Source organism: Ilumatobacter sp. (assembly GCF_046290335.1).
Lineage (GTDB): Bacteria > Actinomycetota > Acidimicrobiia > Acidimicrobiales > Ilumatobacteraceae > Ilumatobacter_A.
On the sequence record NZ_JBKAGH010000001.1, the window covers coordinates 173,015 to 288,357 of the forward strand.

A 115,343-nucleotide genomic window follows, 5' to 3' on the forward strand; every position below is an offset into this window, starting at 1 on the left:
GTGAGATGGCGAGGCTGACGGAACTCTCCCGCTCGATCGACGGCAAGGTCGCGATCGTCACCGGTGCAGCGAGCGGGATGGGACGAGCCACGGCCCATCTCTTCGCCGACGAAGGAGCCCGCGTCGTCGTCGCCGATCTCGGCGCCGAGCGCGTGGCGACGGTCGTCGACGAGATCACCGCCGCGCACGGGGCGCACGCGGCGATCGGGATCGCGACCGATGTGTCAGATCTCGAACAACTCCGCACGCTGGTCGACGACACCGTCGCGTGGGGCAGCCGGCTCGACATCGTGGTGAACAACGCTGGTGTCTCGCTGCCCAATTCGGCGTTCCAGCCCGAGGACGAGTTCGAGCTGAACTGGGCCCGTACGCTCGACATCAACCTCACGGCGCACGCGCGCCTGATCCGCCTCGCGCTCCCGCACCTGTCGGCGAGCGGCGCCGGGCGCATCGTGAACATCGCGTCGACCGAAGCGATCGTGACCACCGCCGGTCTCGCTGCGTATGCGGCGACCAAGGCGGGCGTGGTCGGCATCACCAAGTCGTTCGCTGTCGAACTCGGCCGGCACGGCGTGACCGTGAACTGTGTGTGCCCCGGGCCGATCAACACGGGCATGACCGCCGGCATCGACGCGACGGCCAAGGAGACCTACGCCCGCCGTCGCGTTCCCTTGCGTCGGTATGGCGCTCCCGAGGAAGTCGCCCAGATGACCCTCAACCTGTGTCTGCCAGCGAGCAGCTTCGTCAACGGCGCGGTGATTCCGGTCGACGGAGGGATGACGATCCGGCACACCTAGACCCGCCACAGATGGTCGCGCGGTCCTGCGGGTCCCAGGTCGGACCGAGCCGTCAGTCGGCAGAGGTGTAGCCGTCGAAGATGCCGTGGAGTCCGGTCGGCTTGTGGCGACCGATGGCGAGTTGTTCGAGGATGCCGAGGCCCTCGTGGGCCCCGAGCCCGCCGCTCGTCGTCGCCTTGACGATCGTCTGGATGTGGACGTGATGGGGCGCGGCCAGGTCGTCGACGGGAAGGTCCCAACGGTCGCCGCCGACCTCGAGTTCGCCCTTCCACACGCCGTGGCCCCAGTCGGGGTGCGTGTAGCCGATACCGAGCATGTGGAAATCGAAGAGCGGCTCGAGGACGATCGTCGACGGTTCGCCGACCCACGGGACGAGATCGATCTCGAACGATTCGGCAGCTCTCGTGCCGGGTCGCCACGTCACTCGGTAGTCGACATCGCGCATCGCCTCGGGCGGCTCGATCCCGCCGGGGCCCGGGACCAGGGTGACCACCCCGGTCTCGTGCCAACGTTTGCCGTCGGACAGTTCGTTGACGTCGAAGTGGGTCGAGAACGTCTCGAAGTTGATGGGCGCCCACAGCCAATAGAACTGTGGGTCGGCGACTGGTGCTCCAACGGGGCCTCGCTCGCCGACCGGTCGCACGCCCCACGACCGGTCACGTGATCCGAGCGTTTCGCCGGGCTCCAGGTCGGTCAGTTCGCCGTCGATCTCGATCCAGCCTTCCCATCCGCCGAACTGCGTCATCCGCGTCGAGTCCATGATGACCCGATTCCCGACCTGGTGGAAGAAGTGTGGTTCCTCGATCGGTGCCGAACGGCGCACGAAGGTGAGGTCGGCTCGGATGCCGTGTTCGGGAGCCTCGACCGTGATCCGCAACGCGTTCAGCGGATCGAGGACTTCGACCTGGATGGGCCCCACGCAGTTGGCTTCGGCGCGATCGGCAGGGGCCCGACGCGACGCGTGCACGTTGATCTGGCGCGCGTCCGGCGTTCCCCCGTCGACGACGACGCTGAACGCCGCATCGGCGACGTGGCGGTTCGGGTACAGCCCCATCGCCGCAGCGAAGTAGAGGCGGGTGTCGCGGGTGTAGCCGTTGAAGAAGTAGCGGTCGTAGTGATTGATGTCGCTCGACGCTGTTCTGGCGATCGGGTGTGACGTTTGATGGATCGGAAAGTCGTCGTACGAGGTCAGCACAGCGTTGACGGTAGTCGTATCCTGGCGGTCATATGGGCCTGGTCCGGTATCGCCGACTCGCGATCATCAGCACCATCGGTGTCTGTCTACTCACCGTCGCCGGTGGCGCCGTTCGTCTCACCGGCAGCGGCCTCGGCTGTGACGATTGGCCGGCGTGCAATCAGGAGCGGTTCATCGACGTGTCGTCGATGCACGCGGCCATCGAACAGATCAACCGAATCTTCAGTGGGCTCATCGGCCTCCCGGTGCTGGCGCTCTTCGTCGGGTCGTTCTTCGTACGCAACCGCACCGGACTTCGCTGGCCGGCCGCCGGGGTGTTCGTCACCGTGTTCGCGAACGGTGTCGTGGGTGGGCTGGCAGTGCTCGGCGACCTGCACCCTGCGCTCGTGCAGTCGCACTTCCTGCTCGCCATGCTCTCGATCGCATTCGGTCTGGTCGCGATCCGACGGTCGGGCCCGACCCCGTCGAACCAGACACTACGAGAGCCGTGGTCGGTGCTGCTCGCCGTCACCACCTTCGCTGCGCTGGTCAGCGGCACGGTCGTGACCGGCACCGGTCCGCACGCCGGCGACGAAACCGCTCGCCGATTCGGCTTCGACATCTCCAACGTCGCTCGCACGCACAGCATCATCGTGATCGTGTCGATCGTGATCGCGCTGGTGCTGGCCTGGACGGTTCGCCACCGCCATCTCGCTGGTGTCGTTTCGTCGTGGATGTTCGTCGGATTGCTGCAGGGCGTGATCGGCTACGTGCAGTACTTCAACGACGTTCCCGAGTTGCTCGTCGGCCTGCACATCGCAGGAGCGACAGGGTTGTGGGTCGTCACCGTGTGGCTTCTCCTGGTGGCGAACGACACCGAGCTCGCGTCCCCGGACGTCCCCGCGGCTCTCGATGATTTGACCGAGCCGAAACATAGTTTCGCGAGTTCGTAGTCCGGAGCCGTCTAGAGTTGCGGCCCGTGCCAGTAACGAAGTCGAGATCTGCTGCTCCGCAGCGATCGAGGGGCGGCCAGGGGAGCGGGACCACGATGACGTGGCGTCGCGTTGTTCTCGGGTTGTTCGTCGGTCTGCTCGGGGTTCTGTCGTTCAGTCCTCCAGCCTCCGCCGGTTCCGAACCGGTCGACCCCGATGCCGCGCCGATCGCGGACGAGGAGATCGAAGGGACGAGCATCGGCGGGACCCTGCGAACCCAGGACGCGGATGGCGAGGACGTCTTCGTCGAAGGCGTCGGGATGACGGTGCGCAACGAGGCTGGCGAAGAGATCGGCTCCGCTGTGACCGACGCCGAAGGCGTGTGGCGAGTCGAGCTCCCCGGGGCTGGCATCTACGAGGTCGAGCTGGCCGAGGAGACGTTGCCCGACGGTGTGCCGCTGCGCAACGAAGGCCGCAACACGCTGCCGGGTATCGACGTCGACGAGGGCGAGTCGAAGAACACGCTCTTCCCACTCGGGGAGGCGACGGAGAGCACCGATTCCACGATCCGAGCGGTACAGCTCTTCGTCGACGGCATCAAACTCGGCCTGATCATTGCAATGTGTGCGATCGGCCTGTCGCTGATCTATGGCACGACCGGGTTGACGAACTTCGCCCACGGCGAAATCGTCACCTTCGGTGCGTTGATCGCCTTCATCGTCCACATGGTGTACCCCGAGCGCAAGTTCGGCATCCCGGGGACGAACTCACTGATCTTCGGCGGCCTCGTCGCGGTGGTGTTCTCGGCCCTGGCCGGCTGGCTCGTCAACGAGTACATCTGGAAGCGGCTGCGCAAGCGGGGCGCGAGTCTCATCGCTGCACTGGTCGTGTCGATCGGACTGTCGATCTTCTTCCGCTACGTCTACCTGTACCAGCATGGTGGCCGAGCCCGGTTCTATCGGGATTACCAGATCCAGGAGCGCATCAGCTTCGGGTGGTTCTCGCTCGCTCCGAAAGACCTGTTCATCATCCTCTTCTCGATCTTCGTCCTGGTGCTCGTCGGCCTGGCCTTGCAGAAGACGCGGGCGGGCAAGGCGATGCGAGCGGTCGCTGACAACCGTGACCTCGCCGAGTCCTCGGGGATCGACGTCGAATCGGTCATCAAGTGGGTGTGGATGGCAGGAGCGGGGCTCGCCGGGCTCGGTGGCGTGCTGTTCGGCATGACCGAGAGCGTCAACTGGGAGATGGGCTTCCGTGTGTTGTTGCTGATGTTCGCCGGCGTGACGCTCGGCGGTCTCGGCACTGCGTACGGGGCCTTGTTCGGCAGCTTGATCGTCGGCATCTTCATCCAGATGATCACCTTGCCGACGTGGTTCCCGAACGACATGAAGAACGTCGGTGCGCTCTTGGCGCTCGTGTTGATCCTGCTCGTCAGGCCGCAGGGCCTGCTGGGCCGAGCAGAGCGAATCGGATAGGGGAGCAGTCATGGATTGGGGAGCAATCATCGAGACCACGTTCCGGGGTCTCATCGGAGAGCAGTTCATCTACTTCGGCCTGGCGGCCATCGGGCTGAACTTGCACTTCGGGTTCACCGGACTGTTGAACTTCGGACAGGCCGCATACATGGCGGCCGGTGCGTACGGACTCGCGATCATCGTCGTGACGATCGGCCCTCGTTTGAACGACGACGAGGGCATCTTCAAGTTGAACATCAGCGATGGCTGGATGTTCCTACTCGGCGTCTTCGTCGGCGTGATCATCGTGCCGCTGTTCTTGTCGTTCCTGATGGGTATTCCGACCTTGCGGCTGCGCGCCGACTATCTGGCGATCGTCACGATCGCCGTGGCCGAGATGATCCGCTTGACGATGCGTTCGCCACGCTTCGACTGGTTCACCGGAGCCTCCGACGGCCTCAGCGGGTTCTCCCGGACCTTCTACGACCTGAGCCCCTTCGAGGCAAACCAGCGCTACTTCTTCAACCTGTTCATCGGCAACCAGATGTTCCTCGTCATCGTCGGCTGGATCGTGCTCGCGATCTCCGCGTTCGTGTGCTGGCTGATCATCCGCAGTCCGTGGGGTCGAGTGCTCAAGGCCATTCGTGAGGACGAAGACGCGGCACGCAGCCTCGGCAAGAACGCCTACTCCTACAAGATGCAGGCGCTCGTCCTCGGCGGCATCTTCGGTGCGATCGGCGGCATGCTTCGTGCGATCGGTTTCTCGCTGGCCCAGCCCGACAACTTCATCACCGACGTGACCTTCTTCGTGTGGGTGGCGTTGATCCTCGGCGGCGCTGGCAAGGTGTTCGCTCCGCTCATCGGCGCAGCATTGCTGTATGCCGTGCTCGGGTTCACGGACGTGTTCCTGCGTCAAGCGGTCGACAACGACCTGATCCCCGATTCGGTGATGAGCGGTACGCAGGTCGGTCAGGTTCGCTTCATGCTGATCGGGCTCGCGTTGCTCGCAGCATTCCGACCTCAAGGCATCTTCGGCAACAAGGAAGAGATGGCACTCGATGATCGCTGAATTCAAAGACGGCGACGAACTGATCCCCGATGCGGGACCCAAGTCGCACGAGCCGGCCCCTGGTCTGGCAGCCCTCCCGAAACTCGACGTCGATGTATCGGCGGCTCGCGCTGCGCTCGCCGACGTTCCCTGGGAGCCGGGTGCGAAGAAGCCCGATCCGATCCTCGTCGCCAACCACGTGGTCCGTCGCTTCGGCGGCCTCACCGCCGTCGACGTCGAGCACGTCGAGATCCAGCGAGGGGTCATCACGGCGCTCATCGGACCGAACGGCGCGGGCAAGACGACGTTCTTCAATCTGCTGACCAACTTCGACACGCCCGATGAGGGAACCCGAGTCTTCGACGGTCAGCCGATCGACAAGGTCGCGGCACACCGGATCGCCAACTTCGGCATGGTCCGTACGTTCCAGTTGACGAAGGCGCTGTCGAAGATGACGGTGATCGAGAACATGAAGCTCGGCGCCACCGGCCAGCGCGGCGAGAAGCTGTGGCGCACGCTGCTGCCGTTCACGTGGAAGGCGCAGGAAGCCGAGATCGAGCGCCGAGCCGACGAGCTGCTCGTGCACTTCAAGATGGATCACATGCGCGACGAGTTCGCCGGCACGTTGTCGGGCGGACAGCGAAAGCTGCTCGAGATGGCCCGGGCGCTGATGGTCGAGCCGAAGATGGTGATGCTCGACGAACCGATGGCTGGCGTCAATCCTGCATTGACGCAGTCCCTGCTCGGCCACGTCACCGGCCTGCGAGATCAGGGGATGACGGTGTTGTTCGTGGAGCACGACATGGACATGGTCCAAGAGATCAGCGACTGGGTGATCGTGATGGCCGAAGGCAAGATCATCGCCGAAGGCCCACCGGCCTCGATCGGCCAGAACCAGGCGGTCGTCGACGCCTACCTCGGCTCGTCACACGACTCAGCCCTCGACCTCGACCGGGAGATGTGATCTCGATGACCGATACCGCAACCCCCGAGCCGCTCCTCATCGCCGACCATCTCGTTGCTGGCTACGTGCCCGGCGTCAACATCCTCAACGACTGCAGCCTCACGCTGAGCGAGGGCGAGTTGGTGGGCATCATCGGCCCCAACGGTGCCGGCAAGTCGACGTTGGTGAAGTCGATGTTCGGTCTCGTGAACATCCGCGACGGCCAGGTCCGCCTGCGCGGCGAGGACATCACGAACATGGCGGCTCACTCCCTCGTGAGCCGCGGGATCGGCTACGTCCCGCAGAACAACAACGTCTTCCCGGCGCTGACGATCCTCGAGAACCTCGAGATGGGCGTGTTCTTGAAGCCCAAGACGTTCAAGGAGCGCTACGAGGTCGTCGGCGACATGTTCCCGCGTCTCGTCGAGCGAGCCGACCAGCGGGCCGGATCGTTGTCCGGTGGTGAGCGCCAGATGCTCGCAATGGGACGCGCCTTGATGATGGACCCGTCGGTGCTGCTCCTCGACGAGCCGTCGGCTGGTTTGTCACCCGCGCTGCAAGACGAGGTCTTCATCCGGTGTCACAAGATCAACAAGGCTGGCGTGTCGATCGTGATGGTGGAGCAGAACGCCAGTCGATGCCTGCAGATCTGCGACCGCGGGTATGTCCTCGATCAGGGTGCCAACGCCTACACGGGCACGGGCCGTGAACTGCTGACCGACCCGAAGGTCATCGAGCTCTACCTCGGCACGCTCGTCAAGTCCCACCAGGACTGACGGGACGGTGTCGCGATCGTGACGTTCAGCACCATCATCGCGACGGGCGAGGACGGATCGTCGACGGGGCCGTTCCGACGCCCGGCTCAGATGCTCGCCGAGCAGGAGTACGGCGGTCACGCCAGCGTCCACGACGAGGCCGAGGCCGCCAAGCTGGGTCTGGCAGGCGCGCCGATCGAAGGCCCGACGCACTTCAGCCAGTTCGACCCGCTCGCGGTGGCGCTCTGGGGCAACGCGTGGTTCGAGCGAGGGTGCATCAGCTCGCACTTCCTGAACATGGTGGTGGAGGGCGAGGAGGTGCAGGCGTCGCTCGCTCCGACCGGTGCCGACGTCGCAGCCATCGGCGCGGTGAAACGTGACGGCACGCCGGTACTCGCCGGTACCGCCTCGCTGAGTGATGCGGCGACCGAACTCGACACGCGCCGCCAGCGCGGTCTGGGTGATCCTGGCGAGTTGTTCATCGTCGACCAACTCGAGATCGGGATGACCTCGGATCCTGTCACGGTCACGATGCGATTCGACGAGCACAACGGGGCGCTGTATCCGTTCACGCTGGCCGACAAGCTGGCGGTGATCACCGAGTCGTCGTCGTGGTATCGGTCGCCAGACGACGGAGGCGATTCGCCGTGGGGCGAGCCGATCGTGCCGACCGAGATGCTCAGCGTGCTCGCACACAAGCAGGGGGCCCACTTCCCGGTGCGCGGGCCCGCCGTCGGGCTGTTCATCGACCTCGAGGTGCGTTTCGTGAACGGGCCGGTGTTCGTGGGGCGCCCCTATGTGGTGCACCACAGCGTGGTCGGGGTCGGGCAGAGTCGAGCGGTCGAGTCGTACTGGACCGAGTCGACGGTGGTCGATGCCGACTCGGGCGTCCACGCCGCGACGGTCCTGCTGCACCAAGGCGTCTTCAAAGCGTCGTACGCCGACTACCCGTCTTGACGGGTTCGGGTGCATGCACCGTCGCGCCGATCTGGTCGCGACGATCTGGTCGGGTCAGGTCGCTGCGTCGGACTGGATCTGCAAGAACTTCACCGAGAATCCATCCCAATGCGTGTCTCGTTCGTACGTGCAGTTCGGACGAGGGCCAACGGTCCAGGTCAAGGTGTTGCTGCCGACACGGAGCTGCGACGGATCGAGTTCGTAGCGGAAGCTCTTCCAATCCGTGCTCAAGCAGTCGTCGATGTCGTACTGGTCAGGTGAGACCTCGACGTTCTGTCCGCCGTTGAGGCTCAGCAACACCTGGCCGCGCTTGGGTTGGTGGATCTGGCCGAACAGCACCGGGTTGCGGCCGATGTCCTCCAGGTCGATCGTCACCGTCTGGCTGTCACCGATCGGTCGATGTCCGTTTCGCTGCAGATCGACGACATCGTCGGCTTCGCGGACGTCGTAGCGACCGACCACCGGTCCATCGAAGCGGATGTCGTCCCAGTGGAACGTGTAGGTGTCGAGGTTGCCGTCCTTGGTCGGATTGTAGGCATGGGTCTTGAACAGCACGAGACCCTGCTCCAACGGCAGTCCGCCGGGCACCTCGACGCTCCATTCATCGAAGGACCCATCGGGAGTCTCGATGCCCCACACGATGCGGTCGGTGTCGAGACGGACGCGCATCGTACGGCGGATCCGTCCGTCGTCGAGCGCCGGATCGTCCGGATGGAGGTCGCGCCACCAGGCGAAGTCCCACCTGCCGCGTTGGGTTTCGTTCACGATCCAACCTGCGGGGGCGAGCTCGCCCGTTCCCACCTTGATCGTGCGGACGTTGCGGCGAAAGTCGAGCACGATGCGGTTCTCCGGGTAGCGCTCGCTGATCGGAGCATCGTCGGGGCCCGGTGCCACCCTGAGCTCGTCGCGCGGCACGATCATGACCTCCCACCAACTCCTGGTGCCATGGCCGTCGTGGAGACTGACGTCGAACTCGAGTGTGCCACCGTTGCCGAAGTCGAACTCCTGGCGTGGCCAGAACGATGACACCGAGTAGCCCGCGACGTCACCCATCGACGACATCATGTGGCCGTGGCAGATAAAGAAGCTCGGATCCGGGTTCGACCCGTTCGAGTCCTGGGTCGTGCGGATCAAGCGTTGGGGTCGTGGCGAGATCGCCGGATTGGGTCCGGTGCAGTCGTCGGCATGGTCGGCGAGGAACGGGGTGTAGTCCGCGGTGAAGTGCTCCTTGGGATGGCTGCGGTGTGTCGCCACGTAGTCGAACGACGAGGGCAACAAGCTCTGCGACGGCGACGTGGGCATGCCGTCGAAGGTCTCCTCGAATGCCCACGTTGCATCGGTTTCTGGCGTCGGGGTCGTGCCGGGCACGGGCGCCGGCGCAGCAGGGGCCACGAGGACGATGTCGTCGAGGTAGATCGGGGCCGGATCGGTACCGCTCACGTCCTGCCACCAGATCCCGCCGATCGCGGTCGGAGCGCCCAGATCGGCGAATGGGATCGACACCGCAGTCCAGCGATCTCCGGGTGCTGTCACGACGACGCCCGCCCCGGCGGCCCGATACGACCCGTCCATCGCCACCACGCGCAGTGTCACCGACGCGTTGTCGCCGCCGTGCACCGAGAATCGCAGCGCCAGTGATGGCGACATCGACAGCGGGGCCTCGGCGCCGAATGACAGAGCCCCCCACGGTGCCATGTCGACGCGTATGGCTGCGGAGCCGCTCGCCACGTGTTCGTTGGTGGACAGGTCGCTCTCAGCCCATGACCAGTCGGCGAAGCCGTCACCGAGCGCGTCGTCGTACACGATCGCCGCCACGCTCTCTGCGACGGGGGGAGGACTCGCCGAGGATGAGCCAGCAGCGACGAGCATGGTGACGAGCAACGGGACGACCAAGCACCGTGCCACAACATGGTGCATTCGTGTGCGCCTGCCATGAATTCGTGGGGAGAAGAACCGAGCGGGCCTCGTGACGTCCATGGAGCGACCGTAACCACGACGTTCGGGCCGTACCGGGCGTCAACCGGGCGTCGACCAGGCGATGCGGCGGCGATGTGCGGGCGACGAGTCGCGCGACGTCTGGGATACTGGACGGGTGACTGTGTTCGTCGGTGACAACGGCACCTACACGGTGGACGGCCCGGTTGCGCGCGGACGCTCAGGCGAGGTCTTCCGCGGGGTTGCGGGAGACGGCACGCGGGTCGCGGTGAAGGTGTATGACCGTCCCGATGGCGCCGAACTCGAAGCAGCACGGCTGCGAGCGGTCGACCATCCGAACGTCGTGCGCGCCATCGATGTCGGATCGACCAGGGAACGCAGCTGGTTGGCCACGCAGTGGCATGACGGCTCCACCCTGGCGAGACTGCTCGCCGAGCAGGCTCCGTTCGACCTCGACCGCACACGCCGACTCGTTCGCCGACTCGCTGAAGCACTCGACTCGCTCCATCGTGCCGGGGTCGTGCACGGTGACCTGTCGCCGAACAACGTGCTGGTCGGCCCCGGTGACGAGATCACCGTCATCGATCTCGGCTCGGCACGAACGCACGACGCAGCGGCAGTCGACGAGACGACCGGCGTCGACCTCGTCGTGACGCCGCGGTACGCCGCTCCGGAGGTCGCGGCAGGTTCGCTTCCGGGGCCGTCGAGCGACCGCTATGCGCTCGCACTCATCGCGTACGAGGCCACCACTGGCGCGTTCCCATTTCCCGACGTCGCGACGCCGATTGCCATGCTTGCCCACCACGCGTCGTCCGAACCGGTCCTGGCGAGCGAACACCGACCATCGCTACCAGCAGGCATCGACGGCGCCTTCCACCACGCACTGGCGAAGAACCCGCACGATCGCCCGGCTACCGCTGCGTGCTTCGCCGAGCTCTTCGAGCGCGACGAGCGATGGTCGACCCCGCCAAGTCGACGACAGCGGAGATTGCTCGGGATCGGCGTGACCGCGCTCGCCGCGCTTGCCGCCGCCGGGACCTTCTGGTGGACCGCCGCCTCCGGCGATGCTGCGCAACCGAGCGCGCAGCAAGATCGTGTCGGACCCGCGGGCACAGCGCGCGATCTGGCGTGCAATCTCGTTGCCGTCGCCGACTTCGATGATGCCCGACTACCGGCGCACTTCTACGGTGGGGACGACACGAACACGGCGATTCGGGTCCGCGACGGTGGCGTCGATGGCACGGCCGCATTACGGCTGGGTAGCGCCGGACAGTACGGGTTGTACGGGGAGACCGTTGCGATCGTCGAAGGCATCACCTACGTGTTCTCGCCTGCCCTGCGCGCCGATGGCGCCGTCGAGACCTCAGCGGTGTACATCGACTTCCTCGATGCCGACTTCGACCAGCTCACCATGGAACGGGACGGGATCGAACTCGGAAATTCCGTTGCCGGACCCGACTGGACCAGGAGCACGACACGCGCGGTCGCCCCACCGGGCGCCGCATACGCGGTACCGACCATCTTCAAAGACGGCTCGGACGGCTCGGTGGTCGTCGACGAAATCGTGTTCGGAGCCGCCCAATCGTGCCCCGATCTGGCAACGTGACCTCATGGCCGTCCACGCGCGATTGCGACGCGTCTCGACAGGGGACCTCCACGATCTCGTGGCGCGCACGACGTCGATCGGCCGAGACCCCGACCATCCGATCAGCATTGCCGTGTCAGCGGTGTCGCGTGATCATGCCGAGATCGAGCGGACCGATCACAGCTACCTCATTCGAGACCTCGGCAGTCGCAACGGCACCTTCGTCGACGGGTCCCGCGTCGATCGCGAGGGCCGACCGTTGCGCGACGGTGACCTGGTGGTGATCGCCGGAGTCGAGTCGTTCCGTTTCATCGACCCGATGGCGACGCCCGGCGCGCCGGCGATCGGACGATTGATCGGCGTGTGGATCGATCCCGAGACCCGCGCGGTGTGGGTCGATGCGCAACGGGTCGAACCCCCGCTGTCGTCGCGCCAGCAGGTGCTCATCGAACTCCTCGATCGCCATCGCGGGAACGTCGTGTCGCGGGCCTGTGTCGTCGACGTCGTGTGGGCAGACGTTGCCGCAGAAGGCGTCAGCGCCGAGGCTGTCGACGCGCTAGTCAAGCGGCTCAAGGCCCGGTTGCGGCCCCTGCAGATGAGTGCCGACTACGTGGAGGTGGTGCGCGGCCGCGGGCTTCGCCTCGCTGTCTGACAGCACACAGTCGCAAGGCCGCTTGGTCGACGAGACATCGCCCGGGGGCGTTCAGCGTTCGTCGGGGTAGACGACACCGACCTGTCGGCGGATCTCGTCCATCAACTCCATGTTGGCGAGGGTTGCGGCCCAGGTCTGGACGTCGCTCTCGATGGCCCCGGCTGCGATGCGCGCCATGGCGTGCTCGGCCTCGTGGGCCAGGCCACGGTGAGGATGCTCGACGCGTTCGATGTCGTCGGTGGATCCCGCCGGGCGGATCGTGAAGCTCGTCGGGCACCAGAACGGTGCGTCGATCGTGATCGAGCCGTCGGTACCGACGATCGTCGCATCGAGGCGCGACATGGCGTCGAGCGACGTGCGAAACGTCGTGACGGCACCGTCGGCGTGTCGCATCACCCCACCGAGCGTCGCGTCGACGGCGTGCTCGGTGAGCGTGCCGAGGGCGCGCACGTCGGTTGGCTCACCGAGCAGGAACCGGCCCAGCGACAGCGGGTAGATGCCCAGGTCGAGCAGTGCACCTCCGGCCAGATCGGGGCGACGGTGTCGACCGTCGGGGTCGTGCACGGGAATGCAGAAGTTGGCGTCGACGGTGACGACGCGACCGATCACTCCGTCGGCGAGACGAGACCGCAGGTCGTGCCAGGCGGGCATGAACCAGCTCCACATCGCTTCCATCAGGAACCGGTCGTGGCGACGTGCGGTGTCGATCATCTCGCTGGCCTCGGCAGCGTTGATCGCGAACGCCTTCTCGCACAGGACGTGGCGCCCGGCTTCGAGTGCTGCGGTCGTCATCGCATGATGTTCGCTGTGGGGCGACCCGACGTAGATGATGTCGACGTCGTCATCGGCCCAGAGTTCGTCGTAGGAGCCGTGCGAGTGGGGAATGTCGAACTGGGCGGCGAAGGCGTCGGCGGCCGCCTGCGTTCTGGATCCGACCGCGGACACCACGGCGCCGTCGATGGCGGCGAGTGCCGTGGCCATCGACGTCGAGATCTGCCCCGTGGAAGCAATGCCCCAGCGCAAGGTCGTCGTCATCTCGCGAAACTAGCGCCCGCGTCGGGCGATCTCAGCGACGTCCCGTGAGACGAAGCGTGCTCAGGAGTGCGGTCAGCGCTTCGAAGGCGCTGCGGGCGCCTTGATGGGCACTCATCGAGACGAGGAAGCGAAGCGGCGCCTCGCGCAGCATCTGCTGCGACAGTTTGACCAGCACCGGGTCGGGATCGTCTCCGAGGAGTTTCGCCGACTGCTGCGCGGCGATCCGCTCGAAGCCGCGTCGAGCGACTCGACCGAGACGGGTGGTGTCGAGTTCTTCGACGACGGTGTCGAGGGTGAACGGCAACGCGGGCGTCGGCGCCGGGATCGGGCGACCCAGCATCGCTTCGAACTCCGTTGCTGTCGAGAGGAAACGCGTTCGCCGTCGAGCCGGGCGGGGGGTAGGTTCGAGATCGGCGTGTGACACCTCCACGCTTCCCACCGTGACGTCGAGGCGGTGGCGGACGTCGAGCGCCGAAGCGGCAAGGTGCAACGTCCGAGGTCCGGGTTCGACCACCCACGCCTCGCTCCTGCGATCGAAATGGGCGAACGCACGCTCGTCGAGGTGCAGGCGAACGGTGCTCGACGCGCCGGGGTCGAGCGACACCTTCGCGAACTCTCGAAGCTCCTTGTCCGGCCGATCGAGGGACGACTTGGGCCCTGCGACGTACAACTGGACCACGTCACTGCCGGGCCGCAGTCCGGTGTTGGTGACGGTCACCGAGACGTCGAGGTCGGTCCCCGAACCGGTCACCTGCGGGTCGGACCATTCGAACGTGGTGTACGAGAGCCCATGGCCGAATGCGAAACGCGGCGCGATTCCAGCGGTGTCGTAGTAGCGGTAGCCGACGTAGAGGCCTTCCCGATACTGCACCTGGCGCCCGCGGCCATGGAAGTTCTCGTTGGCCGGTATCGCCATCGAGGCCGGCATGGTCTCGGCGAGACGACCCCCGGGCTCTGCCTCTCCGAGCAGTACGTCGACCAAGGCACTCCCGGCGGCCTGCCCTGCGAGGTAGGCGAACACGACGGCGCCAGCACGCTCGACCCACGGCATGAACACGGGAGCGCCACTCTGCACCACGACGACCGTGCGGGGATTCGCTGCGCACACGGCAGCGACGAGTTCGTCATGGGCGGCTGGCAACGACAGCGAGGTTCGGTCGTAGCCCTCTGCCTCGTCGATCGCCGGAAGCCCGACGATCACCACGGCGACGTCGACGGTCGCAGCGAGTTCCGCTGCGGCGCGGAGACGTGACGGATCACTCCGTCCGGTGTCGGGGTCGTAGGCGTCCGAATAGCGCACTCGTCCGGTCATTCGCTCCTCGAGCGCCCGCAGCGGGGCGTCCTCGCGAGTCGGAACGACCGAGGAGCTTCCAGCGCCTTGCAGTCGCGGCCGAGCAGCGAATGCGCCGATCACGGCGATGTCGGCGTCGCTGCGGAGCGGCAGTGTGCCGTCGTTGGTGAGCAACACGGTGCCGGCGGCGGCGACACGACGAGAGAGCCGATGCTGCTCGAGGTGATCGATCTCGACGGGACCGAGCCGCTCGTGCGCCGCACGACTACGTCGTGCCAGTCGGGCAACGGCCAGAGCTCGTTCGGTGACCTCGTCGTCGCCGAGTTCGCCGGACTCGACGGCGCGTCGGACCAGGGCGTCGTAGGCGCCGCCACTCGACGGCATCTCGAGGTCGGTACCCGCACGAACCGCTGCGACGCGGTCGTGGATGCCACCCCAGTCGGTGACGACCGCGCCGTCGAAGTCCCACGTCGAGCGCAGTACATCGTGCAACAGGTGTCGGCTGTCGGACACGTACTGGCCGTTGACCTGGTTGTACGAGGTCATGACGACCCACGGCCGGCCCTCGCGAACCGCGATCTCGAACCCGCGCAGGTACAGCTCACGCAACGTTCGCTCATCGACGATCACGTCGACCACCATGCGATACGACTCGTGGTTGTTCGCAACGAAGTGCTTCAGGCATGCGCCCACGCCCTCCGACTGGGTCCCGCGAACGATGGCCGCAGCCAGGTGCCCCGACACGACGGGATCCTCGGAGAGGTACTCGAAGTTGCGTCCGCCGGCAGGGTGTCGCTTGATGTTGAGACCCGGTCCCAGGAGCACCCCGACGCCGAGCGAGCGCGCCTCGCGGCCCAGCGCAGCACCGACCTCGTGGAGGAGGTCGCGATCCCACGTGGCGCCGAGCAGCGACGCGGTCGGGAAGCACGTGGCTGGTATCGAATTGCCGATCCCGAGGTGATCGGAGTCGTCAGGTTGACGCCGCACACCGTGCGGGCCGTCGGTGAGCACGATCGAGGGGATATCGGCCTCCTCGATCGCCGTGGTGGCCCAGAAGCCCGAGCCCGACAACAGCTCGATCCGGCGCGGGAGCGGTAGCGACGCGACGACATGCCGGAGGTCGTCGTCCGCGGCGTGCCGCGGGTCGGGGATCGTGTCGCTCATGGCGACCGGTCTAGCAGGGTGCTGAAATTCGGGGTCTGAGGGCGGGACGCCCGGATCGAGGGCGGCCCGCCTCGTTGTCATTGCGCTGGCTTGGTCTTCGATGTCAGTTTTCGGGGATCTCCGTTGTCGGTTTCGGGTGATCGCTCACTGATCCCCGACTCCGGAGGCGGCCGGTGGCGACCTTGCCGAGGTGATCTTCATCCGGTTGCGGCGTCGAGGGCCGTGATCCGGATCAGGTTGTAGACGGCGGCTTCCATCTTGAACCAGGCCCGGTTCCGGTCGTTGCCGATGTAGCGGACCTTGCGGCCCTGGCCGACTGTCTTGATCCAGCCGAACGGTTCCTCCACCCGCTTTCGGATCCGCTGCGACACGGTGTAGCCGGCGTGGCGGGTCGTTCTGGCGTCGATCGCCGATCTTCGGTTGGTGTTGTTCTGCGCGACGTGCGGCGTGAACCCGGCGGCGCGAACGTCTTTCACGAAGTTCTTCGTGTCGTAGTTCTTGTCGCCCGCCACCGTTCTTCGCCGACCACTCTTCGGCAGTCGTTTCAACATGTCGATCGCGCAGTCACGTTCTGCGAACCCGGTCGCCGCTGTCACCTCGGCATCGGCGATCAACGCCGAGCGGTGCTCGATCAAGAGGTGACCGGCGTAGCAGAGCTGGGCGGCGGTGTTGTTCGACTTGCGATACAAGCGTGCGTCCGGATCGGTCGTCGACGCGTGCGTGTCGTTCGAGCGTTTCTGGCCGTGCCACTGCACCTCGGAGTTGCGGCCCTTTGGGCCCTCGTTGTTGTCGCTGCCCGAGTCGTCTTTGGGCTTGAACGACTTGTGCGACGCCCACGCCTGCAACAAGGTGCCGTCGACGGAGAAATGATCCGACGACATGTACCGGCGCAGCTTCGCCTGGCGGACCACGGCGGCGAAGAACTCGTCGGCGATGTCAGCGTCGAGGAGGCGTTGGCGGTTCTTGGAGAACGTCGAAGCGTCGAACGAAGCTGCATCGATCGGGAGGTCGAGGAACCACTTGAACAACATGTCGTAGTTGAGGCGTTCGCAGAACGCCCGCTCGGAACGCATCGAGTACATCGCCATCAACACCGACGCCTTCAACAACTGCTCCGGCGGCACCGACGGACGTCCCGACGTCGCATACATCGCCTCGAACGAAGTGTCCATCGAGGCAAGCACGGTGTCGACCACCACACGGATCCTCCGGATCGGGTGCTCGGCCGGGATCAGGTCCTCGGTGCTCAACGACGACAACAGAGCAAGCTGACGATCAGGCGTTCCACGCATGACCCCATTCTTTTCCATCCAGACACAGAACGCGAGCACCAATCCGGGTTTTTCAGCACCCTGCTAGTGGAGACCGCGTATGCCGTACCAGCCCATGACGACCATCGTCACGCCGATCACGAGCAGGAGCAGCGACGGTTCGCGTCGCACGAACCAGGCGCCGACGAGGGCAACGGCGAGCGTGACCAGGGCCTGAACAGCAACGCCGGCATCGGTGTCGGGTGACCACCAAGCAGCGATCGACGCCGAACTCAACGCGACACTCGGCGCCGGAACCGGTCGAAGATGCGCCCTCGGATCATCGCGAACCATTCCTTCGGCAGCGCCGGATACGTATCACGAGCGAAGTCGTCGACGAGCTTGCCGATGGCCTGCGCGTAGGCGGGATACGGATGCACGGTGCCGAACATCTTGCGCAGACCGATGCCGTGGTCGATCGCCATCGTGAACAGACCGATCATCTCGCCAGCGGCCGGACCGACGATCGCCGCGCGCAGGACCTTGCCGGTGAATCGCTCGACATCGACCATCACCACTGCGTGCTCCACGCCGTCGGTGTAGCCCCGGTCGGTGTCGGCGAAGTGCACTTCATAGCGACGTCGCCCGGCTCGATTCTTCGATGCGACCTCCTCGACCGAGATGCCGACCGACGCGATCTCCGGTCGGCAGAACACCGCGTTGGGCATGGCTCGCGGCGAGCCGGTGGTGAGGAGGTAGGGAAGCGCGATCGCTCGCACGGCGCGTCGCCCGATGGCGTTGGCGCCGTGGGTGGTGAGCGTGTTGCCGGTGATGTCACCGACGGCCCAGATGCGCTCGACGCTGGTGCGACCCCAGTCGTCGGCGACGATGCCCTTCGGTGAGTGGTCGACTCCGGCCACGTCGAGCCCCAACCCGTCGAGTCGTGGCCGTCGCCCGACCGCGAGGAGGGCGTAGTCGACCCCGTCGATCTGATCGCCGTCGGCGAGGTGGACCGTGTTCGTCGCGGCGTCGAAGCGTTCGATCGATGTCCCGATGTGCATGATGACCCCACGTGCTTCGAGCGCCGCCTGGATCGTCGACGACACGAGCGGGTCATCGTTGCCGATCAAGCGGTTGGCGAGCTCGACGATGTGGACCTCGACGTCGAGATCGCGAAAGGCCGTCGCCATCTCGAGCGAGATCGCGCCACCCCCGATCAGCACGATGCGGCCGGGGATCTCGTCGAGGTCGAAGAGGGTCTCGTTCGTGAGCACGCGCTCGCTCGGCATTCCCTCGATCGCGAACTCGACGGGCTTCGACCCGGCGCAGATGATGACGTTCTCGGCGCGCACCTCGACCTCGGATCCGTCCGGTCGGGCCACCGCGACGACGTGTGGTGAGCGCTGATCGGTCAGGCGAGCGCGACCGCGCAGGAAGTGGATCGTGTCGTGCTCGTCCATCTCGACCTCCTCGCGGCCGGCGAGGTCGTCACGTTTGGCCCGGACGTAGCCGAAGGGGTCCTCGATGCTGTGGGCAGCGGCGTGGAGGAGTGCCTTGGAGGGCACACATCCGACGTTGGTGCAGTCACCGCCAACCGGGCCCGCCTCGATCAACACGACCTCGTGGGAGAACCCGGCCAAACCGATCGCCATCGTGAGACCACCCGAACCCGCGCCGATCACCGCGGCGCGGTAGGTGCGATTCGGGTCGAATCCGGTCGGAAGGCTGCTGGTGATGCTGGTCGCGCTGGCGGTCATGGGGTCTCCAGGTCGGTCGGGCGGACGGGTCCTCGTCGTTTGAGTCGTCGAGAGATGGCGATGCTGGCGACGAAGATCGCCACGCTGGCGAAGATGGCGATCGGATCGATGCCACCGATGCCCTCGTCGAGTCGCTCGAGCGATGCACCGAGCAGGACGAAGTAGATCGTTCCGGGAAGCGATCCGAGTGCGGTGGCGAGCAGGAACGAGGTCCACCGGATGCGAAGTGCACCGCAGGCGTAGTTGACGAGGTCGTAGGGAAGAAAGATCAGACGCATCACGAAGACAGTCTCGAAACTGTTGGTGCGCAACGTGTGGCTCCAGCGCGCCACGAACGTCGAGGGGGACGACGGGGACGCCTCGGATGAGGGGACCGGCTCGATGGCCCCGGGAGGGCGGCCGAGCAGGCGTCCGACACCGAAGGCGACCATCGCCGACGCATTGGCAGCGATCACCACGATCGCGATGCCAAGCCAGGGCCCGAACAGGATCCCTCCGACCACGGTGAGCACGGACGCAGGAAAGAGTGCGAGTGGTCGAGCGAGGTAGACGCCGATGAACGCGAGGGCGCCCCACCAGGCGGTGCCGACGGTGTCGATGAAGCGTTGCCCGGCCTCGAGCGTCGACAGATCATTCGACTGGCGGTAGTTCCGCCACATCACGAACGCGACGAGCCAGAGCGTGACGATGCCAATGCGTTGCCCCCATCGTAGGGCGCGCCCTGACGTGGTCGTCGTGGATGCGCTCATCGTCGTCATGAGGCACCCCATGTGGTGGCATCCAGCGCATGACGCGCCCAACACAGACGTTCGATGGTCGTGGCGGCGACGAGGGCTGCCATCGTCCACCAGACCGTCGTCGACCAGGTGGGGACGGCGAGCGCGACGGTGAAGAGCACGATCGTCTCGGTGCCCTCGATCAGCCCTCTCGGCATCACGGTGCTGGTCCGGTTCGGCGATGCCGTCATCGGTCGCGCCGAGGTGCGCTGTGCGGCCCCGCGCTTTTCGAGCAGCGCGGCGACGTACGCCCACGAGAGCGAGTTGACGTAGAACGTCGCGAGCACGACGGAGACAGCGATCCACCCGGCGCGGTCGTCGACGGCGAATCCCAACCCGATCGGAATCGCTGCGTACGAGACCGTGTCGAACACGATGTCGACGAGCCCCCCGATGTCGCTGGCACGTCCGGACTCTCTCGCGACAGCTCCGTCGACGCCATCGGCCAGTCTGCTGGCGAGCCAGAGCGCGACCGAGATGACGACGAGCCCGGCGGCGGCGCTGACCGCCGACGCGACCCCGAGCGCGAGCGCACAGCCAGAGATGACCATCGGATCGAGCCGACCGATCGACGAACGCGCGACCGGACCGAGCAGCCGGTCCTTCACGGGGCGCAGGCGCGAGTCCATCATCGTCAGGGCGAAACCTTGCAGATTGGAGGAGCGTTCCCGCGGCACGCGATGTTTCGCGTTTGGCAACGTGGTCGACCCGCAGTCGTGGCGCCGCCCACGTCGGAACTCCGTCACAGGGTCTCACTACGCTCGCTGGCACCGACTCCCTCCCGCTTCAGCAACTGAGCAGGAGACCTGACATGCACGACCAATCATCGCCACCGGCCGAGGTGGTGACCAACGTGGTGGTCCTTCTCGGGATCATCGCCGCCGACCCGATCGAACGGACGCTGGCCGCGGGCGGCTTCGTCCGACAGTTCGATCTGCGGACCGAACTCGATACCGGAACGACCAGCGTGCCCGTGGTCTGGCACGACCCGTCCGCGAGCGACGTGACCGTGAGTACGGCGGGCACCGAAGTCGTCGTCGTCGGGACGGTGCGGCGCAGGTTCTTTCGCGCAGGCGGAGTCACCCAGAGCCGTACCGAAGTCGTCGTCGACCGACTGGTACCGGCGCGACGACGCGCTACGACGAGGTCATTGCTGGCCAGCGTCGCCAAACGCTGCGGCGGTGTCGGAGCGTGAGTGCTCGGCGTGACGTCGGTCAGGCCAGGCTGCGGATCACGAGCCCGGTGAGCAGCTTCGGCGTGAAGAACGTCGACTTGGGTGGCATCACGACGCCTTCGCGTGCGGTTCGTTCGATCTCGGCGACACTCACCGGGCGAATGAGTACCGCTGCCACGGCGCTGCCGGTGTCGACAGCATCACGAACGCGGTCGACGCCGTGCTGGTAGTCGACCTCGTGAGGGACATCTGCCAACACGTGCTCCAGCCATGCGCCATCGAGCGAGCGAACCTCGTCGAACACGCCCCGTCGCGGGGTGAGCCATTCGATGGCGTTCGGGCGAATCAGGCACAGCGCGCCGCGTTCGTTCATCTGGGCCAGCGTCGTGTCGTCGAGGTCGCCGGCGTCGGAGCGCTCGAAGCCGACGTCGAGCGCGCTGACCAACTCGTCGACGTCGATGCTGCGGTACAACCGGTGGATCGCCTCGACACTGAGTTGTTCCTCGACCAGCTCGCTGACGAACACGAGTGTCTCCTCCGCGGCGCCCGCGTCGCCGCTCGCGGCCCGCCGTTCTTCTCGCACCGCCTGGGCAACGCCATAGCGGTGATGACCGTCGGCGATCAACACGTCATCGGTGGCAACCTTTGCCGAAATGGCTGCGATTCGTTGCGGATCGGTGACGCGCTCCACCGTGTGTTCGACGCCGTCGATCGTCACGCTCGCCACTGGCTCGCCGGGCTCGGCGAGCACATCGGTGAGCCCACCCGCCAGCGAGAGCCCCCACACGGGCGACAGGTTCGCGTCAGTGGCGCGGGTGAGGTCGAGGCGGTCGGTCGACGCCTTCGGGGTGATGCGCTCGTGCGGCAGCACGCCACACTCGCCGTACGGGCCGACTTCGAGGCCACCGAGCACACCGACGATGTCGCGCTCGGCACCACTCGCGTCGGTGAAGCGCATCCGGTACAGGGTGTACGTCGGTTCGTCGTCGTCGACCATGACACCGTCGTCGATCCACGTTCGCAAGGTCGCTGCGGCGTGCTGGTAGCGATCAGGGCCCTGCGCCTCGCGAGGGACGTCGACGTGGGTGATGTTGTGTTCGCTGCGCGCACCGAGTTCGTCGAGATCGGCATCTGACAACACATCGTACGGCGGTGCGATCAGGTCGTCGATCTCGTCGGAGCGGTAGCGAAGGGCGCGAAAGGGCATGAAACGTGGCACGTGACCAGGATGCCACCTACGCGAGCGGGTCGATGCAACGATGAACGAGATGACGATCGATCTTGCTGGCATCCGCACCGTGCTCTGTGACCTCGACGGCGTGGTCTGGTTGGCGCATCAACCGATCTCCGGTGCGGTCGGTGCGATCGATCGTTTACGTCGCAGCGGCCGACGCATCGTGTTCGTGACGAACAACTCCGCTGCGTTGATCTCCGCACACGAACACGCGTTGGCAGCGATCGGCATCCCGGCCACTGGCGACGTCGTCAGCTCGGCGATGGCGGGCGCCGCGCTCACGAACGCCGGGGAGCGCGTGCTCGTCACGGGTGGCGCAGGGGTGATGGAAGCGGTCGCGAACGTGGGGGCCACCCCACTGCTCAACGACGGCGCGACCGCGCACGACGCGATCGACGCCGTCGTCGTCGGATTGCATCGCGACTTCGACTATCAGCGTCTGCGGCTCGCGGCTCGCGCCGTTCGCCAAGGCGCCCGACTCATCGGCACCAACGGCGACACGACTTACCCGACGCCCGACGGCCTCGACCCCGGTGGCGGCGCGATCCTGGCGGCGGTGGCTGCGGCGTCGGGCGTCGAACCGACGATCGGTGGCAAACCACATCTGCCGATGGCCGACGTCGTCCGGCGTCTCCTCGACGACGGGACGGGTTTCGATCCGGCGACGGCGATCATGGTCGGCGACCGTCCGGAGACCGATGGCCTGTTCGCCGAACGCCTCGGATCGCCGTTCGCGTTGGTTCGCTCGGGAGTGACCGCACCCGGAGACGAACCCGCCGGCCACGCGGGCATGAGGGTCACCGTGTCGATCGACGTCCTCGATCTGGCCGCCCTCGCCGACCTGCTGATCAACCCCTCGTGAGCGCGCAGGCCCGGTACCGCGATCGGTAGCCTCTGTACATGGCAAATTCCACGCTCCAACGTCTCCTCGATGCCGGCGTGCAGTTCGGGGAAATGTCGAAAAAGCAAGCCGAGTCGGTCGTGCGTCAACTGGTCAAGGCGGGTGAGATCCAAAAGCGTGACACCGAGCGTCTGGTGAACGAACTGGTCGAGCGGGGACGCGAGACCTCCGACCGGCTGAGTGACATCATCCAGCGTGAAGTGTCCAAGCAGGTGAGTTGGCTCTCGGAGCGCTTCGACGATCTCGAAGACCGCTTCGAAGACCTCGCCGAATCGTTGGCCGAACGCGTCGGCAACTCGGAGAAGTCGACTCCCACTGCGACCAAGCAGGCGCCGGCGAAGCAGCAGGCCACTACCAAGAAAGCGCCGGCCAAGAAAGCACCGGCCAAGAAGGCGCCAGCCAAGAAGAAGGCGGCTGCCAAGAAGGCGCCAGCCAAGAAGAAGGCGGCTGCCAAGAAGGCGCCAGCCAAGAAGAAGGCGGCTGCCAAGAAGGCCCCGGCCAAGAAGAAGGCGCCAGCCAAGAAGCAGGCCCCGGCCAAGAAGGCCGTCGGGTCGTCGGGCGTCGCTGCCGTCGCCACCACCCGCGCTGAACGCGACGCCGACTGAGACGGGCGACGTCCGATGGCGCCGAGACGCCGACTCGACGCCGAGCTGGTTCGCCGAGAGCTCGCCCCGAGCCGAAACGTCGCGCATGAGCTCATCGCCGCGGACCGGGTCTTGGTCAACGGTGCGGTCGCTACGAAAGCGTCACGTCAGGTTGCGCCCGGCGACGCCGTGGTCGTCGAAGGTCCGCCGGCGCGGTTCGTGGGGCGCGGAGCGGAGAAGCTCGAGCACGCGCTCGCCACGTTCGGGATCGACGTGGCCGGTCTCCGCCTCCTCGATGCGGGGGCGTCCACCGGCGGGTTCACCGACGTGTCGCGGCAGCGTGGCGCTGCACACGTCGTCGCCGTCGACGTGGGCCACGGACAACTACACGAGCGGTTGCGGGCCGACCCGCAGGTCACCAACATCGAACGCCAGAACGTTCGGTCGATCACCACGGACCTCATCGGCGGACCGGTCGACGGCGTGGTCGGTGATTTGTCGTTCATCTCGTTGCGGCTGGTCATCGCTCCGTTGGTCGCTGTGTGCAAGCCTGGCGCCGTCATGGTGTTGTTGGTGAAACCACAGTTCGAGGCAGGGCGGCAGGAAGTGAGCAAGGGGCGCGGCATCGTGTCGGATCCGGCGATTCACGACCGCGTGCGCGAGGAGATCGCTGACGCGCTCACCGCCGCCGGCTGCACGGTCCACGGGTGGACCACGTCGCCGATCACCGGCGCCGACGGCAACGTCGAGTTCCTGGTCCATGCGACGGCGCCCGACGAGGCGGTGCCGGCGTGACCATCGCTCGCCTCGCGCTCGTGGCACATCACCAGCGTGACGAAGCGGCCCGCCACGCTGCAACGGTGGCTGCCTGGTGTGCGGCGAACGGGGTGGAGTTCTGGATGCCGCCGACCGACGCTGCGGTGCTGGGCCTCGACCACGTCGCCGACGACAGGTCGCTCGGCGACGCCGACGTCGTCGTGAGCCTCGGTGGGGACGGAACGATGTTGCGCAGCGTGGCGCTGCTCGACGGGGCCGACGTCCCCCTCATCGGCGTCAATCTCGGTTCGCTCGGCTATCTCACCGAGGTCGAACCCGACTCGATGGCCGACGCCTTCGAACGGTTCGCACTGGGCAGCGAGGCGGGGGAGTGGCATCTCGACAGCCGCATGATGCTCGACGTCGCGGTCAACGGTTCGCTGGTCGGCCGGGCGCTCAACGAAGCCGTGGTCGAAAAGAACCAGTCGGGCCACACCGTGCGACTGCTCGCTCGGATCGACGGTGCCCCGTTCACGCATTACGAAGCCGACGGCCTCATCGTCTCGACGCCGACGGGCTCGACGGCCTACTCGCTCTCGGCGCGGGGCCCGATCGTGTCGCCGCAGCATCGAGCCATCCTGCTGACGCCAGTGTCACCGCACATGTTGTTCGACCGGTCTCTGGTCCTCAGCCCAGATGAAGTCGTCGAGATCGAGGTGGCCGGGCACCGCTCGGCCGATGTCGCGGTCGACGGGCAAGCCGCTGCGGTGCTGGTGTCGGGCGATGTCGTGCGCTGTAGTCCCTCGGCCGCCACGGCCGAATTCGTTCGCTTCGGTGCGTACCACTATCACCAGATCCTGAAGTCGAAGTTCGGACTCTCCGACCGCTGATCGGGTTCGGGATCGACACCCTTCGATCCGCAACGACCACGATCGCGAACTCTGTGACACGGGTGGAGTTCAATGGGTGTCGTGTTGACCGAACTGCACATCGAGAACCTGGGGGTCATCGAGCGACTCGATCTCGTGCTCGGGGCCGGCTTGACTGCGCTGACGGGCGAAACAGGGGCAGGCAAGACGATGTTGGTCGAGGCGATCGAGTTGCTCGTCGGGGGGAGAGCCGACGCGACGGTCGTGCGACACGGAGCCGCAGAAGCCCGTGTCGACGGGCGCTTCGTGCGGCCCGATGGGAGCGAGACCGTGTTGAGCCGCGTGGTGCCAGCGGCGGGACGTTCCCGGGCCTACGTCGATGGTCGCCTCGCCACCGTGGCGTCGCTTGCCGATGCTGCCGGCGACATGGTCGACCTCCACGGTCAGCATGCGCACCAGAGCCTGCTGTCGAGCGCGACGCAGCGCGCCGCGCTCGACGATTTCGGCGCAGTCGATCTGGCGCCGTTGCGAACAGCTCGGGGACGGCTCACCGAAATCGACGCGGCGCTTGCCGCGTTGGGAGGCGACGAACGAGCAAGAGCGCGAGAGATCGACCTGCTGCGTTTCCAGGTCGGTGAACTCGACGCCGCTGACGTGGTCGACGCAGAGGAAGATCAGCGGCTCGATGCCGAAGAGTCGGTGCTCGCCGACGCCGTTGCGCACCGGGAGTCCGGCGCTCGGGCGCACGATGCGCTGTCGAGCGATGGCGGTGCTCGTGATGCGATCGGTGCCGCGCTCGCTGCGATCGACGGCCGACGACCGTTTGCTGAGATCGCTACTCGGTTGCACGAGGTCGTCACCGAACTCGACGATCTCGCTGCGACGCTGCGCGACATCACCGACGGGATCGACGAGTCGCCTGAACGCCTCGACGAGGTTCGCACCCGACGTCAGTTGCTCGTCGATCTGCGACGCAAGTATGGCGACGACCTCGCGGCGGTGATGCGGTTCCACGCCGAAGCCGAGGATCGACTGAGCGAACTCGAATCGTACGAAGTGCGCGCCGCCGAACTCGACGACGAGCGACGCCGAGCCCTCGACAACGAGCGTGTCGCAGCGGTCGCGGTCGGCACCCGGCGCCGTGCCGCAGCGGGGCCGTTGGCCGATGCGGTCGAGCAGCACCTGCACGCGCTGGCGATGCCCAATGCGGCGATCGCGATCGAGGTCGGCGAGCACGCCGACGATCACCCCGGCGACCGCGTCCAGTTCCTGCTGGCTGCGAACCCCGGTGCACCCCTGCTTCCACTCACCAGAGTCGCGTCCGGCGGCGAGTTGGCCAGGGCGATGCTCGCTTTGCGTCTGGTGCTCTCCAACACCGGTGGCGACGCAGCCGTCTCGACGCTGGTGTTCGACGAGGTCGATGCGGGCATCGGCGGAGCCGCTGCCCATGCGGTTGCCACCGCGTTGGCCGATTTGTCTCGCCACCATCAGGTGTTGGTCGTCACGCATCTCGCACAGGTAGCGGCCGCCGCCGACGCGCAGGTGTCGGTGACGAAGTCGATCGTCGACGGCGGCACCTTCGCCAGCGCTCGGTCTCTCGACGGCGACGAGCGGGTCGAGGAAATCGCCCGCATGCTCGCCGGCAGCGCCTCGGCGACCGCGTTGGAGCACGCACGAGAATTACTCCGATGAGATTTGTCGACCGGTGGCGCGCCGTGCAGCGCGCGCGAGAGATAGTCTGATTTTCCGTCGTGGTAACGAGACGGAGGTTCACATGCCCAAGCACATTTTCGTGACGGGGGGCGTCGCCAGCTCGCTGGGTAAGGGCCTCACAGCGTCCTCTCTCGGCCGCCTGCTGAAGCTTCGCGGTTTGCGTGTCACGCTCCAGAAGCTCGACCCCTACATCAACATCGATCCGGGCACGATGAACCCGTTCGAGCACGGCGAGGTGTTCGTCACCGACGACGGCGGCGAGACCGACCTCGACCTCGGCCACTACGAGCGATTCATCGACGAGAACCTGTCGCGCAACTCCAATGCCACCACGGGATCGATCTATCAGTCCGTCCTCGCAGCCGAGCGACGAGGCGACTATCTCGGCAAGACCGTGCAAGTCATCCCGCACATCACCGACGAGATCAAGCGTCGCGTCGAGCGCGTGGCCCAAGACGACGTCGACGTGGTCATCACCGAGGTCGGCGGCACCGTCGGCGACATCGAGATCCTGCCGTTCCTCGAAGCCATCCGCCAGTTCCGCAACAAGGTCGGCCGCGACAACGTCTGCTATCTCCATGTGACACTCGTGCCGTACATCGGCCCGTCGGGCGAGCAGAAGACCAAGCCGACGCAGCACTCGGTCACCGAGTTGCGCAGCCGCGGCATCCAGCCCGACGTCATCGTGTGTCGCAGCGAAGAGCCGCTGTCCGACGACCTGAAGCGCAAGATCTCGCACATGTGCGACGTCGAAGAGCGCGCAGTGATCAATGCCGCCGACGCCCGCAACATCTACGAACTCCCCCTGATCTTCCACGACGAAGGCCTCGACGAGTTCGTGTGCGAGGTGCTGCGCATCGACGACCCGGTCGATCTGTCCTCGTGGCAGCGTGTGGTCGAAAAGGTCGAAGCGGCGACGATTCCGGTCAAGATCGGTCTGATCGGCAAGTACATCGAACTGCCCGACGCTTACCTGTCGGTCGTCGAGAGTCTCAAGCACGCCGGTTTCCATCATGGTGCGGCCGTCGAGATCGAGTGGGTGCAGTCCGAGAGCGTCGAAGGCATGCTCGCCGAAGGGCAGCTCGGACACCTCGACGGGATCGTCATCCCTGGCGGCTTCGGCTACCGAGGCGTCGAAGGCAAGATCGCTGCGGCTCGCTACGCACGAGAAACCGCCTTGCCGTGCCTGGGTATCTGTCTCGGCCTCCAGGCGATGACCATCGAGTTCGCCCGCAACGTCGTCGGTCTCACCGACGCGAACTCGACCGAGTTCGACGCAACCACGAAGCACCCGATCATCGACCTCATGCTCGAACAACGAGGCATCGAAGACAAGGGCGGCACGATGCGACTCGGCGCGCACTATGCCGTGCTCGCCGCCGGATCACAGGTGGCTGCCGCCTACGGAGCGCCGGTCGTGTCGGAGCGGCACCGTCATCGCTACGAGTTCAACGACCGGTATCGGGCACAGCTCGAAGCTGAAGGGCTGTGGGCGTCTGGCACGTCGCCCGACAACAAGCTGGTCGAGTTCATCGAGTTGCCCGGCCATCCGTTCTGGGTGGCCACGCAGGCGCACCCCGAGTTCAAGAGTCGGCCCGATCGTCCGCATCCGTTGTTCCGCGAGTTGATCGCAGCAGCACTGGTGCGACGTGGCCACGTCGTCGACCATGCCACGCCCACCGACGCTCCGCCGCAACCGGCGCCGACATCGCCACAGCCGACGCTGACGTGAGCGCCCAGGCTGGCGAGTTTCGTCGAGTCGGCGAACACACCGTCCACGAGGGCTACATCTGGTCGGTGGCGCGCGCCGAGTTCGAAGCACCCGACGGCGCTCGGTTCCATCGAGACATCGTGCGGTCGCCTGGTGCGGTCGGCGTGGTGCCACTGGTGTTCGACGCCGAGGGCAACCCTTCGGTGGTGCTGGTGTCGCAATACCGCCCGCCGTACGAGGATGCGGTCATCGAGATCCCGGCCGGGATGCGCGACATCGAGGGCGAAGACGTGGTCGAGGTCGCCCGCCGGGAATTGATCGAGGAGGCTGGTCTCGACGCCGGCCGAATCGACGTGCTCGGCGAGATCTACCCGTCGCCGGGCATGACCGACTCGATCACGTCGATCTGTCTCGCCACCGAATGCCAGGTCGTCCCCACCGATCGGCAAGGTCCGGAAGAGGCGTACATGGAGGTCCTCCACGTGCCCCTCGCCGACGCACTGGCGATGGTCGATCGCGGGGAGATCGTCGACGCGAAGTCCGTGGTCGGGTTGCTGCTGACCGATCGGCGACTCCGCTCAGCCGACGGCGGCTGACCGGCTCGGTGATGGGCGCGGCGCCGCTGTCACTCGAGGTCGAGGAGTTCTTGGCCTGGATGCTGTCGGAGCGGGGCCGGTCGGCGAACACGCTGGCGGCGTATCGCCGTGACCTGCGCTCGTACTGTGCCTGGTTGGACGCACGTGGACGCTCGATCCTCGATGTCGACGCCGACACGCTCGTCGACTTCACGTCCGAGCGGCGTTCGAGCGGTGCGGCGACGTCGTCGATTGCTCGACAGCTCGCCGCGATCCGGATGGCGCACCGCTACCTCGCGATCGAAGGCCATCGCTCCGACGACCCGACGGCGAATCTGGAGGGCGTTCGAGTCCCGTCGGGGATTCCGAAGCCACTCACCGAGACCCAGGTCAACAGCCTGTTGGCGGCGGTCGTCGGGCACGAACCCATCGACCATCGGGATCGTGCACTGCTCGAACTGCTGTATGCGACGGGCGCCCGGATCTCGGAGGCCACCGGGTTGTCGATCGGCGACATCGATCTCGACGCCCGGCTCGTGCGACTGTTCGGCAAAGGGTCGAAGGAACGAATCGTCCCGTTCGGAGGTGCGGCGGCGGGCGCCCTGGACGACTGGTTCTCTCCGAGAGGGCGGGCTCGCCTCGTACCGGCTCGGTGGCAGCGACGTGGCGACGCCGAAGCGGTCTTCCTCAACACTCGTGGCGGCCGGCTCACGCGTCAGGCGGCCTGGCTCGTCGTGAAGAAGTACGGCAACCGGGCAGGGATCTCGGACTCGCTGTCACCGCACGTGCTTCGCCACTCGTGCGCGACACATCTGCTCGACCATGGTGCCGACCTTCGTGTCGTGCAAGAGATGCTCGGACATGCGTCGATCTCGACCACGCAGGTGTACACCAGGGTCAGCCAGCAACGGTTGTTCGAGGTGTACCGCTCCGCGCATCCGCGCGCCACACTGACGGCGTGATCTCCCCGACTCACCTCTGGCATCTCGCCGCGCGGTTCGCGACGTCGCTGCCGCCGACACCCCCGTCGATCGCGGACGAGGTCTGGGTCGATGTGCACCTGTCGACCGGAGAGCGGTCACTGTGGACACGGATGAGCAATCAAGATCGGCGTCACAGCGCGCTCGTCGGTCGTCGCTTCATCGACCGGCGACCCGACGCGCCCCGCGCCGCGGTGGCGGGCGCGATCCTCCACGACGTCGGCAAGATCGAGTGCGGCCTGGGCACGATCGCCCGAGTGGTCGCAACGATCGTCGGACCGCGCACGCACCGCTTTCGGGCGTATCACGATCATGAGGAGATCGGTGCTCGGCTCCTCGCAGCGGCCGGGTCCGATCCGATCACCGTGGAGCTGGTGCGTGGCGAGGGTCCATTCTACGACGACCTCTGCGCCGGCGACCGCGCCTGACGTCGCCGGCACGTGCGCCGGTCGTCGGCGACGCTCGCTCGCGGCACGCGTGCGCCCGACCACCGAGATCCATCTGGTGCGAGCCAGTGGCCGGATCGCGCGGTATCTCACGGTGGATGGAGCGCCGAGTTCGATCATGTCGCCACGTGGCGAGACGGTCGCGTCTCGCCACCCCACTTCGGCCTCGATCCGTCGAGACTCCGCACCTTCCACGACGCATGGCTCACCGCGCGGTGACTCACGTATTCGTCAGGCGAGGACGAGACGGGCGCGGCGTCGATTCACGAACGCTCGCAACGTCATCCACAGCAGTAGGCCGCTCCAGATGCCGGTGATGCCGAGGCCCGGCACCGCGAGCACCGCAGTGGCGATCGGCACGACCGCTGCGAGATAGCCGAGTGCAGCGCGGCCGAGGAAGCGATAGTCGCCCGCTCCGATGAGCGAACCGTCGGTGGCGAAGGCGATCGAGCCGGGCACGAGCACCGCGCCGAGCAGCACGAGGGCGACCGTGGCGCGGGAGATGACGGCGGGGTCGGTCGTGAACGCTCGGGCGATCAAGGGCGACGCAGCCGCCACGACCACGCCGAGTGCCGCACCGACGCCGACCGACAGCCGCGTCGCTCGAGCGGCGAGCGTCGCGGCCATCGAGGGCGAGCCGCGGCCGAGTTCCTCGGCGACGAGCGTCTGGGTCGGCACCGCCAGCGCGTCGAGCGAGAGCGCGACGAACAAGAACATGCTGATCGCGATCTGATGTGCGGCGAGGGTGGGCTCGTCGACACGCGCGGCGATCGACGTCGCTCCGGTGAACACCGCCAGCATCGCGGTCACGCGCAGCAGCAAGTGGCGCCCCGCCGACATGAGCGGCCGCATCTCGTCCCACAGCGGGCGAAACGTCCCGGCCGACGCGACGATCGGTCGGGCCCGCCAGCACAGCGCCACCCCGGCGAGGACCTGTGCGACCACGGTGGACCACGCAGCACCCGCGACGCCGAGATCGAAACCGGCGACCATGATCACCTCGACCACCACGTTGATGATGTTGGCCACGACCGCCACGACCAGACCGGACCGATAGTCGCTGGCCCCGCGCTGCGTTCCCTGTGCCGCGAGCCCGACGATCACGAACGGCACCCCGATCGCCGAGATGCGCAGATACACGACCGCGAAGTCGAGCACCTCGCCGTCCGCGCCGAGCAGCGACGCCAGCGGATGGGCGAAAAGCACCAGCAGGGGAGCGGCGACCAGCCCGATTGCGGCCGACAGCCACAGGGCCTGGGCGCCGACGGTGCCCGCCGCGGCTGCGTCGTCGGAGCCGAGCCGACGCGCCACGCGTTCGGTCGTGCCGTAGGCGAGAAAGTTGGAGCCGACGATCACGAGCGAGATGATCGACACGGCGATCGCGACGCCACCGAGTTCGTCGGTGCCGATCCGACCGACGATCGCCGTGTCGACGAGGCGGTAGGCCGGCTCGGCGGCCAGCGCGCCGAACGCTGGCACGGCGAGGCGCAGGATCCTGCGATCGGTGTCGGCGAGTTGCACGAATCGTCGTCGCCGTCAGCGGTGGGTCACGCAGGGAGCATGCCGATGGCGCGGTGCACGCGCTCGACCGTCGCCGAGGCGACCTCTCGAGCCTTCTCGGCGCCGACGGCGAGCAGTCTTGCGAGTTCACCCGGGTCATCGAGCAACTCGAAGTAACGCGTGCGGATCGGATCGAGCGTCGCGACGACCGCTTCGCCGGTGTCGACCTTCAACCTGCCGTACTGTTCGTACTCGGCAGCCACGGCAGCTGGTGTACGACCGGTCACCGCCGCGTTGATCTCGAGCAGGTTGGCGACGCCCGGCTTCTCATCCCGATCGAACCGGACGGCGTCGAGCCCGGTGTCGGAGTCGGTGACCGCTCGCTTGAACTTCTTCAACACGTCCTTGGGATCGTCGGTGAGGTACACGCAGCCGGCGTCGGAGTCGTCGGACTTCGACATCTTCGAGGTCGGGTCCTGCAGGCTCATCACACGAGCACCTGCTGCCGGCGTGACCGCTTCGGGAATGACGAGCGTCTCGCCGAAGCGGTGGTTGAAACGAATGGCCGCATCGCGAGTGATCTCGATGTGCTGACGCTGATCGTCGCCGACCGGAACCTCGTTGGTGTCGTACAGCAAGATGTCGGCAGCCTGCAGAGCCGGATAGGTGAACAGGCCTGCGGCGACGAACTGGCCTTCACGCTTGGTCGACTTGTCCTTGAACTGCGTCATCCGTGAGAGCTCGCCGAAGCTGATCTGGCACTGCATGATCCAGCCGAGTTGGCTGTGCTCGGGCACGTGGCTCTGGGCGAAGACGGTGGCGATCTCGGGATCGAGACCGACGGCGAAGAGCATCGCCGCAGTGCGCAGCGTGGCCTCGCCGACGACGCCGGGCTCCTCGGTGACCGTGAGGGCATGCAGGTCGACGACGCCGTGGAAGGCGTCACAGCGGTGTTGACCCTCGACCCACGCGCGCAAGGCCCCCAGGTAGTTGCCGAGATGCATTTCGCCGGTCGGCTGGATGCAGGAGAGCACACGCGTCTGATTCGCCATCGAAATGAAGCTAGCGCTGAGAGGGCAGCGGTAGCGTGGTGCGTTCATGGCTGTCGAGGTGACCACCCCTGTGTACGAGGGGCCGTTCGACTTGTTGCTCCAGCTGATCCTGAAAGAACAAGTCGACATCTACGAGGTGAATCTGGCGACCATCGTCGATGCGTACCTGACCGAGATCGAGCGGCTGCAGGAGCTCGATCTCGACGTCGCGACCGGCTTTCTCCTCATTGCAGCGACACTGGTCGAGCTCAAGGCGCGACGTCTGCTTCCGAACCAGGCCGACATGGACCTCGACGAGGAGCTCGCGTTGTGGGAAGAGCGTGACCTGCTGCTCGCTCGACTGCTCGAAGCGAAGACGTTCAAAGACGTCGCCGGGATCTTCTCCAAGCTCGCCGAGGAGGCCGACCAGTCGTTCCCTCGGGTCGTCGGCGCGGACGAGCGCTTCGCCCACGTCATGCCCGACCTGCTCGAAGGCACCAGCGTTCGCAGTCTGCAGCGGGCAGCGATCAGAGCGCTGACGCCCAAGCCGGTGCCGGTCGTCGACCTGTTCCACGTCAACCCGATCAAGATCACCGTCGCCGATGCCGTCGCGGAGCTCCTCGACGAACTGCCGCGAGTCGGGCGAATCTCGTTCCGCCGGCTCACCGCCGATCTCGGTGACCGGATCGAGGTCATCATCCGTTTCCTCGCCGTGCTCGAACTGTTCAAGCAGGGCGCGGTCGACATCGATCAGCCGGAGCGGTTCGGCGACATCGAGGTCATCTGGGCTCCAGACGACTCGCTCGATCTGGGCTCGATCCTCATCGACGCATACGAAGGCTGAGCCATGACCCTCGAAGACATCGACGAATCCGATCGCGCCGACCGGGTCGCAGAGTTCAAGCGAGCGATCGAGGCGATCGCCCTCGTCTCGCACGATCCCGTGCCTCACGAGTTGTTGGCGCAGTTGCTGGAACAGCCGACGACGCTCATCGAGACGTGGTGTGACGAGCTGGCGCGCGACTACGAGGCCGAGCGGCACGGGTTCGAGCTCGTGCGCGTCGCTGGGGGCATCCGCTACCAGACGGTCGCCGATCTCGCCCCCTACGTCGAACGATTCCTGCTGCACGACCAGCGCGCCCGGCTGTCGGGGGCAGCCCTCGACACGTTGGCGATCGTCGCCTACAAGCAGCCGATCTCTCGCGCTCAGGTCGCGGCGATTCGCGGCGTCGACCCCGACGGCGTGCTGCGGACGCTGCAGGCGCGCGGCTACATCGACGAGGTCGGCCGTGACGACGGACCGGGACAGGCCGTGCTGTTCGGCACCACCGACGCGTTCCTGGAGAAGCTGGGCCTGGAGTCACTCGACGATCTGCCCCCGATCACCGAGTTCATCCCCGGCCCCGACGTGATCGAGGCCCTCGAACACGGCCTGCGCGTCACGCCGGAGATCGATGTGACGACGGCGCCCGCAGCGATGACCGAAGAAGCCCCGGCGACCGATGGGGCGCACGCGGCCGACGAACTGCAGAGCGAATGAGCGCCGAAGACGGCCGGCCGCTGTGGGAACAGCTTGCCGATGCGAACCGTGAGCTGCCGTCGGGTGAGCGCCTGCAGAAAGTGCTCGCCGCCGTTGGCTTCGGGAGCCGACGAACCGCCGAAGATCTCATCGCCGCCGGTCGTGTGACGGTGAACGGCGAGGTCGCGATTCTCGGTCGGCGCGTCGATGCTGACAACGATCTGGTCGAGGTCGACGGCGCGCCCATCGGCGTCAAGCCCGACCTCGTCTACTACATGCTGAACAAGCCAGCGGGAGTGGTCGTGACGGCGAGTGACACGCACGACCGCCCCACGATCATGGAGCTGCTGCCCAGCGAGCCACGGGTGTTCTCGGTGGGGCGCCTCGACGCCGACACCGAGGGTCTGCTGCTGGTGACCAACGACGGCCAGCTCGCCAACCGAATCGCCCATCCGAGCAACGGTGTCGACAAGGAATACCTCGTCGAGGTCACCAACGGCGCGGTCGCTCCCGGTCATCTGCGCCAGCTGCGCGACGGGATCGAGCTCGACGACGGCATGACCGCTCCCGCAAAGGTCTCCCAACCGGAGCCCGGAATCCTGCGGCTCACGATCCACGAAGGACGCAACCGCCAGGTTCGCCGGATGTGCGAGGCGATCGGTCATCCGGTGCGCCGCCTCGTTCGCACTCGCGTCGGTCCGCTCAGCGACCGCACGCTGCAACCGGGGGAGTGGCGTCGCTGGACGAACGACGAACGCAACGCCATGATCGAGGCGGTCGCAGCAACCACGCACCGCGGTGACAGGTCGGGCAAGTACGATCCCACGCCGTGACGGCCACCGATCCCGAGTCCAGCGCGCCCCTGCCGCCGGGCGTGAACGCGTCTGCAACACGGCGCGCGAACGTGGTCGGGCTCGGGCTGATCGGCGGATCGGTCGCCTCTGCATTGCGTGCTCGCGGCTGGCACGTGTCGGGCTCGGATCACGACGCTCCCACTGCCGCCGAAGCACAACGCCGCTCGATCGTCGATGCACTCGGCGTCGACGCCGACGCCGAGATCACCTTCGTCGCCGTACCGGTGCTCGCAGGCGTCGAGGCGGTCTCGAAGGCGCTGGCGTCGACGACCGGCATCGTCACCGACGTCGGCAGCGTGAAAGCTCCGATCTGCGAGCACATCACCGATTCCCGTTTCGTCGGTGGACACCCGATGGCGGGCAGCGAGCTCGACGGGCTCGACGGGGCGGATCCGTCCCTGTTCGAATCCGCGATCTGGGTGCTCACCCCCGACGACGACGCCGACGACGAGGTGTTCACCCGCTTGACGTCGATCATCACGTCGTTGGGTGCCGAGGTCGTCGCGATCGCACCGGAACGACACGACGAACTCGTCGCCGTGGTCAGCCACGTCCCGCACCTGACCGCTGCAGCGCTCATGGGGGTCGCGGCGGATCGCTCGATCCAACACGCAGCGCTGCTGCGTCTCGCTGCCGGCGGCTTCCGCGACATGACCAGGGTCGCCAGCGGGCAGCCTCGGATCTGGCTCGACATCTGCAAGGAGAACCGCGCGGCCATCGTCGAGGCGCTCGGCCATCTGATCGGCGCCCTCGGCCAGATCCAGCGCGCCGTCGACGATGGGGATGGTGACGAACTTCTCGACCGTCTCACCGCCGCTCGCGCCGCCCGTCAGAACCTGCCGTCGCGCGTCGTCGACCCCGAGACCCTCGCGGAGATCCGCATCCCGATTCCCGACCGGGCCGGCGCCGCCGCCGAGGTGTTCACCCTCGCCGCCGAGCTCAGCGTCAACATCGCCAACTTCGAGGTCGTGCACGTCGCCGCGAGCAACCGGGGTGTTGCGGTCGTGCTGGTGGATCAGAGCCATGCCGACCTGTTCCGCGGCGGCCTGATCGCACGCGGGTTCCATCCGGCGATGCAGAGGCTCGCATGACGACCTCCGACCGTTCGATGACGCGGCGCGTGCGCCGCGCGTCCGGACCGATCATCGCCGACGTCGAGGTGCCCCCTTCGAAGAGCATCGCCAATCGGGCATTGATCTGCGCAGCATTGGCCTCCGGCGAGAGCGAGATCACCGGCCTGGCCCCCGGCGACGACACCGTGGCGATGGTCGAGTGTCTGTCGGCGCTCGGCGTGCCCGTGACCGTGTCGGAGCGCAACGGTCGAACCGTGGCCGTCGTGCGCGGCACCGGTGGCGCCCTCCCTCCCGGGCCGATCTCGCTCGACACCCGGTTGGCAGGTACGACGTCACGGTTCATCACCGCACTCGCCGGTCTCGGACCCGGCCCCTACACCGTTGACGGTGGAGCGCCTCTCCGGGCTCGACCGATGGGTCCGCTGCACGATGCGCTCCACGCGCTCGGGGCCCGGGTCGAACCCGTCGGCGAGTGGGGGCACCTGCCGGTCACGATCTCCGGTCCGCTCGGCGGCGCCGACGCGATCATGATGCCGGGCGACATCTCCAGCCAGTACGTCACGGCGCTGATGTTGATCGGCCCGCTGATCCGCGAGGGGATCCGGCTCGGACTGTCCACCGAACTCGTCTCTCGCCCGTACGTGGAGATCACGAAGTCGGTGATGGAGGCATTCGGCGCTCTCGACGTCGAGATCGCTCAACGGCACGTTCACGTCGCCGAGAGCCGATACTTCGCCACCGACTACGCCGTCGAAGCCGATGCGTCGTCGGCGAGCTATCCACTCGCGGCTGCCGCCATCGCAGGCGGTGCGGTCAGCGTGCATGGTCTCGGACGCTCCTCGCTGCAGGGCGACGCCGGGTTCGTCGATCTGCTCGAGCGGATGGGGTGCCTGGTGACGGTCGGTGAACACGACACCGTGGTGATGCGACGTACCGACATGGCGCTGCACGGCATCGACGTCGACATGGCCGACATGTCCGACCTCGTTCCCACGATGGCCGTCGTCGCCACGCAGGCCACGACACCCACGCGAATCTCCGGAGTCGGGTTCATCCGCGCCAAGGAGAGCGACCGTCTGGGTGATCTCGCCGGTGAGCTCGCCAAGACCGGTGCGGACGTACGGGTCGAGGACGACGGACTCCTGATCACGCCGACCCCCGAACTGCACGGCGCGCGCCTCGACACGCATCACGACCATCGACTGGCGATGTCGCTCTCCCTGCTGGGTCTCGTCGTCGGCGACATCGAGATCGCCGATCCCGATGTCGTCACCAAGAGCTGGCCCGACTTCTGGCACGCACTCGACGCGCTGCCGGCGAGGCTCGCGTGAGCGACGACCGGCCGACCATCGCCGCGTTCGATGTCGACGGCACGCTCACGACTCGCGATTGCGTGGTGCCGTTCATGCGGCGCGTCACCGGCGCCCGCCGGATCGTGCCACGCTTGCTACGACGTCCCGACCGCCTGGTGCCCGTGCTCGCCCGCCGCGATCGTGACGAGCTCAAGGCGAGGGCGGCAGCCGCCGCCTTCACCGGCACCACCGACACCGCTCTGAGAATCCTCGGCCGCGACTTCGCCGCGCACGTCCATGCGAACTGGTTGCGTTCGGACACGGTGCGATCTCTGCAGCAACACCTGCGCAACGGCGATCCGGTGGTCTTGGTCTCGGCGTCGTTCGAGGTCTATCTCGCGCCGTTCGCCGAACTGCTCGGAGCCGACGAGGTGCTGGCCACTCGCCTGCGCGTCGACAACGGTGTCGTCACGGGTGAACTCGACGGGCCGAACTGTCGGGGTCCGGAGAAGGTACGTCGACTCCACGACTGGCTCGATCGACACCATGGCGGCCGCAGCGCCAATCGTGTCGTCGCCTACGGAGACTCTGCCGGCGACCGAGAACTCCTCGCCGACGCCGACGAAGCACATTGGATCGGCCGGGGCGCTGCGTGATCCGTCCGATGATCCGGGCCATGCGCCCGAAGCAGTGGCTCAAGAACGTCCTCGTGTTCGCTGCGCCCGGCGCGGCCGGTGTGCTCGACGAGTGGGGCGACCTGAGTATGACGATCATCGCGTTCGTCTCGTTCTGCTTCGCTGCGAGCGGCATCTACGTCTGGAACGACCTCAACGACGTGGAGGCCGACCGCCTCCATCCGACCAAGCGGCTCCGTCCGTTCGCGTCCGGTCTCGTTCCGATCCCGGTCGCCCGCACGATGGGCGTCGTGCTGCCGCTGGCGGCGCTCGGACTCGCCGCGTTGACGGGCCGATGGCAGACCGTGGCGGTCGTAGCCGTGTACATCGCACTGACGCTCGTGTACACGTTCTGGCTCAAGGAGGAGCCGATCATCGACCTGCTCACGATCGCGTCGGGCTTCGTGCTGCGAGCTGCCGCCGGTGCCGTCGCCGTCGACGTGCCGATGTCGCGCTGGTTCGTCCTGTGTGTCACGTTCGGTTCGCTGTTCATCGTCGTGGGCAAGCGCTACGCGGAGCTGAACGAGGTCGGCGACGGGGCCGGCACCCGCGCGACGCTCGAGACCTACACCGCCGGATTCTTGCGGATGTTGCTGTCGGTCAGCCTGGCCGGCGCGCTCATCAGCTACTGCGTGTGGGCGTTCGAGACCAGCGAGATCTCGTCGCTCGCCGACCGAGGGCTCGATCTCCCGTTCTACGAACTGTCGATCGTGCCGATGATCGCGGCGCTGTTTCGGTATCTCTTGGTGTTGGAGCGGGGCGAAGGGTCCGCGCCCGAAGAAGTGTTCGCCAGCGACCGCGTGCTGCAGCTCGCAGGGGTCGCCTGGATCGTGATCTACGGAGTGGCGGTGTACACGGCATGATCGACAGCAACACGAAACCGAACGACGGGCCCGACCTCGTCGCCACGATGGCGGCGGTGGCCGACGTCGATGGGTGGATGAGCCCTGGGCAAGGCGCGACGTTGTTCGACGCGGCCTCTCGATGTCCCGACGGCGGCACGATCGTCGAGATCGGGAGTTTTCGCGGTCGGTCGACGATCGTGCTGGCGCAGGCAGCTGCGTCGAACGTTCGCATCTTTGCGATCGATCCGCATGCCGGGAACGATCGCGGTCCTCAGGAGATCGACGGCTTCGTCGACGAGGCGGCCGACGACCATGCCGTGTTCCTCGCGAATCTCGAACGAGCCGGTGTCGCCGACCGTGTCACCCATGTGCGAGCGTTCTCCGACGATGCGCACGATCGCATCGACGGTGGCATCGACGTGTTGTACGTCGACGGGGCACATCGTTACGGACCCGCATTGGCCGACATCCGGTCGTGGGGCGATCGGGTGCTCGACGGCGGCACGATGCTCATCCACGACTCGTTCTCCTCGATCGGCGTGACCGGAGCGATCATGCGATCACTGGTCGCCGGACGCCGCTTCCGCTACGTCGGCCGTTCACGCTCGATGACGATCTATCGGGCCGATCTCCCGTCAGGCCTCGGTGCTCGGCTCCGCAACGCGAGCCGGCAGCTCGCTCAGTTGCCATGGTTCGCGAAGAACGTCGGCCTGAAGGTCCTGCTCACGCTGAAGCTCGGTGCGGTCCTCCAACGCGTCGGCCGCCCCGCACCCGAGTGGCCCTACTGAGCGGCAACGGGCGAGATCCCGGCGGCTCGGAGTGCCCGTGCCGGTGAGCGATGAGTCGGTTGCTGCGGGGTACGGTGCACCATGACCAACGCTGCGTTCCCCGTCCATCGCCTGGCGATCGCCGGCCTGCTCGGCCTCGTGGCACTCGTTGGGTGCGGCGGCGACGACGAATCGGATTCCGCGCCTGCCGCCACGGCAGCCCCTGCCGAATCCGTGGAGTCGGAGGAACCGGCGGCGTCGGATGCCGGCGCGACGATCACGATCTCCGGCTTCTCGTTCGGTGATCCGCTCACGGTGTCGCCCGGCACGACGGTGACGGTGACCAACGACGACGGGTCGGCCCACACCTGGACGTCGTCGGAGAGCGTGTTCGCCTCGCCGACGCTCGAGCAAGGCGACTCGTTCGACTTCACCTTCGACGAGGCCGGCGAGTTCGGGTTCGTGTGTCTCATCCACCCGGCGATGACCGGGTCGATCACGGTCGCTTGACGACGTCGGCGAGTCAGCGCTCGATGGCTCGCCGCGACGTCACCTGAGCGCCGGTGTGACAGCCGAGCCGAGGAACGCGTGGCCGTCGGCATCCAGGTGCAGGCCATCCGGTCCGCGGCGGCCGAGCGGGTCGTCGAGATCGTCGTAGAACGCAGGATCGGCGAGGCCGTCGTCGTTCGGATCGAGTGCTCCATAGCGAGGGACGGCGAGCAGATCGGCGATCGACCGGTTCAGCGACGCGATCATCCAGGCCAGAGGACGGTCGGCCACCGAGGTCGCATCGTGTTCCGCAGCGAACGCCTCGCCGATCGGCGGCATCGGCAAGACCAGGATCTGGTCGCTTCGAACTCCCGCACCGCGGAGCAGACCGACCGCGATGCGCATGCCGTCGGCTGCCTTGGCGACCCGAGACGCTGCCGAGGTGCCGGCATCCGAGACGATGAGTTCATTCACGCTCGGGGTGAGGATCACCCAGCGTTGCGCCAACGGAGTGGCCCTCGGTGGCCTGGCGACATAGTTGCTGAGCTGGCGTAACAGTGTCGGGTTCGACGGATCGGCCGACAACAGACTCGGGGTCGAGATCGACTGGCCGTCGATCGCGTAGCTGTACAGACGGTGCTGTACCGACGGGGGTTGCGTGACGCGGAGTTGATGACTCACGACGGCGACCCAGGTCTGATGGGCGGGAACGCCGAACCCTGCCGTGATCGAATCGCCGAACACGTCGACCTCGATGATGCGCGGTGCGTGTCGTCGCGCCTGCTCGGCAGCGACCACCGCCCGCTCGACGCGCCCGCCTGCGGCGGCAAGTGATCGCGGCGGGCCGACGATGCTCGTCAGCGTGCACGCGCCGAGTGCGAAGAAGGCGGCGACGGTCATCGACGAGCGTCGTCGTGTTCGGGCGCCCTGCATCGGCCGAGAAGCTACCGCCCGGACTGGGTCGCCGACACTCGGGCGTGTCAGGTCGTTCCGGCCGGCCTCACGCGCGTCGGCGAGGCGGGGCAGTAGCCTCGTCGTCTCGTGGAATCGGAACATCGCGCACTCGCCGGCTGGGGCCGTACCGCTCCCAGCGTCGCCACGGTGGTCCGTGCGACATCGGACGAGTTGGCGGCCGACGGCTGCCTCGAGCGGCTCGTCGCACACGGCCGAGGCGCCATTGCCCGAGGTCTCGGCCGTTCGTACGGCGACCCGGCGCAGAACGCTGGCGGCACCGTGGTCGAGTTGCAGTCGGGGAGCGACCCGATCCGCATCGACGAGGATGCCGGACTCGCACACGTCGACGCCGGCGTCAGCTTCGACACGCTGTTGCGCACGATGGTCCCGATGGGCTGGTTCGTGCCCGTCACGCCCGGCACGCGTTTCGTCACGGTCGGGGGAGCGATCGCGAGCGACATCCACGGCAAGGGCCATCATGCGGACGGGTCGTTCGGTGCGCACGTCACCCGGATGGGCATGCTGCTCGCGGACGGCACCCGCCGCAGCATCACCCGCGATTCCGACCCCGAACTCTGGTGGGCGACGATCGGTGGCATGGGCCTGACCGGCATCATCACCGACGCGTCGTTCCACATCATCCCGATCGAGACCCGCCACTTCATGGTCGAGACCCGCCGCGTGCCCAACTTCGATGCGCTCGTCGAGGCAATGGAAGCCAACGATCACCTCTATCGGTACTCGGTGGCCTGGATCGACCTGGTTGCGACCGGCAAGAGCCTGGGCCGATCGGTGCTGTCGATGGGCAATCACGCGTCGCTCGACGAGCTTCGTGCGTCCGATCCGAAAGCGGCGAGGACGCCGCTCGACTTCGATCCTGCGGTGTACCCCGACATCCCGGTCGGAGTGCCCAACGTGCTGACGCGTCCAGCGGTTCGGGCATTCAACGAGCTCTGGTATCGCAAGACCCCGAAGCAGCATCGGGGCACCGAGTCGATCACACAGTTCTTCCATCCGCTCGACATGGTCGGCCAGTGGACTCGCCTGTACGGGCAGTATGGGTTCCTGCAGTATCAGTTCGTGGTCCCGTTCGACGCGGTCGACACGATGCGCACCATCGTTGCTCGGATCTCCCAAGAAGGTCACGCGTCGTTCCTCGCGGTGTTGAAGCGTCTCGGCACGGAGAGCGGTGGTCTGTTGAGCTTCCCTCGGCCCGGGTGGACGCTCACACTCGACCTGCCCGCCGGCGTCGACGGGCTCGACACCTTGCTCAGCGAACTCGACGAACTCGTGCTCGGTGTGGGAGGTCGGCACTATCTCGCCAAAGACGCGTTCGCCACGCCCGCCGTCGTTGCTGCCGGGTACCCGCGTCTTGATGAGTGGAAGGCGATCCGTCGTCGTGTCGACCCCGACGGCGTCTGGGCGAGCGACCAGGCTCGCCGTCTGGAATTGCTGTGAACGTCACGCGTCGAGGAGATCCGACCAGAATGGAACGATCATGATGAACGCCTTCGAACAGCCTCAGACCGTGCTCGTCCTCGGTGGGCGCAGTGACATCGCCCAGGCGATCGTGCGCAAGCTCGCTTCCCCGGCGCTGCAGACGGTGATCCTCGCGCAGCGCAGCAACGAGAGCGATCCGGTGACGATCGACGGGCTGCCCGACGCAGTGTCGGTCGTGTCGGTACCGTTCGATGCCACCGATCACGCTCACCACGCAGAGTTCGTCCAGGAGGTCGTCACTGCGCACGGCGACCTGGACGTCGTCATCCAGGCCTTCGGTCAACTCGGCGAGTCCGTCAACGACGACCCGGTGGCAGCGGGAGCGCTGGCCGACGTCAATTTCGCCGGCGCGGTCAGCTCGGGGCTCGCCGTGGCGAACCATCTGCGTGCCCAAGGCCACGGCGTGCTGGTGGTGCTGTCGAGCGTGGCCGGCATGCGAACCCGGCCCTCCAACTTCGTCTACGGGGCGACCAAAGCCGGGCAGGACGCCTTCGCCACCGGGCTCGGTCACACGTTGCACGGGTCCGGTGCTCGGGTACTCACCGTTCGACCCGGCTTCGTGCGCTCGGCGATGACGGAGGGCCTCGACGAAGCTCCGTTCGCCTGCGACCCCGACGACGTCGCCGAGGCAACGGTCAGCGGAATCCGCCGCAAGAAGTCGGTCGTCTGGGCGCCCGGCGTGCTCCGTGGCGTGTTCGCCATCCTGCGTGTCGTTCCCGGGTTCGTCTGGCGTCGACTCGATCGCTGAGATGACGGTCGTCGGCGAGGAGCGCGCCGCGCAGGTCGCGTCGTCGTTCCGCCACGCCACGGCGCTCGACGGACTGCGAGGCCTCGCGGTCGCGGCCGTCGTCGTCTATCACCTTCGTTCCGACCTGTTGCCCGGTGGGTTCATCGGCGTCGACGTGTTCTTCGCGCTGTCGGGGTTCTTGCTCTCGGCGCTGCTCGTGCGCGAGGTCGAACGTACCGGCCGGGTGGCGCTCGGGGCCTTCGTCATCCGCCGGGTGCGCCGCCTGCTGCCCGCCACGTTGCTCGTCCTCGTCGGCGTGCTCGCCTACGCGGCAACATGGGCCGAACCAGAGGAGCTCGGACGGCTTCGCGACCACGTGCTCGGGGCGCTCACGTACTCGATCAACTGGGTGTTCATCGCCGACGGCACGACCTACACCGACGTCGTGCTCGGGGCGTCACCGCTGCGTCACATGTGGTCGCTGGCGATCGAAGAGCAGTTCTACGTCGTGCTCGCGCTCGGCGTCGCCGGTCTCGCCGCCGTGGTGAGATCGAAGCCCGAACGACTGCGCTGGTGGCTCTGCGTCGGTGCGACGGCGCTGGCCGGTGCGAGCGCAGTGTGGATGCTCGTCCTCCAGACGGGCGCCGCCGATCTGTCCCGCCTCTACTTCGGCTCCGACACACGGGCCCAGACGATGCTGCTCGGCGTCGGCGCCGGCGCCTGGCTGGGGGAGCGGCTCCTCGATCACCCGTCCGCGATCAGCCGAGGTCCGTCGAGGATCGATGTCGGCCTGGCGGTGATCGGTGTCGGCGTCCTCGTGCTCGTCGCGCTCACCGCGTCCGAGAACGCATCGTGGATGTACCGGGGCGGATTCGCCGTCGTCGCGGTCGCCTCGGTGGCGACGATCCGTGCCGCGCTGTCGCTCGACCGGCTCGGTCGTGCGCTGTCGTTGCGCCCGTTGGCGGCGCTCGGTGCGATCTCCTACGGCGTCTACCTCTGGCACTGGCCGGTGCTCGTCATCCTCGACGAGGATCGTCTCGGCCTCGACGGCTTCGCGCTCGACATCGCCCGCGTGGCGATCACGCTCGTCGTCGCCACCCTCTCGTACGTCCTCGTCGAGCAGCCGATCCGGCGCGGTTCGCTCGGTCGGTCCATCGGCCGTTGGTCACTCGCTCTGGCTCCGCTCGTCGTCGTTGCCGTCGGCGCGGCGGCGATCGTCGTGACCGACACGTCCGACGACCCGACGCTGGCGGACGTGGTGGCCCAGACGCCCGACGACCCCGCGTTGGCGGATCCCGATTTGTTCCAGATCGCTGCGCTCGGGGACTCGGTGATGCACACCCTGATCGGCGGCTCACTGGGGACCGGGCTCGAATCGATCCCGTGGAACCAGGAGCAGTCGTCGTTCGATCGCAGCGAGGTCGCCGTGACCACGATCGCCCGACCGGCGTGTTCGTTCCTGCCTGGCGAGGTGGCATTCGAAGAGCCGGGCGGCTCGTATCAGACCGCCGACCTCTCCGCTCCCTGCCGCGACTGGCGAGGCGACATCAGCGCGGCCAGCGAGCGACCCGTGTCCGCGGACGTCCTGATCGTGTTGCTCACCAACGACCTCGAAGACCGCCAGATCGACGGCACCATCGTCCCGTTTGGCACACCCGAATGGGACGACCTGCTGTTCGCGTGGCTCGACGAGTTGACCCTGTTGACCGCCGGCCTGGACACGGACCTGGTGCTGCTGGCGACACCGCCGCGCATCGAACCGAACTGGTCGACGCCGGAGGGGGAGCGGGAGCACCGCGTGCGCGAGATCTTCGAGATCGTCGCCGTCGCCAACGAACACGTGTCGGTCATCGACCTGAGCGAGTTCGTCGACGACGACTCCGCCGTTCGCTACGACGGCCTGCACTACACGGCCGACGGCGCCCGTCAGGTGGCGACTTGGCTGCTCCCGCAACTGCAGGAGATCGACGCCGGCTGAGCGCCCGGCTGACGGACGACGCGCCTGACGGCTCAGCAGGCAGCGGCGGGCAGGGTGTCGTCGACGAGCGTGACCAGTCCGTCGACGACGGCGGACGCCTTGCGGCGCTGCCCGTCGAGATCAGGATGGAAGCCATCGGCGCCGAGCAAGGTGCCGTCGAGATCGTGCCCGGGGAAATCGTCGAAGAGCGCGTCGTCGCCCGAGCCGTCGCTGCCCAGTAGTGGTGGGCGCTCGACCAGCACGGTCACTGCGGGCTCGTCCGAGAGCAACGCGTTGAACGCCACGATGCCCGGATTGAGTTCGGGGAAACGTCCGTCGAGGGTCTCGCTCACCGAGTTCATCGGTAGCGCAAACGTCGTGATGCCTGCGGTTTCGAGCAGGTCGATCGCCAGGCGCAGGTCGGCGAGCGCTCGTTGCGGGTCGTACCCGTTCACCTGCAGGTCGATGAAGCTCGGCGCGATGACGGCGAGCGTGCGTTCGGACCGGTCACCATCCCAGTCGGAGAGGACCTCGGGGATGTGCAAGAACAGCTTGAACGCTGGCCCCGGCCCCCACACGTCCCAGTCGCCCATCGTCTGGCCCGGCTCGGCTGCGTTGATGATCTCGACGCCGTCGAGGACCCCGACGTCGTCGACCGAGCGGAGCAGTTCGGTCCACGCCGGCTGCTCGATGACCCCGTCGACCACGTAGTCACTGTCGGTGGAGTTGCCGAACACGACGAGTTGCTCGACGCCCAGTCGAGCCAACACGCACGGCTCGGCGGGAACCGTCGTCGTGCTGCTCGTGGTGCTGGTGGTCGTGCTCGTCGTGCTGGTCGTCGTGCTCGTGGTGCTGGTCGTCGCGGCAGGTGGGATGAGCGACGTCGTCGGCGCCGAGGTGGATCCGTCGGCACAACCGACGACGATCAAACCCGCGACGAGCCCGAACACGGCACGGCGTCTCAGGACAGTTCCTCCGGCACGGGCACGACCGGGTAGGTGCCGGTGATGTCGGCCCCGCTGATGCCGCCGCCACCTGCGCACCGCTCGAAGAACAGCAGCAGGTTGTCTTCGTACTGGCGCACGAGACAGAAGTTGTCGGCGACCGCCTGGTTGTGCTCCTGGGACTGTCGACGCGTCGAGGTGTTCGGCTCCAGCCATCCCGACCAGAAGTTCGTCAGCACGAGGAAATCCGCCTGTTCGATGTCCTCGGCCAGTCCGGACCCCTCCGCATCCGACAAGCCGGGATCCATCTCGACGTAGTAGGTGCCCGGTTCGAGCTCGGGGAACAGGAAGTAGATCGACACGTCGGAGTACACCGTGCGACTCAGGTCGGCCGTCCCGACGATCAGCCGGTCGCCTGGCTCGCTGCGGGCTTCCAGGTCGGGAATCAGCGCGATCAACGAGTTCGCCACCTCCGGGTTGCCGAACCAGAACCGCTTGTCGCCACGTTCCACGAGGAACGGCAACGGCAGGTCGCCGATGGCCACCCGCGTGTGCAGCGCGTAGTAGCGGAACGTGTAGAACGGCGTGACCACCAGCATCAGTGCGAGCACGGCAGCGGTGCCGATCAGCGCCGGACGTCGACTCGGGGTCGGGCTGGTACCGCCTCGGGCCCGGCGTCGATCCACGACCTCAGCGATCGCGGCGACCGCCAGCGGCCACGACACCATCGCCACCCAGGCCAGATGCGTCGAATCCGGCCGCTGCATCGCTTGCGGCAGGATGCCGAGACCGAAGATCCCGACGACGAACAACAGATCGGTCCGTGGCGTGGCCAGACCGCGCCGGAGCCGCCAGGCCACGAACGGCACCGCCGCAGCCACGATGATGACCGCGAAGAACCAGAAGAACAGCTGATGGTTGGCGGCCGGGGCCGGCAGCGGGTACCAGGGTGGAACCGCCTCGGCGATCGCTTGGAGTGCGCCGTCGATCTCACCGAACGACGGCGGCGATGGCAGTTCACGGCCGGGGCGAAGGTTGACGACCGGGTCGATCACGATCCCCTTGAACGTCGCGACCGGACCGGCGACGGCGAGATGGATCCACATCGGTAGCAAACCGGCGATGCCGCCGAGCAGCACCGGTCGGAATGCGGCTCGTCGGTGGACCCACCCGACGGCGAGCAACGCGAGCGAGACGGCGATCACGATGTCAGGCCGGAACGACATCGCCATGCCTCCGAGGACGCCCGCCGCCGCCCACGAACGCCGCGAGCCGTTCTGCCGTGCACGGATCGCGAACACGAGACCCCACAGCGCCAGGGCAACGGCGCCGTGCCAGGCCAGCGCCGCCAACCCGATCGGCGTCATCACCAGCAGCGAGGCGACGACGCCGGCAGCTACCGTCACAGTGCGTCCCCAAGGCCGCACCAACGTCACCAGAGCGAAGATGATCGCCAGATTCTGGAGGAGTCCGAACGTGCGCTGGGTCTCCAACGTCTCGCCGACGACGGCGTACCACCCGGCGAGTGCGTGCAATGAGCCGGGTCCGTACAGATGCAGGAAGTCGACGTTGGGAACCTTGCCGTCGAGCACCATCCGCGGGAAGACGAGCATGAAGCCTTCCTCCATCGACGATCCCGGTGCGCGATACAGACCCCGGACCGGGAGCGCCGCGAAGACGGCGACGAGCACGGTCGCGACGACGTTGCCGCGATGCCACGCGCGCGGATCCCACCGCACCGGGCCACCCAGGACGAACGGCACCGACGACGACTCGTCACCTTCGGCGTCGAGGAGGGAGTCGTCGGGGTCGGCGGTCAGGAGGTCGGCGTCGTCGTTCAAGCGCCCCGAGCGTACTCAGGCAGCGGCGTCGCCCGGTTCCGCGTCGACACGCACCCGTGGGCGTATCGTCGCGTCGATGACCGGCGCAGCAGACCCCCTCGCCGACCTGGACCGGATCGCCCACGATCTGCGTGCACAGGGCGTGCGACGTCTCCACGTCCTCGCGTGGCGCGATCTCGACGATCCCGACGGCGGCGGCTCCGAGGTCCACGCCGACGAGTGCATGCGCCGGTGGGCGGCCGCCGGACTCGAGGTCACCCATCGCACGTCCCACGCGATGGGCCAACCCGCCGTCGCCGAACGCAACGGCTACCGGGTGATCCGGCGGGGGAGTCGCTACAGCGTGTTCCCGCGTGCGATCGCCGCGGAGGTCACCGGACGGATGGGACGCTTCGATGCGCTCGTCGAGATCTGGAACGGCGTGCCCTGGATGTCACCGGTCTGGTGTCGGCGCCCGAGGATCACCTTCTTGCATCACGTTCACGGTCCGATGTGGGACCAGATCCTGCCCGGTCCGCTGGCGGCGTTCGGTCGAGCGCTCGAGACCAAGCTCGCCCCGCCCTTCTACCGGCGCGGGCTCACCGTCACCCCGTCCGATGCCACACGCGAAGAACTCCTCGAGATCGGGTTCCGACCCGATCGCACCGTGGCGATCCCCAACGGCACCGACCCGCGTTTCGTGCCGGGCGGCGTCAAGACCGACCATCCCTCGATCGTCGCCGTGGCGCGGCTGGCCCCCGTCAAGCGATTCGAGTTGCTGATCGAAGCCGCGGCGCAGGCGCGTGCCGAGGTGCCGACGCTGACGTTGACGATCGTCGGTGACGGGCCCGAACGAGCGCGCCTCGACGCCGAGGTCGCTCGGCTCGGCGCTGCCGACTGGATCACCTTCGCCGGTCGAGTCGCCCACGAGGACCTCGTCGCGTTGTACCAGCGTGCCTGGGTCGTGTCGAGCGCCTCGCTCGCCGAAGGCTGGGGCCTCAGCCTCACCGAGGGCGCCGGTTGCGGTACGCCGGCGGTGGCGACCGACATCCGAGGTCATCGCAGCAGCGTCGTCGACGGCATCACCGGGGTGCTCGCCGCGCCGGAGCGACTCGGTGCAGCACTCGTCGAGGTGTTGACCGACGATGTGCTCCGCCGTCGTCTGGCAACGGCTGCCGAGGCCCGGGTGCGCCAGATGACCTGGGACGCGACGGCGGCGGGAGTGCTCGGACAACTGCACCGTGCCGTCACCGGTGACGGCTAGGATCACGGGCCGCATGCGCAGCGTGGTCGTGCTTCCGACGTACAACGAAGCAGCAAACATCGAGCGGTTCCTCCGCAAGGTGCGCAAGGCCGCGCCCCTGACCGACGTGCTCGTCGTCGACGACGACAGTCCCGACGGCACAGGAGAGATCGTCGCCGAGCTCGCTGACGAACTCGGTCGCATCTCGCTGCTCCCTCGGCCCGGCAAGCGAGGGCTGGGCAGCGCCTACCGCGACGGCTTCGCTGCGGTGCTCGCCGCCGACTACGACGTCGTCATCACGATGGACGCCGACATGTCGCACGACCCGGAGCGCATCCCCGATCTGCTCGAACTCGTCGCCGACGGCGCCGATCTCGCGATCGGGTCGCGCTACGTCACCGGTGGCGGCACGACCGACTGGCCGATCCGCCGCCAACTGCTGTCGAAATGGGGCAACGCCTACACCCGAGCGATCCTCGGCGTCGCCCCACGAGACTGCACCGGCGGCTACCGCGCGTATCGAGCGACGTCGTTGGCGGCAATCGACCCGACGTCGACATCCGCCGAGGGCTACGCGTTCATGACCGAACTCGTCCGCCGCCTGTCCGACCGAGGCGCAGCGATCGTCGAGACGCCGATCATCTTCCGCGATCGAACCGCCGGGAAGTCGAAGATGTCCGGCCGGATCATCGTCGAGTCGATGGTGCTCGTCACCCGATGGGGGCTCGGCGATCGGTTCCGCCGTCTCGTCGGTCGGCGCTGATCTCGATCGTGATGGCCGAGCGCGCACCGTCGACCGGTTGGCGTCGAGGCGCACTCGTCGTGATCGGCGTGGCGCTGCCATTGATCGTCGCCGTGATCGCGCTCGCCGGGCGCCGCTTCTACCCGGTCCTCGATCTCGCCATGACCGAGTTCCGCCTGCGCGACGTGGGCGGGCGCCAGACCCCGCTGATCGGTTTGCCGGGCCGTATCGGAGACCTACCCGAGCAGGGAAGCCATCCCGGTCCGTTGAGCTTCTGGATGCTCGCTCCCGGCTATCGGGCCTTCGGGAGTTCGGCGTGGGCGATGGAGGCAGCGACGTTGTCGCTGCAGTTGACCTGGATCTCGCTGGCGATGTGGATCGGTCACCGCCGTCTCGGCTGGGTCGGCGTCGCCACGACTGCGGCCGTCGTGGCCGTCGTGATCCGCGGCTACGGCTTGACCACGCTGCTCCAGCCGTGGAATCCCTACCTCCCGCTGCTCGCCTGGCTCGTCATCCTGCTCGCGACGTGGTCGGTGTTCTGCGGCGATCACCTCATGTTGCTGCCCCTGGTGTTCGCCGCGTCGTTCGCCGCTCAGACCCACATTCCGTATCTGTTGATGGCCGGAGGACTCGGCCTCGCCGCCGTCGCGGTGGTCCTCGCCCGCTGGTGGCGAGGCCCGGCGAACCCTCACCGTCGAGCGACCGGCGTAGCGATCATCGCCACCGTCGGCGCGTTCGGCGCGCTCTGGTTGCCGCCCTTGGTCGATCAGGTCCGACGCGATCCCGGCAACATCACCCGGCTCCTGGACCACTTCGGCGCCCCCTCCGACGACCCGATCGGCTTCGTGTCCGGCTTCCGGTTGCTGCTGCGCCATCTCGACGTCATCGGCGGGTTCGTCGCGCAGCTCTGGGGCGACGAACGGTTCCTCACCGAAGGATTCGATCCGGACGGGCCGATCTGGGCCGGCGTCGTCGTGCTCGCCGCGTGGATCGTGGCGGTGGTCGTGGCTCGGCGCCTCGACCACGCGCCGCTCGTACGGCTACACGCGGTGATCGGGCTCACGTTGATGTTGTCGTGGCTCTCGATGTCACGGATCTTCGGCCTGCGCTGGTTCTACCTGACCCTGTGGGCGTGGACGACCACGGCGCTGCTCCTGGTGGCCGTCGCGTGGACGGCGATCACCTGGTGGCGTCGTGAACGACCCGAGGCCGCCGAGGCGGTCGCGCCGAGGCGACTGACGATCGTCGCGTCGGTCGTTGCGTCGGTCGCGACGCTCAGCATGATCGTGGTCGCGCCGTCGACCGACCACGCCGAAGAGCATCTCGGCGACACACTCGGCGAGCTCGTCGGGCCGACCGTGGCTGCGCTCGAAGCGGGGGTCGGAGCGGCAACCGGCCCTGACGGGGTCTACGTCGTGGAATGGGACGACGCCTACTTCTTCGGCAGTCAGGCGTTCGGTTTGGTCAGCGAACTCGAGCGGGCCGGGCTCGACGCTCGCGGGTACGACTTCTGGGCGGTGCCGATGACGCCGAAGCGCACGGTGGGCGGCGACGTCGTGACCGCCGAAGTCATCTTCGCAACGGGCGGTTTCGTCGACGTGTGGCGCGCCGACGAACGCGTCGTCGAGGTCGTCGCGGTCGAGCCACGCGACGCCGAGGAGTTGGCGGAGTACGAGACGCTGCGCGATGACCTGATCGACGACCTCGAAGCGAACGGACTGAGCGAGCTGGTCGACGACGTCGACACGAACCTGTTCGGACTCAACGTCGATCTGCGCATCAGTGCAGATGCTCGTGCGATCAGCGGTCGGATGATCGACCTCGGCCAGCAGACCGCCGTGTTCATCGGTCCGCCCGGTGTGACCCGATGACCCAGACCGAGCTGGCAGCGGTGGCTCGCCGACACGGCTGGATCGTCCTCGCGGCCGCGACGAGCGTCGTCATCGCGATCTCGGCGATACGCGGCGTGGCGAGGGGCTACCAGCCCGTCAGCGACAACGCGCTGATCGAGATTCGGGGCCGTGACGTGTTCACGGGCGACCACCCGCTGCTCGGCACCTGGTCGTCGGCGTCGGTCGGAGCCGGGATCGACGTGAACCATCCGGGGCCGCTCCTGTTCGATCTGGTTGCCGTGCCGATTCGGCTGTTCGGAGCGCCGGCCGGCATCGCGTTCGCCGTCGCCGCCCTGCACATCGCCGTGGTGTGGACCGTCGGCTGGGTTGCTCGCCGCGCCGGGGGACCGACGGCGGCGATCACGGCGATGGCGGTCACCGCCGGGCTCGTGTGGACACTCGGCAGCGAACTGCTCTACGACCCGTGGCAGCCCAACGTGCTCGTCCTGCCGTTCTGGCTGCTGCTGTGCACGGTGTGGGCGGTGATGGCCGGAGACGTTCGCCTCTTCCCGCTGGCGTGCGGCGTCGGTTCGTTCGCGATGCAGACCCACCTCGGCTACGTGACGATCGTGCCCGTCCTGCTCGGCGTTGCCGCGGTCGCAGCCGCCGTTCGCGTGTGGCCGGATCGACGTCACGAACTACGACGACCCACCGTGCTCTCGATCGCGGTGATCGGCGTCCTCTGGGCGCAACCGCTGTGGGAGCAGTTCTTCGGGCCGGGACGCGGCAACCTCGGCCGTGTCGTCACCGCGGGAACCGGCGGCGGCGACGACTTCGAGCCCGTCGCGAGCACGACGACGGGGCTGACACTCGGCGTTCGGATGCTCGCTTCGGTGCTCGCGCTGCCGCCGTGGTGGGGGCGACCTGGGTACGACGACTCGATCCCCGGCTCGACCCAGACCGTCACCGCCGACGGGCTCGAGATCGACGTCGTCGGGTTGTCATCGTTCGGGTCGGCCCTTCTCGGGCTGCTCGTGGTCATGGTGGCCGGTATCGTGGCCTGGCGCTTCGCTCGCCGAGCCGGTGCCCGACGCGTCGAATTCGCCTTCGCCACGCTCATCACGGTCCTGGCGGTGGCTGCGATCACGGTGGTGATCACGCCGATCGACATCATCGGGCTGTCGCCGCACAAGGTGCGCTGGCTCTGGGCGATCGGCGCCTTCCTCACGTTCACGCTCGCCATGGCAGTGCTGGCATCACTGTCGCCGCAGCAGCGGCAGTACGGCGTCGGCGCGTTGGCCGTCGTCGCCGGCCTGGCGCTGGTGGCGACGGTGCCGAGCCACGCCAACCAGTCGGGGCCGACACAGTTCGCCGCCACGTACGACTCGATCGAGGACCTGCGTCGTCAGCTCGACGTCGTGCTCGACGACCTCCGCGACGCCGACGGCGCCCCGATCGAATCCGTGCTCTTCGACGCCGACGGCATCGGGTTCGGTGAGCCCTACACCGCGCCGGTGATGGCCGAGTTCCTCCGCAACGGCATCGATCTGGTCGTCGACGACTCCACGCTGGGTCGCCAGCTCGGTCCCGACCGTCGTGCCGACCCGAACGACCCGAACGTCACGCCGTCGGGCGAAACTCGCCCGACGGTCTTCGTACGCGCCGGCTCGGCAGCGCTCGACGTGCCGGCCGGCGTCGAACGGCTGGCGTTCCACGACGGAGACCCGAGTCCGTTCTCGCTCACCGACGTCACCGATCGTGCCGTCGCCGTGTTCGTCACGACCGACGCCACGGGAGACACGCAATGAGGGGAGACGCGCAATGAGCGCCGGACAGCGACGGGTCGACATCGTCGTGCCGGTGTACAACGAGGAGCAGATCCTCGAACGCAGCATCGCGCGACTGGTCGAGCACCTCGACGACCAGTTCCCGTTCGAGTGGCGCATCGTCGTCGCCAACAACGCCTCCACCGACGCCACGGGGGTCATCGCCGAGCGGCTCGCCGGTGGCGATGACCGCATCAGCCACCTCCACCTCGATCAGAAGGGCCGAGGTCGAGCGCTGCGCGCCGCGTGGCTCGCGTCGGACGCCGACGTGGTCGCCTACACCGACGTCGACCTGTCCAGCGGTCTGACCGGGCTGCTCCCGCTGGTGGCCCCGCTGGTGACGGGTCACTCCGACGTCTCGGTCGGGTCGCGCCTGTCGTCGGGTTCGGTCGTCGCTCGTGGTCCCAAGCGCGAGCTGATCTCGCGTTGCTACAACGTGTTGCTGCGACTCGTGTTCGCCGTGCGCTTCCGAGACGCCCAGTGCGGGTTCAAGGCGGTGCGGGCCGACGTGGCGCGTGCGCTGCTGCCCGCCATCGAGGACGAAGCCTGGTTCTTCGACACCGAGTTGCTGCTGCTCGCCGAACACAACGGCCTGCGCGTCCACGAGGTGCCGGTCGACTGGGTCGACGACCCCGACAGCCGCGTCGACGTGCGTTCGACCGCGATGGAGGATCTGCGTGGCGTGCGCCGCATGGTCGGCCGGTTCGCTCGCGGCACGGCGCACGTCGACCTCGGACCGCTGGAGCGTCAGCCGCTCGCCGACGACTTCGGCCGCCAGACCGTCACCTTCGGCGTCATCGGACTCGTCTCGACGCTGATCAGCCTCGGCATCTTCCTCGCGCTGCGCGACGAGATCGGCGCGGTGTGGGCGAACGTGGTCGGCGTGACCGCGACCGCGCTCGGCAACAACTGGGCGAACCGACGCTGGACGTTCCGACGCCGCAGCGACCAGGACCGCACGTGGCGGCTGGCGTCCACGCTCGTCGTGTTCGCGCTGACGTTGCTCGGCACGAGCCTGGCGCTCGCCGCGGTCGCCGGCAATCGATCCGCGGAGTTGCTCGTCCTCGGTCTCACGTGGGCGGCTGCTGCCGTGCTGCGCTTTGTATTCTTGCGCAGGTGGGTCTATCGATGAGGCGAGAACGATGAAGGTCGGTGTGCTCGTCGTGGCGTACAACGCCGAGTCCACGCTGCACTGGGTGCTCGACCGCATCCCGGCGACACTGCGTCGGGATCTCGCCGAGGTGCTGGTGATGGACGATCATTCGACCGACGACACCTTCGCGGTCGCGCATCGCTACGCCAACGGCGAGCTTCCCCTGACGATCGTCCGCCACGAACGCAACCTGGGTTACGGCGGCAACCAGAAGGCCGGGTATCGCTATGCGATCGACCACGGATGGGACGTCGTGGTGTTGCTCCACGGCGATGGGCAGTACGCGCCCGAGAAGATGCCCGACCTGCTCGCGCCGATCCTCGACGGTGACGCCGACGCTGTGTTCGGGTCGCGCATGCTCGACCGCGGCGGGGCCCGGCGGGGCGGCATGCCGATGTACAAGTTCGTCGGCAACCGCATCCTCACCACCGCGCAGAATGCGATCACCGGCGCCGGGCTGAGCGAGTGGCATTCGGGCTACCGTGCGTATCGCACCGCCGCGTTGGCCGATCTCGACTTCGTCGGCAACAGCGACGACTTCGACTTCGACACCGAGATCATCCTCCAGCTGCTCGGCGCCGACAAGCGGATCGTGGAGGTGCCGATCCCGACCTACTACGGCGACGAGATCTCGCGGGTCAACGGCATCGCCTACGCCAAGGACATCATGGTCGACACGATCCGCCACCGGCTGGGTGAGGCCGGGTTCGGACGCGGTGAACTCGGCCACAAGCGCGAGGCCTACGAGTACAAACCGTCGCCGAACAGCTCGCACGGCATCGTGCTCGAACTCGTACCGGACGGCCGGCCGCTGCGCATCCTCGATGTCGGCTGCGGCCCGGGATGGGTCGCCGCCGAACTGCGTCGCCGCGGTCATCACGTCACGGGCGTCGACATCACGACCACCGACGGTGTGAGCGACCGAACCGACCGGTTCTTCGAGGCCGACGTCGAAGGCGGACTGCCCGACGAGGTCGGTGACGGCTTCGACGTGATCATCGCCGCCGACGTCATCGAGCACGTTCGCGATCCCGATGCGCTCCTGGCCGATCTCGCCGGCCGGATGGAGCCGAGCGGCATGATCCTCGCCAGCGTTCCCAACTTCGGACACTGGTACCCGCGAGCCCGAACCGCAGCGGGATTGTTCGACTACGACCAGCGCGGGATCCTCGACCGCACCCACATGCGATTCTTCACTCGCCGCAGCTTCCGGCGCACGGTCGCCCACACGGGGCTGACCACCACTGCGGAGCGTTACGCCGGGCTCCCGCTCGACGTGTTGGGCGTCGACGGCGTGATCGGGCGCAGTGCCGGCGCCGTCGATCGGCTGATCACCCGGTTGTGGCCGACGATGTTCGCGTATCAGTTCGTGGTCCGCCTCGAAGCTGCACCGCACTCGATCGACGCGATCCCCCTCGCGAATGCCTGACCGTTCCGAAGCGGCCGGAGCCCGCCCCCGTCCGGCGTGGCACCCGAGAACCTGGAGCGACGACGCAGCGATCTGGGCGCTCATCGCCCTCGCCGTGGCGCTGTTCTGGTTGCTCTCGACGTCGTGGCGGCCGTGGGATCTGTTCGACCGAGCCGGGTTCAGCGCCGACTTCTACGACGAGCAGGCGCGTTCGTTCCTGCGCGGACGCCTCGCCGTGCGCCCGGAGGTACCCGGCCCTGAGGGTTTCCTCATCGACGGCAAGACGTACCTGTACTACGGGCCGTTCCTGGCGATCCTTCGAGTCCCGCTGGCGATCTTCGGTGAGGTGTTCGTCGGTCGGCTGGTTCGCTTCTCGATGCTCGTCGCCCTCGTCGTGCTCGGCCGGTGGACCGCTCGTCTCGCTCGCGCCGGATATGCCGTGTGGGCGATGAATCGCGACCACGCGACGCCCGGTCGCGGCCCGCAACTGGTGGTCGTCGCAGCAGTGTTGTTCTCGCCCGCCTTCTTCGCAGCCGGCTGGATCACGGTGTACCACGAGACCGAGATCTGGGCGTTCGCCTTGGCGGTCGTGTCGTTGACGTTGCTGGCCGAATGGGCGGCGAGCGGCTTCGACGACGGCCGGACGCTGCAGTGGGCGATCGCTGCCATCGTCGCCGCCACGATGACGAGAGCGCCGATCGGGTTGGGCATCGCGTTCGGGCTCGGCGTCATCGGCCTCGGGCTGGCGTGGCGCACACGTCGTGACCGGGGGAGCGCCGGGTGGAGACCGATCGGGGGAGCGGTGGGATCGTTGGCGGCGTACTGCGTCGTGAACGTGGCGAAATTCGGTTCCTTGTTCTCCGTGCCAGGCGATCGACAGGTGCTGTCGTTGACCGATCCGGCCCGCGCCGCGTTCTTCGAAGCGACCGGCGGCAGCTTCTTCAGCGTGCGGTTCCTGCCCACGACGCTGGCACAGTACCTCCGGCCCGACACGATCCGATTCGAACGCTTGGTACCCGGCATCCGCTACGGCCCCCTCGCAGAGAACTACGGCTCGCTCGACGTCGAGACGGTCACCCCCTCGTCGTCGCTACCGGTGAGCGCGACGTTGCTGGTCATCTTGGCGGTGTTCGGCGTGGCGTGGTTGGTGCGGCGGCGAGCGTCGACCTGGCTCGTCCTCGTCGGAGCCGGGGTGCTGTGCGCGGTGCCGAGTTTTCTGATCGGGTTCATCGCGAACCGCTACCTCATCGACATGCTCCCGCCGCTCGTCGTCGGCGCGGCGATCGGGGTGTGGGTCGTCGCGGACAGAGTCGGCGACGCCGGTGCGCTCGTTCGACGGTCCGCGACCGGGGCCGCGGTCGTCGCGATCGTGTGGGGTGCGTGGGTCAACGGTGCGCTCGCCACGTGGACGCTCGAGTACAAATCGCCGGGCTTCACCGAGTTCCGCTCCGACGTCGACGCCACCGTCTTCGGCGGCGGCGACGTCGGCACGGTACCGGCGGAGCCCGGGGGCGTCGTCCCGCGCGACGGCCTCGTCGGGCTCGGCGGCGACTGCTCTGGCGTCTACATGGCCGAACAGGGCGTCTGGGTCGCCTTGGAACGTGCCGACGGGCGTTCGACGGTCACCGGCGTGATCGACGAGTCGTCAGGCGCGTCGACTCGCCTCGCCGAGACCGACCAGTGGAGCGTCGACGCCGTGATCGCACCGTCCAGCGATGCGACGAGCGTGACCATCACCGCTGCTGGCCCGGGGATCAGCGTGCCGACGATCGTCGTGTTCGACGCCGTGGAACTCCCCGCCGAGTACACCATCGTCGTCGACGCGATCACCAACGAGACGTTCGTCGAACTCGACGGCGACGCACGGCTGCTCACCGGCGAACTGCTCCGCGCCGCCGACCAACCGATCGCCGTCGCCGGGTCCGTCGTCGACGAGCCATCACCGCTGTGCTCGAAGCTGGCCGGGCGAGCAGCGTCGTGACGAGTGAGCCTGGGGATCGAGAGCGTTAGGGTCGAGAGGGTGTTCGATTTCGACAACTCGTTCGCCCGTGAACTCCCCGAGTTGGGGCAACCCTGGTCGGCGGCGACCGTGCCCGAGCCGCGACTCGTCGCCCTGAACCGAACCTACGCCGCCGAGATCGGCATCGACGTCGACGCGCTCGACTCGTCCGAGGGTCTGGCCGTGTTCGCCGGCAACGCCGTGCCCGATGGCGCCGAGCCGCTGGCGCAGGCGTACGCCGGGCACCAGTTCGGCGGGTTCTCGCCCCGTCTCGGCGACGGTCGGGCCTTGCTGCTCGGTGAACACGTGGCGCCCGATGGCCGTCGCGTCGACGTCCACCTGAAGGGGTCCGGCCGGACGCCGTTCGCCCGCGGCGGCGACGGCAAGGCCGTGCTCGGCCCGATGCTGCGGGAGTTCGTGATGTGCGAGGCGATGGCGGCGCTTCGCGTGTCGACCACACGGGCGCTCGCCGTCGTGTCGACGGGGGAGCAGGTCGTGCGAGAGACGCTGCAGCCCGGAGCGATCTTCACGCGTCTCGCCGCGAGTCATCTCCGAGTCGGCACGTTCCAGTACGCAGCGACGCTCGACGATCCGCAGGCAGGTGCCGATCTGCTGCCGCGACTGCTCCGCTACGCAGCTCAGCGTCACCATCCGGCGGTGCTCGACACGGCGAACCCGGCCCTCGGGTTCATCGACGCGGTCATGGACGTGCAGGCACGACTCGTCGCCCGCTGGATGTCGCTCGGCTTCATCCACGGAGTGATGAACACCGACAACGTGACCATCTCGGGTGAGACGATCGACTACGGCCCGTGCGCGTTCATGGACGCCTACGAACCGAGCACCGTGTTCAGCTCGATCGACCACGGCGGTCGCTACGCCTACGGCAACCAACCGCACATCACCCAGTGGAACATGGCGCGTCTCGCCGAGACCCTGCTGCCGCTCATCGACGGCGACCTCGACACGGCGATCGGGTTGGCGACCGATCTGCTGCACGCGTTTCCCGAGCGCTACGAGCACCACGCGGCGGTGGAGATGGCGGCCAAGCTGTCCCTCGATGTCGATCATCCCGACGCTGCGCGTCTCGTCGCCGACCTGCTCACGTTGATGCACGCCGATCACGTCGACTGGACGTCGTGTTTCCGATCGCTGTCGGCCGCCGCGGCGGGCGACCGCGAGACCACTCGCCGGCTGTTCGTCGACCTCGCCGGCATCGACGCCTGGCTCGACCGATGGTTGCCGCTGGTCGCCGACGACCCGACGGCATCGACTCGCCTCGACTCGGTCAACCCGATCTACATCCCTCGCAACCACCTGGTCGAAGAGGCGTTGCAGGCGGCGATGTCAGGTGACCTCGCCCCGTTCGAGCAGCTCGCCGGCGTGCTCGCGGACCCCTTCACCCGTCGCGACGGCCTCGATCGCTACGCCGTCGCCAACCCCGACGACAGCGGGCGGTACCGGACGTTCTGCGGCACCTGAACGCTGGGCGCCTCGCGCCCGGTGCAACGCCATCACGAACAGCACGCCACCCACTGCGGTCTGGACCGCGATCACGCCGTACATGAACGCTCCCCGCACGACTGTGTGCGGCACGTCGATCGCCCACCACGCCGCGTAGGTCGAGGTAGCGCTCAGCGGGAGCGCCGCCATCGGCCACAGCGACCGGAGCGCCACCCGCCCGTCGAGTCGTTGCAGTACCGACGGTCGGAATCCGGTCGCGACCGAGCGGCGGAGGCCCCAGCGCTGCAGGGCGAAGTACGCGACGAACATCGGCGCAGCCCACGGGATCGCGACGGTCCACGCGACGACGATCGCTGCCGTGGCGAGCAGCCAGATCGCGCGAACGACCCGAGCTGGCTCGAAGGCCGACATCCATCCGCCTCGACCGAGGAGCAGGTGTGCCCCGGCCAGCACCGCCGACACCCAGAGGGCATAGAGCGCGAACTCGCTCGGGTCGAGCAGCTGGAGTGGTCCGCCGTGATCGGCGATCAGCTCGGGGTCATCGAGGTTCTCTGGCAGCCACATCGTCGTCGACCACGTTCCCCAGAACACGCCCAACCCGACCATTGCGACGAGCAACGTTCGCCACCGGCCCGCCAGGAGCCACGAACGAACGCCGACCAGCAACACGATGACGCTGAGCACCCCGTGCCACGCACCGAACCACACGGGGAAAAACGGCACGAACGGCCCGCCGGTGTACACCACCGGGGTGATCACACCCTCGACGAGCAGCCCGACGACCGGGGCGACGAGAAGCAACCCCCACCGGTCGCTCACTCGATAGCGATCGATCAGCCAGAGCGTGCCCGCCACAGCCGGCGCATAGACCGACATCACGACCAGATGGTCGAGCGGGGCAGGCGACCAATACCAGAACATGCGCTCGGAACCCACCCCGACTATCGCCGTGCAGAGCAACACGAACCAGAGCCGCCGGAGACCGTCGATGACATGCATGACCTCTCTGTCGGCCGCTGGCCCCACAACGGTTCACGGATCGGTGCGCGGCGAGTCGACCGGATCGGGCATGATCTCTCGATGCTCGCCACCGAGGTCTTGTACAGCGTCGAAATGGGCCTCTTGTTGCTGGCTTCGTGCGTGCTGATCGGGCCGATTCTGGCGGAGCGAGTCAGGGTTCCCGGACTGATCGGGCTGATCGCCGTGGGCATGCTCCTCGGACCCAACGTGCTCGAATGGCTGCGCATCGACGGCTTCGTCGCGACGGTCGGCGTGGCGGGCTTGTTGTATCTGATGTTCACCGCCGGCGTCGAGCTCGACCTCAAGACGTTCGCGGCGAACCGCACCGCGGCGATCACGTTCGGGCTCCTCACCTTCGTCATCCCGTTCACGCTGAGCTTCCTCGTCGGCCGTTTCGTGCTCGACTTCGGTCTCAGTGCGTCGGCGCTCGTCGGCGCGATGTGGGCGTCGCACACGGTCGTGGCGTACCCGGAGGCCAAGGCGGCCGGCCTCGACCGCAACCGGGCCGTGTCGTCGGCGGTGGCTGCGACGGTCATCACCGACGTCTTGGCGCTCGTCGTGTTGGCCGTGGCAGCCTCGTCGGCCGCGATCGCCGACGAGCCCGGCACCCGCTCGTCCGAGCCGACACCGGCACTGCCACTCTGGGCAGCGCTCGTGCTCGTGGTGGTGTTCTGCGTGGTACTGCTCCCACGAGCGACCCGGTGGATGTTCGCGCACGTCCTGCACTCGCGCACCCAACGCTACGTGTGGCTGCTCGGAGGCATGGCCGCCGGTGCGACCGTCGGTCTGCTCGGCGGCGTGGAAGGTCTCGTCGGTGCGTTCCTCGCCGGCATCGGGATGAACTCCTCGGTGCCGAGCAAGAGCGAACTCATGGAGCGGGTCGAGTTCGTCGGCAACTCGCTGCTCGTGCCTGCGTTCCTGGTGTCGGTCGGGTTGTCGATCGACCCGGCGGCGGTCGTGGAACCTGCGACCCTCGCGAAGGCGGCACTGTTCACCGGGCTGGTGGTGGTCGGCAAGACACTGCCGGCGGTGATCGCCGGACTCCGCTTCGGGTTCGCTCGCGCCGAGATCGCGATCATGGCGACGCTCACGATCGGCCAGGCGGCAGCGACGTTGGCGATCGCACAGGTCGGCGTCGCGACGGGTCTGTTCGATCAGGAGATCTTGAACGCCGCGGTCGTGACCGTCGTCGCCACCGTGCTCATCACGTCGTTCGGCACCCGACTGGCCGCCAAGAAGATGCCGCAGCCGGAGACCGGCGACGGCGCACTCGGGGAGCACGTCATCGTTCGGGCCGGACCCGTTCCGACCGCCGGCAACATGGCGCGTCTGGCGTCGGCGATCGCGCTCGGCGACAACGGGCTCATCACGCCGTTCGCCGAAGCGGTCGGTCAGCAGCCGGGCGACGATCGACTCAGCGCCTTGACCCAGGAACTCACCCACCTCGGCCACGACACCCTCGCCGTCCGACGAGTCGCCGATTCGATGCACGCGGCGGCGCTGTCGCTGTCACGAGAGGTGCAGGGGTCGATGCTCTTGCTCGCTATCAACGACCTCGGTCGGGTCATCAACCGCCCGGTGGCGAGCGAGCTCGACATCGTGGGCGCCGACTCGACCGTGCCGTGCGTGGCCGCGTGGCTCACCGACCATCGCTGGACCCGAATCGTCGTCGTCACCGGGCGTGACTCCATCGACGCAGCGCGACGACGCGACGTCGAACTCGTGGCCGACCTGGTCACCCGACTCGGACGCGACCTGTCCGGCCCGGTCATCGTGTTCTCCGACCCGGCGTCGCTCGACTCGAGCGCACAGTTGTTCCCGCAGGCGGCCGTCGCCCCGTACACGCCGGGAACAGGCGAGGTGCTGGAGCGGCTGGCGCCCACCGACCTCGTCGTGGTGCCCACCCACGTCGTCGTCGATGCCGGAGTGCTCGAACGTCAACGCCTTCGCAGCGCTCTCGACCCCGTGTCACTCGTCGTCGTCGGCGGCCCCGGACGGATGCGGACCTCGCTCGGCCCTCGCCCTCGACAGCTCATGGGTCTCCCGAGTCGCGACCACTGAGCCGCGCACGGCGCGGACGCTCCTGTCGTTGTCAGAGCACGATGATCGCCATGGCGACGACGGAGATGGAGGCGCCGAGCCACGCGACAGCGACGGCGCGTGCGGTGGCGTCGGCCCGTCGGAGTGGCTGCTCGATCATCAGGTGGAGCGCGACTGCCGCGGCGAGCGACGCAGCGACCTTCAGCGCGACGAGCGGCCACCGATCGAGCCCGGTTCGATCGGCCGTCAGGATCAAGATCATCGGCCAGTGCACGACGTACCAGGAGTAGCTGAGCCGCCCGATCGCCACCGTCGGCGCGGTCGCCAGCAGCCGAGTGAGCGGGCCGGGCAGCAACAGCGAAGCCACCAGCACGGCGCTCGCGAGTGACACCGCTGCGTACCCGCCGTGGAGCAGCCACGGGGGGTCGTAGTCGGTCGTCGCAGCGAGCCCGATCACGACCGCGAATGCGCCGACGCCGAGCCACGGGAGCAGCATCCGTGCGCGGTCGAGCAGATCGGGCCGCGCGTGCAGCCCGAGCGCAAGGCCGCACCCGGCGAGCAGTTCGGAGCCACGGGTATCGGTGCCGAATTCGAAGCGGAACTGCGGACCGTCGAGCAACATCTGCGCAGCGACCGAGGCCAACCATCCGGTCGTGACCACGATCGACAGGGTTCGAATGGGGCGAGCGGTGCGCCAGGCGAGCAGCACCGCAACGGTCAAGAGCACGTAGAACTGCTCCTCGACCGCCAGCGACCAGTAGGGCCCGAGCGGCCCGACGATCGTGCGCAGCAACGCCTCCTCGCCGGAGCCGATGACGTGCCAGTTCGTGTACCCGAAGATCCCGGCGGCGGCGTCCGAGGCGGCCATGCCGGGCCAGAACGTCGCCGACAGCACGACGCTCAGCGCAACGACCGTCAACGACACCGGGACGAGCCGCTTCACTCGGCGCACCCAGAATCGTCGGAGGCGGAGCCCGTCGGGACGTGACGATTCGCGGATCAGCAACGTCGTGACCAGGTAGCCCGACAGCGTGAAGAACACCGAGACCCCGAGGAAGCCACCCGGTGCCAGACCGGGCAGCGCCGAGGTCGCCCCGGCGTGATAGAGCACCACGGCGACGACCGCCCAGGCCCGGAGACCGTCGAGCGCTGGCCGATAGGCGATGGTCGTGCCACCCGCCAGGCTCCGGGCATCGGTCGCCGTCATCGACTCGCCGTTTCGTCGTCGGTCTTCGCTTGACCGTCCCGCCCCGCTTCGCCGGCATCGGGTTCGACGTCGCGGTCGAGCAGCGTCGCCCCGGCGACGAGGACGACGCCGAGCAGCGTCGGGGCGTGAAGCCATTCGAAGCGAATCGGCCAGCCGGCGTTGGGGAAGGGACGCTCCGCACGGACGACCCACGCCACGACGACCCCGGCGCCGACGACGAGACCGGCGCCCACCCACCCGACGAGTCGAGTTCGCCCGACAGCGGCGGCCGCCGCCCACACCACCCCGGCGACGAGTCCTGCCGTCCAGTCGACCAGCACCGCCGCGCCGACGGCGGTAGCGACACCGGCACCGATCACACGGCGGCGCCCAGCGTGGCCGCGCTCGTCGGGGAGCGGCCGAGCGATCAGCGGCTCGACGACGGGATCGGTGTCACGACGCCGATCCCGCACGACGAGGCCGAGCACCACCAGCAGACTCACCAGCGTGAGCGCGAACGCGAGGTTCAACGGACGCTGGGCGGTCCAGGTGAGCTCCACGGTACGCGGCGCATCCGACGGCTCGAGCCACCACCCGTTGGCGTTCCCGTCGAGCAGCGTCGGCACGCCGAGACCGACATCATCATCATCGCCGTCACCGGCGTCCAGCGTGGCGCTCCAGGCGTCGTTGTAGCCCTCGCCGAGCACCACCCAGCACCCGTCCGGGCACGGTGGCACTTCGACCGTACGAGCGCGTCGTGATGCCTCGACGAGCACGGTCGACGTCGGATCGATCGCCGACCCCCCGTCGATGTCGACGAGCTCATCGATTCGTTCCGACAGCACGACGCGATCGACGTGGATGCCGGTCGCCGAGCCGGGCGTGCTCTCGATCTGTACGCGTCCGTCCAGTGCGATCGTCGGCTCGCAGACCTCGAGCGGGATCTCGCCACCGGCGAGCAGCTCGGGCGTCGACATCGTGAAGGTGACGCCGATCGGGGTGCCGGCGATCGACAGCAGGTCGTCACGGCAGACCGCGGAGATCGTGTCGGGCGAGGTCACCAACGGCGACACGCCGTCGAAGCGCACCTCGCTGATGGCGGCCGGCAACACGAACGGCTCGGCGAAGCGGCGGTCGATCGTGATCTGCTCGTCGATGCCGATGATCTCGATACCCAGCTGTGCCAGGTCGACGGGGCGGGAGAGTGCGATCGTCGACGCGCCAGGAACGACGGCCACGTCGACGGCGCCAGCGGCATCGGTGAGTCGCAGCGCCGTGATCGGGCTGAACTCACCGACCGGTTGCTCGACGTCGATCGTCGTCGCCGTGCCCGAACCGTTCACCGTCACCGCACTGCCGACCACGTCGACGAACGGCGTCGTCCACGCCGTTGCCGGGTCGCCGTCGAACGCTGCTGAGCCGCGCCGTTCCGGTGACCCGGTGAGGTGGCGGTTGTCGATCACCGGCTCGTCGAGCAGTTGCGCCAGCACCGCTCCGGAGGCCCGGCGGTCGAATCGCATCGTCACGTCGAGGTCCGCCGTGACCGTGCGGGGGAGTTCGACCTCGCGGCGCAACGCCGGTTCGGGATCGCTGCGCCACCGATCGGACGGATCGGTCCGAAGGCGGCTGAACACGAAGGAGACGGGGGTGGTGTCACCGTCGGCATCGAGTCCGTCGATCGGCGGTCTGATCCACTCGACGGTCGGCTCGTGGCCCGTGCCGATCTCGGCGAACCCCACCGCGCCGATCGCGTCGGCTACCGGCGGCTGCGGCGCCGATGTACCGGTGATCTCGATGCGCACGACCCGAGGTGTCGCGTCGGAGGCTGCGCCGGAGGTGTCGAGCTCGATCTGCTGACCGACGCCGGCGAGCGACCGCTCGTCGAGCGCGACGCGTGCCGCCTCGGCGCCGTCGACCGACAGCAGCACCTCGGTGATCGTGCGGGCTCCGGGCACCGGATCGGGCTGTCGGAGCTCGACGTACGGGACGGGTCCCGCCACCGTCACCTCGATGAACTCGCCGATCGCCGATGCCCGATCGGCGACGAGCCAGGCGGTGTCGAGATCGCCGTCGATCGCCATCACCGGCCGGTGCTCGGGCAGATACGCGAACGGCTCGCCATAGGCGCTGGCTCGCGCCGTCACCATGCCACGCTGCACCGACACGGTCTGCGTCGCCGGGTCGGCGGGTTCTTCTCCGAAGACGGGCAATCGTTGGTCGGCGGCCTCGAAACGCAGCACACCGTCGTCGGCCGCACCCGACTCGGTGTAGCCGGCGACGTCCTGGGAGCTGCGCCAATGATGCGCCCGGTCGCGGTTCGAATCGGTCACGATCAATCGCTCGACGGGTCCCGGGGCAGCCTGACCAGACGCGCTGTAGAGCACCGCCTCGGTGCCGTCCAGCAGTCCGGCGGCAGCCGCGTCGATCAAGCCGTCGCCGCTCCCCGACACCACGACGGTGCGGTCTTTCACTCGCACCGTCGGCACCGGATCGGCCACGTCGACGAGCGTGATCGGTGCGATCGGCAGTCCGACCCGAGGGTCGCCGACGGTCGTCGCATCCACGATCGGGATCGACGGCGAGACCACGACGGCATCGCCGAACTCGGTCGCGGACACCAACCCGGACGACGCAGCGACGTCGCCGGTCAGCTGGGATGTGACGATCTCGGGGCGGGCGAGGCCGAAGCGCTCGAAGCTCACATCACCCGACACCCAAACGGTGTCGACACCGAGCAGTCGAGCGACGGCCGCCACAGCGCCAGGCTCCAGCGTCCCCTCCTGGAAGCGGTCATCGAGCGCGAACACGAGGTCCATCGCCGCCGGGCTCCCGAGCGGGAGAAGATCACGGGTGACCAGCGGGCGCTCGGTCAAGCCCGGCAGCGGTTGATCCACGGTGAATCCCCAGTCGAAGGCGCCGAATTCCGTGCCCGGCACCTGCAACACTCGGTAGCCCTCGGGCCGCTCGTCGAGGTTGGCCGCTGCGGCCAGCCAGTGCGCAGGCGGGTCCTGGTCACGCTCGAGCGCCGGATCGACGAAGCCCCCGGTGCGCAGCGCCGGCAGATTGACGACCGCCAGCACCCCGACGAGTCCCGCTGCGACGACCCGCAGGCCTCGTGCCGAGACCCTCGAGCGTGACGGGACGACCGACCCCGCCGCCGACACCAGCGCCGCAGCGCCGATCGCGAGTCCGAGCAGCAGTACCGGTACCGCACGCGTCGAACTGCGCAACGCGAGTGCCAGACCGCTCTCGTTGTCGCCGACGAGCAACGTCATCAGCGGAGACGGATCATCGATGGGATGCACCCCCACGCCGAGCACCGCGCCGGCGGCGACCAACAGGCCGGCGAAGCGTCGGTGCGGAGAGGCGACGAACACGATGCCGGCCAGGCACACGCCCAACAGTACGAACCCGGCGACGATCACACGCAGCGACACCAGGTGATCGATCGATGCGGTCGTCGTCGCGCCGAATGCGTCGCGGATGTAGAACAACCAATAACCCAGGCCTCGGGTGACCTCGGTCGACGTCGAGGTGAACGACACCGACTCGAGCGACTCCGAGTACGAGAGCACATCGGCTCCGTGGCGGCCTTGCACGATCAGCATCGCCATCCACCACAACGACACGCCGAGCGACAGCACACCGACTCTCGCCCCGACGGCGATCGCACGACGCCAGCTGATCGAGCGCTGCCAGGCGGCGTGCACGAGCCAGAGCACCGGTGCCGGGATGATCATCGCCAACGCGGTCGCATTGACGGCGCCGACGGTGAACACGATCAATGCGATGATCGCCGGGAACCGCCATCGGCCACGACGCCCGGCGAGGACCGTGCAGCCCACGATCCAGCCGAGCCCGGCGAACGGCAACAGCAGCACCGACGTGCGCGAGATGTAGGGGAGGATGTACGGCGACAGTTGGTACACCACGGCACCCGCCAGCGCGGCGAGCGGCGAGAAGCCGAGGACCCGACTCATCCATCGCACGCCGAGCCCGGCGGCGAACAGCACGGTGCCGATCCACAGGCGGTGCGCGATCCAATCGGGCACGCCGAGCGTCTCGAACACCCAGTACCAGGGGCCGGTCGGCCACAGATAGGCGATGTGCTGGTGTGGCACCCAGCCGGCGAACTGGCGAGCGTCGAACGTCGTCGTCGTGTCGGCGATGAAGCGACCCGGATCGAGGTACACGTACAGCTTCGAGTCGGTCGGCATCCGACCGGGCGAGGCGGTGAGCGCTGGAAGATAGGCCAGGGCGGCGAGCACGGCCACCGAGAGCGCCGTCTGGTGACGGCGAACCCGAGCAGCGAGCTCGTTCATCGCGCTCGAGGGAGCAACCCGGAGACTCGCTTGACCGCCCCGAGAACCCCCTGCTTCGCGGTGCGGCGATGGTGCGATGCAGCGGCGTCGTCGGTGTCGGCCCGGTTCGCCAGGAACCAGTCGTAGCTCTGGGCAAACATCTCGTCGGTCGACCAGGTCGGCGACCAGTCGAGTCGCTCGGCGAGGTGATCAAGGTCGAACCACATCGACTTCGAGTACATCATCCAGTGATACGGCGCGAACGGCGCGATGCCGAGCCGAGCGCTGAGCGCCATCCCGATCGATGCGGGCCCGGCGGGGAGTGAGCGCACGACGGCGTCGGTGCCGGCATGGCGACACAGCGCTTCGAGCGTCTCACGCATCGTCCCGAACCGGTCGGTGCCGACGTTGAACACGTCGGGATCGGCGGATCCCGCTGCGAGCAGGCACACCTCGGCGAGGTCGTCGCTGTGGACGAACTGGTATCGGTTGGTGCCGTCGCCGAGGACGATCGGGTCCCGGCCGTCCGCGATCCAGTCGAACAAGATTCCGAAGATCCCGAGCCGGCCGTGACCGAGAATCGTGCGCGGCCGCACGATCGACACGTCGAGCCCGTCACGTGCTGCGGCCAGGCAGGCCCACTCGGCGGCCAACTTGGCGTGCCCGTAGGCCTCCATCGGCGACGGCACGGTGGTCGGCAGCACCGGGTTGGCCTTCGGCACCCCGAACACGGCACTCGACGAGGTGTGGACGACCTTCGACACGCCGGCCGCTGCGCTCGCTCGCAACAGGTTGACCGTGCCGTCGACGTTCACCGTGCGCAACAGCGCAGGGTCTTTCGCCAACGGCACCTGGGCGACGTTGTTGAGGACGACGTCGATGCCGTCGATCGCGTCGCGCACGACGGCGCGGTCCCGGACGTCGCCGCGGACGAACTCGACCTCGGCAGGGCGATCGTCGGCGTCGTTGAGATCGAGGACGCGCACATGGTGTCCGTCGGCGTGGAGCCTGGCGACGACGAGCGCTCCGAAGTAGCCGCTGCCGCCGGTGACGAGATATGACGTCACAGCTCGATGCCTTGCTCGACGCACCAGCGGATGCTGCGACGCATTCCTTCGAACAACTCGAACTCGGGCTCGTAGCCGAGGTCGCGGCGAGCGGCGCTGATGTCGACGGCGATCGTCTTGTTCATCTCGCCGAGCACGTGGAACTGCTGGTGGTAGCGGCCACGCGCCTGCAGAACCGTGTCGATCTTCTCCGCGACCGTGCCCGCGAACTCCGGCAGACGGAACCGGTTCGCCTTGACCTCGAAACCCTCGGCGACCAGCGCCCGGCCGACGGTGTCGACGATCTCGCGCACGGTGTACGGCTCGGCGTCGGCGATCCACCAGGCGCACCCCGGCTCGGTCGGCGTCAACTCGGCGAGCAGGATGCCCTGCACCAGATTGTCGATGTAGGTCATCGACCTCCGCTGTCCACCGTCACCCAGGATCGGGAACCGGCCGCTGCGCACCATCGTGAAGAACGTCGTCTGCCGGGCCGGCTGGTGGGGGCCATAGAACCACGGCGGCCGCACGATCACGGCGTCGAGGCCCTCGTCGACAGCACGCAGCACCGCCAACTCGGCGTCCTTCTTCGATCGTCCGTACCCGAGGTAGGGATGGTACGGCTCGTCGTTGCGGAACACGTCGTTGCGAGCCCCGTTGGTGCCGAATGGGCTGTTCGACGACACGTGGACGACGCGACGCGCACCGATCGAGCGTGCAGCGGCGAGGACGTTGCGCGTGCCGAGGTGGTTGACCTCGTCGAACTCCGCCACACCACGGGTGGGGTGGATGACGCCGGCGGTGTGGATCACGTCGACCGAGCCGTCCGACGCGGCCTGATGTCCCGCGAAGGCGTCGCGCACCTGCTGGGGGTCGGTCACGTCGGCGCGGACGATCTGGACGGCGTCGGGCAGGTGCGACACGTCCTCGCCCGGCCGCACGACGCCGAGGATGGTCCCGGAGCGTTGCCAACGGGGCGACTCGACGAGCGCGTGGACGAGGCCGGTGCCCAGCCAGCCAGCTGCGCCGGTCACGATGGTGACGTCGGGGGTCGTCACGACGCGCGCTCGTCGCAGTACCGGCGGGCATTGCGGATCGCGACGGCCATCACCGACGCTTGCGGGTTCACTCCAGGCGCCTCGGGCAGCAGCGACGCGTCGTTGACGAACACGTTGTCGGCACCGCGCACCTTGCCGAAGCTGTCGACGGCGCACAGCGACTCGTCGTCGCCCATCGGGGCCGTCGAGCACAGGTGCACCGTCATCACACTCGCCTTCATCGCCGCGAACGCCTCGGTCATCGCTGCCAGATCGGCACGGGTACGCACGAGCGGAGCCTCCTTGAACGACGGGTAGACCTCGAGCGCTCCGGCTTCGAGCATCACGAGCGCGAGACGAGCGAGGCCCTGGCCGAGCAACTGGCGATCACGCCGAGTGAGCCGATAGGTCACGACCGGATCGCGCAGGCCGGGCACCGCCTGGACCCAGCCACGGCCTTCGCTCGTGATCGCCGCGTAGTAGACGGCCAGTTCCGGCCACGAGGTGACCGCCGAGCCGAAGTCGCGCCAGTTGTCGGTCAACGCGAGCGCCACGAGTCCCGGATGGCTGGCCGAGCCGCCGAAGGAGATGTTCGGAGCGAACTCCTTGACCTGGATGACCGAGACGTCGGACGGTGTGTTGACCGCGCTGTCGAAGCGCGCCGCCAGCTTGACGGTGGGGTGGACCGCCAGCGTCCGCCCGACACGGTGACGGAAACCTGCGCGCTGCAGGATCGCCGGCGTCTGGATCGCTCCGCCACACACGATCACGTCACGGAACGACACGGTCACGGTGCCACCCTGAGGTGCGAGCGACGTGAGCTCGGCGCCGGTCGCCCGCGCCCCCGCCCGGCTGATCCGCTCGAGTCGGTGCTCGCACAGCACTCGAGCGCCAGCGGCGATCGCCCGTGGCAGGTACGTGCGGGTCATGCTCTGGCGCTGCCCGTCGGTCGCGTCCCCGCCCTCCGGATAGGTCATCCAACGGGGGATCTCGTCGTTCTGCCAGCCGAGGCGGTCGGCGCCTCGACGGAGGATGTCGCTCGCCGCGGTGTGTCGCCCCGGCACGGTCTGCACGGCGAGCGCCGCTTCGACTTCCTCGCAGATCGACAGCAGGTCGTCGCTGTCGAAGTCGGCGATCCGGTAGCGGTCGCGCCATCGGGCGAGCGTTTCTTCGGGCGGGCGTCGGTAGAGCCCGCTGTTGACCTCGGTCCCACCGCCTGCGCAGCGTCCTTCGGTGTAGGCGATCGACGGAAGACCGAGCGCGACGGTGACCCCGCCCGACCGGTACTGACGGTCCATCTGTTCCAGCGAGAACGGAGTGACCTCGCCTTGGTCGACCCACGGCCCTTCTTCGACGACGAGCACATCGTGGCCAGCTTCGGCGAGCGTTGCTGCCGTGGTCGCGCCACCGGCGCCCGACCCGATGATCAAGACGTCGCAATCGTGGTGCGTCGTCATGCTGCGGCGCCGTCCACGGCCGTGGACGGCCAGGTCTCCCAGATGAAGGCGTAGCCCAGCGACCGGACCAGCCTGGGGTACTCGCTCACGAGCGGCAGCGGTAGACGCAGCACCAGACGTCCGATGCGGTCGATGCCGACGGCTCGCGCGATCGCGTCGACCGACGCAGCGATCACACGAACCCCGAACCGGGTGAACGACGGCAGGACAGCGACACGACGCTCGACGAACGCGACCACCTCGCGACGGCGATCCTCCGGCAACTCAGGAAGGTCGACGCCCAGCAGCCAGTCGGCGAACCGGCCGACCGCAGTGGGCGGAGCGCAAGGGTGCACCGGGGCGGACATGACCCCGAGATGCTACCGACCAGGGTCGATCCCGTGGCGACTTGTCGACGCCTCGTTCGCTCAGGCCGTCACACAGCAGTCGCGGCCGCGGTGCTTGGCTCCGTACAGGGCAGCGTCGGCGTCGTCGATCACCGACTGGACGTCACGACGGTCACCCACCGCGATTCCGGCGCTGGCGCGGACCTGCAGACCCTGGGAGGTCGAGCCCCAGTCCTGTTCGGCGATCAGACGTCGAACCGTCGTCGCAAAGTCCAACGCTCTCGACACCTCCGCATCGACGAAGACCGCGGCGAACTCGTCGCCCCCCAGTCGAGCGATGATGCCCTCGCCGTTCGACGCCGCCCGAAGCACGTCCCCGACGGTCCGCAAGACAGCGTCTCCGACCGAATGGCCGTGTTGATCGTTGACCGACTTGAAGTCGTCGATGTCGAGCAAGACCACGGCAACCGTGCCGTCGTCCTGCGTCAACTCCTCGACTCTCGCGTCGAAGAACCGCCGCGAGCCCACGCTCGTGAGGGCGTCGACCTCGACCTGCTGCGCGAGGTCGCTGGCTCGTCGTTGGAGTAGGAATTGCTGCTTTTCGAGTTCGGCGCGCTGCGAGATCTGGATCGCCAACCGGCCGACCTGATCGACGTGCCACGCTCGGACCACGTCAGCGACGGTCGTCGCGTCGTCGAGTGCCCCGTGCATGTCGCCGAGCGCCGCCCGGACGCGGCTGCGGAGCCGGTACGCGCGAACCACTCGATGGTCGTCACCGACGCGCTGGAGCACCGGAAGGGCCTGGTCGACGAGTGCTCGCGCCGACGGGGCGTCGCCGCGAGCGTGCGCCTCGTTCGCGAGGACGAGGCGGAACCACGCCTGCAGCCGCGGCGCGCCGGATTCCACGTGGCCGTCGTCGAGTTCTCGCAACCCGAGCCGATCGGGATGTTCGAGATGATCGATCTCTGCTGCCATCCCCGGTCCGAGCATGTGCCGAGCGACGGGATTGGAGTCGTGGTGCAGTTTGGCCACCGCGCGGTGTGCGCCGGTGGTCGGGAGTTGGACCCCGGCGTGGCGGGCCTCGACGACGATGTAGCAGTGGGTGTAGGAGATCGCGACGTCGGTGGGGGAGGGCTGCTCACCGTTGATGTCGGCTGCGAGGTTCGAGTAGTAGAACGCGTGATCGAACGCCGAGAGTTGGGCGAACAAGACGGCGACGGCGTTCGCCGCTCGGGCCGCAACGGTCGAGCGGGTCGCGGTGTCGACCAACACCATGGCGTTCACCGCGAAGTCGATCGCCGACTCCAAGTCGCCGGTCCGATGACGCATCGCGCCGGCGACGGCAGCTGCCAGCGCCGCTTCGTCGGTTCGGCCGCTGCGCAAGAGCAGGTCGAAGGCCTCGGCACTGTCTCGCGCCGGACCCATTGGGTCGGCTTCGCCTTGGCGGACGATCGCCCGGCTGAGCAGCAACGAACCGCGGACACCCTCGTCGGTCTGTCCGATCATCTCCTCGTCGATACGCGCCACGACGTCGCGCTGATCAGCGAGCGCGGCGGCTTCTTGTGCCGTCGAGAAGACGCTCGTCACGGTCATCGGCCGAGCCGTCCCGCATCATGTGGTCGAGGGAATCTCACCAGTCAGAAGGATCGGTCCGTTCGCGCCCGGACTTGACAGACGGTGTGAATGATCTGGAATTCGTCAAGCCCAGGCACGGACGCTCGCGACGAGATGCCCGAGCCGGTCACTCGTGATCGACGTAGGCGCGGCGGCGACGACGGAAACTCACCGCGTCGGCGAGCGCCCACTTGGTGACCAGCAGAAACGCCTCGCCGACGATGTTGCCGCTCATCTTCGAGGCGCCCGCAACTCGGTCGCGGAACGTGATCGGCACCTCGACGATGCTGCAGCCTGCCACGACCGCCCGATACGTCATCTCGATCTGGAAGCCGTAGCCCTCCGCCGAGATCGCATCGAGGTCGATGCGGCGCAGCGTCTCGGCCCGATAGACGCGAAACCCCGCCGTCGCGTCGTTGATCGCGAGGCCGAGCGCAACGGCGGCGTAGCGGTTTCCCCATCGAGACAGCCACGTACGCCGACGCGGCCAACCGACGACGGACCCGCCGGGAATGTATCGCGAGCCGATCACGACGTCGATGCCTCGGCGCGCCAGATCGAGCATGGTCGGTACGACCGACGGATCGTGGGACAAGTCGGCGTCGAGTTGGACGACGGCGTCGTAGCCGTCGGCGAGCGCGAGTCGGAATGCGTGGACATACGCATCGCCGAGCCCACGCTTCTCCTCACGTTCGACGAGGCGCACACCGGGGTAGCCACGAACGATCGCTCGCGTGTCGTCGCTCGACGCGTCGTCGATCACCAGCACATCGACGTCGGGAACGTGAGCGGCGAGCCCATCGAGGAGTGCTGCGATGTTGGCCGCTTCGTTGTGGGTCGGGACGACGGCCAACGTGCGCATCGACGTGCTCACGGGATCGCGCCGAACACCGCGTAGAGGCCGGTCAAGCCGGTGAGCCCGGCTCCACACATCACGAGGGTGAAGTCCCAACCACTGCGATCCCAACTCGCCCGGTGGTGGTCGGGATCGTCCGACGGATCCGGCCACCACGCCGCAACGGCGATGAACAGCGGGAACGCGGTGAACACGAATCTCGGTCGAGCGGTCACGGTCTCGGGAATCAGCATCAACGCGATGACGACCGCGCTGTACGCGATCCAGGGGAGTGGCAGCCGTCGTTTCCAGGCACACCAACACATGCCGCCCAGCGCCACCAACGACAACGCGGTCAACGCACCCGCAGGCGACTCGAAGGGATCGGTGATGAAGGTGAACGTGTTCCTGATCGCCGTGGTCCCGAAGCTCGTGCCTTCAGCCCACGCTTCGCGCTGCACGCGGAACCAGGCTCGAGATTCGCCCGCGGTGTCGTCGACGTAGAGCTGGAATCCGATGAACCCGATCGGTGCCAGCAGCACCGAGATCAGCGACGACCATTGGCGCCTGGTCCGGATGGCGATCGCTGCTGCCACCACGCAGGCGGCGACCACCGCGATGCCGTTGGGCCGCGTCGCGGTCGCGAGCGCCGCGGCGAGGCCGGCGAGCAACCACTGTTCGTCGACGAGCAGGAGCAGGCAGGCGGCGGCGAACACGATGAGCAAGGCTTCGGAGTACGCGAACGACAGGACGAACGAGCCGGGGAAGAACGAGAAGATCACCATCGAGCGAGCAGCGACCGAGATCGAGAACACGCGGCGGGCCATCATGCCCACCATCACGACCGCGAGGCCACCCAGCACGAAGTTGAGGAACAACGCGGCGAACGTGTCGCCGCCGGGCAGGAAGGTGTCGATGACTCGCACCGCGCCGGGATACATCGGGAAGAACGCCGCGCGGGCTTCGAGATCGTCGTAGGTGACCGATGGAGGGATCTCGGTGGGGTACCACTCGCGCACCAACTCGAGGTACCAGCGTCCATCCCACGACGTGAGCACGCTGGTGATGAGACTGACTGCGCCCTCTTCGGGTTCGTTGTCGGCACGTGCATCGATCGTCAGCTGCGAGGCGCGGACCGCCGCCCCGACGAGCACGCACAGCCGCGACACCACGTAGGCAGCGAGGCCCACCCCGACCGCTCGACGCCAGCGGTCGTCGTCGCCAGGCGCAGTGTCCAACGTCTCGGTGTCGACCACGGTCATCAGCGCGGAACCATAGTGGCTCGACCGTCGCTCCCCGCTGTCTCCTCGACTGTCCGTAAGCCGACCCTCGGGCCTATCGTCTCGACGAGTGACCTCACCGGCGATGCGACCCGACTGGCGCGAGCGCCCCGATCCGCGCCGCCTCGGCCCTGGTCACGCTCGTTTCGACGAGATCCTGCAGCGTCACGACGCGTCGTGTGCAGCTCAGCTGCCCACGTACTCCGATCCGGTCAGCGGGTTCAGCGTCTTCACCGCCGAGTTCCTCGCCAAGCGCGGCTACTGCTGTGAGTCCGGCTGTCGCCATTGCCCGTACCAGTTCTGAACTGACCGGCGCATTGCATCGCCTGCGCTACCGTCGGCGGCCATGAGTGATCGTGACCTGGTGAAGCAGCTGCGTGTCGACGGCGACCTCGACCTCGACGACCACGACCCCGAGGAGTCGTTCGGCTGGGAACGCGAGGAGGCCGAGGCGTGGTTCGCCGAGGAGATGGAGGCCCTCGTCGAGCTCCAGAAGCGGCTCTTCGCCGACAAGTCCGCCTCCCTGCTCGTCGTCTTGCAGGCCATGGACGCCGCCGGCAAGGACAGCACGATCCGTGCGGTGCTGAGCGGCCTGAATCCGGCGGGCGTGCGGATCTATCCGTTCGGTGTGCCGACGGAGGAAGAGCGCGGGCACGACTTCTTGTGGCGGCTCCATCACCACACGCCCGAAGACGGCTACATCTCGGTGTTCAACCGGTCGCACTACGAAGACGTCCTCGTCGTGCGGGTCAAGGAGCTCGCGCCGGAGAAGGTCTGGAAGAAGCGCTACGACCACATCCGCAACTTCGAGCAGATGCTCGTCGACGAGGGCACCCACATCGTGAAGGTGTTCTTGAACGTCTCCAAAGACGAGCAGCGCAAGCGCTTCGAGGAGCGACTGGAGCGCCCCGACAAGCGGTGGAAGTTCCGAGCGGGCGACCTCGACGATCGCAAGCTGTGGGATGACTACATGGATGCCTACACCGACGCGCTGGAGAAGACCTCGACCGACGATGCCCCGTGGTACGTCGTCCCCGCCGATCGGAAGTGGGCGCGCAACGTGTGTATCGCTCGCATCCTGCGCCATCATCTGGAACGAATCGACCCGCAGTACCCCGAGCCCGAGGCTGGTCTCGACGACATCGTGATCGAGTGAACGTTTCACGTACGTGAACTCGCACGGCAATCACCCGGCGAGCGCTTGACGATTTGTACAATCGCAACCCATGACGGTGGCAGTTCCCTCCACGCTGGCCGATGCGGTCGCTCTCCTCGCGGACGACCCGGCAGCCATGCTGCTCGGCGGCGGCACCGATGCCATGGTCGAGATCAACGACGGTCATCGACGTCCGGGTGACTCGGTGATTGCATTGAACCGGGTCGCCGAGTTGCGCAGCTGGCGCCACGACGTCGAAGCGGGCACGGTCACCATCGGTGCCGGTGTGACCTACACCGAGATGATGCAGCCGCCCCTCGCCGAGCTACTCCCGGCGCTCGCCGAGGCGGCACGCACCGTCGGTTCACCTCAGATCCGCAACGCCGGCACCCTCGGCGGCAACCTCGGGACCTGTTCACCGGCCGGTGACGGTCTCCCGGTGCTGGCCGCCCTCGACGCGCGGGTCCGACTGGTCTCGGCCGGCGGTGAGCGCACGCTGCCGGTCGGCGAGTTCATGGTCGGTGTCAAGCGGACGGCGATCGGACCCGGCGAAGTCATCGCCGACATCACGATGCCCGTCGCGGCCGGTTGGCAGGGCTACGCCAAGGTCGGCATCCGCAACGCCATGGTCATCGCAGTGGCGAGCGCATGTCTGGCCGTCGACGTCGAGCGGCGTCGGATTGCCGTGGCGCTCGGTTCGGTCGGCCCCACCATCGTGCGCTGCACCGACGCCGAGCACCTGCTGGCCGAGGCGATCGACTGGTCGTCGCTCACCGTCGATGCCGCCACCATCGCTCGATTCGGCGACCTCGTCAGCGCGACGAGCCGACCGATCACCGATCATCGAGCCACTGCCGACTATCGCCGACACGCCGTCGGCATCCTGGCGCGCCGTCTGGCACGGCGAGCGATCGAGATCGAAGGAGCTGCAGCATGAGCAACGAACTCTTCACCCTGAGGGTCAACGGCCGCGACCACGACGTGGCCGACTCGTGGCTGGGCGAGAGCCTCCTCGACGTCCTGCGCGATCGGATCGGCCTGATGGGCGCGAAGGGTGCGTGCACGCAGGGCGAATGTGGATCATGCAGCGTGATGGTCGACGGCGAGTTGGTGTGTTCCTGCCTCGTCATGGCCGCAACGGCGACGGGCCAGGAGATCGTCACGATCGAAGGCATCGCCCCGGTCGGAGCACCCAGCGACGTGCAGCAGGCGTTCGTCGACGCCGGGGCGGTCCAGTGTGGTTTCTGCACCCCGGGCCTCGTGATGGCGGTCCACGATCTCCTCGATCGAGTCGACACGCCGACCGACACCGAGATCCGAGAAGAACTGTCCGGCAACCTGTGCCGGTGCACCGGCTACGGCCGGATCCTCGACGCCGTCCAGCGCGTCGCCGTCTCCCGCTCGTCGCAGGTCCGGTCATGAGCATCGTCGAGCACGTCTCCACCTCGACGGCGATCCGGCCGGGCACGATCGGTGATTCACCGGTTCGCGCCGACGGTATCCCCAAGGTGCAGGGCACCTACGAGTTCTCGTCCGACCTGTCGGCCGACGGCTGCCTGTTCGGCGCCACGTTGCGCTCCCCGCATCCTCACGCTCGCATCGTGTCGATCGACCTCGCCGCCGCCTGGAAGATCAGCGGAGTGGAAGCGATCATCACCGCAGACGACGTGCCGGGCAAGCTCACCTACGGACTGATCAGCCAAGACCAACCCGTGTTCGCGGCCGATGTGGTGCGCTATGTCGGTGAGCCGATCGCGGCGGTGGCGGCTGCCGACCCCGACACCGCACGACGTGCGTTGCGCGCCATCGAGGTCGTCTACGAGGTGCTGCCACCGCTGCTCGATCCCGAAGTGGCGATCTCCGGCGACGTCGACCCGATCCACCCCGACGGCAACGTCATCCGGCATCAGCGCATCGTGCACGGCGATGTCGACGCGGTCGGCGAGGTGGTCGTCGAAGGCACCTATGAGATCGGCATGCAGGATCAGGCCTTCCTCGGTCTCGAAGCGGCGATCGCGTTCCCCGACCCCGGTGGCGACGGGGTCGAACTCCACGTCGCCACCCAGTGGTTGCACGAAGACCAGACGCAGATCGCCGCGTGTCTTGACATGCCCGAGGAGAAGGTCCGGCTGGTGCTGGGCGGCGTCGGCGGTGCGTTCGGCGCACGCGAAGACATCAGCTTGCAGGTGCACACCTGTCTGCTCGCTCTGCGGTTGAGCCGACCGGTGCGCATGGCCTACAGCCGTGGCGAGAGTTTCCTGGGGCACGTCCACCGTCACCCGGCGACGATCTGGATGCGCCACCACGCCGACGCCGACGGACGCCTCGTCAAGGTCGAAGCCCGGTTCGTGTTCGACGGCGGCGCCTACGCGTCGACATCGTCGGCGGTGCTCGCCAACGGCATCACCATGGCGCAGGGACCGTACGCCTGCCCCAACGGGCTGATCGACGGTTATGCCGTGCGCACCAACCATCTCCCGTGCGGAGCGATGCGCGGCTTCGGAGCCGTGCAGGCCTGCTTCGCGTACGAGTCCCAGATGGATCGACTCGCCGACGCGTGCGGACTCGACCCGGTCGCGATTCGACTCCGCAACGCCATGCGTACCGGCGACACCTTGCTGACCGGCCAGCCCGTGTTGAACGTCGCACCGGTCGAGGAGTGCATCCGCGAAACGGCCGCATTGCCGCTTCCCGACGAGCCCGTCGGCGGGCACGATTTGGCCGACGGCTCGATCGACGCGATGAAGCTGCCCGGTGGCGCCGGTCGCACCGCCGATGCGGTCGACGTCGTTCGGGGCATCGGGTGGGGTGTCTCCATCAAGAACCTCATGTACTCCGAGGCGTTCGACGACTACTCGACGGCACGATGCCACCTCGCCGACGGGGTCGCCACGCTCAAGTTCGCCACCGCCGAAGTCGGCCAGGGCTTCGTCACGATCGCCGCGCAGATCGCCCGCACCGTGCTCGGCGTCGACGACGTCGTGCTCGACCAGATCGACACCCAGATCGGCTCCGCCGGATCCACTTCGGCCTCGCGCCAGACGTGGATGAGCGGGGGAGCGGTCGATGCTGCGTGTCGCGCCGTGCGCGAGCGACTGTTCGAAGCGGTCGGCGCCGCTCACGGCATCGAGCCGATCCGCCTGATGATCGACGGGACCGACGTCGTCGACACAGCCGGCGATCTCCGCATCCCCGTTGCGGTGGCGACCGCTGGCCTGGAACTCGACGAGGAGGTCGAGTACCGGCATCCTCCGACCGAGGACCTCGACGAGAACGGCCAGGGCAACTGTCACACGGCGTTCGCGTTCGTGGCACATCGTGCCGTCGTCGACGTCGACCCCGAACTCGGCCTCGTCAAGGTCGTACAGATCGCGACAGCGCAAGACGTCGGCAACGCACTCAACCCGCTGTCGGTGATCGGGCAGATCGAAGGCGGCATCGCACAGGGGCTCGGCCTCGCCGTGATGGAGGAGATCATCCAGATCGACGGCGTGATCCGCAACGGCAACTTCACCGACTACCTGCTCCCGACGTTCCTCGACATGCCACCGGTCGTCGCGACGCTCATCGAACAACCCGACCCGCACGCGCCGCTCGGCGCGAAGGGCGTCGGGGAGCCGCCGTGCATCAGCTCGACGCCGGCCGTCGTCGCAGCGATCCGCGACGCACTCCGCCAGGCAGGTGTCGAACGACCCCTGGACCGCGTGCCGGTCCGGCCCTCCGACATCTGTCTCTGACGCCCGGTCAGCGTGTAGGTTCGACCGCCATGTCAGAAGTGCGCGAAATCATGACCTGGGACATGTTCGGCCAAGCCACACGCGACCTGTCGCAGATGGTCGCCGACGACGGCTACGAGCCCGACATGATCCTCGCGATCGCCCGAGGCGGATTGCTTCCCGGTGGAGCGATGGGTTACGCGCTCTCGGTCAAGAACGTCTACACGATGAACGTCGAGTTCTACACCGGTATCGACGAGCGGCTCGACGTCCCGCGGATCCTTCCGCCCGCTCCCGACTTCGTCGATTTGTCGAACGGCAAGATCCTGATCGTCGATGATGTCGCCGACACCGGCAACACGCTCAAGTCGGTCGAGGAGTTCTGCGACGGCAAGGTCGGCGAAGTGCGTACCGCGGTGCTGTACGAGAAGTCGCATTCGATCGTGAAGTGCGACTACATCTGGAAGCGCACCGACGAATGGATCAACTTTCCGTGGAGCGACAAGCCCCCGATCGCCACCCGCGACGGCTTCGTTCCCGAAGCCTGAGGTCCGACGCGCCGCTCAGCGACCGAACGCGACCTGCTGAGCGGCTCGCAAACGCTCCTGGAGCTTGGCGGGCGGCACGATTCCCTGCAGCTTGCCGTCTTTCCACACGGTGACGATCGGCCGGATCGGGTTGATCCGTGACAGGACGCTCGACAGGTCGTCGTCAGGGTCGGCTTGGGCCGTCTGGTTGAACGGCACCATCAAGCTGTTGAGCATGACCATCGCGCGCTGTTCGACCGGAATCGCCCACAGCGACTCTTCGAGCACGACGCCGTCGAGTTGTCCGTCGCCGTTGGAGTCGAGTGCCACGGCACCCGCTTCGCCGAGACGAGACCGGTTCCAGATCATCGAGTCTGCGTCGACGTCGTCGCCGGCATGGGCCACGCCGAACCACGTGAGGTCGCGCACCTTGATGCCGTCGAACTGCTCACTGATGTAGCTGCCGATGATCTCGGCCTTCGCGTTCATCGCGATGAACACGCCGGTGATCGCGATGAACACGCCCGGCAGTCCGTAGAGCATCATCGCCAGGCCGATGATCGTCATGCTCCAGCCGAGCACGCGGCCCGCATTGCCGGCGTCACGGCTCGCTCGGAACCGATTGCCGGTCTTGGCCCAACGGACGGCGCGAACGACGCGGCCACCGTCGAGCGGTGCCCCCGGCAACATGTTGAACACGGCGAGCGCCAGATTGACCACGCCGATCCAGCCGACGACCAGCGACGACGTCACGATGGCGACGCCGATCATGACGGCACCGATCAGCAAGCTGACCAGCGGGCCGGCCACGGCGATGAACCCGTCAGCGCGCGGTGTCGGCGGCTCGCGGTCGAGGCGAGCGACACCACCGAGCGCCCACAGGTCGATCGATTCGGTCTCGACGCCGTACCGGCGGCCGACGAAGGCGTGCCCGAGTTCGTGCGCAAGGATCGACACGAAGAAGGCAACGACCGCCGCGAGACCGGGGACGAGTCCGAAACTCGCAGCGAGGTTGACGCCGAACAGCGCAGCGACCAGCGCCATCGACCAGTGCGCACGAATGGGGATGCCCCCGATACGACCGAGATGAAGAGAACCAGTGGGCATGTTCACTCCAACCGTAGATCCCGACGGAGCATTCCACTGCGCGCTGCGCGGGGTTTCGGCGGTCTCACCGTGTCTGCAGCACCACCGACGCGCAGTTGCGCCCGCTCGCTCCCCACACGCCCGCACCGGGGAACGTCGCGGCGCCGGTGAGGAACAACCCGTCGACAGCAGTCTGGTACTTCGTGAGTTCCGGGTTGGCGTTGCGCAACGCTGCCAGCGGTCCGCCTCCGAAGCTCGTCGCGTGACCAGCCGGCAGGTGGAAGTCGCGTTCGTAACGATCAGGGGTCATCGCTCGCCAGTCGACGATCGACTCCACGAGACCGGGCTCACAGCGCTGTGCGAACGCCTCCAGCCAGCGACGTGGTTCCGGCGAGTCGGCCCAGCCGCCGGTGAGGCCGTACGGGGTGAACAACGCTTCGATGCTCAGCACGTGACGACCCGGCGGCGCCATCGTCGGATCGAGCACGGTTGGCGCGTTCACGAGCAACGCCGGACGCTCCAGGACCTCTCCGAGACCCATCAACTCGTAGGCCCGATGGATCGAGCCGAGATCAGGGGCGATGACGGTCGTCGGTCCCAACGAGCGTTCGTCGTCGAGGAGTCGAGGCTCCCGATCGAGCACGAGGTCGAGCTTCGACTCGTAGCCGTCGGCATGGGGGATCGATCTCCATCGATCGAGGAGCCGCTGTGCACTGCGGGGCGGATGGCGCAGCCACCGCAGGAACGTGTCGTGGGGGTTGCAGGCCGACACGACGACCGGCGCGGAGATCTGCGTCCCGTCGGTGAGCGTCACACCGCTCACCGACTCGCCACTGCAACGGATCTCGGTCACGGGTGACGAGACCCGCACCTCGCCTCCATGCGCGACGAACGACGACAGCAGCGCGTCGGGAACCGCTCCGCTCCCGCCGACCGGACGGCCGACGGTCGCCACATGACGCATCGCATGCGTGAGCGCACCGAGGCCGGTGCCGTCGAACTCGGGCGAGATGCCCCACACCATCGGACCGGTGACGGCACCGGGACCCAGGATCGCGTCGGTGTGGAAGAACGACCGCAGCACGTCCGCCGCGCTCCGCCGGCTCCAGCGCAGCAGGGTCGGCGCGCCAGCCAGGCGTCGCCGCAGCGCCAGCGTCGTCAGCGATCGCAGCGTCGGCGGCTCAGCGGCCGCCTCGAAGATCATGCGAATGGCGGGGGAGGCCGCGGTCACGTACCGCCGATAGTTGTCGACCTCGCCCGGGTGCACGGCGGCGAGTTCGTCGAGGGTCACATCGAGGTCGTGATACGCGGTCCACGTCCGCCCGCCCGCTCCATCGCTCCAGCTGGCGTTGTGTTGCGAAGCGTCGAGGTCCTGGTAGACGAGGCCGTGCGACGCCAGGTCGAGTTCGGTCATGACCGGCGTCGTGCGGAATGTGAGGTGGTCGCAGTTGCAGATGTTGACCGTCGCTCCGGCGAACCCCTCCGACGCTGCGGTGCCGCCCACCGTGTCGCGTGCTTCGAGCAGCAGTGTGCGCATCCCACCCCGAGCGAGGTAGGCCGCTGTGACGAGACCGTTGTGCCCGGCCCCGATCACCACGGCGTCGTAGTCGTCGCCAGCTGTCGTCATCGCGGCCATTCTCACACCGAAGGTGGGCAACGCGCTGGATCGACTGCCGTATCGTGGCGGCGTGTCGCCTCCCTCCGATCAAGCCATCACCTCGCGCCGCCTCGACGAACTACGCGCGCCGGACATGGCGCAGTGCGTCACCGCCGACTCGATCATCGTCCAGCCCCTCGGCGCGGTCGAACAACACGGGCCGCACCTGCCGTTCAACACCGACCTGCTGATCGCCGACCGCGTCGCCGATGCCGCCGTACGCAGTGTTGGCGCCGATCTCGACGTGTGGCTGCTCCCGCCCCTGGCCTACACCAAGTCCAACGAACACGCGTGGTCGTCGGGCACGATCTGGCTGTCGGCGACCACCTTGCTCGCCGTTCTCGACGACATCGGCCGGTGCATCGCCACGACCGGTGCGCGCAAGCTGGTCTTCCTCAATGGGCACGGCGGCAACTCGGCGCTCGTCGGGGTCGCGAACCGCGAGATCCGCCTCGCGCACGGGCTGATGACGTTCCTCGCGCATCCCGGCGTCCCGCCCGATCAGGGAGGCGAGTCGGCAGCCTCCGAGCTCGGCATGGGGATCCACGGGGGAGCGGACGAAACCTCGTTGATGCTGCATCTCGCACCAGAGTTGGTCGACATGTCGGTGGCGACTCGCAACGTCCCGGAGTCGCTCACGACCTTCGATCAGGTTCGCTTCGGCGGCAAGGTCGGATTCGGCTGGTTGTCCGACGACTTCGGCCCCGACGGCCACATCGGCGATCCGACCGGAGCCTCCGCCGACCGCGGCGCGGAGATCTTCGGCGCCGCCGTCAGTGCGTTCAGCGACGCGCTGGCCGAGATCGCTCGATTCGAACTCCCGATCACAGCGAACGATCGGGGCGAACGAAATCGTTCGTGACGATGTCGGTGACCGCCACCTCCGCGCCGTCGGCCGCGAGCGCCGTGAGGAACGAGTCGACGCGTGCCGTGTCGACGCTCGCAACTGCGCCGTCCGCTCCGTTCGCGAACACGCCGGCAGCCACCCCGTCGGCCACGGCACGATCGAGGATGTCGACGCTCAACCTCGACAGCGGATCGAAAGCGGCGCGCATTTCGATCATGGTGGCGTTGATCGGGGTGGAATCCTCGACGTACGCGACGATCGCGTCCTGGACGATCGGAACGAGGCGTCCGAGGCACGCGGAGAGCGTCGCTATGTCGGCGCGGCGCACGACCAGGTGGTCGTCGTAGCCGACCCAGCCGGCGTCGGACGCGGTCGAGAACGCGATCTCCTGCCCCCACTGCGGCAGCGCCGGGTAAAGCGCCGGATCGACGAGCACATCGCCTTGTTGCGCACTGGCCCCCGCCTCGGCGACGAAGCGAGCGGGTTCGCCGAAGAACCCGTCGACGAGCTGATCGGTGTCGACGATGCCCTGATCGACGAGGTACTCGATGAACGGATCGGCGGTTTGGTGACGGATCTCCACGTCGAGGGCACCCAGGTCGGCGATCGACGATGCCGTCGGGTACGTCGCTGGATCCCACATGATCATCCGGTGGCTGCGGTCGGTCAGCGCGGCCACCGACACGCTCTCGACCGATGCGGGCTCCGCTTCCGCAAGCCCCCGGAGCAGCTGCTCGGTCGAGGCCTGGGCGATCAGCAGCGTCGGGTCGGATGCGAGCAGATCGAGCGGTCGGCGGAAGTCGACGACCGGGCCGCCGACACGGATGTCGAGTTCGACCCCGTCCTCGATCGTCCCGTCCGGGCGGACGAGTGTGGCCGTGGCGCGACCGGTGGACGGGTCGACGGCAGCATCCGGGCCGAGCAGCGCGATCAGCGGCCCATGCTCGACCGACGGGAGGTCGTCGAGCTGGATCGAGATGACGCTCGGGCACACCTCGCTCAGCGGCCCGTCGGCGAACGTCGGTCGTTCGGGAGCGGTCGTGGCGACCTGCACGAAGTCGGCAGGAGCGGTCGTGGTCGGGCGGGCGGCATCGTCACCGTCCACCACCACGTCATCGCCACCTCCGGAGCACGCTGCGAGCATCCCAGCCAGAGCGAGCAGGGCGCAGCGCCTGCGGCCAGTCGTCGTCGGATTCACGAGCACGGCAGCAGTGTAGGAACAGCCACTGCAGCGAATCGGTCACCTGCGTAGGCTTCGTCGATGCCGATTTCGTTCGACCTGGTGACCATCGACTCGCCGGCGACCGACGAACTCGCCCGGTTCTGGGCGGCAGCGCTCGACCTGATCGAAACCGAGCGAGAAGACGTCGACCGCTGGATCGTGCTCAGCTCCGCCGATGGCGTACGACGAATCGGCATCCAACGCGGCGTGACACGACCGGGGTCGCTTCACCTCGATGTGGCCTGCACCCCAGACGAGTTCGACGTCGAGTGGGCGCGTCTGATCTCGCTGGGAGCGCGTTCTCTCGGCGACGCTCGTCACGAGTCGTACGGCTCGATCGTGAACCTGGTCGACCCGGACGGGAACCCTTTCGATCTCTGCGCGTACGTGGACCAGCTGCCGTACTCTCACGACGATGCCTGACGCCGCTCAACTCCTCACCTCCGCAACGCTGTCGACGGGCGAGATCGCCGACGTCCTCATCGCAGCCGACGGCACGATCGCTGGCGTCGGCTCCGACCTCGACGCCCGCAGCGGTCCCGCAGTCACTCGCGTCGATCTCTCGGGCCGAGTGCTCCTGGCGGCCGCCGTCGAACCTCATGCTCACCTCGACAAGGCGTTTCTCGCCGAAGTCGTCACGAACCCGACCGGCGATCTGATCGGGGCCATCGACGCAATGCGTTCAAGCCGCCACCTTCTCGCCGTCGACGAGACGATCGAACGAGCCGAGCGGGCGGCACGCCTGATGGCGTCCAACGGATATCGGGCGGTACGCACCCACGCCGACGTCACCGCCGAGCACGGACTTCGCTCGATCGAAGCGCTCACCGAGGTCCGGCGGCGTGTGAGCGACCTGATCGACGTCGAGATCGTCGCGCTCTGCGGCTGGCCGGTCAGCGGCATGGCCGGTGCCGACCATCGGGCGCTGCTGCGGGCGGCGATCGACGGGGGCGCCGACCTGGTGGGCGGGTGTCCGCACCTCGAGGTGATCGACGACTCGGGCACGATCGAGGCGGCGACCGACGAGTTGCTGCAGATCGCCGTCGACCTCGGCCGCGGGGTCGACCTCCACACCGACGAGACGCTCGACCCGTCGTCGAACGGACTGGATGTTCTGGCCGCCCGGGTGATGTCCGGCTTCGATCTTCCCGCAACCGCCAGCCACTGCGTGAGCCTCGGTCAACGGACGGTCGACGCGCAGCAAGAGACCGCCGAGCGCGTCGCTGCAGCTGGCATCCACGTGATCGCACTCCCGCACACCAACTTGTTCCTCCAGGGGCGCGGCACCGCCCCGATGCCGCGAGCGTTGACCGCCGTCGACGCACTCCGTCGCGCCGGGGTCAACGTGGCCGCCGGCGCCGACAATCTGCAGGATCCGTTCAATCCGGTCGGTCGTGCGTGCGCGTTCGAAACCGCGGGGCTGATGATCATGACGAGCCACCTGCTGCCCGAAAATGCCTGGGCGTCGGTGTCGACGAACTCCGCGATGGCGCTCGGCCTGGACGTCGGCGACATCACGAACGCAGCGTCGACCGGTGGGCTGGGTATCGGCGCACCGGCCGACCTGCTCGCCGTGCCGGCGGGCAGCGTTCGCGAGGCCATTGCCATGGGCCCCACCGATCGATGGGTGTGGCGGGCTGGCCGACGGCGCCTCGTCGAAACGTGATGTTCACAGCCGCGGGACGGAGCCGGGGCAATGGCAGGGCTATAGTCAGCCGCGCATGACCTCCGTCGATCAACATGCTGCGCCCCTGGGCGACATCGGAGCTGCGAGCCTGGAGTTCGACGGTTTGTCGATGGTCTTTCCCGACGGCACGCACGCCATCGACGACGTGTCCTTCTCGGTACGCCCGGGGGAGTTCACCACCGTCGTCGGTCCGTCCGGATGCGGCAAGTCGACACTCCTGCGCATCGCGTCAGGTCTGGAAACCGGCTACACGGGCGGGTGTCGGGTCGATCGCGACTCGATCGGCTACGTCTTCCAGGACCCGACCCTGTTGCCGTGGCGGACCGTGCAACGCAATGTCGAACTCAACGCCGAACTGCACGGCATCGACAAAGCCGAACGGGCCCGCCGGGCTGCGAAAGCGATCGAGTTGGTCAACCTCGTCGGCCACGAGGCCAAATACCCGAAGCAGCTGTCGGGCGGCATGAAGATGCGTTGCTCGCTGGCGCGTTCACTCGTGTTGAACCCGAGCGTGTTCCTCTTCGACGAACCCTTCGGGGCGCTCGACGAGATCACCCGCGAGTTCCTGAACGACGAGTTGCTGCGCCTGTTCGCTGCCGAGCGGTTCGCAGCGCTGTTCATCACCCACTCGATCGCCGAAGCCGTGTTCTTGAGCACGCGAGTCCTCGTGATGTCGACCCGCCCCGGCCGCATCATCGGCGACTATGCGGTGCCGTTCGGCACCGACCGTCCGCACGACCTGCGATTCGAGGCCGAGTTCGCCGAACTGTGCGGGCAGATCAACGACGACTTGAAGGATGCGCACCAATGACCACCTTCGACGACGACATCGACGCCTCGAGCGCTCTGCCACAAGCTGCGGTGGCGGCACCGGCGTCTTCGCCTCCGACGGCCCCGCTCACCCCGCCGGGCACCCAGCGTCGCCGCGGCGACGGGTTCATCGGGCGTTTCCTCCCTCCGGTCATCATGTTCGCCCTGTTCTTGGGCGTCTGGTACCTGTACTCCACGCTCGCGTTCGAGCAGGCGTTCCAGCGTCGCAATGCCCTGCCGTATCCTCACGAGGTCATCCAGGACGGTTTCCTCCCGTTCTGGGACGAACGCCAGGGCACTCGCGAGATCCTCGGCTACATGTGGCCGACCGTGAAGGTCACCCTGCTCGGCCTCGGCATCTCGATCGTCGTCGGCGTGCTCATCGCCGTCGTGATGAACATGTCGAAGTACTTCGAGCGGGCGATCTTCCCCTACGCGGTCGTGGCGCAGACGATTCCGATCCTCGCGATCACGCCGCTGCTGACACAGGTCTTCGGCGACCGCCTCGGTGTTCGCCTCGCCGTGGTCTTCCTGATCGCCGTGTTCCCGATCATCACCAACACGCTGTTCGGCCTGCAGTCGACCGACCGACTGCACCACGACCTGTTCACGTTGAACAAGACCAGTCGACTCACCCGGTTGTGGAAGCTCGAACTCCCCAGCGCCATTCCGGCGCTGATGACCGGAATCCGTATCGCTTCCGGCCTCGCCGTGATCGGCGCGATCGTCGCCGACTTCTTCTTCAACCAGGGCGACAAGGGCATCGGATTCTTCATTCGCGTCCGCCAACAGGCGGCCGCTGATCGCCCCGACATGCTCGCAGGCACCATCACCGCATCGCTGTTCGGTGTGGTCATGTTCCTGATCGTCGGAGCGATCACCACTCGTGCCATCCGTGACTGGCACGACTCGGCCGGCAAGGGCTGAACCTCAGCCCCGGACGAGCCACCAACCCACCCACCAGCACCACAACACCTGTTCCACAGGGGGAGATCATCATGAAGGCAACCACCACGAGGGCCATCGCCCTCGCCACCGTCGCCGCCATCGCCATCACGGCATGTGGCTCCGACGACGAACCGGCCGCCGAGCCGGTCGACACCGAAGCGGCCGCCGACGAGCCGGTCGACACCGAAGCGGCCGCCGACGAGCCCGCCGACGAAGCAGCAGCCGTGTGCCCGTCGAACCTGGTCATCCAGACCGACTGGTTCCCCGAACTCGAGCACGGCGGCACCTACCAACTGATCGGCCCGGGCGGCACGGCGAGCAAGGACACCGTCTCGTACTCCGGTCCGGTACAGCCGCAGTATGCGGTCGGCGGTCTCGAGACGATCGAGATCCGCACCGTCAACTTCGACAAGTCGAACGCCTCGGTGCTCGCCGACGGTGACGCCGACATGGCCTACATCACGTCCAGCGACATCATCAAGGACTCCGGTGCGATCCCGCTCGTCGGCATCGCCAAGACCCTCGACCAGGACCCGCAGATGGTCATGTGGGATCCGACGCTGCACGACATTCAGTCACCCGAAGACATCGCCGCCACGGGCGCGCAGGTCCTCCACTTCCCGGGGACGTCGTACATCGACTACATGATCAGTGCAGGCCAGATGACGGCGGAGCAGAGCAACCCGAGCTACGACGGCTCCGACGGCGCCTGGGTGGCTGATGGTGGCACCTTCTTCCAGCAGGGCTTCGCGACCAACGAGATCTACAAGTACGAGAACGACATCGCCTGGAAGGACGGCGCTCCGGCGGACGTCAGCTTCTACACGGTGGGCGAACTCGGCTTCGAGAACTACCCGGCCGTGATCACCATGCTCCAGAGCCGGGCCGAGGAGCTCGACGAGTGCCTGCAGGTGCTCGTTCCGGCGATGCAGCAGGCGTGGATCGACTTCCTCGCCGACCCCAAGCCGGTGACCGACCGCCTGATCACGATCAACGAGGAGCATGACGGCTTCTGGGCGCTCAGCGAAGGCCTCAACGAAGCTGGCATGGGGCTGATCGAGTCCGAGGGCTACGCGCTCAACAGCGCTGACGGCACTTACTGCAGCCTCGACGAGGACCGCCTGCAGACGCTGTACGACATCCTCGCCCCGATCTACGCCGATCAGGGCACGGAGATCGCCGACGGCATCGACGGCATCTTCACCGACAAGTACTGCGCCGACGCCCCCGGCCGCTGACGCAGTAGCACCGCAACCGAACACAACCAAAAGCGACAGAGTGGGTCTGACCCACTCTGTCGTTTTTGGTTTCGGGCGCATGAAACCACGCGGGAATGTTCCTCTCGTTGTGTTCTCGCGGGACCTTCGTGCGCGATCATGGGCGCATGGTCGCAGCACGAGATCTCAAGGTCGGCGCATTCTTCTTCGGTGGGGTCGAGATGACCGACGCAGGCGCCGGCCTGCCCAACCCGATGGATCGCCGGTACTCGAACGAAGAGTGCTGGAACGCCACGCTCGACTACGTCAACTCGGCGATCGAAGCCGAGCGCCTCGGGTTCGACTCGTTCTGGACCACCGAACACCACTTCCAGTACGAGGGCTACGAGATCATCCCGAACGGCCTGTTGATCTCGACGTGGATCGCCGCGCAGACGACCAAGCTGCGATTCGGCGCGATGTTCAACGTGGTGCCGCAGTGGAACCCGATGCGACTGGCGGAGGACTTCTCGACGCTGCACAACTTGTCGGGCGGTCGGGCGATGCTCGGCGTCGGGCGTGGCACCGTCCCACGTGAAGTCCTGCATCTGAACGACAAAGGCGTGTCGATCGGCTCGCAGGACAACCCCGATCAGGCGGCCGCCGACATCTACAACCGCGAGATCTTCGAAGAGTCCATGGAGATCGTCCGCCGAGCGCTCAGCCAGGAGACGTTCTCGTTCCAGGGCAAGCACTTCCAGATCCCGATTCCGGGCATTCCCGACCGCGGCTCGACCGTCCAAGACCTCACCCTCGTCCCACGTCCGATCTACCCGTACGAGATCTGGCAGGCCGTCACGTCACCTCCCACCCTCGACTACGTGCCCGTGGTCGGGCACGGCGCCGTGTTCTGGAACCAGCACTACAGCTTCATCAAGCGCTTCTGGGACACCTACGGCGAGAAGTACGCAGCAGCGCACGACGGTGTCGAACTCCAGCCGCACGAGAAGCGCATGCTGGTGGTGTCGACACGCATCGAAGACACGATGGAGAAGGCCCGCGAGACCGCGCTCGCCGGCCACGACGAGTTCTGGAAGTTCCTCGGTCCGTATGGGTGGAGCCGCGGCTACATGGGTCCCGACGGCAAGCCGTCTCCTCCGGGACTCATCCCGACCCTCGACGAGTCGATCGAGAACAAGACGATCCTGGTCGGACCTCCGGAGAAGGTCGCCGAGGAGGTCCAGTTCCTGAAAGACCTGCTCGGCTTCGAATCGATCACGATCTTCCCGCACCTGCTCGGCGACAGCTACAAGAAGGCCGACGAGCAGATGGCCCGCTTCAAAGAAGAAGTCCAGCCGCTCCTCACCTGACCACGCACCGTGACGTCAACGTGGTGACGTGATGTCTGACGCCTGGTTGACGCCTTACGCGCCGGCGCAGGAGCCGATGACAGAGCGGGGATCGGCGGAGCCGACCCACATGCCGTCTCGGCCGGAGACGATCGCACAGGCGTGGCCGAATCCGGAGTCCCATTCGGGCGAGCCCGATGTGCGGTGTCCTCGCGCGGCGAGATCGGCGACCCATGAGCCCGGCGCGTGGCCTTCCACTGCGACGCCAGGGCCACCGGGCGAAATCCACGTGTCGAAGCCGGTCGCTGCGCCCTTGAGCGCCCACCGACCGGAAGCGATGGCCCGAGCTGGACTCTGACGATGGTGGAACAGTCGAGCGGCCAACTGCAACATGATCTGCGGTTGCGCGTCGCCGCCCATGGTCCCGAGCACCGCGACGAGTGCTCCGTCGTCGGTGGCAGCCATCGGCAACAGCGTGTGCGGAGGACGTCGGCCCGGTCCGAACTCGGCCGGATGCCCGTCGATCAGACTGAATCCCATACCCCGGTTGTGCAGATTGATGCCGGTGTTCGGCTCGACGAGGTGACTCCCGAAGCCGCTCGCGTTCGACTGGATCAACGACACCGCCATCTCGCGGCCGTCCCCGCTGCGACCTGCGGTACACAGATACGTCGTGTCACCGTCGCGTGTCGGCGCAGTGGTTCTACTGGCCGACGCGGGGTCGATCTCGTCGAGTCGACCGTCGATGATGTCGAGGAGTTCGTCCCCGTCAGCAGCCTCGTGCAACCGCTGCGGTCGATCACGACCAGCAGTGACTGCCGCCTCGATCAACAGATGCGCCCACCGTTCGTCGTCCGGGTCCGCCGGGAGATCGAGCTGGGATGCGAGCCGTGCGCCGCCGAGCGCGAGATAGCCCTGCGAGTTGGGTCGCGTGGTGTGCAATGTCACGCCGAAGGCGTCGGCGGACAACGGTGTCTGCCAGTCGGCCTGCACCTGGCGTAGATCGTCGTCGGTGAACAGCCCACCGCCGAGCTCGACCAGCCCCTCGCCGAACGCCCCTTCGTAGAACGTCGAGCGGCCACCCGCGGCGATCCCGGCGAGCGCAGCGGCCACGCCCGGCCGGCGCACTCGTCGTCCTCGCGACTGGGCCTGGTCGGCCAGTTCCCGCAGGTTCTCCCGACCGCGTTCGGTCGCGAGATGCAGGGCACCGATCAGCAGGGGACTCGCCGGGAATCCGTCGTTTGCCAGGCGGACCGCCGGCGCGAGCACCGTCTCGAGCGGCAGCGACCCGAACCGCTCGTGCAGCGCCATCCACCCGTCGACGCATCCGGGCATCGTCACCGAGCGAATGTCGAAGCGGAACGGCATCTCGGTGTGCCCCTCTGCTCGCAGCGCAGCGGCATCGGCGCCCGAACCGGCCCGGCCCGACGCGTTGAGCGCGACGATCTCGCCGTCGACGTACACCAAGGCGAGGAGGTCACCACCAAGGCCGCACAGGTGCGGGCCGGTCACCGCGATCGCAGCGTTGGTGGCGATGGCTGCGTCGACCGCGTTCCCGCCGCGGGCGAAGGTCTCCACGCCCGCCGACGTCGCGAGTTGGTCGGAGGACGCGACCAGATGATTCGGTGCACGCACCGAACGAAACGGAGGATTGGCCAATGACATGCCTCGACGCTACGTCACCCGTTCATGCGGACCAGAGACCGCGCTCGATCAAGACGGCGCGCAGCACGTCGGTGTCGTCGGTCATGATCCCGTCCACGCCGAGGTCGAGGAGACGTTCGATCTCGCTGCGCTCGTTGATCGTCCACACGTGCACATCGATTCCTTGGCGATGTGCGGCTGCGATGAATCGCTCGGTCACCACCGTGACCCGCCCCATCCGGATCGGCACCTGAGCGACCCGGGGCGAACGACCCGGCGTCCGCCCGAGTGCGAGCAGCGGTGCGATCTCGGGTGGGCTCATGTTGGTGAGCAGATTGGCACCGAGGAGCGAGCGCAGACGGCGCAGACGGCGCAGCTGAAACGACGCGAGGCACACGCGGTCGATCAGGCCGCGCTGTCGAACCAGTTCGGCGAGCGGCTCGATCGATTCGTCCGCCTTCGCGTCGATGTTGAATCGCGCCTGCGGGAACCGATCGAGCAACTCGGTCATCAACGGAATCGGATACGTCGTTCCGTCGATGTGGCGCACACGCGCGTCAGCCACCTCAGATGAGGTCATCTCTGCGATGGTGCGTTCGATCCCACACGTCCGACGCAAGTCCGCGTCGTGGAACGCGACGAGGACACCATCGATCGTGCGGTGCACATCGGTCTCGAGATACCGGTAGCCGAGCGCCCAGGCATGCTCGAACGACGCCATGGTGTTCTCGGGGGCCGAGGAGGTCCCGCCGCGATGAGCGAAGGGAATCGGCCCCGGATGATCGAGGTACGGATGACGAGAAGTGCTCAAATGCTGCGGCCTGCGGCCTTCCAGTACTCGTCCTTGAGCAACCGCTTGTACAGCTTGCCCGTCGGGTGGCGGGGGAGTTCGTCGCGGAAGTCGATCGAGCGCGGGCACTTGACGTCGGCGAGCTTGGACTTGCAGAACTGGATCAACTCGCCCGCGAGCGCTTGCGCCTCGGCGTCGTCCTTGGGCATCTCACGGGGCTGCACCACGGCCTTGACCTCTTCACCGAAATCGTCGTTGGGCACGCCGAACACGGCGACGTCGATCACCTTCTCGTGCGTGACGAGCACGTTCTCGGCCTCCTGCGGATAGATGTTCACTCCGCCCGAGATGATCATGTACGCCTTGCGGTCGGTCAGGTACAAGAACCCGTCCTCGTCGACGTAGCCGACGTCACCGAGCGTCGACCAGCCCAACGGATGCCGCGAGCTCTTCGTCTTCTCCGGGTCGTTGTGGTACTCGAACTCAGCACCGCCCTCGAAGAACACCGTGCCGGACTGGCCCTGCGGGACCTCGTCGCCGTCGTCGCCACAGATGTGCAGCGTGCAGTTGATCGGCATGCCGACCGTGCCTTCGTGCGCCAACCACATCTCGCTGTTGCAATACACGAACCCGTTGCCCTCGGAACCGGCGTAGTACTCGTGGACGACCGGGCCGAACCACTCGATGATGCCCTTCTTCGTCGGCACCGGACACGGCGCCGCCGCGTGGATGACGCACTCGAGCGACGAAACGTCGTAGCGGTTACGGGTTTCCTCGGGCAACTTGAGCATGCGGACGAACATGGTCGGCACCACCTGGCTGTGGGTGATCTTGTGCTCGTCCACGAGCGCCAGATACTTCTCCGCGTCGAAGTTCTCCATCGCGACGATGGTCGCGCCGAGCGCGTGCATCGACATGCAGAACCGCAGCGGAGCAGCGTGATAGAAGGGCGCCGGGGAGAGGTACCGCTTGGTGTCGTCGACGGCGAAGAGCATCGCCGCCAGCGTCGTCACCCCGTTGTTGAACTCGCCGAGCGGTTCGTTCGGGAACGCCCGGGAGATGCCCTTCGGCATACCGGTCGTGCCGGAGGAATACAGCATGTCCATGCCGGCGACGCGGTCTTCGTCGAGCGGTTCGGGCGACTGCGCGGCGACGGCCTGCTCGTAGCTCTCGTAACCGTCGATCGTGCCGTCGAGCATGAGTCGAAGCTCGACGTTCGGGGTCGCTGCGACGATCTCAGCGGCCTGTTCGGACTTGTACTTCGAGGTGATGTAGGCGCGGGCGCCGCAGTCGTTGATGATGTATTCGAGCTCGGCGCTTTGCAGCCGCGACGACGCCGCTGTGTACACGAGGCCGGCGTAGTGGCAGCCCCAGATGATCTCCAGGTACCGATCGTGGTTCTCCATGCAGATCGCGATGTGATCGCCCGGATTCAGCCCGGCGGAGCGCAGCAGATGGCTCAGACGATTCGCCGCCGCGTCCAACTCCGCGTACGTCTGGGTGAAGCCGGAGCCGCCCATGATGAGGGCAGGTTTGTCGGCGTGGGTCTCGAGGTGTGCACCGGGGAACATGGAGCCGAAACGTAGTCGACCGACCCCTGAAGAGTCATGACGGGCGTCGAGCGCCGTGGCGAGAGTAGAGGGGTGCCGGACGGGTCGCAGGTAGCGTCGTTGTGCGTGAGCGTCGCACGATTCGCCGAGGTGATGAACGCCGCCGACATCCGTCTCGACGCTGCGTGCGTGGCGATGTCGAGCGCGCTCCAGGCCCCGCTCGACGAGGCCGACTGGTTGAGCCGCCTCGATCTTCTCGCCGCCGAGTGCACGACGCCAACGGCCGACGGCATCGCTCGCTACCTGTTCGGCGAGCTGGGGTTCCGGGGCAACACGTCCGCGTATTACGACTGGCGCAACTCGTGTCTCGATCGGGTGATCGACACGCGTATCGGCATTCCGATCAGCCTGTCGGTCCTGATGATCGAAGTAGGTCGGCGCGTGGGCGTACCGCTCGTGGGGGTCGGGATGCCCGCCCACTTCCTCGTGCGCACCGTCGACGGCCCGATCCGCTATTACGACGCCTTCGCGGGCGGCACCGAACTCGATCACGGCGGCGCCCGGCGCCTGTTCGAGCAGCTGACCCGCGAGCAGGTTCCCTGGAGCGACCGATACCTCGATCCGACGCTCGCTCAGCAGATCGTCGTTCGCATGCTCAACAACCTGCGGGCGATCTTCCAGAGCCGATCCGACGGGCTCCGGCTCGGACTCGTCATGCAGATGCGCGCCCAGATCCCGCAACTCGCCGAATCCGAAGCCGACGACATCGCCACAGCGTCGGCCATCTTCAACTGACCACCGAAACCCCGAATCGAAACACCGAGAGGAACGACACCGTGATCGATCGAGACATCAAGCAATGCCTGGGGCAGATGATGAAGGGGGTCGAAGTCGTCGGTGCGGCGCACGACGGCGTCGCCCGGGCGTACACGAGCCATTGGGTCACCCAGGTCAGCTTCGAGGAACCCATCGTGATGGCGAGCGTGTCGCCGAAACACGACACCCACCCGCTGATGGTGGCATCCGGAGAGTTCTCCGTGAGCATCCTCGGGGCCGACCAGATCAGCGAAGGGCAGTACTTCAGCTATCCGGGCCACAAGATGCGCTATGTCGCCGAGGAGTACGTCACGACGTGGCCAGGCCACGATGGTGGCCTTCCGGTCGTCCCGAACGCGATCGCGTGGATGCGCTGTGAGACCTTCCAGATCACCCCGATGGAGGACCACGAGTTGTTCTTCGCCCGAGTCGTCGAAGTGCAGCCCAACCGCCTGAAAGACCCGCCCTTGCTGTACTCGAGTCGTCTCGGCTGGCGCGTGACCGGCGACAAGGCTCGTGAGCCGGGTGTCAGCATCCGCGACCAACTGCTCGAACGGGTCTCGACACAGGAGTAGCCCGCTCGGTTTCTCGGTTGATTGCACATGACAACTACGTTGTGCGACATGACGATGACCGACGCCGCCCCCACGCTGAACGCCGACGAGCAGAAGGTGAGCGACCTGCTCGATGACCTGCTCGAACAGTTCCCGCCGAAGAACACATCGCCTGCCGAGTTCCTCGGAGCGCAGTTCGACCGCGGTCTGGCGTGGGTGCATTTCCCCGAAGGCAGCGGCGGACTGGGCCTGACACCGAAGCTCCAGCGCATGATCAACGAACGCGTCCAGGCTGCCGGTGGGCCCAACGCGATGATCCGCAACCCGATCGGTCACGGTATGTGCGGTCCGACGGTGGTGGCGTGGGGGAGCGACGAGCAGAAGGCCCGGTACCTCCGGCCGATGTTCACCGGCGAAGAGGTGTGGTGTCAGTTGTTCTCCGAACCGGGCTCGGGTTCCGACTTCGCCGGGTTGTCGGCCACGGGTGTGCGCGACGGCGAAGAGTGGATCTGCAACGGCCAGAAGGTGTGGACCACCCTCGCGCACCTGTCGAAGTGGGGGTTGTTGATCGTGCGCACCGACCCACAGGCGGTCAAGCACGCGGGCCTCACGGCGTTCGTGGTCGACATGCAGGATCCGACGGTCGAGGTGCGTCCGTTGCGTCAGATGACCGGCGAAGCCGAGTTCAACGAGGTCTTCTTCTCCGACACCCGCATCCACGAATCCGAGATGCTCGGCAAGCCCGGCGACGGCTGGCGCGTCTCGCTGACCACGCTGATGAACGAGCGGGTGTCGATCGGCGGCACGATCCCCTCGAAGGGTTCGGGCACGATCGGCGCCCTCGTCAAGGCTTGGCAGGAGGCCGACGCGTCGCTCAAGACACCGTCGCGACTCGACGAGGTGATGTCGTTGTGGGCGCGAGCCGAAGTCGCCCGCCTGACCAACATCCGCGCCAGTCAGAACCGCAAGATGGGCGATCCCGGCCCGGAGGGTTCGATCGGCAAGATGGCCTCGGCCGATCTCAACAAGGAGATCTACGAAAAGGTCATGGACCTGATGGGCGCCGACGCCCTGCTCTACGGCAGCTACGAGATGATCCGCCCCGAGACTGCGATGGGTTCCGACACGCCCCAGAAGGCGTTCCTGCGGGTTCGCGCCAACTCGATCGAGGGCGGCACGAGCGAGGTCATGCGCAACATCCTCGGCGAGCGCGTACTCGGCTTGCCAGGCGATGTCCGCGTCGACCGCGAAGTTCCCTGGTCGGAGATCCCTCGCAACTGATTCCGGTCTCGCTGCATTTTCGATCTCGGCCCGATTCCTTGCCAGCACCTGGCGTGATCTGGGGCCGAGATCGGAATCGCTGGTCGAGAGTCAGAAGTTGACGTTCGCCAAGCTCGCCAGCACGTGGCTCGCGCCCAGGTGGCGGTCGTCCATCGCCGGGCGGTCGAGCAGACTGCCGCCGAGCAGCACCGTCGAGGCGTCCTCGATCGACGCCTGGAGTTCGCGAATGTTGCGCGGTGGCGGGAAGTACTCGTCCTCGTCGGTGACGACGACCAGTTCGACCCCGCTGCGGGGTGCGAGGAACTCGATGACCTGTTCGACCAATTCCTCCGGAGCTGACGCGCCAGCGGTGACGCCGACCACGCCCGAGATACCAGCCGGCAGTTCGGTGACCGAATTCACCCGGTAGACCGTGTCGCAGCCTTCGTGGCGAGCGAGCCGCTCGAGCGCGACCGTGTTGGACGAGTTCGACGACCCGATCACGATGATCACGTCGCACCGATGCGCGAGTTCCTCGATCGCCGCCTGCCGATTCGTGGTGGCGAAGCACAGGTCGCTCCGGCCCGGAGTCCACACGTCGGGAAAGCGTTCCTTCACCCGCACGGCGACGTCTTCCCAGTCGCGATGCGACAGCGTCGTCTGCGCCAAGAGCGCGACCGGCAGGTCGGTGTCGGGCAGTGCGTCGACGTCGGCGGGCGACTCGACACGGTCGATGGCATCGGGTGCCACCGCCATCGTGCCGACCGCCTCTTCGTGCCCTTCGTGACCGACGTACACGATCCGATAGCCCTTGCCCGCCCGCACCTTGACCTCGTGATGCACCTTCGTGACGAGCGGACACACCGAATCGACGACGTACGAGCCGCGCTCACGAGCCGCACGCAGCACCTCGGGGGCGGAGCCGTGCGCCGACAGCATGATCGGCGAACCGGGCGGCACCTCGGCGATGTCGTCGACGAAGACGACGCCCTGTTCCTCGAAGCGGCGCACGACGAGTTTGTTGTGCACGATCTCGTGGAAGCAGTAGATGGGCGTCGGGAAGCTGCGCACCATCCAAGCGAGCGCTTTGATCGCCATCTCGACGCCGGCGCAGAAGCCTCGGGGCTCGGCCAGGAGCACCAGTTCGACCATCGGGCTGTCGGGGTCGGGAAGGGGAGCGGTCGAGCGAACCGCGGCAGACTCGTCAGTCATGTCGGTACAAATCTACCCGGCCGGTGCGCCGGTAGCCTGACGTGCCCATGTCTGCCACCTCGACCCGATCGCTCGCGCCGCTCGTCGTCGCCGTCGCGCCCGGGTCGCCGGCTGATCAGGCGGGGTTGCTCGCTGGCGACGAAATCGCTCGCGTCAACGGCGATGTTCCGCGCGACATCATCGAGTGGCAGCTCGCGACCGACGAGGCCGAGGTCGAACTCGATGTGCTGCGCGGCGGTCTCGAGCTGTCGATGTCGATCGAGAAGGCCGAGGGCGCGCCGCTCGGAGTCGAAGTGTCGAGCGCGGTGTTCGACCGAGTCCGCACCTGCGACAACCACTGCGAGTTCTGCTTCATCTATCAGTTGCCGAAGGGAATGCGGCGCTCGCTGTACCTGAAAGACGACGACTACCGCTTGTCGTTCCTGTACGGCAACTTCACGACGCTCACGCGCTTCACCGAGGCCGACCTCGAACGCGTGATCACCGAGCGTCTCTCGCCGCTACATGTCAGCATCCATGCCACCGATCCCGACGTGCGCAGCCAGATGCTGAAGAACCCGCGCGGTGCGATGAGCCTGCGATGGCTTCGAGCGCTCCTCGACCACGGGATCACCGTGCGCGGGCAGGTCGTCGTGTGCCCCGGCGTGAACGACGGTGCCGTGTTCGACGACACGATGGCCGGCGTGCTCGACCAGTACCCCGAGCTCGACTCCGTCGCCGTGGTGCCGCTCGGGATCTCCAAGTTCAACGGCGAAGCCGCGATGCGCCTGCACACGCTCGACGAAGCACGCGCCATCGTCGACGCGGTCACCGATTGGCAAGACGTGTTCTCGGCCACGCTGGGCCGTCGGATGGTCTACGCGGCCGACGAGTACTACCTGATGGCGGGCGTCCCGTTCCCCGACGCCGAGCGATACGACGGCTTCCCGATGCACGAGGACGGCATCGGCATGGCGCGAACCTTCGAGCGCGAGTTCCACGGGCACACCGTGCACGCCACCGGCCCCCAGCGTGGCTTCTTCGCCGCCGTCGACGGGCCGCCCAACCCCGCCGCCTACACGGGACTGCGCACGCCGGGCGGATGCGGCACCACGTCGGCGGCGACGGCCTCGGGCGATGTCGCCTCCGTGTCGCTCTCGCCGCGTCGCACGGCGCCGATCGGTGTGCTCACCGGGCCGCTCGGCGCGGCCGTCATCGGCCCGCTGATCGAATCACTCGGTCGTTCCGACATCCGAGTGCTCACCGTCGAGAATCACTTCTTCGGTGGCAACACCGGCGTGACCGGCTTGATGACCGGCGAGGATCTCCGCCGCGTCCTCGCTGCCGAGCCGATGGGGCATCGCTACTTCTTGCCCGACGTCTGCCTGTCCGACGACGGCCGCTTTCTCGACGGCGTGACCGTCGCCGAACTCCCTCGCCCTGTCGAGGTCATCGCCACCGACGGCATCGCGCTGCGGGCGGCACTGGAAGGAACGCCATGACCGATCTCTCCGAGCACGACGAGGACGGGCCGGTCGAGATCAGCTCCGAGGAACTCGCCGCCGTCCCGGACACCGAGCTCCCGACGGTGGTGATCATCGGTCGCCCCAATGTCGGCAAGAGCACGCTGTTCAACCGCGTCGTCGGGAGCCAGCAGGCGATCGTCGAAGACCGCCCCGGCATCACCCGCGACCGCAAGGTGCTCGAGGCGAGTTGGCTCGAGGTGCCGTTCCTCGTCGTCGACACCGGCGGGTGGATGCCCGATGGCGACGCGCTCGACGCCAAGGTGAGCCGCCAGGTCGAAGAAGCGGTGCGCGAGGCCGATGTCGTGTTGTTCGTGGTCGACGGGTCGGTCGGGCTGACCGACGACGACCAGGCCATCGCCAACTGGGTGCGTCGCTCGGAACGTGACGTCATCGTCGTCGCCAACAAAGCCGACAACGAACGCCGCGAGACCGACCGGTGGGAGTTTCTCTCCCTCGGCCTCGGCGACCCTGTCCCGGTCAGCGCGCTCCATGGACGCCGAGCCGGCGACCTCCTCGACGTCGTGATCGAGCGATTCCCCGAGGAGGCCCGACGCGTCCCTGACCGAGACGACGACGACCAGTTCGAGGAAGGCGAGACCTGGGACGACGACGACATCGTGCCGCCGCGTGTTGCGATCATCGGTCGCCCCAACGTCGGCAAGAGCACGCTGTTCAACCGACTCGTCGGCGAAGATCGCGCGGTCGTACACGACATGGCCGGCACGACGCGCGACGCGATCGACACGCTGGTCGAGACCGAAGACGGGCCGATGGTGTTCATCGACACCGCCGGCATGCGTCGCAAGGGCCGCATCGACGACTCGGCCGAGTACTACTCGATGGTGCGAGCGCTGCGGGCGCTCGACGATGCCGACGTGGCGCTACTCGTGATCGACGGCACCGAGGGCGTCACGAGCCAGGATCAGCGTCTCGCCGAGCGCATCGACGCCTCGGGGTGCCCGATTCTGATCGTGCTGAACAAGTGGGAACTCGTCGGCACCGAAGAACGCCTGGACGTGTTGGCCGAACTGCAGCGCCGACTCGCCTTCGTCGGCGACGTCCCCATCCTGAAGATCTCGGCGCTGACCGGCAAGAACGTCGACAAGTTGCGGCCGCATCTCCAGGAGTCGATCGCGCAGTACCACACCCGTGTGCCGACCCGTGACGTCAACAAGGTCATCGCTGCCGCACAGCAGCGCGCACCGGCACCGAAGGGCGCGAAGATCCTCTACGCCGTGCAGGGAGCGATCGATCCGCCGACGTTCACCCTGTTCGTCAACAAGGAATTGCAGTCGACGTATCTGCGCTACATCGAACGGACGATTCGCGAAGAGTTCGGTCTCGGCTCGACGGCGATCAAGATCCGTGTCCGCAAGAAATCGTAGGTCGACGATGCCGTGGTGCGAGGAATGCGCGAAGTACTACACACCCAACTCGATGAACGAGGACGGAAGCTGCCCTCGTTGTGGCGATGCCATCGGCGCGGTCGACACGGAGCCGGTCGACGAGGAGAAGGCCCCGTGGCACTTCAAGCTGATGGTCGTGGCCGTCGTGGCCTACCTCGGCTGGCGCGTCGTCGAGATCTTCGTCTGAACCTCAAGCGCTGCGCGGCGCCAGTACCCGTTGGCGGACCAGCGCCGTCGATCGAGCGATGTCCTCCGGAGCGTCACCCGCGTCGTACCCGATCTCGTCGTCGGATGGCAACGCCGGCGGCCTGACCCCGACCGGCCGCATCATCGTGCCGTCGGCCCGATGGGTGACGAGTCGACCCTCGGTGTTGCGTCGGGTCCGCCATCGTCGGCGATGCTTGGCCCGATTGTGGCCGTCGCATTCGAGCGCCGCGTTGCGTTGAGCGGTGGCACCGTGATCGCCCCATTCGACCATGTGGTCGACCTCGCACCAGTCGGCTGGCAGCTCGCACCCGGGATGCTCACAGTGGCGAACCACGAGCTTGGCCGCCGCACGAGCGCTGCCGGCGAAGAGCCGCTGCCGGCGCCCGAGGTCGATGACGACCGACTGCGAGTCGACCACGGCGCGGCGCACGCCGCCGGCGAGTGCGAGCGCGTCCAAGGGCCGGTGCGGTGGAGCGCGAACCCGTCGGCGAGGTCGCCGTGCTCGGCGCGCCGTGCTCCGGGCGCGCTCGCGCTCGGTGATTCGGTCGTGGATCGCGATCATCTCGGCGGTCGTGAGTCCGTCACCGCCGGACGCCGGATGTCGAGCAGCCCACCGACATCGGTGACACGTGCGCGTCTCCCTTCGATGGCCAGATCGCGCTCGTCGTGCGCACCGTCGACGTCGGCGTTCGCCACGAAGTGATCCACGACCTTGGCGAAATCGGAGCAGGGGGGTTGATCGGCGTGCTCGAGCAGTATCGGAGCGAACTCCGCGAGCCGAGGCCGCACTCTCCGGTTGCCGTGGAGCTTCGAGAACTGAGTGGCTTGTGCGAGCCCAAATCGGCCGTCGCACCACGCTGCGCCGAACCCGTCGATCTGGTCGACCGCGGTTGCGAGCCCGAGTCGGCGCCCGGCTTCGGTCGTCGACCAGTTGACCTCGGCGCGCCAGAAGCCGGCCATGGTTCGGTGCCCATCGATCTCCTTGACTCCTCCGAGGTCGGCGATCGTCAAGGCGGCCGCGAGTTCGGCGTCGAGGCGACGGCGCTCCAACTCGTTGGCACCGATCCGTTCGACGAGCGCCACGTCGGACAATCGGCCAGTTCCACGAGGTGACTCTCGAACATGCGTTCACCAGGGGCGAACGATTGTTCGATCGCAAGTCGTCGACGAGGTTTTCTCGATCGACGACGAATCGAAAGCGCCTCGTCGACGACGTTTCGCGACGCGGGCGGTAGCATCATCCGCCACAACTGATTCGGGCTGTGGCGCAGCTTGGTAGCGCACTTGTCTGGGGGACAAGGGGTCGCAGGTTCAAATCCTGTCAGCCCGACGAATGAAACCCCAGGTCAGAGGTTATTTCCTCCGACCTGGGGTTTCGTTGTTTCCGGGGGGGAGGACAATTCGGAGGACAATTTCACGAGCAGATGCCTCGTCCACCCCACCGGAGGGCGCCGAGATCAGAGGAGACCGCCTTCAACTTTGGTCCGCAGAAAGTGACGCAAATGAAGCGAGCAACCAAGAGCCGCCTTGGGACCAGTCTGCTGAGAAGGCCCCGTACCACTCGAAGTAGCGGGCGTTGGTCACCACGCATTTGCGCCGGCGTCGCCAACGGGTCGCGCCGTACTCGTGCGGTAGTGTTACACCAGTGTGATTTCCCGGACCGGTGCGAGCCGCCGTGATCCGGCCACCAGTGGACAAGGGTGACGGCCATGGACGACGAGATCGAAAGCGCGATGGAGATCGGGCGTCAGAACGCCGACCTCATCAGTCTTGGCAAGGCTTGGTGCACTCACATTCGCAACGACCGCACGGGAATGGGCATTGGTCTCGTCGAGGAGATGACGGGGCTACCGATCACGGGCGGCAGGTTCACATGTGACTACGCAAGAGATCCGTCCGGCTTCGCCGGGATGCACCTCGATCCGGTGGGCTTCTACGTAGCGAACTGCCGCGGCTGCACCGATCGTGCACCGGGCGGTCGGGTCCCGAATCTCGGAACACTTGCCGAAGGCGAGCTGGCGGAGCGAGCCGAACAGGAAGAGAAGGCCGACGCCGCCCGAGTCGCAGAACTCGCAGAACGTCAGCGCCGATCCGACCACCGGACACTTGTTGCGGCGCAACTCGATGCGGCGAGCCAGCAGATTGTCGCCCTCGTCAATCAGCTCGACATCGATCCGGGCGCATCGGACGCAGCGGCGGAACTCAGCGCAACGGCAAAGCTGACCCCAGAACTGTTCGTCGATCCAATCCGAGCGATGCTCCACACCGACAGCAAAACGCTCCGGTCAGCCGTGCTTCTCGACGTTCTCCTGATAGTCGAGGCAGGAGATTTCCGAGCTGATTTGCACGCAACCTGCCTGGATGCCGTCCGGACTGGCTGGGCTCCGGGGGAGGCTTTCCGACACCTTGCTGAGCATGGAGTCGCCTCCGATGTCGACGCGCAACTTGCTGCGGCGGTCATACGTCGAGCCGGACCCTCAGGACTGTTCCTCGGTGGCGGGTCTGGCGACGCGAGCGCACTACTCCGGTATCACGCTGTGGCTACTGCCGCTGTTGAGGATCTACTTGCGGCGGAGTTTCGTCGCGGCGAATCCCATCGCCGTGCATGTGCCGCGTCGGCGTCGCGAACCCTGATCGACGTCGACGTTTCAGTGGGCCGTCGCCTCTTGCCTGCGATGCTTGATGGTCTTCGGCACCGCGAAGGTCGCTACGACCACGACCACCCGTCGGACAAGATTGCGAAGGCGGTTGCGGTCGTTCTGGTGGCCGACCCGTCGCACGTCGAAGCAGCGGTCGCTTCACGGTGGATGAACGCCAGCCCTGAGTATCGCCGTCGCCTCATTGCTTGCTACGACTCACCCGTTCGGCGCTCATCTGGCGCGCTGTCTGCTGACGTCGCCGAGGTCATACTTGGCCGCTGTGCGGCGGCACTGCACGACGCGCCGGATCTCCAGAGCTTCGGAATCGAGGACGACTACCAGGGCCGAGCATCTGACCTCTTAGCGCAGGTCGCGACGCTGGCCCCGATCAGCGTGCTCTCCGCCGACGTGCTTCTCGGCTTGCTGCTCCAGTGGGTCGGCAGGGAGCGCAAGTTCCACGAGTCGCCTCCGACCGGGCCGATGGCCGGACTCGAACGATTTGGCGGCGAGGGGCGGCTTGGACACCTGCGGCGAGACATCGTCGATGCCGTGTCGAACGCCGCCGAGCGCGTCCCAACACAGTTCGTCGACGCGTGCTCCGACCTATTCAACGGCACTGACGGTGACACCTGGGTGCGAGCAGAACTCGTTCGGATCCTCGGACGAATCGCCCATGCGTCGCATGCAGACAGAGGCGACTGCCTGCCGCTTATCTACGGCGCGATGCTCGGGGACGACCAAGGGGTTCGGGCGGCGGGCCAAGATGCAGCAGAAGAGATTTTGCGCTCCCTTCCTGCTGCGAGCGTCCCCCCGGTTCTCGCAGAAGCGGTGGCCGCTGGCCTCGCCGACCAGTATCTCGTCGTCGTCAGGGCGGCGATCAGCGCGATCAGCCGCGTGCCACCTGATCTCCTTGACCACCGATCGGTGTCGATGCAATTGCTGAATGCCGCTGTCGCATATGCCGGGGATCGACGACACGATCAAATGGTTCAGGATGCACTGAGGGCAGCGAGGCGTCTCAGTCGCGATGACGCCGAATGGGAGTCGATCGTCCGGCGGGCCGTGCTTGGCATCACCCGAAAGATGCCAGCACACTCGGCCCGCAACGTTTTGTCCCGCAACCGATGGCTAGCTGGAGATGACGAGTGGGCGGACGCGGCGATTGACGCGCTTCGCCCAGATGAGGACCCGCAGTACGAATACCTCGGCGACGATGACAAGGAGTGGCTGCTCGCAGAACTAGGCACGTCGCGTCTCAATGAGGCACAGGTCGAGATGCTCGCGGCACGCGAAGTCGACGCTGCCTCCATCGACCTCCGGAGGGCGACCCTGGGAGCCGACAGCCTTGGGGAACTTGCTCGGCCCGATCTCAGCGCAGGTGTCATCCAGGCATTCCTCGACACGATTCCAGAAACCATCGAAAAGCGTCCGATGCGAGCTGCCGTCGAACTCGAACTCATCGCGTACAAGGTTGAAGTTGCAGCCTCGACCGGGGATGTTGATGCGCGGCAAGCCTTGCACGAACGCGTGGAGGCTCTGTGCGCCGCGGGCTGACCTCGGAGTCACCTGCAATTGAAGATGTCGTTCGGTCCCGTATGCGATTGCTCGACGCTCTCGATACAGCAGGTTCCGGACAGGGTGAAGCCGACGATCTCGCGACAGCGCTGGAAACGTATCGCGCGATCATCGGTCCCAACGCCGAGGATGATGTTGTCGCAGGCTTCACTGACACCGTCGACGCGCTCGTGCACGCCGTCCGTTGGCGAGCGTCCACGTGGGATGCCGAGCCCGATGCCGAGCGGTATGCCACCGCGGCACGTCTGCGTGCCGGAAAAGTCCTGGCGCGAGGAACCGACCGCTGGCCGGAGCGTCTCACAAAGGCTGTTGCAGATCTGGCGGAGTTGTCCGACCTCGACACAGCAGCAGATGTCGCCATTTCTTTGTCTCGGATCGCATTGCCGACGCGACTCACCGAACTATTTCGAGAGTCCAATCATGCGCCATCGCAGGCTGTGCTGCCATCAAGCGATCCTGTCGCCATCGCGGCGGTCATGATTCGGTTCCGAGGCCAGCCAGTAATGCGCCCCACCGTCCTCCAGCCCGGCGCGCTCCATTCCTTTGAGATCGAAGCACGCGTGGCCGAATGGCCTCCAAATGCCGACGCGCTCGACGTGTCCTTTATCAGCGTGTATCCACGCGACTTCCTCTTCGCCACCGGCGCTCGCTTCACCCCCGATTCCCTCACGCAGACTGTCGATATCAGAATCGCCGGATCCAGACCGCCCGACGATCCGCCAATCGGATTGACTGCGCAGGCTGCATTCCTGAGCGACGGCAAGCTCACCTCAGCTCGCCTTGCCGGCAACACGACTCTCGAAGTGGTGACCTTCGACGAGCGCACAGCGCAGCCACTTCAGATTCCAACAGCGGCGCTCCGGCTGCAGCAGCTGATGTCAGAGTTGACCAACGCCATACCCAACCTCACCTCGACCGACCGGACGGATGCTCGTCTTCTCCTGGAGGGTGTCCTTCGATTCGCCCACACGGTCCTCGATGACCGGCTTGGCTCAACCGACACCATCGACGAGGCATGGTTTCAGTATCAGCTTCGCCAGTTCTTGCAAGCCGATCCTGGCATTGGCGCAAGACTCGGAGAGCGCATTGGCCTAGCGGGTGGAACGACCGATCTCATCCTCGGAAACATCGTGCTCGAACTCAAGGTCGCGATGCAATCGTCAATGTCGTGGAAAACCGCCGCCGAGAAATACACCGGCCAACCCACGCAGTACGCGTCCGCTGGCGACTCGCAGGTGTCGCTTGTTGCCGTGCTCGATGCCTCGCCAAAACGTGCTCCAGCTGGAGTAATGGGCAACGAGATCGGTTGGGCGTATCCAGAACTCGCATCTGGGCCCGACCCTCGGCTGCCCTCGCTCGTCGGGGTCGTCGTCATTCGAAGCGGATTTCCCGTGCCGAGCAACTTCAGTCGTTGATCCCAGGTCTGCCCTGCGATCGTCCCTCCAGGCAGGTTTGTACAACACCTGTTCAACGCCGAGAACGTGGGTCATAGTCCTGCGCGCTCTGCCACGAACTCCTCGAGTTGGGTCACCCGAAATCGAAGACACCGTCCGATCCGGATCGGCTCAAGCTCTCCGGACCAGACGAGCTGGTACACCGACGTCCGACCTACGGCCAGGATCTGGGCGGCACCTTCGATGCTGACCAGAAGTGGGCGTACCGGTGTTTCGTCCGTCGGCACCCCGTGCACGGCGGCGTCGGCGGCCGGGCTGCGGTTGTTTAGGTTCGCCGCTCGCCGACTCATCGTGGCACCGAGAGCAAGCAGGCAAAGGCAACTCGCGGCACCTGGAGTCGTCCATGGCAGCGATGTGCTGGGACCACTCCACCCCGGATGAGGCTGAGTAGCTCGGCGGTCGAAACATCAAGTACAGCCGCTGCTTGATCGACCGTGAATGTCCGAGACCGTCTGGATTGCGAAGTCGCCCGACCGGAATGCGCAGAGAGATTCTTGACCGCGCTGCCGTTGTTCTTCATGTTGATCCTCCTGAGACGGTCGACTGATGACTCCAACAGGCCCCGATTCGGGCAAACCGTTTCAACAGCCGTGGCGGCGAATGGCCTCTTGGTGTGCGGAGCGAAACGAAGTACGGTCGGATGCCGAATGAGTTCAACGAGGAGGGCTGACTTCGAGGCCCTCGCGACCACGATCGATTTCGGCCGGGCGCGTGATCAGATTGAGGCTCTCGAGGAGCTTCCGCCGACAGTGAGAGCGCGCGCCCTGTGGGTGTACATGGGGCTCTCGAAAATCGCCGACGCTGAGGGATTGGTGGAGCTGCTTGCTGTCGACTTCATTCCTCAGCTCGAGTTGAACCGGGCCTCGTGGAACACCTACCGCGAGGTGCTGACGACCGCCGGCTTGATCACGAGCGAACGCGATGGGCGAACTCGGCCGGTTCGATTGCTCCCGCCGCTCGCAGAATCCTGATCGTCGAGGCCGAACAGCCACGTCGTCCAGTTTTTTGAAACGATCGCGCCGAATCGGGGCCTGTTGGGGGTGTGCGCGATGCGAACGAAACGCGACGGGGAGTCCTCCCCCTTGCGTCACAAGTTGATCGGTTATACCTTTGCGAGATGGCGACTCTTGAAGGTCGCGGGCGCTCGTTGGGTGTGCCGGACCTCGGGTCCGAGCGCAACGGTGCCGTACGGCCCGAGGGCACTTCCGTCGATCTTCGCGATGAGCACAGCACGACCGTGCCGCATGGCCGCCTTCGGCCGAGTCGGATTCGACGCATCCGGCAGGCGCTGACGGTTCATTCAGAAGCCTTCGCAGGAAAGAAGCGAGGCTCACTGAGATCGTTGCTGTATTCCGATGGAGTCATCGTCGGGCCGGGCGCCGCCATGACCGTGTCCAGGGTGCCGAGTCGACGGCTCGGCGTTGCTTTGCTGGTTGCGGGCCTCGCCTTGATGACTGTCCCCGGCCTCATGGTGGCGGAGATGAGTCGTGGCTCGTGGGGCGCACCTCGGGCGATCGTCGGGGTGTTGCTCGCCCTCGCGAGCATCGCCGGGCTGACCGAGTGCCTCCGGCGAAGTCTGCTCGCGTGGCGATGGAGAAGTCGTCCGATGCAACTCATCGAGATCGCCGATGTATGCGCTTCGCCGGCTGGGGTTGGAAACGCTGGCCGACTACTCGCTCAGGTCTGCGCAGAAGCCGACGAAGCATCCATCGGATTCGTTCTGCGGGTACGCCGGACGAACGAGCGCGCCATCGCCCTGTACCGGCGTGCTGGTTTCGTCCTTATGGCGAGTGCCGACGATCAACGGCTCGCCGTGATGACTCGGTGCGAGTCCGCAGCGCCTCGATCGACCCGTGACGGCAACCAGTACGCCGCCGGTGTCGGAGCGCTCCTGATCGGTGTTGCGACAGCGACCTACTGGGCCGCGACCCGAGACGTGCTCGCCGCACTCTGCTTGCTCGGTGGACTTGGAGCATTGGGACGCGCTGCGATCATCGACGTTCGAGAACTTCGACTACCGAACGCCTGGACCGGTCTTGCGTTGGCTTGCGGGGTCGGCGGGGCCATCACCGTCGGCGCAGGCTTCACCGTCGCTCTTGGGCTCGCCGCCGGGGCAGCGCCGTTCTTGCTCCTTCACCTCCTCGATCCGAAGGCACTGGGCTTCGGCGACGTGAAGTTCGCAGGCGCGGCCGGGGCCGTAATCGCCATTGTCTGGTTGCCTGCCAGCGTTCTCATGGCGCTGGCCGCACTGTCGACATCACTCGTCGGCCGCATCATCCGGCCACACGGCCCGCGGGCATTCGGGCCGTACCTGATGCTCGGAACACTCGTCGCACTGTTCGCCGCCCGCTTTCTCGACAGCAAAGGACTCTCCACATGAACTTCGCCTCCCGCCTCCTCGGCATCCTGATCGTCGCCTCTCTCGCCGGATGTAACGGCAGCGGTGCTTCCTCACCGGATGAGACGGCACCGCCACCAAGCCGCGGCACGACGACCGTCGATACCGAGCCGGTCGAAACATCTGCGTCGCCGGCATCCTCGGCTGCCGACACCTCCGTCGCAACCACAGAACAGCCGACGACGATCGCCGAGTCGTCCACGACGGTGGCTGAACCTGAGACGACGACTGCCGGGTCAGGCGGCTACTTGCCCGACGACCTCGGGCCGACTGTCGATTCCGTGCCCGGGGTCAAATCCGGCGGCGACATCGTCGAACTCGCCGATCAGGTTTGGCTGTTTGTGCCCTCCGAGAGCGACTCCGAGGACCCGAACGTGCGACCGCCACTGCCCGAGGACGCCGAGATCATCGCAGCGTATGGACGAGCGATGGTTGCGCTTTACGGACAGGTGACCCAGAACCCGATTCCGGTCCAGCCCTCAGCGGCAATGGCGGCGACCTTTCTCGACGGCGGCGAGAAGTACAGCGAGAACGTGTTCTCGACGCGCAACTCAGCAGGCCAGTACCTCGGGTTCCCGGGCGACGGTGACGTTCTGCGCCCGGTCGTGATCGCCGATCCTCGCTCTGAGGACGAGGCGTTCATCTTCGATTGCCTGATCAGCGGTTCCCACTACCTCAATTCAGATGGTTCATTAGCGGAGGGCGAGGTTCCGGGCACGGTTCTCGCTCCGCTCATCGTCCGTGTCGTGAGAACTGACGACGGATGGATCGTCGACGACATCCAAGATGACGAGCGCGCTTGCTCATGACGAAGCGTCTGGTCGTCTTTGCGTTGATCGCGATGATGACTCTGACGGTCGCGCCCTCGCATACTGCGGCTGCGCCAGGTGGTTCCGGCGGCAACGGTCCGCCTCTCATTCCGGGTTCGCGTCAGGTCCACATTCGGAACTCATCGGGTGGGATGGGCGTGTTCACTTCGATTCCGAGCGGTTCGGCGTTCCGCTCACATGGCGGTGGCGCGGCGGCGGAGTGTGAAGGCGTCGGCGAGGGTGACGATCCGGCGACGCTCGACGTGGTCGAGGAACAGCAGCCGATTCGGTCCACCAGGTGGATCTTCATCGAGGGAGTCGCTGTGGTTGTTCCTCTACCAATCGACTTCGATGCGTACGAGCCGGAGGGACCGTCGTTGGCTGAGGTCACGCGGACGTTCTCGGTGTACTGCGCTGACACGTTCTACAGCGGGAATTTCAAGGGCTTCATCGAGGTCGCCGCAACTGACGCGATGCTCGACCCGCGGACGCAGTTGACGAACTTGTACAACGGTCTGCAGCTCGAGGAGTTGGCGGTCTACGAGAACAAGGTGGTCGGCGAGTGGGGTGGTCTCGTGGTGCGGTCGCCGGCGTGGTTGGCGATCAACGGGTCGGCGTGGAGGACGCAGCGTTCGAACCCGCAGTACTACCGAGGCTGGACGTTGTATCTGATCACGGTGCCGACGGCGTTGGACTTCGAGGTCGTGTTTGTGCCTGACCCGGATCGGCCGTCGACCCCGTTCTCGGGTGTGGTCCCGTGTGTCGGCGCCGACGACGACTTCCCGAGGGTGGAGAACTCCGAGTTTCCTTCTCGGCCGAATGCTCTGGCGGACTTCGCCGAGCCAGGGAGCAATCAGGATTGCGAGTGGACGCCGCCGGGGCCGGGCGAGGTGACGATCACTGCGCGTCAGACGTTCGCTGTGTCGTTTTGGGCGTCGGGCGCGGTGGAGCCGCAGCCGGACTACGTGTGGGAATCGCCGCCGGTGTCGTTCCGGGTCGGCGAGTTGGTGGCGGTGAATGTCAATGACTGACCAGGAGAGGGTGCGATGACCGACACGCTGTTACCACCGAAGCAGAGGTTGACGCCGAAGCCGTCGTCGCCTCGGCCGAAGGTCCGAATGTCGTGGCTGCTCGTCGCGACCGGGCTGTTCCTGTTCGTGATCCTGCTCGTGTTGTGGGCGGTGTCGAACGCGTCGGAGCGGACCGAGGTGCTCGTCGTGATCGAGCCGGTTGCCGCTGGTGAGTTGATTCCGGACTCTGCGATCGGGACGACTGCGATCTCGGCGGAGGAGGGTTTCGGTCGGATCTACGTCGCCTCTCAGCGTGACGTGCTGGTCGATGCGGTGGCGCTGACCGATCTGGTGCCGGGCGATCTGCTGGGTCCGTCATCGGTGACTGGTGAACCGGAAACGCTGTTGGGTGAGCAGTTGGTCGGGGTGGTGTTGCGGTCGGGCAGGTATCCGACCGAAATGCAGCGTGACGATGTCGGCGTCGCGGTGTCGACGCTCGACCGTGAATCGGCGGAGCCGGCATCGGTGCCGGTTCGAATTGTGTCGGTGTCGATCTCCGAAACGCTCGAAGCGTCGGTGACCATGGCCGTAGCGACCGAGGACGCCCCACTGGTCGGTACGTGGGCGGGGCAGGACGAGATGGTGCTGGTCATCACACCTTTCGGAGCCGAGCAATGACCGTCATCGCAGTGACCTCATGGCGGGGCGTCGGAACGTCCACGACGGGATTGCTCCTTGCTGCGGCCGTTGCTGCGTCGGGGAGCGAGGCCTGGTTCGTGGAGGCCGACGCAGCTGGGGGAGTGCTCGCAAGTCGCGCCGAGGGGCTGGATACGTCGGGCGGATTGGAGCGGGTTGCGTTCGCATTGTCGGATGAGCCGGCGCATCGTTCGCTGGCCAGTTGTGCTCGTCGGCTCGGGCAGGTGAACGTTGTGACTGGTGCGTGGGATCCGTTCCAGGCGTGGTCGACCATCGCATCGCCGCGTCGCCCATGGGTTGCTGGGCTTGCACGTTTGGACGGCACGGTCGTGGTCGATGTTGGTTCGATGCGGGGTGGCAACGTCCCGGCCTGGCGGGTACTCGATGTCGCCGACGTCGTGGTGGTGGTGGCGACGCCCGAACCGGCCTCGTTGACCTCGACTGTCTCGTGGATCGACTCGAAGGGACAGACGTCGCCGGGAATCGCTGGGCTGTCGACGCAGCCGCGTCTGGTCGTCGTCGATGCTCCGCTGACGACGGGGGAGCGGTTCGGACCTGACGTTGCGGGTGAACTCGGTGATCGTCTCGTTGGCTGGTGGCCGTGGGAGCCGAAGGTGATCGATCACATCCATCGCGGCGGGGGCCTCGACCATCGTTCGATCCGTCGTTTCGCACTCCCACGTGCTGCCCACGCAACTGTCGAGTCGCTGCTTGGACGGACCCGAGTGCAAGAGGCGGTGTCGGTATGAGCGCCGTGACCGACGCGATGCTCGAGACTCTGGCCCAGGAGGTTCGTCGCGACCACGGGCACCGTCTGCCGATGAAGGGGCGTGACGAGACGGCCGAGGAAACACAGTTGCGTGAGGAACGCACGCGGCTCGTGTTGGAGCGCGAGGTGCTGGCCGAGGTCGCAGAGGCTCGCCGCGATGGCCGGCTCGAACCGTTGTCGGAGGCTGACGAGACGGAGGTGATCGATCGGATTATCGCAGGGTTGTTCACGATTCCGAAGCTCATGGGCGCATTGCGGAATCCGAACGTGACCGACATTTTGGTGTTCGGCTCGGCACCGGTGCGGGTTGAGTCGCTCGACGGCTCAATCGTGGAGTCCGCTCCGATGGTGTCTCGCGACCGTGATCTGGAGCGGATCATTTACGACATCTCGGTCCAGCACGGCCGGCCGTTCAACATCGAGAACCATGAGGTCGATTTCGAACTCGAACCTGGCGTCCGATTCCATGCAGGAGGCTTCGATCCGGTGCAGCGCCCGTACATCGCGATCCGGCGCGCAGCGATTTTCGGTGCTTCGTTCGATGCGCTGTACGACCGCGGTGCAGCCGATGTGGGGATCGTCGAGTTCCTCCGTGCTGGTGTGCGCGCTGGGTTGGGGATCCTGTTCGTCGGGCCGATGGGGTCG

At 67.1% G+C, this 115,343-nt stretch carries 103 protein-coding genes and 1 tRNA gene (2 of these 104 running past the window's edge); 70 read left to right on the forward strand and 34 right to left on the reverse strand.

What is annotated here, in order from left to right:
* Together ACE37B_RS00730 and ACE37B_RS00735 are read left to right on the forward strand one after the other, a co-directional pair.
* Positions 1 to 4 carry the end of a pyridoxamine 5'-phosphate oxidase family protein gene (locus ACE37B_RS00730; protein WP_409921372.1) on the forward strand. The gene continues 443 nt to the left of window position 1, outside the view, so only the last 4 of its 447 coding nucleotides appear in the window; its start codon lies off the left edge, out of view; the stop codon is at positions 2 to 4.
* A 1-nt stretch (position 5) separates the two neighbouring features.
* Positions 6 to 797 carry an SDR family NAD(P)-dependent oxidoreductase gene (locus tag ACE37B_RS00735; RefSeq protein ID WP_409921373.1) on the forward strand — a complete coding sequence of 264 codons (792 nt, stop codon included), beginning with the start codon at positions 6 to 8 and terminating at the stop codon, positions 795 to 797.
* Between the two features lie 52 nt (positions 798 to 849).
* On the opposite strand, the gene ACE37B_RS00740 is transcribed toward ACE37B_RS00735, so the two are convergent.
* Entirely contained in the window at positions 850 to 1,992 is a 1,143-nt protein-coding gene (locus ACE37B_RS00740) for a hypothetical protein (RefSeq protein WP_409921374.1), read from the reverse strand.
* A 32-nt stretch (positions 1,993 to 2,024) separates the two neighbouring features.
* Between ACE37B_RS00740 and ACE37B_RS00745 the strand changes: the two genes are divergently transcribed.
* The 6 genes from ACE37B_RS00745 (at position 2,025) to ACE37B_RS00770 (ending at position 8,060) form a co-directional block, all read left to right on the forward strand.
* On the forward strand, positions 2,025 to 2,924 hold the full coding sequence (locus tag ACE37B_RS00745) for a COX15/CtaA family protein (protein WP_409921375.1): 900 nt from the start codon (positions 2,025 to 2,027) through the stop codon (positions 2,922 to 2,924).
* A 95-nt stretch (positions 2,925 to 3,019) separates the two neighbouring features.
* On the forward strand, positions 3,020 to 4,378 hold the full coding sequence (locus ACE37B_RS00750; RefSeq protein ID WP_409921376.1) for an ABC transporter permease subunit: 1,359 nt from the start codon (positions 3,020 to 3,022) through the stop codon (positions 4,376 to 4,378).
* Between the two features lie 10 nt (positions 4,379 to 4,388).
* Entirely contained in the window at positions 4,389 to 5,426 is a 1,038-nt protein-coding gene (locus ACE37B_RS00755) for a branched-chain amino acid ABC transporter permease (RefSeq protein WP_409921377.1), read from the forward strand.
* Positions 5,416 to 6,369 carry an ABC transporter ATP-binding protein gene (locus ACE37B_RS00760; RefSeq protein ID WP_409921378.1) on the forward strand — a complete coding sequence of 318 codons (954 nt, stop codon included), beginning with the start codon at positions 5,416 to 5,418 and terminating at the stop codon, positions 6,367 to 6,369. Before ACE37B_RS00755 ends, ACE37B_RS00760 begins: the two co-directional genes overlap by 11 nt.
* A 5-nt stretch (positions 6,370 to 6,374) precedes the next feature.
* Positions 6,375 to 7,124 carry an ABC transporter ATP-binding protein gene (locus tag ACE37B_RS00765; protein ID WP_409921379.1) on the forward strand — a complete coding sequence of 250 codons (750 nt, stop codon included), beginning with the start codon at positions 6,375 to 6,377 and terminating at the stop codon, positions 7,122 to 7,124.
* A gap of 18 nt (positions 7,125 to 7,142) precedes the next feature.
* The gene (locus ACE37B_RS00770) at positions 7,143 to 8,060 is read left to right on the forward strand and encodes a hypothetical protein (protein ID WP_409921380.1); all 918 of its coding nucleotides are present in this window, start codon (positions 7,143 to 7,145) and stop codon (positions 8,058 to 8,060) included.
* A 54-nt stretch (positions 8,061 to 8,114) separates the two neighbouring features.
* On the opposite strand, the gene ACE37B_RS00775 is transcribed toward ACE37B_RS00770, so the two are convergent.
* On the reverse strand, positions 8,115 to 10,037 hold the full coding sequence (locus ACE37B_RS00775) for a hypothetical protein (RefSeq protein WP_409921381.1): 1,923 nt from the start codon (positions 10,035 to 10,037) through the stop codon (positions 8,115 to 8,117).
* Between the two features lie 115 nt (positions 10,038 to 10,152).
* Between ACE37B_RS00775 and ACE37B_RS00780 the strand changes: the two genes are divergently transcribed.
* Together ACE37B_RS00780 and ACE37B_RS00785 are read left to right on the forward strand one after the other, a co-directional pair.
* The gene (locus tag ACE37B_RS00780) at positions 10,153 to 11,601 is read left to right on the forward strand and encodes a serine/threonine protein kinase (protein ID WP_409921382.1); all 1,449 of its coding nucleotides are present in this window, start codon (positions 10,153 to 10,155) and stop codon (positions 11,599 to 11,601) included.
* Between the two features lie 4 nt (positions 11,602 to 11,605).
* Positions 11,606 to 12,232 carry an FHA domain-containing protein gene (locus tag ACE37B_RS00785; RefSeq protein WP_409921383.1) on the forward strand — a complete coding sequence of 209 codons (627 nt, stop codon included), beginning with the start codon at positions 11,606 to 11,608 and terminating at the stop codon, positions 12,230 to 12,232.
* 51 nt (positions 12,233 to 12,283) lie between these two features.
* Here ACE37B_RS00785 and ACE37B_RS00790 read toward each other — a convergent pair whose 3' ends face one another.
* From ACE37B_RS00790 to ACE37B_RS00820, 7 genes are all read right to left on the reverse strand, one after another.
* On the reverse strand, positions 12,284 to 13,267 hold the full coding sequence (locus ACE37B_RS00790) for a Gfo/Idh/MocA family protein (RefSeq protein ID WP_409921384.1): 984 nt from the start codon (positions 13,265 to 13,267) through the stop codon (positions 12,284 to 12,286).
* A 31-nt stretch (positions 13,268 to 13,298) separates the two neighbouring features.
* Positions 13,299 to 15,722, reverse strand: coding sequence for a beta-glucosidase (locus ACE37B_RS00795; RefSeq protein WP_409921385.1), 2,424 nt, complete (start codon positions 15,720 to 15,722; stop codon positions 13,299 to 13,301).
* Between the two features lie 197 nt (positions 15,723 to 15,919).
* Positions 15,920 to 17,014, reverse strand: a complete 1,095-nt coding sequence (locus ACE37B_RS00800) for an IS5 family transposase (protein ID WP_409922866.1) — start codon at positions 17,012 to 17,014, stop codon at positions 15,920 to 15,922.
* 63 nt (positions 17,015 to 17,077) lie between these two features.
* The gene (locus ACE37B_RS00805; protein ID WP_409921386.1) at positions 17,078 to 17,269 is read right to left on the reverse strand and encodes a hypothetical protein; all 192 of its coding nucleotides are present in this window, start codon (positions 17,267 to 17,269) and stop codon (positions 17,078 to 17,080) included.
* Positions 17,266 to 18,729, reverse strand: coding sequence for a dihydrolipoyl dehydrogenase family protein (locus ACE37B_RS00810; RefSeq protein WP_409921387.1), 1,464 nt, complete (start codon positions 18,727 to 18,729; stop codon positions 17,266 to 17,268). The genes ACE37B_RS00805 and ACE37B_RS00810 overlap by 4 nt, the downstream gene beginning before the upstream one ends.
* Positions 18,726 to 19,478 (reverse strand): TVP38/TMEM64 family protein, encoded by a 753-nt coding sequence (locus tag ACE37B_RS00815; protein WP_409921388.1) that lies wholly within the window; start codon positions 19,476 to 19,478, stop codon positions 18,726 to 18,728. The genes ACE37B_RS00810 and ACE37B_RS00815 overlap by 4 nt, the downstream gene beginning before the upstream one ends.
* A gap of 5 nt (positions 19,479 to 19,483) precedes the next feature.
* On the reverse strand, positions 19,484 to 20,137 hold the full coding sequence (locus tag ACE37B_RS00820; RefSeq protein WP_409921389.1) for a CDP-alcohol phosphatidyltransferase family protein: 654 nt from the start codon (positions 20,135 to 20,137) through the stop codon (positions 19,484 to 19,486).
* Between the two features lie 179 nt (positions 20,138 to 20,316).
* Here ACE37B_RS00820 and ACE37B_RS00825 point away from each other — a divergent pair, with 179 nt between their 5' ends.
* Positions 20,317 to 20,700 (forward strand): hypothetical protein, encoded by a 384-nt coding sequence (locus tag ACE37B_RS00825; RefSeq protein WP_409921390.1) that lies wholly within the window; start codon positions 20,317 to 20,319, stop codon positions 20,698 to 20,700.
* A 19-nt stretch (positions 20,701 to 20,719) separates the two neighbouring features.
* Here the strand turns inward: ACE37B_RS00825 and ACE37B_RS00830 are convergent, their stop codons facing one another.
* A complete protein-coding gene (locus ACE37B_RS00830; RefSeq protein ID WP_409921391.1) occupies positions 20,720 to 21,898 on the reverse strand; it encodes a DUF1015 family protein in 1,179 nt (392 codons plus the stop codon).
* Positions 21,899 to 21,947: 49 nt separating this feature from the next.
* On the opposite strand from ACE37B_RS00830, the gene ACE37B_RS00835 reads away from it, so the two are divergent.
* The 9 genes from ACE37B_RS00835 (at position 21,948) to ACE37B_RS00875 (ending at position 30,430) form a co-directional block, all read left to right on the forward strand.
* Positions 21,948 to 22,775 carry an HAD-IIA family hydrolase gene (locus ACE37B_RS00835; protein ID WP_409921392.1) on the forward strand — a complete coding sequence of 276 codons (828 nt, stop codon included), beginning with the start codon at positions 21,948 to 21,950 and terminating at the stop codon, positions 22,773 to 22,775.
* Between the two features lie 38 nt (positions 22,776 to 22,813).
* A complete protein-coding gene (locus ACE37B_RS00840) occupies positions 22,814 to 23,419 on the forward strand; it encodes a hypothetical protein (RefSeq protein ID WP_409921393.1) in 606 nt (201 codons plus the stop codon).
* Between the two features lie 15 nt (positions 23,420 to 23,434).
* Positions 23,435 to 24,193, forward strand: coding sequence for a TlyA family RNA methyltransferase (locus ACE37B_RS00845; RefSeq protein ID WP_409921394.1), 759 nt, complete (start codon positions 23,435 to 23,437; stop codon positions 24,191 to 24,193).
* On the forward strand, positions 24,190 to 25,044 hold the full coding sequence (locus tag ACE37B_RS00850) for an NAD(+)/NADH kinase (protein ID WP_409921395.1): 855 nt from the start codon (positions 24,190 to 24,192) through the stop codon (positions 25,042 to 25,044). Before ACE37B_RS00845 ends, ACE37B_RS00850 begins: the two co-directional genes overlap by 4 nt.
* 81 nt (positions 25,045 to 25,125) lie before the next feature.
* The gene (gene recN, locus ACE37B_RS00855; RefSeq protein WP_409921396.1) at positions 25,126 to 26,715 is read left to right on the forward strand and encodes a DNA repair protein RecN; all 1,590 of its coding nucleotides are present in this window, start codon (positions 25,126 to 25,128) and stop codon (positions 26,713 to 26,715) included.
* Between the two features lie 82 nt (positions 26,716 to 26,797).
* Positions 26,798 to 28,468, forward strand: coding sequence for a CTP synthase (locus ACE37B_RS00860; protein ID WP_409921397.1), 1,671 nt, complete (start codon positions 26,798 to 26,800; stop codon positions 28,466 to 28,468).
* Positions 28,465 to 29,043: an NUDIX hydrolase gene (locus tag ACE37B_RS00865; RefSeq protein WP_409921398.1), complete on the forward strand. Its 579-nt coding sequence runs from the start codon at positions 28,465 to 28,467 to the stop codon at positions 29,041 to 29,043. The genes ACE37B_RS00860 and ACE37B_RS00865 overlap by 4 nt, the downstream gene beginning before the upstream one ends.
* An 11-nt stretch (positions 29,044 to 29,054) precedes the next feature.
* The gene (gene xerD, locus ACE37B_RS00870; protein WP_409921399.1) at positions 29,055 to 29,984 is read left to right on the forward strand and encodes a site-specific tyrosine recombinase XerD; all 930 of its coding nucleotides are present in this window, start codon (positions 29,055 to 29,057) and stop codon (positions 29,982 to 29,984) included.
* On the forward strand, positions 29,981 to 30,430 hold the full coding sequence (locus tag ACE37B_RS00875) for a hypothetical protein (protein ID WP_409921400.1): 450 nt from the start codon (positions 29,981 to 29,983) through the stop codon (positions 30,428 to 30,430). Before xerD ends, ACE37B_RS00875 begins: the two co-directional genes overlap by 4 nt.
* A gap of 249 nt (positions 30,431 to 30,679) precedes the next feature.
* Here the strand turns inward: ACE37B_RS00875 and ACE37B_RS00880 are convergent, their stop codons facing one another.
* Positions 30,680 to 31,969, reverse strand: a complete 1,290-nt coding sequence (locus tag ACE37B_RS00880) for an MATE family efflux transporter (RefSeq protein WP_409921401.1) — start codon at positions 31,967 to 31,969, stop codon at positions 30,680 to 30,682.
* A gap of 26 nt (positions 31,970 to 31,995) precedes the next feature.
* A complete protein-coding gene (gene trpS, locus ACE37B_RS00885; protein WP_409921402.1) occupies positions 31,996 to 33,000 on the reverse strand; it encodes a tryptophan--tRNA ligase in 1,005 nt (334 codons plus the stop codon).
* A gap of 46 nt (positions 33,001 to 33,046) precedes the next feature.
* Between trpS and ACE37B_RS00890 the strand changes: the two genes are divergently transcribed.
* The 9 genes from ACE37B_RS00890 to ACE37B_RS00930 all read left to right on the forward strand — a co-directional run bounded on the left by ACE37B_RS00890 (position 33,047) and on the right by ACE37B_RS00930 (position 40,513).
* Entirely contained in the window at positions 33,047 to 33,823 is a 777-nt protein-coding gene (locus ACE37B_RS00890) for a segregation and condensation protein A (RefSeq protein WP_409921403.1), read from the forward strand.
* Positions 33,824 to 33,826: 3 nt separating this feature from the next.
* Complete coding sequence (gene scpB / locus ACE37B_RS00895) at positions 33,827 to 34,519, forward strand: SMC-Scp complex subunit ScpB (RefSeq protein ID WP_409921404.1); 693 nt, start codon at positions 33,827 to 33,829, stop codon at positions 34,517 to 34,519.
* On the forward strand, positions 34,516 to 35,331 hold the full coding sequence (locus tag ACE37B_RS00900) for a pseudouridine synthase (protein WP_409921405.1): 816 nt from the start codon (positions 34,516 to 34,518) through the stop codon (positions 35,329 to 35,331). The genes scpB and ACE37B_RS00900 overlap by 4 nt, the downstream gene beginning before the upstream one ends.
* Positions 35,328 to 36,443, forward strand: a complete 1,116-nt coding sequence (locus ACE37B_RS00905) for a prephenate dehydrogenase (RefSeq protein WP_409921406.1) — start codon at positions 35,328 to 35,330, stop codon at positions 36,441 to 36,443. Before ACE37B_RS00900 ends, ACE37B_RS00905 begins: the two co-directional genes overlap by 4 nt.
* Positions 36,440 to 37,756: a 3-phosphoshikimate 1-carboxyvinyltransferase gene (aroA, locus tag ACE37B_RS00910; protein ID WP_409921407.1), complete on the forward strand. Its 1,317-nt coding sequence runs from the start codon at positions 36,440 to 36,442 to the stop codon at positions 37,754 to 37,756. The genes ACE37B_RS00905 and aroA overlap by 4 nt, the downstream gene beginning before the upstream one ends.
* Positions 37,753 to 38,373, forward strand: coding sequence for an HAD-IB family hydrolase (locus tag ACE37B_RS00915; RefSeq protein ID WP_409921408.1), 621 nt, complete (start codon positions 37,753 to 37,755; stop codon positions 38,371 to 38,373). Before aroA ends, ACE37B_RS00915 begins: the two co-directional genes overlap by 4 nt.
* Positions 38,370 to 39,254 (forward strand): decaprenyl-phosphate phosphoribosyltransferase, encoded by an 885-nt coding sequence (locus ACE37B_RS00920; RefSeq protein WP_409921409.1) that lies wholly within the window; start codon positions 38,370 to 38,372, stop codon positions 39,252 to 39,254. Before ACE37B_RS00915 ends, ACE37B_RS00920 begins: the two co-directional genes overlap by 4 nt.
* Positions 39,251 to 40,024, forward strand: coding sequence for a class I SAM-dependent methyltransferase (locus ACE37B_RS00925; protein ID WP_409921410.1), 774 nt, complete (start codon positions 39,251 to 39,253; stop codon positions 40,022 to 40,024). The genes ACE37B_RS00920 and ACE37B_RS00925 overlap by 4 nt, the downstream gene beginning before the upstream one ends.
* An 81-nt stretch (positions 40,025 to 40,105) precedes the next feature.
* Complete coding sequence (locus ACE37B_RS00930; protein WP_409921411.1) at positions 40,106 to 40,513, forward strand: cupredoxin domain-containing protein; 408 nt, start codon at positions 40,106 to 40,108, stop codon at positions 40,511 to 40,513.
* Positions 40,514 to 40,552: 39 nt separating this feature from the next.
* Here the strand turns inward: ACE37B_RS00930 and ACE37B_RS00935 are convergent, their stop codons facing one another.
* Positions 40,553 to 41,392 (reverse strand): SGNH/GDSL hydrolase family protein, encoded by an 840-nt coding sequence (locus ACE37B_RS00935; protein ID WP_409921412.1) that lies wholly within the window; start codon positions 41,390 to 41,392, stop codon positions 40,553 to 40,555.
* A 141-nt stretch (positions 41,393 to 41,533) separates the two neighbouring features.
* Between ACE37B_RS00935 and ACE37B_RS00940 the strand changes: the two genes are divergently transcribed.
* From ACE37B_RS00940 to ACE37B_RS00950, 3 genes are read left to right on the forward strand one after another with little or no spacing between them, the layout of a single operon-like run.
* Positions 41,534 to 42,904 (forward strand): FAD-binding protein, encoded by a 1,371-nt coding sequence (locus ACE37B_RS00940; RefSeq protein WP_409921413.1) that lies wholly within the window; start codon positions 41,534 to 41,536, stop codon positions 42,902 to 42,904.
* 40 nt (positions 42,905 to 42,944) lie between these two features.
* A complete protein-coding gene (locus ACE37B_RS00945; RefSeq protein ID WP_409921414.1) occupies positions 42,945 to 43,694 on the forward strand; it encodes an SDR family NAD(P)-dependent oxidoreductase in 750 nt (249 codons plus the stop codon).
* Position 43,695: 1 nt separating this feature from the next.
* On the forward strand, positions 43,696 to 45,651 hold the full coding sequence (locus ACE37B_RS00950) for an acyltransferase family protein (RefSeq protein ID WP_409921415.1): 1,956 nt from the start codon (positions 43,696 to 43,698) through the stop codon (positions 45,649 to 45,651).
* 32 nt (positions 45,652 to 45,683) lie between these two features.
* On the opposite strand, the gene ACE37B_RS00955 is transcribed toward ACE37B_RS00950, so the two are convergent.
* Positions 45,684 to 46,580 (reverse strand): hypothetical protein, encoded by an 897-nt coding sequence (locus ACE37B_RS00955; RefSeq protein ID WP_409921416.1) that lies wholly within the window; start codon positions 46,578 to 46,580, stop codon positions 45,684 to 45,686.
* An 11-nt stretch (positions 46,581 to 46,591) separates the two neighbouring features.
* On the reverse strand, positions 46,592 to 48,415 hold the full coding sequence (locus tag ACE37B_RS00960; protein ID WP_409921417.1) for a hypothetical protein: 1,824 nt from the start codon (positions 48,413 to 48,415) through the stop codon (positions 46,592 to 46,594).
* Between the two features lie 76 nt (positions 48,416 to 48,491).
* Between ACE37B_RS00960 and ACE37B_RS00965 the strand changes: the two genes are divergently transcribed.
* From ACE37B_RS00965 to ACE37B_RS01005, 9 genes are all read left to right on the forward strand, one after another.
* Complete coding sequence (locus tag ACE37B_RS00965) at positions 48,492 to 49,658, forward strand: glycosyltransferase family 4 protein (RefSeq protein WP_409921418.1); 1,167 nt, start codon at positions 48,492 to 48,494, stop codon at positions 49,656 to 49,658.
* 13 nt (positions 49,659 to 49,671) lie between these two features.
* Positions 49,672 to 50,400, forward strand: a complete 729-nt coding sequence (locus ACE37B_RS00970; protein ID WP_409921419.1) for a polyprenol monophosphomannose synthase — start codon at positions 49,672 to 49,674, stop codon at positions 50,398 to 50,400.
* 11 nt (positions 50,401 to 50,411) lie between these two features.
* The gene (locus ACE37B_RS00975) at positions 50,412 to 52,250 is read left to right on the forward strand and encodes a hypothetical protein (RefSeq protein WP_409921420.1); all 1,839 of its coding nucleotides are present in this window, start codon (positions 50,412 to 50,414) and stop codon (positions 52,248 to 52,250) included.
* On the forward strand, positions 52,247 to 54,019 hold the full coding sequence (locus tag ACE37B_RS00980; protein WP_409921421.1) for a hypothetical protein: 1,773 nt from the start codon (positions 52,247 to 52,249) through the stop codon (positions 54,017 to 54,019). The genes ACE37B_RS00975 and ACE37B_RS00980 overlap by 4 nt, the downstream gene beginning before the upstream one ends.
* A 13-nt stretch (positions 54,020 to 54,032) precedes the next feature.
* Positions 54,033 to 55,169 carry a glycosyltransferase gene (locus tag ACE37B_RS00985; RefSeq protein WP_409921422.1) on the forward strand — a complete coding sequence of 379 codons (1,137 nt, stop codon included), beginning with the start codon at positions 54,033 to 54,035 and terminating at the stop codon, positions 55,167 to 55,169.
* 10 nt (positions 55,170 to 55,179) lie between these two features.
* Positions 55,180 to 56,619, forward strand: coding sequence for a methyltransferase domain-containing protein (locus ACE37B_RS00990; protein WP_409921423.1), 1,440 nt, complete (start codon positions 55,180 to 55,182; stop codon positions 56,617 to 56,619).
* Positions 56,612 to 58,579, forward strand: a complete 1,968-nt coding sequence (locus tag ACE37B_RS00995; protein WP_409921424.1) for a hypothetical protein — start codon at positions 56,612 to 56,614, stop codon at positions 58,577 to 58,579. Before ACE37B_RS00990 ends, ACE37B_RS00995 begins: the two co-directional genes overlap by 8 nt.
* Positions 58,580 to 58,618: 39 nt before the next feature.
* Positions 58,619 to 60,079: a protein adenylyltransferase SelO gene (locus ACE37B_RS01000; protein ID WP_409921425.1), complete on the forward strand. Its 1,461-nt coding sequence runs from the start codon at positions 58,619 to 58,621 to the stop codon at positions 60,077 to 60,079.
* A 975-nt stretch (positions 60,080 to 61,054) separates the two neighbouring features.
* Entirely contained in the window at positions 61,055 to 63,142 is a 2,088-nt protein-coding gene (locus ACE37B_RS01005) for a cation:proton antiporter (protein WP_409921426.1), read from the forward strand.
* A gap of 31 nt (positions 63,143 to 63,173) precedes the next feature.
* Here the strand turns inward: ACE37B_RS01005 and ACE37B_RS01010 are convergent, their stop codons facing one another.
* The 9 genes from ACE37B_RS01010 to ACE37B_RS01050 form a co-directional block, all read right to left on the reverse strand.
* Complete coding sequence (locus ACE37B_RS01010) at positions 63,174 to 64,328, reverse strand: acyltransferase family protein (RefSeq protein ID WP_409921427.1); 1,155 nt, start codon at positions 64,326 to 64,328, stop codon at positions 63,174 to 63,176.
* The gene (locus ACE37B_RS01015; RefSeq protein WP_409921428.1) at positions 64,325 to 68,629 is read right to left on the reverse strand and encodes an alpha-(1->3)-arabinofuranosyltransferase family protein; all 4,305 of its coding nucleotides are present in this window, start codon (positions 68,627 to 68,629) and stop codon (positions 64,325 to 64,327) included. The genes ACE37B_RS01010 and ACE37B_RS01015 overlap by 4 nt, the downstream gene beginning before the upstream one ends.
* Entirely contained in the window at positions 68,626 to 69,675 is a 1,050-nt protein-coding gene (locus tag ACE37B_RS01020; protein WP_409921429.1) for an NAD-dependent epimerase/dehydratase family protein, read from the reverse strand. The genes ACE37B_RS01015 and ACE37B_RS01020 overlap by 4 nt, the downstream gene beginning before the upstream one ends.
* On the reverse strand, positions 69,672 to 70,712 hold the full coding sequence (locus ACE37B_RS01025) for an NAD-dependent epimerase/dehydratase family protein (protein ID WP_409921430.1): 1,041 nt from the start codon (positions 70,710 to 70,712) through the stop codon (positions 69,672 to 69,674). Before ACE37B_RS01025 ends, ACE37B_RS01020 begins: the two co-directional genes overlap by 4 nt.
* Entirely contained in the window at positions 70,709 to 72,148 is a 1,440-nt protein-coding gene (locus tag ACE37B_RS01030) for an FAD-dependent oxidoreductase (protein ID WP_409921431.1), read from the reverse strand. The genes ACE37B_RS01025 and ACE37B_RS01030 overlap by 4 nt, the downstream gene beginning before the upstream one ends.
* Positions 72,145 to 72,495 (reverse strand): hypothetical protein, encoded by a 351-nt coding sequence (locus ACE37B_RS01035; RefSeq protein WP_409921432.1) that lies wholly within the window; start codon positions 72,493 to 72,495, stop codon positions 72,145 to 72,147. Before ACE37B_RS01035 ends, ACE37B_RS01030 begins: the two co-directional genes overlap by 4 nt.
* Positions 72,496 to 72,555: 60 nt before the next feature.
* Complete coding sequence (locus ACE37B_RS01040) at positions 72,556 to 74,067, reverse strand: GGDEF domain-containing protein (protein WP_409921433.1); 1,512 nt, start codon at positions 74,065 to 74,067, stop codon at positions 72,556 to 72,558.
* 148 nt (positions 74,068 to 74,215) lie between these two features.
* On the reverse strand, positions 74,216 to 74,962 hold the full coding sequence (locus ACE37B_RS01045) for a polyprenol monophosphomannose synthase (RefSeq protein WP_409921434.1): 747 nt from the start codon (positions 74,960 to 74,962) through the stop codon (positions 74,216 to 74,218).
* Positions 74,959 to 76,185 carry a glycosyltransferase family 39 protein gene (locus tag ACE37B_RS01050; protein ID WP_409921435.1) on the reverse strand — a complete coding sequence of 409 codons (1,227 nt, stop codon included), beginning with the start codon at positions 76,183 to 76,185 and terminating at the stop codon, positions 74,959 to 74,961. Before ACE37B_RS01050 ends, ACE37B_RS01045 begins: the two co-directional genes overlap by 4 nt.
* 88 nt (positions 76,186 to 76,273) lie before the next feature.
* On the opposite strand from ACE37B_RS01050, the gene ACE37B_RS01055 reads away from it, so the two are divergent.
* The 6 genes from ACE37B_RS01055 to ACE37B_RS01080 all read left to right on the forward strand — a co-directional run bounded on the left by ACE37B_RS01055 (position 76,274) and on the right by ACE37B_RS01080 (position 81,623).
* Positions 76,274 to 76,507, forward strand: coding sequence for a DUF5522 domain-containing protein (locus ACE37B_RS01055; RefSeq protein ID WP_409921436.1), 234 nt, complete (start codon positions 76,274 to 76,276; stop codon positions 76,505 to 76,507).
* 42 nt (positions 76,508 to 76,549) lie between these two features.
* Entirely contained in the window at positions 76,550 to 77,359 is an 810-nt protein-coding gene (locus ACE37B_RS01060; RefSeq protein WP_409921437.1) for a PPK2 family polyphosphate kinase, read from the forward strand.
* Between the two features lie 70 nt (positions 77,360 to 77,429).
* Positions 77,430 to 78,296: an FAD binding domain-containing protein gene (locus ACE37B_RS01065; protein ID WP_409921438.1), complete on the forward strand. Its 867-nt coding sequence runs from the start codon at positions 77,430 to 77,432 to the stop codon at positions 78,294 to 78,296.
* Positions 78,293 to 78,781 (forward strand): (2Fe-2S)-binding protein, encoded by a 489-nt coding sequence (locus ACE37B_RS01070; protein ID WP_409921439.1) that lies wholly within the window; start codon positions 78,293 to 78,295, stop codon positions 78,779 to 78,781. Before ACE37B_RS01065 ends, ACE37B_RS01070 begins: the two co-directional genes overlap by 4 nt.
* Positions 78,778 to 81,096: a xanthine dehydrogenase subunit D gene (gene pucD / locus ACE37B_RS01075; protein WP_409921440.1), complete on the forward strand. Its 2,319-nt coding sequence runs from the start codon at positions 78,778 to 78,780 to the stop codon at positions 81,094 to 81,096. Before ACE37B_RS01070 ends, pucD begins: the two co-directional genes overlap by 4 nt.
* 29 nt (positions 81,097 to 81,125) lie before the next feature.
* On the forward strand, positions 81,126 to 81,623 hold the full coding sequence (locus ACE37B_RS01080; RefSeq protein WP_409921441.1) for a phosphoribosyltransferase: 498 nt from the start codon (positions 81,126 to 81,128) through the stop codon (positions 81,621 to 81,623).
* Positions 81,624 to 81,638: 15 nt separating this feature from the next.
* On the opposite strand, the gene ACE37B_RS01085 is transcribed toward ACE37B_RS01080, so the two are convergent.
* A complete protein-coding gene (locus ACE37B_RS01085; RefSeq protein WP_409921442.1) occupies positions 81,639 to 82,709 on the reverse strand; it encodes a site-2 protease family protein in 1,071 nt (356 codons plus the stop codon).
* 64 nt (positions 82,710 to 82,773) lie between these two features.
* Positions 82,774 to 84,315: a phytoene desaturase family protein gene (locus ACE37B_RS01090; protein WP_409921443.1), complete on the reverse strand. Its 1,542-nt coding sequence runs from the start codon at positions 84,313 to 84,315 to the stop codon at positions 82,774 to 82,776.
* Positions 84,316 to 84,376: 61 nt separating this feature from the next.
* Between ACE37B_RS01090 and ACE37B_RS01095 the strand changes: the two genes are divergently transcribed.
* Positions 84,377 to 85,207 (forward strand): creatininase family protein, encoded by an 831-nt coding sequence (locus ACE37B_RS01095; protein WP_409921444.1) that lies wholly within the window; start codon positions 84,377 to 84,379, stop codon positions 85,205 to 85,207.
* Here the strand turns inward: ACE37B_RS01095 and ACE37B_RS01100 are convergent.
* Positions 85,170 to 86,396: a hypothetical protein gene (locus ACE37B_RS01100; protein WP_409921445.1), complete on the reverse strand. Its 1,227-nt coding sequence runs from the start codon at positions 86,394 to 86,396 to the stop codon at positions 85,170 to 85,172. The two genes, ACE37B_RS01095 and ACE37B_RS01100, sit on opposite strands and share 38 nt — an antisense overlap.
* A gap of 57 nt (positions 86,397 to 86,453) precedes the next feature.
* Here ACE37B_RS01100 and ACE37B_RS01105 point away from each other — a divergent pair, with 57 nt between their 5' ends.
* The 6 genes from ACE37B_RS01105 to ACE37B_RS01130 all read left to right on the forward strand — a co-directional run bounded on the left by ACE37B_RS01105 (position 86,454) and on the right by ACE37B_RS01130 (position 92,425).
* A complete protein-coding gene (locus ACE37B_RS01105) occupies positions 86,454 to 86,837 on the forward strand; it encodes a VOC family protein (protein ID WP_409921446.1) in 384 nt (127 codons plus the stop codon).
* Complete coding sequence (locus tag ACE37B_RS01110; RefSeq protein ID WP_409921447.1) at positions 86,830 to 88,080, forward strand: amidohydrolase family protein; 1,251 nt, start codon at positions 86,830 to 86,832, stop codon at positions 88,078 to 88,080. Before ACE37B_RS01105 ends, ACE37B_RS01110 begins: the two co-directional genes overlap by 8 nt.
* A 55-nt stretch (positions 88,081 to 88,135) precedes the next feature.
* Entirely contained in the window at positions 88,136 to 88,912 is a 777-nt protein-coding gene (locus tag ACE37B_RS01115) for an ABC transporter ATP-binding protein (protein WP_409921448.1), read from the forward strand.
* Positions 88,909 to 89,838, forward strand: a complete 930-nt coding sequence (locus ACE37B_RS01120) for an ABC transporter permease (RefSeq protein ID WP_409921449.1) — start codon at positions 88,909 to 88,911, stop codon at positions 89,836 to 89,838. Before ACE37B_RS01115 ends, ACE37B_RS01120 begins: the two co-directional genes overlap by 4 nt.
* Before the next feature lie 71 nt (positions 89,839 to 89,909).
* Complete coding sequence (locus ACE37B_RS01125) at positions 89,910 to 91,097, forward strand: hypothetical protein (RefSeq protein WP_409921450.1); 1,188 nt, start codon at positions 89,910 to 89,912, stop codon at positions 91,095 to 91,097.
* Between the two features lie 146 nt (positions 91,098 to 91,243).
* A complete protein-coding gene (locus ACE37B_RS01130; RefSeq protein WP_409921451.1) occupies positions 91,244 to 92,425 on the forward strand; it encodes an LLM class flavin-dependent oxidoreductase in 1,182 nt (393 codons plus the stop codon).
* Positions 92,426 to 92,479: 54 nt separating this feature from the next.
* Here the strand turns inward: ACE37B_RS01130 and ACE37B_RS01135 are convergent, their stop codons facing one another.
* From ACE37B_RS01135 to ACE37B_RS01145, 3 genes are read right to left on the reverse strand one after another with little or no spacing between them, the layout of a single operon-like run.
* On the reverse strand, positions 92,480 to 94,069 hold the full coding sequence (locus tag ACE37B_RS01135; protein WP_409921452.1) for a gamma-glutamyltransferase family protein: 1,590 nt from the start codon (positions 94,067 to 94,069) through the stop codon (positions 92,480 to 92,482).
* A 22-nt stretch (positions 94,070 to 94,091) separates the two neighbouring features.
* Entirely contained in the window at positions 94,092 to 94,859 is a 768-nt protein-coding gene (locus tag ACE37B_RS01140; RefSeq protein ID WP_409921453.1) for a glycerophosphodiester phosphodiesterase family protein, read from the reverse strand.
* Complete coding sequence (locus tag ACE37B_RS01145) at positions 94,856 to 96,409, reverse strand: AMP-binding protein (RefSeq protein WP_409921454.1); 1,554 nt, start codon at positions 96,407 to 96,409, stop codon at positions 94,856 to 94,858. The genes ACE37B_RS01140 and ACE37B_RS01145 overlap by 4 nt, the downstream gene beginning before the upstream one ends.
* A gap of 105 nt (positions 96,410 to 96,514) precedes the next feature.
* Between ACE37B_RS01145 and ACE37B_RS01150 the strand changes: the two genes are divergently transcribed.
* Genes ACE37B_RS01150 through ACE37B_RS01160 form a run of 3 tightly spaced genes read left to right on the forward strand, consistent with a single transcriptional unit; the run spans position 96,515 to position 99,039 of the window.
* Positions 96,515 to 97,183: a transglutaminase family protein gene (locus ACE37B_RS01150; protein WP_409921455.1), complete on the forward strand. Its 669-nt coding sequence runs from the start codon at positions 96,515 to 96,517 to the stop codon at positions 97,181 to 97,183.
* A 41-nt stretch (positions 97,184 to 97,224) separates the two neighbouring features.
* Positions 97,225 to 97,779 carry a flavin reductase family protein gene (locus ACE37B_RS01155; protein WP_409921456.1) on the forward strand — a complete coding sequence of 185 codons (555 nt, stop codon included), beginning with the start codon at positions 97,225 to 97,227 and terminating at the stop codon, positions 97,777 to 97,779.
* A 48-nt stretch (positions 97,780 to 97,827) separates the two neighbouring features.
* Entirely contained in the window at positions 97,828 to 99,039 is a 1,212-nt protein-coding gene (locus ACE37B_RS01160) for an acyl-CoA dehydrogenase family protein (RefSeq protein WP_409921457.1), read from the forward strand.
* Between the two features lie 90 nt (positions 99,040 to 99,129).
* Here ACE37B_RS01160 and ispH read toward each other — a convergent pair whose 3' ends face one another.
* Positions 99,130 to 100,230, reverse strand: a complete 1,101-nt coding sequence (gene ispH / locus ACE37B_RS01165) for a 4-hydroxy-3-methylbut-2-enyl diphosphate reductase (RefSeq protein WP_409921458.1) — start codon at positions 100,228 to 100,230, stop codon at positions 99,130 to 99,132.
* 47 nt (positions 100,231 to 100,277) lie between these two features.
* On the opposite strand from ispH, the gene ACE37B_RS01170 reads away from it, so the two are divergent.
* Genes ACE37B_RS01170 through ACE37B_RS01180 form a run of 3 tightly spaced genes read left to right on the forward strand, consistent with a single transcriptional unit; the run spans position 100,278 to position 103,328 of the window.
* Entirely contained in the window at positions 100,278 to 101,711 is a 1,434-nt protein-coding gene (locus ACE37B_RS01170) for a DUF512 domain-containing protein (protein ID WP_409921459.1), read from the forward strand.
* Positions 101,708 to 103,120: a ribosome biogenesis GTPase Der gene (gene der, locus ACE37B_RS01175; RefSeq protein ID WP_409921460.1), complete on the forward strand. Its 1,413-nt coding sequence runs from the start codon at positions 101,708 to 101,710 to the stop codon at positions 103,118 to 103,120. The genes ACE37B_RS01170 and der overlap by 4 nt, the downstream gene beginning before the upstream one ends.
* A gap of 52 nt (positions 103,121 to 103,172) precedes the next feature.
* Positions 103,173 to 103,328, forward strand: coding sequence for a hypothetical protein (locus tag ACE37B_RS01180; protein WP_409921461.1), 156 nt, complete (start codon positions 103,173 to 103,175; stop codon positions 103,326 to 103,328).
* A gap of 3 nt (positions 103,329 to 103,331) precedes the next feature.
* Here the strand turns inward: ACE37B_RS01180 and ACE37B_RS01185 are convergent, their stop codons facing one another.
* Together ACE37B_RS01185 and ACE37B_RS01190 are read right to left on the reverse strand one after the other, a co-directional pair.
* Complete coding sequence (locus ACE37B_RS01185; protein ID WP_409921462.1) at positions 103,332 to 103,910, reverse strand: HNH endonuclease signature motif containing protein; 579 nt, start codon at positions 103,908 to 103,910, stop codon at positions 103,332 to 103,334.
* Positions 103,907 to 104,431, reverse strand: coding sequence for a hypothetical protein (locus tag ACE37B_RS01190; RefSeq protein ID WP_409921463.1), 525 nt, complete (start codon positions 104,429 to 104,431; stop codon positions 103,907 to 103,909). Before ACE37B_RS01190 ends, ACE37B_RS01185 begins: the two co-directional genes overlap by 4 nt.
* 173 nt (positions 104,432 to 104,604) lie before the next feature.
* Here ACE37B_RS01190 and ACE37B_RS01195 point away from each other — a divergent pair.
* The 3 genes from ACE37B_RS01195 (at position 104,605) to ACE37B_RS01205 (ending at position 108,977) form a co-directional block, all read left to right on the forward strand.
* Positions 104,605 to 104,678 (forward strand) — tRNA-Pro (locus ACE37B_RS01195).
* Between the two features lie 379 nt (positions 104,679 to 105,057).
* Positions 105,058 to 107,541 carry a hypothetical protein gene (locus tag ACE37B_RS01200; RefSeq protein ID WP_409921464.1) on the forward strand — a complete coding sequence of 828 codons (2,484 nt, stop codon included), beginning with the start codon at positions 105,058 to 105,060 and terminating at the stop codon, positions 107,539 to 107,541.
* A 41-nt stretch (positions 107,542 to 107,582) separates the two neighbouring features.
* Complete coding sequence (locus ACE37B_RS01205; RefSeq protein ID WP_409921465.1) at positions 107,583 to 108,977, forward strand: hypothetical protein; 1,395 nt, start codon at positions 107,583 to 107,585, stop codon at positions 108,975 to 108,977.
* Positions 108,978 to 109,048: 71 nt separating this feature from the next.
* Here the strand turns inward: ACE37B_RS01205 and ACE37B_RS01210 are convergent, their stop codons facing one another.
* Entirely contained in the window at positions 109,049 to 109,306 is a 258-nt protein-coding gene (locus tag ACE37B_RS01210; protein ID WP_409921466.1) for a helix-turn-helix domain-containing protein, read from the reverse strand.
* 300 nt (positions 109,307 to 109,606) lie between these two features.
* Between ACE37B_RS01210 and ACE37B_RS01215 the strand changes: the two genes are divergently transcribed.
* The 7 genes from ACE37B_RS01215 to ACE37B_RS01245 form a co-directional block, all read left to right on the forward strand.
* Positions 109,607 to 109,987, forward strand: coding sequence for a hypothetical protein (locus tag ACE37B_RS01215; protein WP_409921467.1), 381 nt, complete (start codon positions 109,607 to 109,609; stop codon positions 109,985 to 109,987).
* 509 nt (positions 109,988 to 110,496) lie between these two features.
* A complete protein-coding gene (locus ACE37B_RS01220; RefSeq protein WP_409921468.1) occupies positions 110,497 to 111,396 on the forward strand; it encodes a prepilin peptidase in 900 nt (299 codons plus the stop codon).
* A complete protein-coding gene (locus ACE37B_RS01225; protein ID WP_409921469.1) occupies positions 111,393 to 112,223 on the forward strand; it encodes a hypothetical protein in 831 nt (276 codons plus the stop codon). The genes ACE37B_RS01220 and ACE37B_RS01225 overlap by 4 nt, the downstream gene beginning before the upstream one ends.
* 158 nt (positions 112,224 to 112,381) lie before the next feature.
* Entirely contained in the window at positions 112,382 to 113,254 is an 873-nt protein-coding gene (locus tag ACE37B_RS01230; protein ID WP_409921470.1) for a hypothetical protein, read from the forward strand.
* Between the two features lie 87 nt (positions 113,255 to 113,341).
* Entirely contained in the window at positions 113,342 to 113,911 is a 570-nt protein-coding gene (locus tag ACE37B_RS01235) for a hypothetical protein (protein ID WP_409921471.1), read from the forward strand.
* A complete protein-coding gene (locus ACE37B_RS01240; RefSeq protein WP_409921472.1) occupies positions 113,908 to 114,678 on the forward strand; it encodes a hypothetical protein in 771 nt (256 codons plus the stop codon). The genes ACE37B_RS01235 and ACE37B_RS01240 overlap by 4 nt, the downstream gene beginning before the upstream one ends.
* Positions 114,675 to 115,343, forward strand: the beginning of a protein-coding gene (locus ACE37B_RS01245) for an ATPase, T2SS/T4P/T4SS family (RefSeq protein WP_409921473.1). Its footprint extends 675 nt past the window's final position; 669 of the gene's 1,344 nt are visible here — the first part of the coding sequence; its start codon is at positions 114,675 to 114,677; its stop codon lies beyond the right edge, outside the window. The genes ACE37B_RS01240 and ACE37B_RS01245 overlap by 4 nt, the downstream gene beginning before the upstream one ends.

Coding starts and splice junctions, on each gene's coding strand:
- ACE37B_RS01070 (WP_409921439.1), top strand. CDS start 78,293: ATGAGCAACGAACTCTTCACCCTGAGGGTCAACGGCCGCGACCACGAC.
- ACE37B_RS00750 (WP_409921376.1), top strand. CDS start 3,020: ATGACGTGGCGTCGCGTTGTTCTCGGGTTGTTCGTCGGTCTGCTCGGG.
- ACE37B_RS00735 (WP_409921373.1), top strand. CDS start 6: ATGGCGAGGCTGACGGAACTCTCCCGCTCGATCGACGGCAAGGTCGCG.
- ACE37B_RS01010 (WP_409921427.1), bottom strand. CDS start 64,328: ATGACGGCGACCGATGCCCGGAGCCTGGCGGGTGGCACGACCATCGCC.
- ACE37B_RS01090 (WP_409921443.1), bottom strand. CDS start 84,315: ATGACGACAGCTGGCGACGACTACGACGCCGTGGTGATCGGGGCCGGG.
- ACE37B_RS01220 (WP_409921468.1), top strand. CDS start 110,497: ATGAGTCGTGGCTCGTGGGGCGCACCTCGGGCGATCGTCGGGGTGTTG.
- ACE37B_RS00785 (WP_409921383.1), top strand. CDS start 11,606: ATGGCCGTCCACGCGCGATTGCGACGCGTCTCGACAGGGGACCTCCAC.
- ACE37B_RS01015 (WP_409921428.1), bottom strand. CDS start 68,629: ATGAACGAGCTCGCTGCTCGGGTTCGCCGTCACCAGACGGCGCTCTCG.
- ACE37B_RS00975 (WP_409921420.1), top strand. CDS start 50,412: ATGGCCGAGCGCGCACCGTCGACCGGTTGGCGTCGAGGCGCACTCGTC.
- ACE37B_RS01205 (WP_409921465.1), top strand. CDS start 107,583: ATGCGATTGCTCGACGCTCTCGATACAGCAGGTTCCGGACAGGGTGAA.
- ACE37B_RS01130 (WP_409921451.1), top strand. CDS start 91,244: ATGGTCGCAGCACGAGATCTCAAGGTCGGCGCATTCTTCTTCGGTGGG.
- ACE37B_RS00765 (WP_409921379.1), top strand. CDS start 6,375: ATGACCGATACCGCAACCCCCGAGCCGCTCCTCATCGCCGACCATCTC.
- ACE37B_RS00775 (WP_409921381.1), bottom strand. CDS start 10,037: ATGGACGTCACGAGGCCCGCTCGGTTCTTCTCCCCACGAATTCATGGC.
- ACE37B_RS01080 (WP_409921441.1), top strand. CDS start 81,126: ATGTCAGAAGTGCGCGAAATCATGACCTGGGACATGTTCGGCCAAGCC.
- ACE37B_RS00925 (WP_409921410.1), top strand. CDS start 39,251: ATGATCGACAGCAACACGAAACCGAACGACGGGCCCGACCTCGTCGCC.
- ACE37B_RS01210 (WP_409921466.1), bottom strand. CDS start 109,306: ATGAGTCGGCGAGCGGCGAACCTAAACAACCGCAGCCCGGCCGCCGAC.
- ACE37B_RS00835 (WP_409921392.1), top strand. CDS start 21,948: ATGACGATCGATCTTGCTGGCATCCGCACCGTGCTCTGTGACCTCGAC.
- ACE37B_RS00820 (WP_409921389.1), bottom strand. CDS start 20,137: ATGATGGACTCGCGCCTGCGCCCCGTGAAGGACCGGCTGCTCGGTCCG.
- ACE37B_RS01180 (WP_409921461.1), top strand. CDS start 103,173: ATGAACGAGGACGGAAGCTGCCCTCGTTGTGGCGATGCCATCGGCGCG.
- ACE37B_RS00930 (WP_409921411.1), top strand. CDS start 40,106: ATGACCAACGCTGCGTTCCCCGTCCATCGCCTGGCGATCGCCGGCCTG.
- ACE37B_RS00900 (WP_409921405.1), top strand. CDS start 34,516: ATGAGCGCCGAAGACGGCCGGCCGCTGTGGGAACAGCTTGCCGATGCG.
- ACE37B_RS00800 (WP_409922866.1), bottom strand. CDS start 17,014: ATGCGTGGAACGCCTGATCGTCAGCTTGCTCTGTTGTCGTCGTTGAGC.
- ACE37B_RS00845 (WP_409921394.1), top strand. CDS start 23,435: ATGGCGCCGAGACGCCGACTCGACGCCGAGCTGGTTCGCCGAGAGCTC.
- ACE37B_RS01005 (WP_409921426.1), top strand. CDS start 61,055: ATGCATGACCTCTCTGTCGGCCGCTGGCCCCACAACGGTTCACGGATC.
- ACE37B_RS01085 (WP_409921442.1), bottom strand. CDS start 82,709: ATGCCCACTGGTTCTCTTCATCTCGGTCGTATCGGGGGCATCCCCATT.
- ACE37B_RS01050 (WP_409921435.1), bottom strand. CDS start 76,185: ATGACCGTGGTCGACACCGAGACGTTGGACACTGCGCCTGGCGACGAC.
- ACE37B_RS00995 (WP_409921424.1), top strand. CDS start 56,612: ATGCCTGACCGTTCCGAAGCGGCCGGAGCCCGCCCCCGTCCGGCGTGG.
- ACE37B_RS01125 (WP_409921450.1), top strand. CDS start 89,910: ATGAAGGCAACCACCACGAGGGCCATCGCCCTCGCCACCGTCGCCGCC.
- ACE37B_RS00985 (WP_409921422.1), top strand. CDS start 54,033: ATGAGCGCCGGACAGCGACGGGTCGACATCGTCGTGCCGGTGTACAAC.
- ACE37B_RS01115 (WP_409921448.1), top strand. CDS start 88,136: ATGACCTCCGTCGATCAACATGCTGCGCCCCTGGGCGACATCGGAGCT.
- ACE37B_RS00965 (WP_409921418.1), top strand. CDS start 48,492: ATGACCGGCGCAGCAGACCCCCTCGCCGACCTGGACCGGATCGCCCAC.
- trpS (WP_409921402.1), bottom strand. CDS start 33,000: ATGGCGAATCAGACGCGTGTGCTCTCCTGCATCCAGCCGACCGGCGAA.
- ACE37B_RS00990 (WP_409921423.1), top strand. CDS start 55,180: ATGAAGGTCGGTGTGCTCGTCGTGGCGTACAACGCCGAGTCCACGCTG.
- ACE37B_RS00890 (WP_409921403.1), top strand. CDS start 33,047: ATGGCTGTCGAGGTGACCACCCCTGTGTACGAGGGGCCGTTCGACTTG.
- ACE37B_RS00945 (WP_409921414.1), top strand. CDS start 42,945: ATGATGAACGCCTTCGAACAGCCTCAGACCGTGCTCGTCCTCGGTGGG.
- ACE37B_RS00950 (WP_409921415.1), top strand. CDS start 43,696: ATGACGGTCGTCGGCGAGGAGCGCGCCGCGCAGGTCGCGTCGTCGTTC.
- ACE37B_RS01105 (WP_409921446.1), top strand. CDS start 86,454: ATGCCGATTTCGTTCGACCTGGTGACCATCGACTCGCCGGCGACCGAC.
- ispH (WP_409921458.1), bottom strand. CDS start 100,230: ATGACTGACGAGTCTGCCGCGGTTCGCTCGACCGCTCCCCTTCCCGAC.
- ACE37B_RS01235 (WP_409921471.1), top strand. CDS start 113,342: ATGTCGTGGCTGCTCGTCGCGACCGGGCTGTTCCTGTTCGTGATCCTG.
- aroA (WP_409921407.1), top strand. CDS start 36,440: ATGACGACCTCCGACCGTTCGATGACGCGGCGCGTGCGCCGCGCGTCC.
- ACE37B_RS01185 (WP_409921462.1), bottom strand. CDS start 103,910: ATGATCGCGATCCACGACCGAATCACCGAGCGCGAGCGCGCCCGGAGC.
- ACE37B_RS01110 (WP_409921447.1), top strand. CDS start 86,830: ATGCCTGACGCCGCTCAACTCCTCACCTCCGCAACGCTGTCGACGGGC.
- ACE37B_RS00790 (WP_409921384.1), bottom strand. CDS start 13,267: ATGACGACGACCTTGCGCTGGGGCATTGCTTCCACGGGGCAGATCTCG.
- der (WP_409921460.1), top strand. CDS start 101,708: ATGACCGATCTCTCCGAGCACGACGAGGACGGGCCGGTCGAGATCAGC.
- ACE37B_RS01145 (WP_409921454.1), bottom strand. CDS start 96,409: ATGTTCCCCGGTGCACACCTCGAGACCCACGCCGACAAACCTGCCCTC.
- ACE37B_RS00980 (WP_409921421.1), top strand. CDS start 52,247: ATGACCCAGACCGAGCTGGCAGCGGTGGCTCGCCGACACGGCTGGATC.
- ACE37B_RS01040 (WP_409921433.1), bottom strand. CDS start 74,067: ATGACCGTGACGAGCGTCTTCTCGACGGCACAAGAAGCCGCCGCGCTC.
- ACE37B_RS01200 (WP_409921464.1), top strand. CDS start 105,058: ATGGACGACGAGATCGAAAGCGCGATGGAGATCGGGCGTCAGAACGCC.
- ACE37B_RS01065 (WP_409921438.1), top strand. CDS start 77,430: ATGACGGTGGCAGTTCCCTCCACGCTGGCCGATGCGGTCGCTCTCCTC.
- ACE37B_RS01120 (WP_409921449.1), top strand. CDS start 88,909: ATGACCACCTTCGACGACGACATCGACGCCTCGAGCGCTCTGCCACAA.
- ACE37B_RS01060 (WP_409921437.1), top strand. CDS start 76,550: ATGAGTGATCGTGACCTGGTGAAGCAGCTGCGTGTCGACGGCGACCTC.
- xerD (WP_409921399.1), top strand. CDS start 29,055: ATGGGCGCGGCGCCGCTGTCACTCGAGGTCGAGGAGTTCTTGGCCTGG.
- ACE37B_RS00860 (WP_409921397.1), top strand. CDS start 26,798: ATGCCCAAGCACATTTTCGTGACGGGGGGCGTCGCCAGCTCGCTGGGT.
- ACE37B_RS00815 (WP_409921388.1), bottom strand. CDS start 19,478: ATGAGCGCATCCACGACGACCACGTCAGGGCGCGCCCTACGATGGGGG.
- ACE37B_RS01035 (WP_409921432.1), bottom strand. CDS start 72,495: ATGTCCGCCCCGGTGCACCCTTGCGCTCCGCCCACTGCGGTCGGCCGG.
- ACE37B_RS00760 (WP_409921378.1), top strand. CDS start 5,416: ATGATCGCTGAATTCAAAGACGGCGACGAACTGATCCCCGATGCGGGA.
- ACE37B_RS01170 (WP_409921459.1), top strand. CDS start 100,278: ATGTCTGCCACCTCGACCCGATCGCTCGCGCCGCTCGTCGTCGCCGTC.
- scpB (WP_409921404.1), top strand. CDS start 33,827: ATGACCCTCGAAGACATCGACGAATCCGATCGCGCCGACCGGGTCGCA.
- ACE37B_RS01135 (WP_409921452.1), bottom strand. CDS start 94,069: ATGTCATTGGCCAATCCTCCGTTTCGTTCGGTGCGTGCACCGAATCAT.
- ACE37B_RS00810 (WP_409921387.1), bottom strand. CDS start 18,729: ATGACCGCCAGCGCGACCAGCATCACCAGCAGCCTTCCGACCGGATTC.
- ACE37B_RS00795 (WP_409921385.1), bottom strand. CDS start 15,722: ATGAGCGACACGATCCCCGACCCGCGGCACGCCGCGGACGACGACCTC.
- ACE37B_RS01240 (WP_409921472.1), top strand. CDS start 113,908: ATGACCGTCATCGCAGTGACCTCATGGCGGGGCGTCGGAACGTCCACG.
- ACE37B_RS00970 (WP_409921419.1), top strand. CDS start 49,672: ATGCGCAGCGTGGTCGTGCTTCCGACGTACAACGAAGCAGCAAACATC.
- ACE37B_RS01030 (WP_409921431.1), bottom strand. CDS start 72,148: ATGACGACGCACCACGATTGCGACGTCTTGATCATCGGGTCGGGCGCC.
- ACE37B_RS00755 (WP_409921377.1), top strand. CDS start 4,389: ATGGATTGGGGAGCAATCATCGAGACCACGTTCCGGGGTCTCATCGGA.
- pucD (WP_409921440.1), top strand. CDS start 78,778: ATGAGCATCGTCGAGCACGTCTCCACCTCGACGGCGATCCGGCCGGGC.
- ACE37B_RS00840 (WP_409921393.1), top strand. CDS start 22,814: ATGGCAAATTCCACGCTCCAACGTCTCCTCGATGCCGGCGTGCAGTTC.
- ACE37B_RS01160 (WP_409921457.1), top strand. CDS start 97,828: ATGACGATGACCGACGCCGCCCCCACGCTGAACGCCGACGAGCAGAAG.
- ACE37B_RS00935 (WP_409921412.1), bottom strand. CDS start 41,392: ATGACCGTCGCCGCCTTCTTCGCACTCGGCGCGTGCACGCTGACGAGC.
- ACE37B_RS00825 (WP_409921390.1), top strand. CDS start 20,317: ATGCACGACCAATCATCGCCACCGGCCGAGGTGGTGACCAACGTGGTG.
- ACE37B_RS01225 (WP_409921469.1), top strand. CDS start 111,393: ATGAACTTCGCCTCCCGCCTCCTCGGCATCCTGATCGTCGCCTCTCTC.
- ACE37B_RS00745 (WP_409921375.1), top strand. CDS start 2,025: ATGGGCCTGGTCCGGTATCGCCGACTCGCGATCATCAGCACCATCGGT.